The 115343-nt window shown below is 43.4% G+C and carries 92 protein-coding genes and 3 tRNA genes (1 of these 95 running past the window's edge); 55 read left to right on the top strand and 40 right to left on the bottom strand.

The window, feature by feature from the left end; all coding sequences use genetic code 11:
* Nucleotides 1-161, bottom strand: the 5' portion of a protein-coding gene (lolB, locus tag JMX50_RS08470; protein WP_201629212.1) for a lipoprotein insertase outer membrane protein LolB. It extends 463 nt beyond the left edge of the window; only the first 161 of its 624 coding nucleotides appear in the window; its start codon is at nucleotides 159-161; its stop codon lies off the left edge, out of view.
* 223 nt (nucleotides 162-384) lie between these two features.
* Nucleotides 385-2343, bottom strand: a complete 1959-nt coding sequence (locus tag JMX50_RS08465) for a tetratricopeptide repeat protein (RefSeq protein WP_227670991.1) — start codon at nucleotides 2341-2343, stop codon at nucleotides 385-387.
* Between the two features lie 689 nt (nucleotides 2344-3032).
* Between JMX50_RS08465 and hemA the strand changes: the two genes are divergently transcribed.
* The 4 genes from hemA (at nucleotide 3033) to JMX50_RS08445 (ending at nucleotide 6889) form a co-directional block, all read left to right on the top strand.
* Nucleotides 3033-4412 carry a glutamyl-tRNA reductase gene (gene hemA / locus JMX50_RS08460; RefSeq protein WP_201629210.1) on the top strand — a complete coding sequence of 460 codons (1380 nt, stop codon included), beginning with the start codon at nucleotides 3033-3035 and terminating at the stop codon, nucleotides 4410-4412.
* A 185-nt stretch (nucleotides 4413-4597) separates the two neighbouring features.
* A complete protein-coding gene (locus tag JMX50_RS08455) occupies nucleotides 4598-5731 on the top strand; it encodes an aminotransferase class V-fold PLP-dependent enzyme (protein WP_201629209.1) in 1134 nt (377 codons plus the stop codon).
* A gap of 188 nt (nucleotides 5732-5919) precedes the next feature.
* Nucleotides 5920-6357 (top strand): YeeE/YedE family protein, encoded by a 438-nt coding sequence (locus JMX50_RS08450; protein WP_201629208.1) that lies wholly within the window; start codon nucleotides 5920-5922, stop codon nucleotides 6355-6357.
* 112 nt (nucleotides 6358-6469) lie between these two features.
* Entirely contained in the window at nucleotides 6470-6889 is a 420-nt protein-coding gene (locus tag JMX50_RS08445; RefSeq protein WP_201618990.1) for a DUF6691 family protein, read from the top strand.
* Between the two features lie 105 nt (nucleotides 6890-6994).
* Here the strand turns inward: JMX50_RS08445 and JMX50_RS08440 are convergent, their stop codons facing one another.
* On the bottom strand, nucleotides 6995-8659 hold the full coding sequence (locus tag JMX50_RS08440) for an AMP-binding protein (RefSeq protein WP_201629207.1): 1665 nt from the start codon (nucleotides 8657-8659) through the stop codon (nucleotides 6995-6997).
* 456 nt (nucleotides 8660-9115) lie between these two features.
* Here JMX50_RS08440 and JMX50_RS08435 point away from each other — a divergent pair, with 456 nt between their 5' ends.
* On the top strand, nucleotides 9116-11251 hold the full coding sequence (locus JMX50_RS08435) for an NADPH-dependent 2,4-dienoyl-CoA reductase (protein WP_201629206.1): 2136 nt from the start codon (nucleotides 9116-9118) through the stop codon (nucleotides 11249-11251).
* A 165-nt stretch (nucleotides 11252-11416) separates the two neighbouring features.
* Here JMX50_RS08435 and JMX50_RS08430 read toward each other — a convergent pair whose 3' ends face one another.
* Both JMX50_RS08430 and JMX50_RS08425 read right to left on the bottom strand, forming a co-directional pair.
* The gene (locus JMX50_RS08430) at nucleotides 11417-11737 is read right to left on the bottom strand and encodes a PAAR domain-containing protein (protein WP_201629205.1); all 321 of its coding nucleotides are present in this window, start codon (nucleotides 11735-11737) and stop codon (nucleotides 11417-11419) included.
* A 220-nt stretch (nucleotides 11738-11957) separates the two neighbouring features.
* Nucleotides 11958-12977, bottom strand: a complete 1020-nt coding sequence (locus JMX50_RS08425) for a lipoate--protein ligase (protein ID WP_201629204.1) — start codon at nucleotides 12975-12977, stop codon at nucleotides 11958-11960.
* Between the two features lie 231 nt (nucleotides 12978-13208).
* On the opposite strand from JMX50_RS08425, the gene JMX50_RS08420 reads away from it, so the two are divergent.
* Together JMX50_RS08420 and JMX50_RS08415 are read left to right on the top strand one after the other, a co-directional pair.
* Entirely contained in the window at nucleotides 13209-13655 is a 447-nt protein-coding gene (locus JMX50_RS08420; protein ID WP_201629203.1) for a hypothetical protein, read from the top strand.
* Nucleotides 13656-13700: 45 nt separating this feature from the next.
* Nucleotides 13701-14291, top strand: coding sequence for a hypothetical protein (locus JMX50_RS08415; protein WP_201629202.1), 591 nt, complete (start codon nucleotides 13701-13703; stop codon nucleotides 14289-14291).
* Nucleotides 14292-14488: 197 nt separating this feature from the next.
* Here the strand turns inward: JMX50_RS08415 and JMX50_RS08410 are convergent, their stop codons facing one another.
* Nucleotides 14489-16087 (bottom strand): GMC oxidoreductase, encoded by a 1599-nt coding sequence (locus JMX50_RS08410; RefSeq protein ID WP_201629201.1) that lies wholly within the window; start codon nucleotides 16085-16087, stop codon nucleotides 14489-14491.
* A gap of 394 nt (nucleotides 16088-16481) precedes the next feature.
* Between JMX50_RS08410 and trpB the strand changes: the two genes are divergently transcribed.
* Nucleotides 16482-17708 (top strand): tryptophan synthase subunit beta, encoded by a 1227-nt coding sequence (gene trpB / locus JMX50_RS08405; RefSeq protein WP_201629200.1) that lies wholly within the window; start codon nucleotides 16482-16484, stop codon nucleotides 17706-17708.
* 97 nt (nucleotides 17709-17805) lie between these two features.
* Nucleotides 17806-18708 (top strand): DMT family transporter, encoded by a 903-nt coding sequence (locus JMX50_RS08400; RefSeq protein ID WP_201629199.1) that lies wholly within the window; start codon nucleotides 17806-17808, stop codon nucleotides 18706-18708.
* A gap of 47 nt (nucleotides 18709-18755) precedes the next feature.
* Here JMX50_RS08400 and JMX50_RS08395 read toward each other — a convergent pair whose 3' ends face one another.
* On the bottom strand, nucleotides 18756-19478 hold the full coding sequence (locus JMX50_RS08395; protein ID WP_201629198.1) for a hypothetical protein: 723 nt from the start codon (nucleotides 19476-19478) through the stop codon (nucleotides 18756-18758).
* Between the two features lie 322 nt (nucleotides 19479-19800).
* On the opposite strand from JMX50_RS08395, the gene JMX50_RS08390 reads away from it, so the two are divergent.
* A complete protein-coding gene (locus tag JMX50_RS08390) occupies nucleotides 19801-21189 on the top strand; it encodes an outer membrane protein transport protein (protein ID WP_201629197.1) in 1389 nt (462 codons plus the stop codon).
* Nucleotides 21190-21320: 131 nt separating this feature from the next.
* Here the strand turns inward: JMX50_RS08390 and JMX50_RS08385 are convergent, their stop codons facing one another.
* Nucleotides 21321-22469, bottom strand: coding sequence for a hypothetical protein (locus JMX50_RS08385; RefSeq protein ID WP_201629196.1), 1149 nt, complete (start codon nucleotides 22467-22469; stop codon nucleotides 21321-21323).
* A gap of 374 nt (nucleotides 22470-22843) precedes the next feature.
* On the opposite strand from JMX50_RS08385, the gene JMX50_RS08380 reads away from it, so the two are divergent.
* Entirely contained in the window at nucleotides 22844-23947 is a 1104-nt protein-coding gene (locus JMX50_RS08380; RefSeq protein ID WP_201629195.1) for an alkene reductase, read from the top strand.
* Between the two features lie 117 nt (nucleotides 23948-24064).
* Here JMX50_RS08380 and JMX50_RS08375 read toward each other — a convergent pair whose 3' ends face one another.
* Together JMX50_RS08375 and JMX50_RS08370 are read right to left on the bottom strand one after the other, a co-directional pair.
* Nucleotides 24065-25048, bottom strand: coding sequence for a pirin family protein (locus tag JMX50_RS08375; RefSeq protein ID WP_201629194.1), 984 nt, complete (start codon nucleotides 25046-25048; stop codon nucleotides 24065-24067).
* Nucleotides 25049-25335: 287 nt separating this feature from the next.
* Entirely contained in the window at nucleotides 25336-26637 is a 1302-nt protein-coding gene (locus JMX50_RS08370; protein WP_201629193.1) for an NAD(P)/FAD-dependent oxidoreductase, read from the bottom strand.
* Between the two features lie 550 nt (nucleotides 26638-27187).
* On the opposite strand from JMX50_RS08370, the gene acs reads away from it, so the two are divergent.
* The 4 genes from acs (at nucleotide 27188) to pgsA (ending at nucleotide 32562) form a co-directional block, all read left to right on the top strand.
* The gene (gene acs / locus JMX50_RS08365; protein ID WP_201629192.1) at nucleotides 27188-29149 is read left to right on the top strand and encodes an acetate--CoA ligase; all 1962 of its coding nucleotides are present in this window, start codon (nucleotides 27188-27190) and stop codon (nucleotides 29147-29149) included.
* Nucleotides 29150-29588: 439 nt separating this feature from the next.
* Nucleotides 29589-30836 carry an NAD(P)/FAD-dependent oxidoreductase gene (locus JMX50_RS08360; protein ID WP_201629191.1) on the top strand — a complete coding sequence of 416 codons (1248 nt, stop codon included), beginning with the start codon at nucleotides 29589-29591 and terminating at the stop codon, nucleotides 30834-30836.
* Between the two features lie 38 nt (nucleotides 30837-30874).
* On the top strand, nucleotides 30875-31306 hold the full coding sequence (locus tag JMX50_RS08355) for an MgtC/SapB family protein (RefSeq protein ID WP_183619640.1): 432 nt from the start codon (nucleotides 30875-30877) through the stop codon (nucleotides 31304-31306).
* Between the two features lie 569 nt (nucleotides 31307-31875).
* Nucleotides 31876-32562 carry a CDP-diacylglycerol--glycerol-3-phosphate 3-phosphatidyltransferase gene (gene pgsA / locus JMX50_RS08350; protein WP_183619641.1) on the top strand — a complete coding sequence of 229 codons (687 nt, stop codon included), beginning with the start codon at nucleotides 31876-31878 and terminating at the stop codon, nucleotides 32560-32562.
* 138 nt (nucleotides 32563-32700) lie between these two features.
* On the opposite strand, the gene JMX50_RS08345 is transcribed toward pgsA, so the two are convergent.
* Nucleotides 32701-33195: a pyridoxamine 5'-phosphate oxidase family protein gene (locus JMX50_RS08345; RefSeq protein ID WP_201629190.1), complete on the bottom strand. Its 495-nt coding sequence runs from the start codon at nucleotides 33193-33195 to the stop codon at nucleotides 32701-32703.
* Nucleotides 33196-33746: 551 nt separating this feature from the next.
* Between JMX50_RS08345 and purL the strand changes: the two genes are divergently transcribed.
* Nucleotides 33747-37757: a phosphoribosylformylglycinamidine synthase gene (gene purL / locus JMX50_RS08340; RefSeq protein WP_201629189.1), complete on the top strand. Its 4011-nt coding sequence runs from the start codon at nucleotides 33747-33749 to the stop codon at nucleotides 37755-37757.
* A 357-nt stretch (nucleotides 37758-38114) separates the two neighbouring features.
* Here purL and JMX50_RS08335 read toward each other — a convergent pair whose 3' ends face one another.
* The 10 genes from JMX50_RS08335 to JMX50_RS08290 all read right to left on the bottom strand — a co-directional run bounded on the left by JMX50_RS08335 (nucleotide 38115) and on the right by JMX50_RS08290 (nucleotide 50324).
* Entirely contained in the window at nucleotides 38115-40310 is a 2196-nt protein-coding gene (locus JMX50_RS08335; protein ID WP_201629188.1) for a DEAD/DEAH box helicase, read from the bottom strand.
* Entirely contained in the window at nucleotides 40307-41764 is a 1458-nt protein-coding gene (locus tag JMX50_RS08330; RefSeq protein WP_201629187.1) for a Hachiman antiphage defense system protein HamA, read from the bottom strand. The genes JMX50_RS08335 and JMX50_RS08330 overlap by 4 nt, the downstream gene beginning before the upstream one ends.
* A complete protein-coding gene (locus tag JMX50_RS08325) occupies nucleotides 41761-42879 on the bottom strand; it encodes a ComEC/Rec2 family competence protein (protein WP_201629186.1) in 1119 nt (372 codons plus the stop codon). The genes JMX50_RS08330 and JMX50_RS08325 overlap by 4 nt, the downstream gene beginning before the upstream one ends.
* Before the next feature lie 111 nt (nucleotides 42880-42990).
* Nucleotides 42991-43185, bottom strand: coding sequence for a hypothetical protein (locus tag JMX50_RS08320; RefSeq protein ID WP_201629185.1), 195 nt, complete (start codon nucleotides 43183-43185; stop codon nucleotides 42991-42993).
* Between the two features lie 29 nt (nucleotides 43186-43214).
* Nucleotides 43215-44099: an N-acetylmuramoyl-L-alanine amidase gene (locus JMX50_RS08315; protein ID WP_201629184.1), complete on the bottom strand. Its 885-nt coding sequence runs from the start codon at nucleotides 44097-44099 to the stop codon at nucleotides 43215-43217.
* Between the two features lie 93 nt (nucleotides 44100-44192).
* On the bottom strand, nucleotides 44193-44963 hold the full coding sequence (locus JMX50_RS08310; protein ID WP_201629183.1) for an MOSC domain-containing protein: 771 nt from the start codon (nucleotides 44961-44963) through the stop codon (nucleotides 44193-44195).
* 236 nt (nucleotides 44964-45199) lie between these two features.
* Nucleotides 45200-45613, bottom strand: coding sequence for a ribosome silencing factor (rsfS, locus tag JMX50_RS08305; protein WP_201564570.1), 414 nt, complete (start codon nucleotides 45611-45613; stop codon nucleotides 45200-45202).
* 153 nt (nucleotides 45614-45766) lie between these two features.
* Entirely contained in the window at nucleotides 45767-46663 is an 897-nt protein-coding gene (locus JMX50_RS08300; protein WP_201629182.1) for a nicotinate-nicotinamide nucleotide adenylyltransferase, read from the bottom strand.
* Nucleotides 46664-46868: 205 nt separating this feature from the next.
* Entirely contained in the window at nucleotides 46869-49025 is a 2157-nt protein-coding gene (gene pta / locus JMX50_RS08295) for a phosphate acetyltransferase (RefSeq protein ID WP_201619032.1), read from the bottom strand.
* Between the two features lie 66 nt (nucleotides 49026-49091).
* Nucleotides 49092-50324 (bottom strand): acetate/propionate family kinase, encoded by a 1233-nt coding sequence (locus tag JMX50_RS08290; protein ID WP_201629181.1) that lies wholly within the window; start codon nucleotides 50322-50324, stop codon nucleotides 49092-49094.
* 646 nt (nucleotides 50325-50970) lie between these two features.
* Here JMX50_RS08290 and lptM point away from each other — a divergent pair.
* The 4 genes from lptM (at nucleotide 50971) to JMX50_RS08270 (ending at nucleotide 55140) form a co-directional block, all read left to right on the top strand.
* The gene (gene lptM / locus JMX50_RS08285; protein ID WP_227670990.1) at nucleotides 50971-51381 is read left to right on the top strand and encodes an LPS translocon maturation chaperone LptM; all 411 of its coding nucleotides are present in this window, start codon (nucleotides 50971-50973) and stop codon (nucleotides 51379-51381) included.
* 116 nt (nucleotides 51382-51497) lie between these two features.
* Nucleotides 51498-52832 (top strand): diaminopimelate decarboxylase, encoded by a 1335-nt coding sequence (gene lysA / locus JMX50_RS08280; protein ID WP_227670988.1) that lies wholly within the window; start codon nucleotides 51498-51500, stop codon nucleotides 52830-52832.
* A gap of 300 nt (nucleotides 52833-53132) precedes the next feature.
* Nucleotides 53133-54020, top strand: coding sequence for a diaminopimelate epimerase (gene dapF / locus JMX50_RS08275; protein WP_201629180.1), 888 nt, complete (start codon nucleotides 53133-53135; stop codon nucleotides 54018-54020).
* A gap of 79 nt (nucleotides 54021-54099) precedes the next feature.
* On the top strand, nucleotides 54100-55140 hold the full coding sequence (locus JMX50_RS08270) for a tyrosine recombinase XerC (RefSeq protein ID WP_201629295.1): 1041 nt from the start codon (nucleotides 54100-54102) through the stop codon (nucleotides 55138-55140).
* A gap of 68 nt (nucleotides 55141-55208) precedes the next feature.
* Here JMX50_RS08270 and JMX50_RS08265 read toward each other — a convergent pair whose 3' ends face one another.
* Nucleotides 55209-56105: a carbon-nitrogen hydrolase family protein gene (locus tag JMX50_RS08265; protein ID WP_201629179.1), complete on the bottom strand. Its 897-nt coding sequence runs from the start codon at nucleotides 56103-56105 to the stop codon at nucleotides 55209-55211.
* A 344-nt stretch (nucleotides 56106-56449) separates the two neighbouring features.
* On the opposite strand from JMX50_RS08265, the gene rpoN reads away from it, so the two are divergent.
* Nucleotides 56450-58162 carry an RNA polymerase factor sigma-54 gene (gene rpoN, locus JMX50_RS08260; RefSeq protein WP_201629178.1) on the top strand — a complete coding sequence of 571 codons (1713 nt, stop codon included), beginning with the start codon at nucleotides 56450-56452 and terminating at the stop codon, nucleotides 58160-58162.
* 462 nt (nucleotides 58163-58624) lie between these two features.
* Nucleotides 58625-59005, top strand: a complete 381-nt coding sequence (gene hpf / locus JMX50_RS08255; RefSeq protein ID WP_201564601.1) for a ribosome hibernation-promoting factor, HPF/YfiA family — start codon at nucleotides 58625-58627, stop codon at nucleotides 59003-59005.
* Between the two features lie 263 nt (nucleotides 59006-59268).
* Here the strand turns inward: hpf and thiS are convergent, their stop codons facing one another.
* From thiS to JMX50_RS08235, 4 genes are all read right to left on the bottom strand, one after another.
* Nucleotides 59269-59469, bottom strand: a complete 201-nt coding sequence (gene thiS, locus JMX50_RS08250) for a sulfur carrier protein ThiS (protein ID WP_201564603.1) — start codon at nucleotides 59467-59469, stop codon at nucleotides 59269-59271.
* 153 nt (nucleotides 59470-59622) lie between these two features.
* Nucleotides 59623-59997 carry a DUF423 domain-containing protein gene (locus JMX50_RS08245; RefSeq protein WP_201629177.1) on the bottom strand — a complete coding sequence of 125 codons (375 nt, stop codon included), beginning with the start codon at nucleotides 59995-59997 and terminating at the stop codon, nucleotides 59623-59625.
* A gap of 76 nt (nucleotides 59998-60073) precedes the next feature.
* Nucleotides 60074-60937: an RNA polymerase sigma factor RpoH gene (rpoH, locus tag JMX50_RS08240; protein ID WP_201545792.1), complete on the bottom strand. Its 864-nt coding sequence runs from the start codon at nucleotides 60935-60937 to the stop codon at nucleotides 60074-60076.
* Between the two features lie 241 nt (nucleotides 60938-61178).
* Nucleotides 61179-61676 (bottom strand): sulfurtransferase TusA family protein, encoded by a 498-nt coding sequence (locus JMX50_RS08235; RefSeq protein ID WP_201629176.1) that lies wholly within the window; start codon nucleotides 61674-61676, stop codon nucleotides 61179-61181.
* Nucleotides 61677-62063: 387 nt separating this feature from the next.
* Here JMX50_RS08235 and JMX50_RS08230 point away from each other — a divergent pair, with 387 nt between their 5' ends.
* Nucleotides 62064-63695, top strand: coding sequence for a M48 family metallopeptidase (locus JMX50_RS08230; RefSeq protein WP_227670986.1), 1632 nt, complete (start codon nucleotides 62064-62066; stop codon nucleotides 63693-63695).
* Between the two features lie 64 nt (nucleotides 63696-63759).
* On the opposite strand, the gene JMX50_RS08225 is transcribed toward JMX50_RS08230, so the two are convergent.
* Nucleotides 63760-64209 carry a GatB/YqeY domain-containing protein gene (locus JMX50_RS08225; protein WP_201629175.1) on the bottom strand — a complete coding sequence of 150 codons (450 nt, stop codon included), beginning with the start codon at nucleotides 64207-64209 and terminating at the stop codon, nucleotides 63760-63762.
* 174 nt (nucleotides 64210-64383) lie between these two features.
* Nucleotides 64384-64599 (bottom strand): 30S ribosomal protein S21, encoded by a 216-nt coding sequence (rpsU, locus tag JMX50_RS08220; RefSeq protein WP_010195908.1) that lies wholly within the window; start codon nucleotides 64597-64599, stop codon nucleotides 64384-64386.
* Between the two features lie 416 nt (nucleotides 64600-65015).
* Between rpsU and JMX50_RS13190 the strand changes: the two genes are divergently transcribed.
* The 4 genes from JMX50_RS13190 (at nucleotide 65016) to JMX50_RS08200 (ending at nucleotide 67629) form a co-directional block, all read left to right on the top strand.
* Nucleotides 65016-65408, top strand: a complete 393-nt coding sequence (locus tag JMX50_RS13190; RefSeq protein ID WP_227670984.1) for a hypothetical protein — start codon at nucleotides 65016-65018, stop codon at nucleotides 65406-65408.
* A gap of 122 nt (nucleotides 65409-65530) precedes the next feature.
* Entirely contained in the window at nucleotides 65531-66043 is a 513-nt protein-coding gene (locus tag JMX50_RS08210; protein WP_227670982.1) for a c-type cytochrome, read from the top strand.
* A gap of 95 nt (nucleotides 66044-66138) precedes the next feature.
* Complete coding sequence (tsaD, locus tag JMX50_RS08205; RefSeq protein WP_201629174.1) at nucleotides 66139-67197, top strand: tRNA (adenosine(37)-N6)-threonylcarbamoyltransferase complex transferase subunit TsaD; 1059 nt, start codon at nucleotides 66139-66141, stop codon at nucleotides 67195-67197.
* A 60-nt stretch (nucleotides 67198-67257) separates the two neighbouring features.
* Nucleotides 67258-67629, top strand: coding sequence for a CrcB family protein (locus tag JMX50_RS08200; RefSeq protein ID WP_201619043.1), 372 nt, complete (start codon nucleotides 67258-67260; stop codon nucleotides 67627-67629).
* Between the two features lie 72 nt (nucleotides 67630-67701).
* On the opposite strand, the gene JMX50_RS08195 is transcribed toward JMX50_RS08200, so the two are convergent.
* The 4 genes from JMX50_RS08195 to potA all read right to left on the bottom strand — a co-directional run bounded on the left by JMX50_RS08195 (nucleotide 67702) and on the right by potA (nucleotide 71755).
* Nucleotides 67702-68592 (bottom strand): LysR family transcriptional regulator, encoded by an 891-nt coding sequence (locus JMX50_RS08195; RefSeq protein ID WP_201629173.1) that lies wholly within the window; start codon nucleotides 68590-68592, stop codon nucleotides 67702-67704.
* A 132-nt stretch (nucleotides 68593-68724) separates the two neighbouring features.
* Nucleotides 68725-69567, bottom strand: coding sequence for a spermidine/putrescine ABC transporter permease PotC (gene potC / locus JMX50_RS08190; protein WP_201629172.1), 843 nt, complete (start codon nucleotides 69565-69567; stop codon nucleotides 68725-68727).
* Complete coding sequence (gene potB / locus JMX50_RS08185; RefSeq protein WP_201629171.1) at nucleotides 69567-70475, bottom strand: spermidine/putrescine ABC transporter permease PotB; 909 nt, start codon at nucleotides 70473-70475, stop codon at nucleotides 69567-69569. The genes potC and potB overlap by 1 nt, the downstream gene beginning before the upstream one ends.
* Nucleotides 70475-71755: a spermidine/putrescine ABC transporter ATP-binding protein PotA gene (gene potA, locus JMX50_RS08180; RefSeq protein WP_201629170.1), complete on the bottom strand. Its 1281-nt coding sequence runs from the start codon at nucleotides 71753-71755 to the stop codon at nucleotides 70475-70477. The genes potB and potA overlap by 1 nt, the downstream gene beginning before the upstream one ends.
* Before the next feature lie 518 nt (nucleotides 71756-72273).
* On the opposite strand from potA, the gene JMX50_RS08175 reads away from it, so the two are divergent.
* Nucleotides 72274-72912, top strand: a complete 639-nt coding sequence (locus JMX50_RS08175; protein WP_201564647.1) for a carbonic anhydrase — start codon at nucleotides 72274-72276, stop codon at nucleotides 72910-72912.
* A 114-nt stretch (nucleotides 72913-73026) separates the two neighbouring features.
* Entirely contained in the window at nucleotides 73027-73641 is a 615-nt protein-coding gene (gene gloA / locus JMX50_RS08170; protein WP_227670981.1) for a lactoylglutathione lyase, read from the top strand.
* 129 nt (nucleotides 73642-73770) lie between these two features.
* On the opposite strand, the gene JMX50_RS08165 is transcribed toward gloA, so the two are convergent.
* The 3 genes from JMX50_RS08165 to ribA all read right to left on the bottom strand — a co-directional run bounded on the left by JMX50_RS08165 (nucleotide 73771) and on the right by ribA (nucleotide 76257).
* Nucleotides 73771-74241 (bottom strand): c-type cytochrome, encoded by a 471-nt coding sequence (locus tag JMX50_RS08165; protein ID WP_201629169.1) that lies wholly within the window; start codon nucleotides 74239-74241, stop codon nucleotides 73771-73773.
* A gap of 294 nt (nucleotides 74242-74535) precedes the next feature.
* A complete protein-coding gene (hemF, locus tag JMX50_RS08160) occupies nucleotides 74536-75504 on the bottom strand; it encodes an oxygen-dependent coproporphyrinogen oxidase (RefSeq protein WP_201629291.1) in 969 nt (322 codons plus the stop codon).
* 69 nt (nucleotides 75505-75573) lie between these two features.
* Nucleotides 75574-76257, bottom strand: a complete 684-nt coding sequence (gene ribA, locus JMX50_RS08155; RefSeq protein ID WP_201629168.1) for a GTP cyclohydrolase II — start codon at nucleotides 76255-76257, stop codon at nucleotides 75574-75576.
* 623 nt (nucleotides 76258-76880) lie between these two features.
* Between ribA and dxs the strand changes: the two genes are divergently transcribed.
* Together dxs and JMX50_RS08145 are read left to right on the top strand one after the other, a co-directional pair.
* On the top strand, nucleotides 76881-78929 hold the full coding sequence (gene dxs, locus JMX50_RS08150; protein ID WP_201629167.1) for a 1-deoxy-D-xylulose-5-phosphate synthase: 2049 nt from the start codon (nucleotides 76881-76883) through the stop codon (nucleotides 78927-78929).
* Between the two features lie 274 nt (nucleotides 78930-79203).
* Nucleotides 79204-80031 carry an inositol monophosphatase family protein gene (locus tag JMX50_RS08145; protein ID WP_201562429.1) on the top strand — a complete coding sequence of 276 codons (828 nt, stop codon included), beginning with the start codon at nucleotides 79204-79206 and terminating at the stop codon, nucleotides 80029-80031.
* Nucleotides 80032-80108: 77 nt separating this feature from the next.
* Here JMX50_RS08145 and JMX50_RS08140 read toward each other — a convergent pair whose 3' ends face one another.
* Together JMX50_RS08140 and JMX50_RS08135 are read right to left on the bottom strand one after the other, a co-directional pair.
* A complete protein-coding gene (locus JMX50_RS08140) occupies nucleotides 80109-81548 on the bottom strand; it encodes a WS/DGAT/MGAT family O-acyltransferase (protein ID WP_201629166.1) in 1440 nt (479 codons plus the stop codon).
* A 218-nt stretch (nucleotides 81549-81766) separates the two neighbouring features.
* Nucleotides 81767-82606 (bottom strand): thiazole synthase, encoded by an 840-nt coding sequence (locus tag JMX50_RS08135; RefSeq protein ID WP_201629165.1) that lies wholly within the window; start codon nucleotides 82604-82606, stop codon nucleotides 81767-81769.
* 458 nt (nucleotides 82607-83064) lie between these two features.
* On the opposite strand from JMX50_RS08135, the gene gspE reads away from it, so the two are divergent.
* On the top strand, nucleotides 83065-84621 hold the full coding sequence (gspE, locus tag JMX50_RS08130) for a type II secretion system ATPase GspE (RefSeq protein WP_201629164.1): 1557 nt from the start codon (nucleotides 83065-83067) through the stop codon (nucleotides 84619-84621).
* Nucleotides 84622-84727: 106 nt separating this feature from the next.
* Here gspE and JMX50_RS08125 read toward each other — a convergent pair whose 3' ends face one another.
* Together JMX50_RS08125 and JMX50_RS08120 are read right to left on the bottom strand one after the other, a co-directional pair.
* Nucleotides 84728-85222: a RidA family protein gene (locus JMX50_RS08125; protein WP_201629163.1), complete on the bottom strand. Its 495-nt coding sequence runs from the start codon at nucleotides 85220-85222 to the stop codon at nucleotides 84728-84730.
* A 74-nt stretch (nucleotides 85223-85296) separates the two neighbouring features.
* Complete coding sequence (locus JMX50_RS08120) at nucleotides 85297-86082, bottom strand: DUF4442 domain-containing protein (protein WP_227670979.1); 786 nt, start codon at nucleotides 86080-86082, stop codon at nucleotides 85297-85299.
* A 474-nt stretch (nucleotides 86083-86556) separates the two neighbouring features.
* On the opposite strand from JMX50_RS08120, the gene JMX50_RS08115 reads away from it, so the two are divergent.
* From JMX50_RS08115 to JMX50_RS08005, 23 genes are all read left to right on the top strand, one after another.
* Entirely contained in the window at nucleotides 86557-88053 is a 1497-nt protein-coding gene (locus JMX50_RS08115) for an McrB family protein (protein ID WP_227670978.1), read from the top strand.
* Between the two features lie 18 nt (nucleotides 88054-88071).
* Nucleotides 88072-89670, top strand: coding sequence for an McrC family protein (locus JMX50_RS08110; protein WP_227670977.1), 1599 nt, complete (start codon nucleotides 88072-88074; stop codon nucleotides 89668-89670).
* Nucleotides 89671-89916: 246 nt separating this feature from the next.
* A tRNA-Pro gene (locus JMX50_RS08105) sits at nucleotides 89917-89993 on the top strand.
* A 93-nt stretch (nucleotides 89994-90086) separates the two neighbouring features.
* Nucleotides 90087-90163: transfer RNA gene (locus tag JMX50_RS08100), tRNA-Arg, on the top strand.
* A 38-nt stretch (nucleotides 90164-90201) separates the two neighbouring features.
* Nucleotides 90202-90277, top strand: a tRNA-His gene (locus JMX50_RS08095).
* A gap of 283 nt (nucleotides 90278-90560) precedes the next feature.
* The gene (locus tag JMX50_RS08090; protein WP_201629161.1) at nucleotides 90561-91868 is read left to right on the top strand and encodes an RNA-guided endonuclease InsQ/TnpB family protein; all 1308 of its coding nucleotides are present in this window, start codon (nucleotides 90561-90563) and stop codon (nucleotides 91866-91868) included.
* A gap of 548 nt (nucleotides 91869-92416) precedes the next feature.
* On the top strand, nucleotides 92417-93358 hold the full coding sequence (locus JMX50_RS08085) for an AraC family transcriptional regulator (protein ID WP_201629160.1): 942 nt from the start codon (nucleotides 92417-92419) through the stop codon (nucleotides 93356-93358).
* 340 nt (nucleotides 93359-93698) lie between these two features.
* On the top strand, nucleotides 93699-94880 hold the full coding sequence (locus JMX50_RS08080) for a hypothetical protein (protein ID WP_201629159.1): 1182 nt from the start codon (nucleotides 93699-93701) through the stop codon (nucleotides 94878-94880).
* Nucleotides 94881-94959: 79 nt separating this feature from the next.
* A complete protein-coding gene (gspF, locus tag JMX50_RS08075) occupies nucleotides 94960-96162 on the top strand; it encodes a type II secretion system inner membrane protein GspF (protein ID WP_201629158.1) in 1203 nt (400 codons plus the stop codon).
* 517 nt (nucleotides 96163-96679) lie between these two features.
* A complete protein-coding gene (gene gspG, locus JMX50_RS08070; protein WP_201629289.1) occupies nucleotides 96680-97141 on the top strand; it encodes a type II secretion system major pseudopilin GspG in 462 nt (153 codons plus the stop codon).
* A 289-nt stretch (nucleotides 97142-97430) separates the two neighbouring features.
* On the top strand, nucleotides 97431-97988 hold the full coding sequence (locus JMX50_RS08065; protein WP_201629157.1) for a protein-disulfide reductase DsbD N-terminal domain-containing protein: 558 nt from the start codon (nucleotides 97431-97433) through the stop codon (nucleotides 97986-97988).
* A gap of 98 nt (nucleotides 97989-98086) precedes the next feature.
* Nucleotides 98087-100291: a protein-disulfide reductase DsbD gene (dsbD, locus tag JMX50_RS08060; protein WP_201629156.1), complete on the top strand. Its 2205-nt coding sequence runs from the start codon at nucleotides 98087-98089 to the stop codon at nucleotides 100289-100291.
* Nucleotides 100292-100669: 378 nt separating this feature from the next.
* Nucleotides 100670-102121 carry a phospholipase A gene (locus tag JMX50_RS08055; protein WP_201629155.1) on the top strand — a complete coding sequence of 484 codons (1452 nt, stop codon included), beginning with the start codon at nucleotides 100670-100672 and terminating at the stop codon, nucleotides 102119-102121.
* Between the two features lie 27 nt (nucleotides 102122-102148).
* Entirely contained in the window at nucleotides 102149-102952 is an 804-nt protein-coding gene (locus JMX50_RS08050; protein ID WP_201629154.1) for a ComF family protein, read from the top strand.
* Nucleotides 102953-103314: 362 nt separating this feature from the next.
* Nucleotides 103315-103803, top strand: coding sequence for a Tfp pilus assembly protein FimT/FimU (locus JMX50_RS08045; protein ID WP_227670976.1), 489 nt, complete (start codon nucleotides 103315-103317; stop codon nucleotides 103801-103803).
* Complete coding sequence (pilV, locus tag JMX50_RS08040) at nucleotides 103800-104366, top strand: type IV pilus modification protein PilV (RefSeq protein WP_201629153.1); 567 nt, start codon at nucleotides 103800-103802, stop codon at nucleotides 104364-104366. The genes JMX50_RS08045 and pilV overlap by 4 nt, the downstream gene beginning before the upstream one ends.
* Entirely contained in the window at nucleotides 104366-105346 is a 981-nt protein-coding gene (locus JMX50_RS08035) for a PilW family protein (RefSeq protein WP_201629152.1), read from the top strand. The genes pilV and JMX50_RS08035 overlap by 1 nt, the downstream gene beginning before the upstream one ends.
* A gap of 21 nt (nucleotides 105347-105367) precedes the next feature.
* Nucleotides 105368-106255, top strand: a complete 888-nt coding sequence (locus JMX50_RS08030; protein WP_201629151.1) for a pilus assembly protein PilX — start codon at nucleotides 105368-105370, stop codon at nucleotides 106253-106255.
* A gap of 42 nt (nucleotides 106256-106297) precedes the next feature.
* Nucleotides 106298-110179, top strand: a complete 3882-nt coding sequence (locus JMX50_RS08025) for a pilus assembly protein PilY (protein ID WP_201629150.1) — start codon at nucleotides 106298-106300, stop codon at nucleotides 110177-110179.
* Nucleotides 110180-110190: 11 nt separating this feature from the next.
* Nucleotides 110191-110739: a type IV pilin protein gene (locus tag JMX50_RS08020; protein WP_201629149.1), complete on the top strand. Its 549-nt coding sequence runs from the start codon at nucleotides 110191-110193 to the stop codon at nucleotides 110737-110739.
* A gap of 26 nt (nucleotides 110740-110765) precedes the next feature.
* Entirely contained in the window at nucleotides 110766-111257 is a 492-nt protein-coding gene (locus tag JMX50_RS08015; RefSeq protein WP_201629287.1) for a type IV pilin protein, read from the top strand.
* Between the two features lie 319 nt (nucleotides 111258-111576).
* Nucleotides 111577-112020 (top strand): pilin, encoded by a 444-nt coding sequence (locus tag JMX50_RS08010; RefSeq protein ID WP_201629148.1) that lies wholly within the window; start codon nucleotides 111577-111579, stop codon nucleotides 112018-112020.
* Between the two features lie 70 nt (nucleotides 112021-112090).
* A complete protein-coding gene (locus JMX50_RS08005) occupies nucleotides 112091-113980 on the top strand; it encodes a hypothetical protein (protein WP_201629147.1) in 1890 nt (629 codons plus the stop codon).
* Between the two features lie 46 nt (nucleotides 113981-114026).
* Here JMX50_RS08005 and JMX50_RS08000 read toward each other — a convergent pair.
* A partial coding sequence (locus JMX50_RS08000) for a hypothetical protein (RefSeq protein WP_201629146.1) occupies nucleotides 114027-115343 on the bottom strand: 1317 nt, incomplete at its 5' end.

Genomic DNA, 115343 nt, shown 5'->3' with positions numbered 1-115343 from the left:
AAGCTCTCAAGTTTTTTTGGTTGACCTTGTACCGTGCCAATAGGCTGATTGGTAGCATTAGCGGTTTTTAATGACTGGCAGCCAGAGGTAATCATAAGAGCGGTGGTTAAAGCGGTGAATAGCGCCAGTTTAGTTGGCTGGCTTTTTTTTAATACGGTCATGGTTATTCCTCAAAAGTGACAAATCTACAAAATTAATGTTTTGATATTTAGAAGCTCATATATTTAAAAGCTTAAAAAGAGCTTAGCTTAAGCGTTATTTGTTACTCGCTGATGCGTGGCTGTTCATTTCTTATAACTGGCTTGTAGTTTTTATGGCAAGCGTTTTTTTATTTTTATGCGCATTCTATGACGAATATTAAATAAGTTTTAAGCAAAAAACGTATTAATAAAGCTGTATCCGGTCGTTGATATTGCGCTGCCCAAATGAGAAACGCTGTTGTAAGTCTGCCAGTAATGCTTCGACTTTCTCATTATTGCCCAAACCTTGATAAGCGCGTAGTAACAGCGTGCCTGAACGTAGGGTCGGGAAGACGTCATACGGCGTTTGTAGATAGTCGATGACCTGCTGGTAGTCCTCGGTCGCTAAGGCATCCGCTGCCAGTATGTTGAGTGCTTGCAGGTGCAGCTCATTGTCATAGCGCGGGTCATCATAACGGATTTGGATAATAGACGTTGCCAACGCTAAACCTTGCTCAGAGCTGCGCTCATTGGCTAGCAATAGCTGCGCGTAACTGAGCTGATAGGAGAGATTGGTCGGGTCAAGCGCTTGCAAGTGATTGAGCAAAGTACGCTTAACGATATAATCGTTTTTGTCATCAAGGAGTTGGACGCGGGCAAATAGCAGCATCTCATTATTAGGGTATTTGCGAGCGGCGCGCGTTAATAACCGTAGCGCTTCATCGGCTTCGTTTTGCTGCCACAAGATATCCGCTTGCATCACAAAGCTATCAGGGGCGAAGACGCTAAAGTCTTTACGCAGCTTCTCTAAAGTTGCGATGGCTGCCTCGACATCATCATTGAGCAGCTCAAACGAAACCACTTTTCGACGCGCTTCTAATACCAAGTCCTCTTGCATGACGCCATTGAGATAGTGCTTTGCTTGCTCAAAGCGCTGCTGGCGCTCGGCACTGATACCAAGATAGTAGTAGGCTTGGTCAAGATAAGCCGGACTTTTGGCCAACATATTGAGTAGTTGGTCAGCGCTGGCGTATTCTTCAACGTCTAAGCTAACCAGTGCGGCTAGCAAGGTAATTTCTTCATCATCGACAAAGCGCTCATGGGCGTCAAGTAACAGCTGCCAAGCCTGCTCGCTTTGTTTTAAATCCAGTAAGTAGCGAATCTCATATAAATATAAGCTCTTGCTATCAGGATTACGTAGGCGGGCTTGGCTAATATAATGAATGACTGCCTCTGATGGCTCAGTCTTGCGCAATATATCGGCTCTTAAGGTGATGAAAGGCACATAATCAGGTTGACGGGCTAAAGCGCGATCGATATGGACAATGGCAACCTCAGGTTCATTAAACTGATACAGCAAACCGGCTTTTAACACTGACAAAGAAGCATTCTGCTCACTATCGATAGGTTGCAGGGCAGCAAGTAATTCGCGTTTGTCTTCATCAGTACTGGGATAAATGCCAATCAGAATTTCGCTAAGATCGGCACGCGGATCATAGCTTAAAATACGATTTAGGCTTTCGCCTGCCAATTCATAATCATGAGCGCGCAAGGCTAAATGCGCCACATAGAACCACGCGGGCACATGGTCGGGGTTTTGGTCTTGCCAAGTTTTGGCAAAGCGCAGCGAATCCTCAACGCTCTCATTACGTAAAGATAGGCTTAGCGCGCGCTCAAATACTGCGGTCGCATCTTGCTTAAAAGACTGCTGCTTATAGATGGTCAGCGCGCGCTCGGTATCATCGCGATCTGCGGCAAACTCTGCATCTAAAAGCGCGTACAGACTTGGCTCGCTAAGCGTCACTTGTCCGCCGCTTGTCGGTGCTAGGCTGTTGATATTAGCTACGTTTTTAGTGGTTTGTGGCTGTTGATTAAATGATTGCTTGGTAAGCGTTTTATGAGCAGGAGTATTAATAGAATTTTCACTACTAGCCTCATTAATGTTTACATCACTAATATTTACATTATTAGTAATGGCATCACTGGCGACGACGGCAGAGATGTCATAGGAGCTGATATATAATGAGGGGCTGATGTATTTGGCGTGGGCAGGTAATCCTAGGCATAAGCAAACGGCCAACGATAAAGTTAGCTGATGGCGCTGGCATAGCCGCTCAATAATAGCGTGCAATAAAGCGCGCAGGCGAGACTGATCATGATGCATAGGTTGCAATCTAAAGGATGAGCCAAAAAAAATCATAGCTAGCAGTGTTTACCCATTATTTACCCGTCAAATCGTTTGCAGCATAACAAGGTGATTTTATTGTTATTATTCTAGAGATAGCTGCGAAGAAAACCCGTCACTAGCATTATAAGAGTAGATTGAGGGGATAAACAATAGCGTCCGTGTTACTCAGATATTAGCAATATTTAGAGGATTAAGTAACTGCTAAATTATCCTAAGTTGGCGGTAATCACTCAATTATTGAAGAACCTGCCATTGCTAATCATCACCGCCGGTCATTGCTAGCCATTGCTGCCGGTCATTGCTAATAAACAAGATGAACGCTACTAGCGTTTTTTAAACTTATCTATTTAGCAGCATTTACTTGAAAAGCCGTCATAGCAGTTGATTTATCGCGGCCATGCCCAGATACAGACAAATACCATCGCCAAGCGTTGCCTGTTAAATAAAGCTGGCAATAATGATATAATAAGCGCTTTTTAGGCGTTCACACTGTGTCTCTCGTGGCGTATTGTGCGCATTGTTTATTAAAGACATTTTTTCAAAGGCAGTTTATCAAGCGCTGTCTGTGAAAAGCTGTTTTTTAGCACTGCTGATTGAATAGGATTTCTTAACATTCTAAGAGCATTTGGCTGGCAGGTAAACGTTATATTTATGGTCTATCAATAATGAGATTAGTGGTCATTGGGGTCAATCACAAAACCGCACCAGTCGCTCTACGAGAGCGCTTGGCGCTTGTTGGTGACGATGTGAATATCGCCCTTAAACAGCTAGAGCGCTTTACCGATGGTAGCGTCATTGTCTCTACTTGTAACCGTACTGAGATTTATGCGCTCGTCCCGCAGCTTTCATTAGCACCAGAATCAGGCGCACATTTAGTAGAGCCGCAAGTTGCTACTATTGCCAGCAATAATGCAGTCGCTGTGCAGACTGCTTCAGCGGCCATCAGCGCCCATATTCTAAAAATAAAAACATGGCTGGCGGATTTTAAACAGTTGTCGTTGGATGAGATTGACCCTTATCTTTATGTGCACCGTGATACTCATGCATTGACCCATTGGCTCAGAGTCGCCGCTGGTCTTGACTCGATGATATTGGGTGAGCCGCAGATACTTGGTCAAATCAAGCGCTCTGTGCATTTGGCGCAGGATCAAAAAGCCCTAAGCAATCAGCTTGGCTGGATTGTCGATCAGGTATTTGCCGCCGCCAAACGCGTGCGTAACGAAACCCAAGTGGGCGCTCAAGCGGTATCGCTTAGCTATGCTGCCGCCAAATTGGTCACGCAAATATTTGACGATTTGCCCAGTCGTACCTTATTAGTCGTCGCAGCAGGCGAGATGAATCGCTTGGTAGCGACCCATATTGCAGGGCTTGGGGTCGGTCGGGTTATTATTTGTAACCGTAATCCTGAGCGTGCTGAAGCATTGGCCGCTGAATTGCGTCGACCTGATCGCATTATAGAGGTGAGAGCGCTGCAAGAGTTGCCGCAAGTATTGGCAGAAGCCGATATTGTCAGTAGCTGTAGTGGCAGCATGGATGTGCTGATTGATAAAACCATGACCTTGCGCGCGCTTAAAAGCCGTCGCTATCAGCCGATGCTGATGATTGACTTGGCGGTGCCGCGCGATATTGATTCGACCATTAGCCGTATCGATGATGTTTATCTGTATTCTGTCGATGATTTGCAACACGTGATTGCTGGTAATATTGAGCAGCGCAGGCAAGCGGCGGTCGATGCTGAGCTGCTCGTCAGTCAATTGGTCGTTGAGATGGATCGGCGCTTTCAAGTGCGCCAAGTCGGCAAAGATATTCAGCGGTATCGCGCGCGCACCCATGACCAAGTCGATAAGCTGCTGCATGAATCTATTGCTAAGCTGCAACAGGATAATGCCAGCCCTGAGGACATTCTTATTGAACTGTCGCGACGTTTGACCCAGACGCTGACCCATGCGCCATCGAAGCTGATGCGTAAAGCGGCCCGTGAAGGCGATAATGAGTTGCTAGATTTTGTGGTGTCGGGATTACAAGAGGCGCATCGCGGTCGCTAAGCCATTTATCAAACCACTCATCTAACTAGCCGCTAAATGATTTGCTAAACACGGGTTGGTTTTTTGCTAAATTACCCCCTATAATCGATAGAGCAAAAAACATCAGTGATGTGGCAAAATCTCAACCATGCCCAAAACTCAAAACCCAGTAATCAAATTTTCTCTTATTATACTAGGAGCGTCCTATGACTGCATTACGTCAAGATATTGATCCAAACGGCTTATTAGAATACTCAGTGGTCTATACTGACCGCGCCCTAAACCACATGTCAAAAGTCTTTCAGCAAGTCATGAACGACTTATCTAGCGACTTAAAATCAGTCTATAACGCTGATGCCGTTGCCATCGTTCCTGGTTCTGGTACTTATGGGATGGAAGCCGTGGCGCGTCAATTGGCCAATGATGAAGATTGCCTGATTATCCGTAACGGTTGGTTTAGCTATCGTTGGACGCAAATTTTAGAAAAAGGCAAAATTGCCAAGTCGTCTACAGTATTGACTGCCAATCGTGAAGAGGGTGATACCCCAAAGCCGTTTTTTCCAGTTGCTATCGATGAAGCGGTTGCTAAAATCAAAGCTGAAAAACCAGCCATGGTTTTTGCTCCGCACGTTGAAACCTCATCTGGTATTATTTTATCAGAAGATTATATCAAAGCATTGGCCGAGGCCGTTCATAGCGTTGGCGGCTTATTAGTCATTGACTGTATCGCTTCAGGTTGCGTCTGGCTCGATATGAAAGACTTGGGCATTGACGTGCTTATTAGCGCGCCGCAAAAAGGCTGGAGCAGCACACCGGGCGCAGGTTTGGTCATGCTAAGCGACGCTGCGGTGCAAAAAGTAGACAGCACCGAGTCTGATAGCTTTAGCCTAGATTTAAAACAGTGGTTAAACATCATGCGCGCCTATGAAAATGGCGGTCATGCGTACCATGCAACGATGCCAACCGATAGCTTACGTCAGTTCCGCGATACCGTTAATGAGGCCAAAGAAGTGGGCTTTGATAAACTATGTGCGGCACAGTGGGAGCTTGGTAAGCGCGTCCGTGAAGTATTAGCTACTAAAGGTATTGAGAGCGTTGCGGCAGAAGGTTTTGAAGCGCCGGGCGTCGTGGTTGCTTATACCGAGCGTGATGATATGCATAAAGGGAGCGCCTTTGCTGAAGCTGGCATGCAAATCGCTGCTGGTGTACCGTTAAAAGTAGGCGAGCCTGATAACTTTAAAACCTTCCGCTTAGGTTTATTTGGTCTTGATAAATTGACCGATGTCGACGGTGCGGTACAGCGTTTTGAAAAAGCGCTTGATGAAGTATTGGCGAAATAGTTTAAATAATTACTATATTTATAATAATGACTGTATTTATTAAGCTGTTTTTATAGTAAAAAGGATACTGAGCCTGTGTAACGAGGGTTCAGTATTTTTTTACCTATTTATTATATTTTATTATATAATGTATTTATATAAAACGAATTTAAATCTGTATTTGATAAAAATTGGCTTAGGTAAACATTATGAGTATACAAATAGACTGGCAGGCATTTACGCCAATCTCCTTGGTAGGTGGTCTGATGCTAGGGGTGGCGACCGTTATTCTGCTATTGGGTATTGGTCGTATTGCGGGTATTAGTGGTATTTTCTCAAGTCTTTTAAAACCCAAGCGTGTCGAGATGTGGCAGGTGTTATTTATCGCCGGTCTTGTTATCTCGCCGTTATTATATCGTTTGGTCAATCCGTTACCAGTGATAGAAGTAAGTACTTCTATACCGTTATTAATTAGCGCAGGTTTGCTGGTCGGTTTTGGCACGCGTTTAGGTTCAGGCTGCACCAGCGGACATGGTATCTGCGGTAATGCGCGACTGTCACCACGCTCGATGGCGGCGACGGTGACCTTTATGTTGTTTGGTATTGTGACGGTTTATGTTGGTCGCCATGTCTTGGGCTTGATTTAAAAGTCATATAGGCAGTACGTTGCGAAGACAGCGATGAATATCGTTTATAACAGCTAGTCATAATAGATTGTTATAACAGCTTGGATTAATACATTAGGTGCGAGAAACAAACATGCTAAAAAATATAATTGGATTACTGGCAGGGTTATTATTCGGTTTTGGACTGCTGATATCAGGGATGACCGATCCTGCTAAAGTACAGGGTTTTTTGGACGTCTTTGGTGCGTGGGATATTTCTCTAGCACTGGTAATGGGCGGCGGTCTGGCGGTGGCGATAGTCGGCGTGCAACTGGCTAAGCGACAAAAGAATAGCTGGATTGGCACCTTGATTGAGATGCCAACCAAAACCACCATCAATAAAAAACTGCTAATCGGCGCGATGCTATTCGGTATCGGTTGGGGCTTGGTGGGTATTTGCCCAGGACCGGGTATCGTGCTGCTAGGTACAGGACAATGGCAAGCTTACGTCTTTATCCCAGCGATGATAATCGGCATGCTGGTCTATCAATGGCTTGAGCCAAAACTGAATTAGTCGTTTGGTTAATAATAGCTAAGCAAAAAGGTCAGCCTACATTCATTAGGCTGACCTTTTTTATGCTCAATTAATTATTACACAAAAAGCTTATACTGCATTGTCCTACGTGGTACTTGGGCTGACTTTTGGGGTCTCATGTGCCAATGATTTTGCCGCCTGACGCAGCTCAAATTTCTGAACTTTACCGGTGCTGGTTTTTGGGATTTCAGCAAAGATAATATATTTCGGTACTTTAAAGCCAGCTAAATGCTGCTTGCAGTGCTCCATCACATTATCGCGTTGTAAGGTGCTACCAGCATGAATCTCGATAAAGGCAACAGGCACTTCGCCCCATTTATCATGCGGCGCGGCGACGACAGCACAGCTTTGTACTTCAGGCATTTTATATAAGACGTTTTCGACTTCGATACTAGAGATATTTTCGCCACCTGAGATGATGATGTCTTTAAGCCTATCCATGATTTTGATATAGCCATCAGGGTATTTGACGCCCAAATCACCGGTGCGGAACCAACCATCAGCAAAGGCTTCTTCGGTCGCTTTACGGCTTTTTAGATAGCCTTTCATTACCATATTACCGCGCAGTGCCAGCTCGCCCATCTCTTCGCCATCAGCAGCAACCGGCTCAGTGGTGCCTTGTTTAAAAAGCTCAAAGCCTGTCATCAAATGCGACGTCACACCTTGGCGTGATTTTTTCTGCGCGCGAGCAGCGACATCAAGCGCATCCCATTCTTGTTGCTCAGCGCAGACAGTGACCGGCCCATAGACTTCGGTGAGACCATAAACGTGCGAGATATGAAAACCCATTGCTTCCATAGCAGCGAGCATGGTCTCAGACGGCGGCGCACCAGCGACCCAGCCTTTGACTTCATGGTTAATGGCTTCTTTATATTCAGGTTTGCCGCCAGCAATCATATTGTGTACTACCGGCGCTGAGCAATAATGCGTGACTTTATGCTTGGCAATCAGCTGCAAAATTAAATCAGCGTCAATCTTACGCAAGCAGATATTGACGCCCGCGCGCTCAGCGATGGTCCATGGAAAGCACCAACCATTACAATGAAATAATGGCAGCGTCCATAGGTACATCGGGTGCTTGGGCATATCCCAATCTAAAATGTTGGACACGGCATTGAGTGTCGCACCGCGATGGTGATAGACCACACCTTTGGGCTTGCCAGTGGTGCCAGAGGTATAGTTGAGCGCAATGGCATCCCATTCATCGAGAGGTTTTTCCCAATTATCCAAGCTGTCTGAGCTGGCGATTAATTCTTCATAGCTCATACGACCAAAACGTTCAATATCGAGCGCCGCATCGGTTGCATGAATAACGATGAGATTAGGAAAAGCTTCATCAATCATCTCAGCATGCTCAGCAAACTCGCTGTCTAAGATTAATACTTTGGCTTCTGAGTGTTGCAAACAAAAACTTAACGCATTGATATCTAGACGGGTATTTAAAGTGCAAAGTACGCCACCTGACATGGGTACGCCAAAGGCACACTCGACCATCGCTGGGGTATTTGGCATCATGACCGCCACGGTGTCATTTTTATCAATCCCCAATTTGCGCAGACCATCCGCCAATTGACGGCAACGATCGTAGGTCTGTTGCCACGTTTGCGTGAGGTTATTGTGTTCTAAATCGTCATAGATGATAGCGGTTTTATCAGGATAGACCTGTGCGCTACGGATGATGAAGTCAATAGGGGTAAGCGGTTGATAGTTGGCAGCGTTTTTGCCAAGACCGGTGTGGAAGTCTGTCATTAGGATAGTCCTTTATCGTCTTGCTAGTATTCGATGGTGCAGGGATTTAGCGAAGCGGTTGCTGATACTCAGTAAAACTCGTATTTCGCTGAGTATATGCTTTATATATCTAGCATGTCATAGCTCATGCTCATAGCGTATTTATATAACAATGCCCTAGCTATTATAGCCAATCGAACTAAAAATTGGGCAGGTTTTGTGGGGTTTACTTTGCTAAATGCCGTAAAATCGACTCATAAACCAAGTTGCTGAACATTCGCATCAATATATTGCTCACTCATCAGTCGCTTGTCCGCGTAGCTGATAAGAATGGCGGTGTGTTAGGATAACGGTAATGCTAAATCCCGCAGTTGAATAATTTTGAGAATCCCGATTGCTTTTAAATCGCTTAACTGTATTTATAAAGCCTAACTCTCTTTAGAAGTATTCCCACCAACCATTCATAAGGAAAATGATATGACCGCCAGCCGCACTGCCAACACCATTGAGACCGCCAGCACCAATGAGCACTATCCGCATTTGTTTGAGCCGCTCGATTTGGGCTTTACCACGCTTAAAAATCGCATGGTGATGGGCTCGATGCATACGGGGCTTGAAGACCGTTTTTATAATTACGGTAAACTGGCGGCGTATTTTGCCGAACGTGCGAAAGGCGGCGTGGCAATGATGATTACGGGCGGTATTTCACCCAATCGTGAAGGTTGGTTGCTACCGGCTGGCGGTACCATGAACACGCGCGCAGATGTCCTTAATCATCAACGCGTCACTCGTGCGGCGCATAAATATGACAGCAAAATCATCATGCAAATCTTGCACAGCGGTCGCTATGGTTATCATCCATTTGCAGTGTCAGCAAGCCCGATTAAATCGCCAATCTCACCGTTTAAACCCCGTAAGATGAGCATCAAAAACATCGAGCAAACGGTTAAAGATTACGCCCGCTGTGCAAAACTGGCTAAGCAAGCCGGTTATGATGGTGTCGAAATCATGGGTTCTGAAGGCTATTTGCTCAATCAATTTTTATCGCGTCATGTCAATAAACGTACGGATGAATACGGCGGTGACATTCAAAATCGTATGAAGTTTGCGGTTGATGTCGTTAAAGCCGTACGCGAAGCGACGGGTGAGGATTTTATTATCCTATTCCGCTTGTCAGTGATTGATTTGGTCAAAGACGGTAACGTCATGGATGAAGTCATTACTGTCGCTAAAGCCTTAGAAGAAGCGGGCGTCACCATTATGAATACCGGTATTGGCTGGCATGAAGCGCGTGTACCGACGATTGTCACCAGCGTCCCGCGTGCCGCCTTTGTTGACTTCACCGCTGAGATTAAAAAGCATATCAGCATCCCAATGATGGCAGCCAACCGTATCAATATGCCTGAAACCGCAGAAGACATCGTCGCTAGTGGTCAGGCTGATATGATTCAGATGGCGCGTCCGTTCCTAGCTGATGCGCATTGGGTGAATAAAGCCAAAAATGGCGAAGCAGATCGCATCAATACCTGTATCGCCTGTAACCAAGCTTGCCTTGACCATACTTTTGAGAATAAACGCTCGACCTGTTTGGTCAATCCACAAGCTTGCTATGAGACAGAATTGGTTTATAAGAAAACCAAAAAACCTAAAAAGGTTGCGGTTATCGGTGGCGGCGTCGCTGGCATGTCAGCCGCTCATGTTGCCGCGCTACGTGGTCATGACGTCACGTTATTTGAAGCGAAAGATATTTTAGGCGGTCAGTTTAACTACGCTAAGGTCATCCCGGGTAAAGAAGAATTCTTTGAAACCATTCGCTACTATATCAATGAGCTTGAGCACTTAGGCGTTGAGATTAAACTTAATACCAAAGTCGATAAAGCGATGCTAGAGAAAGCCAAATTCCACCATGTCATCGTCGCTACTGGTGTAGTACCGAGAAGTCTTGAAGGTAAGCTAGAAGGTGCTGATTTACCACAAGTGATGAGCTATGCTGAATTGCTTTCAGGTGAGAAGTCCGTTGGTGATACGGTCGCCGTCATCGGTGCTGGTGGTATCGGTTTTGACGTCAGTGAATATCTCACAGCTAAGCATGGTCAGCCGCTTGATGAGCTAGGTCCTGAATTACTAAAAGATCCAAACTATCGTCCAAAAGCGCAGTCTATCGAAGAGTGGCGTGAAGAGTGGGGCGTGACTAATGATACCAATTATCAAACCGAGGGCGGTCTGATTAAGCCGGAAGCCATCAAGCCGGTGCGCCAAGTATACTTGATGCAGCGTACCAAAGGTCGCTTGGGCAGTGGTCTTAATAAAACCTCGGGCTGGGTACATCGCGCTCACGTTAAATCGCACGGCGTCATCCAAGTATCAGGCGCCCAGTACGATAAAATTACCAATGAAGGCATTTGGATCACCAATAACCAAGGTCAAAGTCAGCTGCTCCGTGTCGATAGCGTCGTTGTCTGTGCGGGTCAAGAGTCAGTCGTTGAGCTGATGCCAAATGTTGGTGATGCACCAGACGCGCAATATCACTTAATTGGTGGTGCTAAGCTTGCTGCTGAGCTGGATGCAAAACGTGCGATTCGTGATGGTGCTGAGGTTGCGGCGAGTATTTAAAATTCTAATTTGAATTAAAAGTTTAAATTGAGAAGACGGCAGGGGAGAAATTTCCTGCCGTTTTTTTGTTAGGTAATGATGAGCTTTTTCGCTAATTCAGCTATTGAATTCTATCTTAAAGACTTGTTATTCTTAGGAGAAATTACCTTTAGGGAATAAACTATTTTATAAAGTTGCCTTAGGAAACTGCAAAGGCGCCGCCTGCTCAACTCCAAACACCTTAAAATCCGATTCAGCAAACGACTGTTGATTAGCAATCAGCTTAGCACCGCAGCTGGTGACATCACCGCCGCGCGCAATGGGCGCGCCATCAATGATAAAAGAGTCATCACCACTCACAATAATGGTGACCTTTTTGCATTTTTTACAGATGACTTTATCGCCTTTACGCGCGACAGGAATGCCGTTATGAGTGGTATGCGGTGAGCCGGAGATGACCGTCCCACCATGAGAGGTCTTTGCGCCGACGGTTATATAGGCTGCCATAGTGCTACCTTGGTTAAATATTTAAAGTTTGGATTTTCATAGCAGATCTATTATTTGCATCACATTATAGATGGCAAAAGCGCAAAATATCAAAATTAAGTTTATTTAAAGCTATAAATGATATGACAACCTTAGTCGGCGTAAAATATGAAAGCTTTTGATAACTTGACTGCAAGAGGAGGTTTAGTGTCTTTATTTATTATTAATAACGAGCAAAAATCTACCCTTCCATCTCTCCAAGCAACCATGCAGATACGTCATCAATCTGCGCTACCAAATCAGGATGCGCTTGCCCCAGCTCAGCAAGCTTGTCTTTTACTTCATGTCTATCATATTTGATATCTGTCAACGCCTCTTTTAATAGCTCAATCAACTCAACGTTTAGCGCGTCAGAGAAGATGACCACTTCGCGTATCACTGCTTGCTTCACATCAAGATGCAAATCAATAATACCCCAATCAAATCGCGTCTCGATATGATGGGTAAATTCAGGCGTCTTGCCAAAGCGCCAATCCCAATCTGCCATTTGCTGATAGTATTTATTAAGCGCAGGCTGCTTAGCGAGACTGGCTTCATCCAATTCTTCTATTGGCGCAGTGTAACCATAATCTTTGTCGCGATAGTATTCGCAAAACGCTTCGATAATTGCATCAGATAACGTCTCGTGATTGATGTCTTCATTAAACTCAACCAGATTAGCGACTCGCGCGCGTACAGACTTGATGCCTTTGGCTTTAAGCTTAAGTGGATGCGGATTAAGATAATCGCCCAGCTTTTGCATATTGGCATTGACTAGTAATGTGCCATGATGAAAGCTGCGATCAGCCGCGTGTTTAAAGGCGCTGCCTGATATTTTCTTATCACCGACTTGCATATCGTTACGACCAGATAACTCAGCGTCTATACCTAATTTTTTTAGCGCATTGATGATAATGGTAAAGTTCGCTTCTTGGTCGTAGTCGTCTTTAGGCGATAAAAAGGTAAAGTTGGTATTGCCCAAATCATGAAACACCGCGCCACCACCACTCTGACGCCGCGCCAAAAACACTTCGTCAGCTTCCATCTTATCGATTTTGCATTCTACCCATGGGTTTTGCGAGCGCCCAATGACCACGGTCTCGCTATTGCGCCATAAGAATAGCGTGTGCGAGTCAGGATTGAGGGTGTTAAATATCCAGTCTTCGGTCGCAAGATTAAACCAAGGGTTAGTCACGGCAGACTTTAAGATGCGCAGTTTCATTGTTTGTCCTTTTGGGCAGAAATTTTTAGTTTGGCTTTTATAAATAAGTACTGTCATTGTTGCCGATGCGAGGTTGGATTTCAATGGGGGTGGTAAGAGCGAGTGTACTTAATTTTTAAATTTTGACAAGCTAACTTATTTTGAGTCTTTCTGATATGATTACGATTGATATTAAGTAAAAAACGACATTAGTTCAAACCGGCTACCTAATACATAAGAAGAGATTTGATTATGGATGATAGAGTGAAAAATTTGGACACTCCCAAGAAATGTGAGGTTTTTGCTAAAAATGCTTTGCTTAAGGATAGAGAAGATTTGGCAAAACAAGCAAAAGAGCGTGCTATTGAACTAAAAGCTGAAGATTACGGTGCTGAAACATTAGCTGAGAGAGAAGCTATAAAGGCAGTCTATGCTTATGAGGAGGTGCTAAGTGCCAGAAATGGTAAGAAAACACGCGCATCTAGAACTTGGCCAATGATTCAAAAATACGGAATAATTAATGCTATCGAGCGCGCCGTTGATCGTAAAGCTGAGACAAAAGGTTATACCGCATTATTAGAAATGGGCTTGGAAGCCTATGCTTTCGAAGCAGTAATACTTCGCTATCCTGAACTGTTTTCCGAAAGTGCTGTAGAAATATCTCAACGACGAATGAGCGAGTGGAAAGAAAACGTTTAAAATATTAAGAGTAAACACAGTTCTAAATTAGTTGGAGAGTTACGCATGCAAATAGATTTAGCAAATTGGATATCTGTGTTTCTAGCTTTAATAGCAACGGCGTCAGCTGCAATAACTTACGCAGTCTATCGTTCCTCAACTGATCCAGAAGTTATTGTTTATGCTGATACAGATAAGAAGCGACCCTCACTTATTGTTTTAATTATTGAAAATATAGGTAAAGGTCCAGCAGAAAATATAACTTTTGAAACATCAAGAGGTCTACCTGAAAAAGCATTCAGTATAGAAGAACCTCAGATCATGCCAAAGACTATGGCATCTGGGCCTATTATAGATGGTATTCCGTTCTTAGCCCCTGGCCAAAAAATTATTATTTCTTGGGGACAATATGGAGGACTGAAAAAATATATGGGAGGGGATAATATTATAGTCAAGACTCAATATAGAAAAGCTAACTCTAAGTTTTGGTTTAGTAGATCATCTAGCTCATCTCAGCTTTTTGTTGAAGCATTTTATGGAACAGATATTTCTGACGCAAACTGGGATAAGAAAATTTCAGAAAGCTTAATAAAAACTAATGATCAATTACAAAATATTGATAAAGCAATTAAAAAATTAGGTTCAGGAAAAAGCTAGAATTTACTCACAAGTATTAGATCCCATATACAAGTTCCCATTAGCCTTACTCCTATTAATAGAAGCGTGTATATTAGGTCAGCGATAGCGTAACCCAGCATCTAATACTTGTCTAAAAAAAATAGCATTATTTCCACTCAAAAAGAACGCCATTCAAGAGCGTTCTAAATATAATCAGATCTAATAACCTCAACACCCTATCCAAAATCTTCCCTCAAAATACTCGCCATATTACGCTCAGCAAGTCCGGTGATAAAGACATATGGATTGACGCCAGCGCTACCGGGGATTAATGCGCCATCTTGCACGTAGATATTTTTATGCCCTTTGACGCGTCCAACTTCATCAGTCGCTTTGCCTAATACGCAGCCGCCGAGCGGGTGATAGCAGAAGTTATCGCCGAAGCCTTTGGTAAATAATAAGCTTGAAGTAGAGCCACCATTTACTTTGGCGAGTTTTTCGATCAGCTCTTTGGCAGCGTTTACCGAGTACTCATTTTGCTCGCGTTTCCAGTTGAGTTTGACGGTTTTAGTGGTTTTATCATAATAATAATTGCCGCGTTCTGGATTGTCAGTGATGGCGAGATATAGCGTTGTCCAAGTCTCAAGTCCCAATGGCAATGGCGCGAGTTCGGCAAAGATTTTGTATTTTGAGCCGTCTCTATCGCCGTCCCACATATTGATGCCTTTGACCGGAATGGTAGATTGGGTAGTGCCAGCAGCGTGGACGAAATTGCGACCGGTCATGATGTTACCGTTTGGTCCCCAATGTTGTCCGATATGTTCGTTTAGGTTGTTTAATTTGCCTTCCGCTTGGCTTTTAAGTAGGAGCTCTGAAGTGCCAGTACTGCCCGCATTTAGAAACAGTTTATCGCAAGTATAATGCTCAATTTTATCGATGCCGCCTGTAGTATTTAACACATGAACTTCTAATCTGAGTTGCTCGTTATCGAGCGCTTGAATAGTATTTACTTTGCGCAGGGTTTTCACCGTGACATTGCCTGTGGCTTCAGCGTCTTTTAGGTAGGTTAAATCGAGTGAATACTTGCCCGCATTGTTGCCATAAATCACTTCGCCGCCGAGTGCTGAGGCATAGACTTCGCCGCGCGCTTCCTTTTGCATATAATCAAAGTCATAGCTATTACCAAAGAACTCTGTTTTTAGTCCCGCTTTTGCTGCTTGGCGTTCAGCTGCGCGAGTGTATTCATAATGCTCGGACTCATTAAAAAACGATTCAGGGATTTTACTGACTTTCAGATTTTTCATGGCACGGGGAAAATAAGTATCGTACATCTCATTAGAATCAATCCAAGGAAACACTGCTTCAAAATGCGCGCGTCTTGGCTGAATGGCAATCGCGCCATTGACGATGGAGCCGCCGCCATAAGCACGCCCTGCGAATACTTTCATATCGTCGTATTCGATTAAATCCAAAACTCCCGGGTATTTTCTGATAGGAATTGGAATCGGGATAGGGGCGTTTGGCATATTGCTAAACCAGCTTGAGCGTTTATCGGCGCTAATCATTTTGCAAAAGGTATCGTGCTCGGGCGTTCTATCCCAGCGCATACCCATCTCAAGTATTAATACTTTATGACCTTTTTCGCTTAATCGTAGCGCTGATACCGCGCCGCCGTAACCACTACCGACGATGATATTGGAAAAGTGTCCAGCTTGAGTAATTTTGCTTGGTAGCTTTGGCTGCTTGGCAAGCGTTTGGCAACCACTCACCGCAGCGGAGGTGCTGATAGCCCTTAAGCTTAAACCCATGGCTTTAATCAGTTGGCGTCGTTGCATGGTGTATCCTAATTTGATATTTAAGCTAAAAAAAGCCCGAGTTGAATAATATTAGCTTTTGACTGTAAAGGTGCGCTTAGCCAAGCGAGCATCATATTAGCAAACATAGGTTGCGTTATTATTTCAGGCACACGATTGCTGTAATACTTATAGACAAATCGGGCTTTCGTTCATCGATTACTCTTACCAGTTTTTAGTCAATCACTTAGCCAGTTACTTAGTCAATTATTTTTATAGTAAGGCGTAAACTTGACCAAATAGGGAATTTCGCTTATTATCTTGTTTCAATGTACTAGAACACAAATACATTAAAATATTCTTATCATTAAAAACGCTAAATAATTCGGCAAAGACAACAATAGTAGTAATTAATTTAAAACAATAAGGCTTAACTATGACAACGCAAAATACCGCCACTGGCTACGGTTTACATCAATCCATCTTGCCGAATAGCGAGGGTCTATATGGTGAGTTCGGTGGCAAAATTGCTCATCCCGAGCTTGCCAAAGCCATGAGCGAGATCGAAGTAGGTTTTCGTGAAATTATCAAAGACGACGACTTTATCAAAGAGATGAAGCGCTTGCGTGAGACTTATGTTGGTCGTCCAAGTCCCATTTATCATGCGCAGCGTTTGACCCAGCATTGCGGCGGCGCGCAGATTTATTTTAAACGTGAAGATTTAAACCATACGGGCGCACACAAAATTAATCACTGTTTGGGTGAAGTGTTATTAGCTAAGAAATTAGGCAAAAAAAAGGTGATTGCGGAAACGGGTGCGGGGCAACATGGCGTAGCGTTGGCAACGGCAGCGGCCTTGATGGGGTTGGAGTGTGAGATTCACATGGGTGTGGTCGATATTAAAAAAGAACATCCAAACGTCAGCCGGATGAAGATTTTGGGTGCCAATATCGTACCAGTCTCACGCGGTGCTGGTACGCTAAAAGAAGCAGTCGATAGCGCTTTTGAGACTTATTTGAATGAGCTTGATACCAGTATGTTTGCGATTGGATCGGCATTGGGACCAGCGCCATATCCTGAAATGGTCAGCTACTTTCAATCGGTGGTCGGACATGAAGCACGGGCGCAGTTCTTAGCGACGACGGGTAAGCTGCCTAATAAGGTGGTCGCTTGTGTTGGCGGCGGCTCCAATGCTATTGGCATGTTTAGCGGCTTTTTTGATGATGCAGAGGTACAAAAAATCGGCGTGGAACCTGCAGGTGAAGGCTTGGATACGCCCAATCATGCGGCTACAATGTCGCTTGGCGTCAAAGGCGAGATTCATGGGTTTAAGTGTTATGTATTGCTCGATGAAAAAGGCGAGCCAGCACCGGTACATTCGATTGCCTCTGGTCTAGATTACCCGGGAGTTGGACCACAGCATTCGCATTTACGAGATTTACAACTGGCTACGTATGAATCAGCGACTGATGCAGAATGTTTAGAAGCCTTTATGGCGCTATCACGCCTTGAGGGTATTATCCCTGCTTTAGAGTCGGCACATGCTATTGCTTATGCGATGAAAATCGCCAAAGATATGTCAGCGGATGAGACGATTTTGGTTAATCTATCAGGGCGCGGCGATAAAGATATTGATTTTATTTTGGATAAGGTAAAGCTATAAAAAATCTGCAAACAGTATAAAAAGACAACAGCTCTCAAGCGTTTAACCAGTTATCATCGTGGTTTTTTTAACGTCTAACGCTTGATAGGATTCACCCATGTCCAACCGCGACCTCATTATTTTTATGACACTGTCCTTTATGTGGTCGCTGTCTTTTATTTTTTACCGTATCGGCGTGCCAGAATTTGGCTCGCTAGCGTTTGCCAGTTTGCGGGTGGTATTTGCCGGTTTGGTGATGCTGGTTTTTGTCTTAATCAGCTCAAAAAACAGAGCAGGCATACGTGATAACTGGAAAGTTTTGACCCTAGTCGGACTGTTTTCTGCCGCTATCCCTTTTATCCTGTTTGCCTTTTCAGCGCGCTCGGTCAATGCTGGGGTGTTGGCGGTGCTTAATGCGTCCGTACCGATGATGAGCGGTTTTATCGCCAGCACCTTTTTTAAAGATCGACTGTCAAAAAAACAAATTATCGGCTTAATCATTGGCGTTATCGGCGTGATTATTTTGATGAGTGAGAACTTATTTGGCGGCAGCGGGCAGGGCGCTGAGTCAGGCTCAGGGTTACTGCCGATGGGCTACGCATTATTGGCCTGTGTCGGTTATGCCGTCGGCGCCAATATCACCAGAAACTATTTATACGATGTCTCGCCGGTGGCGATTACCGCAGGCTCGCTTATCATCGCCAGTATTATCATGCTGCCGATAGCGGTTTATGAGTTTCCCTATGGCAAAACCATTAGCCTCACTGCTTGGACGTCAGTGATTTGTATTGGCGTCTTTTCAACCGCCATCGCGCTGATTTTTATGAATCAATTGATTAAAAGTATCGGTCCGATGCGAGCGACCAGTATTACCTTAGTGATTCCGATTTTTGCCATTATTTTAGGCTATCTGCTGCTTGGTGAGGCTTTAGACACGCCAGCGATTATCGGCTCGGTGGTGATATTGTTTGGTACCTATCTGTCTTTGGAATTGTCTATCAAAAATATGCTGAAATCCTAAGATATTGATTTTTTCTAATTGATAAATAGCCTTTTAATCAATGGCGCTTAATTAACACCTTCTACCATAATAAATTGAATGGGAAAGGTAATGATGTCAAACGCCTTGGCAAATGGCATCAGCGCTTTCAGCCTTTTTTCTTCTGCTAATGCTTTGTCTGGTTGATAATGATAAAACTTTAGCGTGGTCGGTTGCGGCAAGCGATAGGCGAGCGTTTCGATATTTTTCACCGCCGGAGCCACCGTCACAGGAAGGCGCCAGAGATTTTTTGTACAGCGTGTCATACCACCTGCAAAACCATCATGACAAGTAAAATCAAACCCTTCAAGTTTAGCCGTTTCACCGGCGGCTAGTAGATGGGTCGGTTTTTCAAACCATAATATGGTGGCAATACATCCTTGCGCTGAGGTGCATCCTTGCTCGCCTATTCTTATTCTAAAATATGGCGCATTGAATGCCGGCATGGGCTTAAAGGAAAAATAAGCCAAATCTACTTGCTCTAAAATATCAATAAACTCACGATCTCTCTTGGCGCTCTGCACCAAATAGCTGCGCTTTTCTCCGGCAAATACAATCGCATGCTCAACGCCTTGAATAGGCGCGGCGGGCTTACCGACAGCAATAATCGTGTCGGTAAATTGCTCATCGGCCACCCATTTGGCATCTTCTTGTACCATCAATTGATAATCGAGCTTTTCGCTGACGATACAACCGCTTAAGCCTAAAACTAATGAGCCAGCTAAACATAGTTTGGAAAGTGATTTTGACATTATATTTTTCTCTGCTTAATACAATAAAAGGCAATCTAGAGACTTGCTAAGTATGATATTAAGCCAATTTTTCATAAATAAGTTGACTAATTTGCTAAATGGATACAAGTAACGCATTAAAGTTTTAGCGAAAAAAATTAGAGAAGCGTTAAGAGCTTAACCTTTGTCGCTGTTCAATTAAATAGAGAATCCCATAAAGTTGCTGCTGATATATTGACAAAGGTCGACATTCGCTATTTAATCTAGAAACCAATGCCAACTATAAAAAGTGTAAATAATTTTATGGTTTGGTTGTGTTTTTAACTGACAAAAGGATATTGTCATGAGCGCCCAGCTGTTTTTAGGATTTATGAATTCTGCTACCCTTTCTCGTTCTCCGCGCTATTTGCTCACTGCCGGCTCTTTGACGGCGTTAAGTCTCGCCATCAGCTCAGCGCATGCCGCTGGCATCGAATACAGCAAACAATCGGTCGCGCCTTTTTTTGAGCCGGGTAATTATGCCGAGCTATCTTATGCGTATGTTGACCCAAAAATTGAAGGCACCGATGCCGCTGGTAATAAAATCGGCGACATGATGGATGACTTTGATTTACCCGGAGCCGCTATTAAAATCGCCCCGACAGCCAATACGGCATTGGCAGTAATTTACGAGCAACCCTTTGGTGTTGATACCCAATATCCAGCAGGGAATATATTTAACAATAGCATGGGCACGACCGAGGCGCGAGTAGAGACAACTGGTATCACGCTTTTAGGCGGCGGTAAGATTAGCAATAATGTCTGGTTATATGGTGGTCTTGAATACCAAACGCTAAAAGGCAAAATTACTGGCGCGCAGCCAGTCGGTCTGACTACTGCAGTGTCACAAGTCGGAGAGGTCTTGGGTTTGTCTACGGCTGATTATTATAATTTGGTAGATAAGCAAAATAACGGTACGATTACGCCAGATGAGTCTGCTACTTTAGATATGGTTAATGGCTTGGCGAGCACGGTAGCTGAAGCACCGACCTATTATACGTTAGACTTTGAAAACGAAAGCACGCTCGCGCCAGTGATTGGTATGGCGTATGAAAAGCCAGAGATTGCCTTGCGTGCAGCATTAACGTATCGCGCGCCCGCCAAATATCAGGTATCTGGGGTAGAAAACCTGCAAGTTATTTTGCCGCCTATCGCTGGCGGTGATGATGTAACACCGGGACCAGCTACTGACGAAGTTGCCTTACCGTTAGCGGGTAAGACCGAAGTTAAGATGCCGCAGTCAGTCAATTTAGATTTCCAAACCGGCCTCAGTGAAAAGTATCAGCTTTTAGGTATGGTCAACGCGCGCTGGGTAGATTGGAGTAACTTTAGTGTTGCCCCGCCTTTGGCATCGTTATCAACACAAGAGCCACTAGCGGCCTATAAAAAAGACGGTTATGCGGTTGAGGTGGCATTGGGTAAGCAGTTCAATCCAAAAGTTTCAGGCGAAGTACGCTTGGGTTATGACCATGGCACCGGTGCGCCGCTCAGTTTATTGGGACCTTATGACTCTATCAAAAGCTTAGGATTAAGCGCGCAATACAAATTGACCGAGCAGCTTAATGTTTCTGCGGGCGGTCAATATATGTGGTTTGAAGGCGGTCCAGTCGATACCAAGGTTGATGGTCGCGTGGCCAATATCGATGATGGAACGGGCTACGCACTTGGCATGAAGCTTGGTTATCATTTTTAAAAAATAACTGAGATTGTTTGTTAAAAATAACGATTAGAAAAAGCACTTACTTTAAAAAGCAGGTGCTTTTTCCTTGCTTGCTGTTATCACAGAGGCTACGAAAAATTCATCCCAGTCGCACTGTATCGATTTTAAAGTAATTCTACTATATCTTGGCAAAACAACCCTTCCAAGCATTCTCGATTATCACCCTCAGTATGCCAAATGGATGGAATCTGCATCGCTTGATTTAATCGATAATAGGTCATTGACCTATAGTGCATCCCGTCACCATCTTCATCGGTACTAGGCGCTGGATAAAGCTGTTGACGTTCGCTATCGGATAGCGCCATAAAATTAAGATAGTTTTTTGCATCTTTTGCCAAGATACTATTAGGTCGTTTTGTGAGCGCGACCATCGTCTGCTTATACTCTGGTTCTAGAAACTCACGAATGTCATCATCCGTCCATCCGGTATTGTCTGAGCCAAAAAATAAGTAATAGCGATACGAATCTAGTAGCATCTTTGCATCTTGTACAGCGTAGCCATTTGGATAACGCGTTATATAATCTTCCCAAAATACCGCACGCTCAACCAACTCTTCAAAAGAGGTAGTAATGGCGGCATCACTCAAAAAAATGTCTTGATTATCCTTTGCCATCCGCTGGATAAATGCTTTTTGGTCTTGGCGCAAATAAGGGGTAAAAATATCTGCCATTGCTTTCAAATCATGATTAAAGGCATAGTAACCTTCGCCTAAATTGTAAACTCTAACATCAGCATCATTTTGGATGAGGCCAATCAAGTAGCGTACGCGTGGGCTCAGATTGTTTAGTTTTTCTTCCGCTACTTTTTCGCCTTCCTCTAAGGCATTCATCACGTCAAAAAAATCTTGGTCAAATTCTGAATCACTAATATCAGTTTCCTGCCATAAAAAACGCTTATACATCGCTTGATAATCTTTTAGCAGATTTAAGACTTCGGCATTACTGGCTGTTGGCAAACAGGCTGTTAATTGTTTTTGGATGGCATAAATAGCGTCAATCTTGCTGCTGTTATCCACTTTTCCCATGGATTTACTCAATGCTAAGCAGGTTTTTGCATCTAGCGCTGAGTCTGTTGCGGTAGTCGTTTTGGTTGCTGATTTTTCTAAGGATGCCTGCTTATTGACTTGTTCTGTATTTTTCGCCTCATTTGCTTCAGATAACGCATCTGATTTGGGTTGGCAAGCGCTCACACCCACGCTCACACCCAAGAGGAAAATTAGCCCTATCGTAAGTGATAATATGGTTTTTTGCATGGACTCTATCCCTTAAGTAAATGCCAAAAAAGTGAAGACTAATAATGGTGATAGTTATTTAAAAAATTGGCAAAAGAAGAGTGAGTGGCGCATATAACGTTTAATAAAATTTCCACTGATTTTATTATCTTAATACCTTTATAAGGTCACATAAATAATAGCGTTTAAAAGACTGAAAATATACTTGTGTCGGTGTTTTTGTTTGTAAGTTTTACTTGGAATCTTCCTCTCTACCCCCTATAAAGAACACGGCTGATAAATAGACGGCTTCATAATGATAAGTGACAATATGATAAGTGATAATGACAAGCGCTATTTATCAATATTTAACCACTGTTAAATCCGTATTTTTATAACAACAAACAAGGCATCTCATGGCACACGATAACTTATTCGAACCCGTAAAAATGGGCACTCAAACTCTAAAAAATCGCATCATCATGGCACCGTTGACCCGCTTACGTGCGGTTGAACCGGGCGATGTTCCTACGGCGTTAGCAAGTGAATATTATGCGCAGCGTAGTGGTGCAGGATTGGTCATTACCGAAGCGACGCAGGTATCTTTTCAAGCAAAAGGCTATGCGGGCGCGCCCGGTATCCATACCGAAGACCAAACGACGGCATGGAAAACCATCGTTGATAATGTCCATGCTAAAGGCGGCAAGATTGTCGTCCAGTTATGGCACACGGGTTTGGTCGCCCACGAAAGCGTCCAACCAGATGGCAAAGCGCCTATCTCAGCGTCTGATATTGATGTTGGTGTACGTACCTCATTGCGTGACAGTAATAATCAAGCGATTCGCGTTGCTGCCACACCGCCACGCCCAGCCACACTTGAGGAAGTGCAGCAAGTTATCGCTGACTTTGGGCTTGCGACCAAAAATGCCAAAGAAGCAGGTTTTGATGGCGTAGAGATTCATGGCGCGCATGGTTATTTGTTGCATCAGTTTTGGGTTGAGCAAACCAACCAACGTGATGATGAATATGGCGGTAGCCGCGAGAATCGTGCGCGTTTGACCCTTGATGTCATCGATGCTTGTGTCGCTGCGTGGGATGCTGACCATGTTGGTATTCGCGTATCACCGCTTGGTACGTTTAATAATGTCGAAGCGGGCTACAATGAAGACGAGAATATCTGGCTCATTGAGCAGATTAATAAGCGCGGTTTGATGTATCTGCATCTCTCTGAGCCTGACTGGGCAGGTGGTACGCCTTATAGTCCTGAATTCCGTCAGCGTGTTCGTAATGCTTTTGGGCAGATGATTATTGCTGCTGGTGGCTATACCGCTGAAAAAGCAGAGCAGAACATTAAAGATGGCTATATCGATGCGGTGGCTTTTGGTCGTGACTATATTGCTAATCCTGACTTAGCGGAACGTATCCGTGAAGGTGCGCCGCTTAATGAGCAACATCCGCAAACGTTTTATGGTGGTGGTACGGAAGGCTATACCGATTATCCGTTTTTAAACCAAGCATAAATGTTGATCGGATAGCTGTCTTTAAATTGGCTTTATTGATTAGGATAAAGTGACAGTGCATAAAAAAGCCACCCTGCGATAATCAGCAAGGTGGCTTTTTTAATGGGTAATATTTGACTATTTACCAAAGTTACCCATTTGGTAATCACGAAACGTTTGCTTTAACTCCGCTTGGGTATTCATGACAAACGGACCGTAGCCTGCTACTGGCTCACCGATAGGTTCACCACTTAATAGTAATAACTTAACCGTACTTGGCGCTTGTTCATCATCGGAGAGCTTAGGGTATGTTAGCTTAATGCTATCGCTTACCTGCGTTGCTGATGGTTCATTGGCAGCATTGATATCAGAATCAAGATCAGTATCAGTTGGCGTGGCAAACTGAATCAGACTGCCTGCGCTCACTGGCGTATCGTTAATCAGTAGCGTACCTTCTTGTACCAATATCATGACATTATGGCTGTTTGGCACTTGCAGCGTCGTTGAGCCAGCGCTATGTAGTTCGATATCCCACATATTGATAGGCGTAAAGGTACTTGCCGCGCCTGTCGTATCTTGCCACTCACCTGCAATAATCGCTGCTTTACCTATCTCATTTCCGTTTTCATTATCGGTTAAATTAACGATAGGTAAGTCATCGCGTTTCAGCGTCTGATATTTGGGCTCAGTCAGCTTATGGGCGCTTGGCAAATTGACCCATAATTGCACCATGCTAAAAGGACCGCCACGTTGGCCAAAGGCTGGCGAGTGGAATTCTTCGTGCATAATACCGCGCCCTGCGGTCATCCATTGCACACCGCCTTCTTGGATAACCCCATAACCACCGGCCGAATCAGCATGGCTAATCTCGCCGGCATAGGCAATCGTTACCGTCTCAAAACCTTTATGCGGATGCTGCCCGACGCCGTGCGGCTGCGTCTTATAGTTTGGATTTGGGGCAAAATTGGTCGGCTGACCATAGTCTAATAATAAAAATGGGTCAGTATGACGATGATTAAAATCAGGACTATCATCTAGGTGATTGAACAAGGTTTTGACATAAAAACCGTCGCCGACCCAATGCGGCTCTTTATCGCCATGAATATGTTTGATGGAACGCATTGAACACCTCGTAAGCCTAAGCGTATTAATAAATACCCATCTAGTTAACGGTTATTCTTTAGCCACAATTATCTAACACGAGTTATTTAAATGCTCATGATTAAATAATAATGCTTCAATAATAATGTTCTGCTAACTATTAAGTAATTCTAAATTTATATGAGTCTATATAATGATTATATTCACAATTATCAAGCGTTTAGTGGTTTCTATCTCATTTGGATAACCTGCGTTTAGATAACTGGTGTTTGAATAGCTGTCGTTTGAATTAAAGGTATGCATTAATATCAAACCACTTCACCGCAAACAAAACCGCTGGCCCACGCCCATTGAAAGTTATAGCCGCCAAGCCAACCGGTGACATCGAGCACTTCGCCGATAAAATATAGCCCGTCTTGATGTTTGCTTTGCATGGTCTTTGACGAAACTTCATCGGTTGTGATACCGCCGCGTGTGACTTCAGCCGTTCGATAGCCTTCGGTGCCAGACGGTTTCAGCTGCCAGCCATTGAGTGTTGCGCCAAGCTCTATCAAGCGCTCATCTTTAATATTGGCAAGCTCGGTATCTTTGATATCGTCCCACAAATGCGTTTGTAGCGCTGCCAGCAGTTTTTTCGGCAAAGCATTGTCGGTATTGTCCGCCAAAATCGTCCGGATAAGCTGGCGTGGGTGTGATTTTTTATGGGCAAGAAAAAGCACCGTCATATCTACATCAGGCAGCAAATTGATGCTGATGGTTTCGCCGACATGCCAATAGTTGGACAGTTGCAGCATAGCCGGACCAGAAAGTCCGCGATGGGTAAAGAGCAGCGGTAGCTTAAAGGAGATGCGCTCATTACTGGCAATCATCGGCAGACTGATACCGGCAAGCGTGCGAATCAGCTCACCGGTTTTATCGGTAAAGGTAAAAGGTACAAGGCTGGCATCGGTTGCTACCAGCGTATGTCCAAACTGCTGCGCAAGCTCGTAACCAAATCCGCTCGCGCCGAGTGTCGGAATCGATAAGCCGCCCGTCGCTACCACGAGCGACTCGCAGCGATAGCTGGTTTGCGGCAGCTTGCTTTGATTGCCGCTGTCTTTTCTCTCTTGTTTTTCTTTTTTACTGAGGCTTTTACTGGTAATTAATTCAAAGCGAGATTTTTGATTATTTTCGTGAGTTTTTACTTGTTCGATGTGGGTATTGAGTCTGACTTGCACACCCACGGCGGCGCATTCATCAAGGAGCATGGTTAAAATATCTTGCGCCGAATCATCACAAAATAGCTGCCCGTGCTCGCGCTCATGGTAAGGGATTTTATGCTGCTCAACCATGCCGATGAATTCCCAACTCGGATAACGACTGAGCGCTGATTTACAAAAATGCGCATTGCTACCGATAAAATGCTCAGGCTCGACAAAGTAATTGGTAAAGTTGCAGCGTCCGCCACCTGACATGAGGATTTTTTTACCGGCTTTATTGGCATGGTCGAGCACCAAGACGCGGCGACCACGGCGACCAGCGGTGAGCGCACAATATAACCCTGACGCACCAGCGCCGATGACGATGACATCATAGTGATTGTGTGATGGTGCATTGCGGGTATTTTCCATGACGATATGTTCCAAAAAGCGAGAGGTTATAAAGGTTAAAATAAAAGGTAGCTATAAAGGCAGTAATAAAAGTAGCTATAACATTAACAATAAAATTAGCAGTAAAACAAATAGTAGATTTTGAGGCAAAAAAATAGCAGGCTACTGAGTATAGCTTACCGCTATTTTTAAGCCGATCTTTAGGCTAGCCATTGTCCATGTTTTCTTTCAGCTTACAAGGATTAAATAAGGCGATGAGAGATTCTCTATGCACTGAAAACTGCCAAAGATTCTAAAAATGCAGGTATAGAGAATATTATTGAATAATCAATCGATTCATCAAGATATGTAATGCTTTATCAAGTATACAGCTGTGCAGCGGAATTGTTGTGATTCACGGTTGATGTCTTGCAACCCTCGCGCTTATTTGTCAAACTATCCTTAGGTGTCACATTATGGAAGATGACGCTTATCACCTGTAGCAGCGATTGTTGTTTGACGACTGGTGTTTGACGTCAGTCGCTTCATGAAAGCCGCTACCGGTCATAATAATTAGAAAAGGATGACTACGATGACTCAGAAATCATTTCCTATCACGGCTGAATTTGTCGCCGCTGCCAATACCACCGCTGAACAATACACTAAAGAATACCAACAATCCATTGCGTCACCTGAGGCAAACGATGCCTTTTGGGCGAAGCGTGCCGAGCTGATTGATTGGATAAAAAAGCCCACCAAAATTAGCAATGTTAATTATGATTTAGAAGATTTTCATATCAAATGGTATGAAGATGGTGAGCTGAACATTTCAGTCAACTGCCTTGACCGCCATGTTAAAAATAACCCCTATAAACCGGCGATTATTTGGGAAGGTGACCATCCGTCACTGCATAAAATTATCTCATTTAAAGAGCTGCATGAAGCGGTTTGTCGCCTAGGCAATGCCATGCGCAAACTTGGGGTCAAAAAGGGCGATCGCGTCACTTTATATATGCCTATGATACCAGAAGCAATGGTGGCAATGCTGGCGTGTACCCGCATTGGGGCGGTGCATTCGGTGGTGTTTGGCGGCTTTTCTGCTGAGAGTTTGGGTAACCGTATTATTGACAGTCAGTCTAAACTGGTCATTACCGCTGACGAAGGTATCCGTGGTAATAAGCGCACGCCGCTCAAAGCCAGTGTCGACCGCGCTTTAGACATGGATGGCACCGATAGTGTGACCAACGTCATTGTCGTCCATCGTACGGGCAATTCTGTACCAATGAGTGGTCGCCGCGATGTTTGGTATCACAGTTTGGTCGATGGTGAATCAAAGCATTGCGAACCTGAAGTGATGAATGCCGAAGACCCGCTGTTTTTGTTATATACCTCAGGCTCAACCGGCAAGCCCAAAGGCGTGTTGCATACCACTGGCGGTTATATCACTTATGCGCTTTCTACCTTCCGTGATGTGTTTGATATTAAAGAAGACGATGTCTACTGGTGTACCGCGGATGTCGGTTGGGTGACGGGTCATACCTATGCTACTTACGCGCCGCTTGCCAATGGCACGACGACCGTTATGTTTGAAGGGGTACCAGAATATCCAACGTGGGCGCGTATCGGTCATATTATTGATAAACACCAAGTCACGGTCTTGTACACAGCACCGACGGCGATTCGCGCCATGATGAAAGAGGGTGATACCTTTGTCCGTGAGTCAAATCGTTCAAGTTTGCGCTTGCTCGGCACCGTTGGTGAGCCGATTAATCCGGAAGCGTGGGATTGGTACTATCATGTTGTCGGCGGCGGTAAATGTCCGATTGTCGATACCTGGTGGCAGACGGAAACCGGCGGTATTTTACTGGCGCCGATACCGGGCACGGTAGATATGAAACCGGGTGCGGCGATGAATCCCTTGTATGGTATTGTACCCGTCGTCGTTGACGGTGATGGCGAGATACTCGAAGGCTCGGCCGAAGGCAACCTTGCAATTAGTGGTGGTTGGCCGGGGCAGATGCGTACCATTTATAATGATCATGAGCGCTTTTTAAAAACCTATTTTACAGAATATCCGGGCTACTACTTTACGGGTGATGGCGCGCAGCGAGACGAAGACGGGCACTATTGGATTACCGGACGGGTAGATGACGTGCTCAATGTCTCAGGACATCGATTGGGCACCGCAGAGATTGAAAGCGCGGTAGTCGCGCATCCGGCGACCGCTGAGGCGGCTATCGTTGGTATGCCGCACGACATTCGCGGTATGGGTATTTGCGCCTTTATTATTCTAAAATCGGGTGAAACTGCCACCGAATCACTAAAATCAGAGCTGAACCGCCATGTGCGTATGGAGATTGGTCCGATTGCCAATTTAGATGCTATCTATATGGTCAATGTGTTACCCAAGACGCGCTCTGGGAAAATCATGCGCCGTATCTTGCGCAATCTTGCAGCAGGGCAATATGTTGGACTGGGTGATTTATCAACCCTTGCCGATAGCACCGTTATCAATGAGCTAGTTGATGTGGTGAAAGCTGAACGCGGAGACTGATAGTAGCTATTAGATAGCTATCTAATAGGTATCGAATAATTATCGATAGATAAAATAGTCAAAAGTAATTTTTTAGCGCCAATAGCAAATACTTAGGCTTATAAATAAGCTTTTATAAGTGTAAGTGAAACAATAAAGAGCCATGTTAGCAAAAATAGCATGGCTCTTTTACGTAGACGTTATTGATATTGACCGGCTTTAAAGGTTCAATATATTTAACATAGCTGCGCTGTTTTATGGCTCCAGCTTCTATGGTTTCTATAGTCAGTTCAAGATAAAAGAGGCACGTTCAAAACAATCTTCTGCTGGTATAAATTTTCCTCGCTTACTGTGCACTTCGCACTCCAGAAGCTTCGAAAAATTCATCCCAGCAGCACGGTGTTTTTTTACATTGAATCTACTATATTTTGCTCCCTATTTTATAAGGTTTACTGTCATTATGCCTGACTCTTCTTTGCCGCTTGCTCAGACATCATCGCCGAAAATTGCCATTATTGGTGGCGGCTTAACGGGCTTATTTACCGCAACCTTATTAGAGCGTGCTTTTAGCCAAATGAATAACCAGCAAATTAATCACCAGCAAATTAATGTCAAAGCCTTGATACCAGAAATTACTATTTTTGAAAAGTCGCGCAGCGTCGGTCGTTTAGCGACTCGTTATCGCACCGATAGCCACACTAATAAAAACTGGCAATGGGCATTTGGTGCGCAGTTTTTTACCGCCAAGAGTACAAGCTTTCAGCAGTTTATTGAGCCTTGGATACAGACAGGTTTGCTACAGCCTTGGTGCGCGCAAGTAGTGAGCTTAACGCCAATAGATGCGAATAATCAGACAGCTGATATTCAAGCTAGAGAGCAATGGAGTAGGGTTCAGGCGCGCTATATCAGCACGCCAAAAATGACCAGTTGGGGGCGAGCATTAGCCGATGAGTTACAGTATACGACCATAACATTTAAAACCCGCGTCGTGGCTTTGGCAGAATATAACCAAACTCTCGCTAATAAAGTCAGCAAAAAAACCAGTCAGAAAACCGAGTTATTTAATGAAGACGGCAACAGTCTTGGCAGTTTTGATTGGGTCATTTGTACCGCACCAAATGCTCAAGCTGTAGAGCTGATGGCAAATAGTGGTTTTTCTGAATTAGCAAAAATCACTGAGCCACAAATGCAAGCCTGCTATAGCTTGATGCTTGGCTGGGATGATAAGCAGCCATTGCCTGAATCATTAAAGTATCAGGAAATGGTATGGGATGTAGCGTATGTGCAGGATTCTATACTTGATAGAATCTTTATCGAGCAGCAAAAGCCTGCCCATGATGAGCTATTACCCAGTATTACTATTCATGCGCGCAATGATTGGTCAGAGCAGCACGTTGATGCCGATATGGATACGATAAAAGCGCAGTTATTAGCAGCCGCCAAGCAAGCTTTAGGTTGGAATGCAGACAGTACACCAAGCCAAATTGACTGTCATCGCTGGCGTTATGCTGCGACCGTCAAGGCTTCTAATACAGATTCTAATAATACAGATGCTAATAAAGAAGCAGTAGGCATATTGGTCGATAACGAGCAGCAATGGATTGTCAGCGGCGACTGGTGCGGGCAGGGCAATATCGAGAGCTGTTATCAGATGGCAACACAAACAGTGGCAAGGATTTACGCGCACTCATTAATTAGTGCGGGTTAAGTCATCTGTGCGAACTAAATAAAAGGAGGTAGGACGCCATGTTTGGATTTGATATCGATATAGAGCTGATGCAATATCATTTTTTTCAATTGGGTATTGCCTTTATTCTCTCCCTACCGATTGCCCTAAACCGTGAAATGAAAGACAACGGCGCAGGGCTTAGAACCTTTCCGCTCGTAACGATTGCTTCCTGTGCTTTTATGCTTGTAGGCATGGATATTTATGATTCAGCTGGGGAGGCGAGAATCATGTACGCCATTATCACCGGTATGGGCTTTATCGGCGGTGGGGCGATTTTTAAAAACGAAGAAGGCTCAAAAGGCACGGCAACGGCAGCCAGTCTTTGGAATACGGGCGCTATAGGTATCTCGGTCGCCTACGGTCGCTATGAGATTGCCATTATTTTATCTTTTGTGGGCTTTTTAATTTTGCAGTTCTCAGAGCCATTTAAATCAAAACATAAGCTTTAATGCTTGATAGTATTTAGCGGTATTTAGTTCTGCAAGATAGCAGTACCAGACTATATTTAGCTATAGAAATGTTTAAGCATTGATAATGCTAAAGCGCAGGCAAAAAAAGAGCCCACGAAGGAGGTGTCGTGGGCTGAGGAAAACTTATCATGCGACCGAGTTACTTTTGCTATTAACGATTTTGATGTAAACGAGTCACAAATAAATTGATCAAGATTTATTATTGTTAATATAAAGATGATGTCAGAATCCGCTATTTCAAGAATTTCTTACATCTGCTTACAACTATCAGTGTACAACTGTATTTATTTGACCATGATAACCGAAAATGGCTGATTTACCTAGTTTGCTTACATGTCATTACGTTTTGAGGGCGTTATACCTGCCTATATTGTCAAGAAGTAGTAAAATAATAAGGCTATTATAAATCTCTATTTATAAGCGTTTATTGGTCAAAATAAAGGGTAACGAATCAAAGCCAAAACCAACCTATAGAGATGGCATGACGCCATGCCGTAAAAATGCTAAGCTAACCACATTCTTATCGTTCACTATCAACTGGGTTTGCCATGACCGAGAGTACACAGCTGCACACGCCAGAACAAAAACCGCTACCGGCGCAAAATGATAAAAGTATTTTTAATCTGCCCAATAATCTAACGATTGCGCGTATTTTAATGATTCCGCTATTTGTAGCAATTGCCTATTGGCCACCCGCCCTAGGTATTGGGATGCCCGCGATTTCGGATAACGTCATCGCTCGGGTCGGCATGAGTGAATTTAGCGACAGCTTACTGCGCCATTTACTGCTGACCGGCGTCTTTATTATCGCGGCAATTACCGATTGGCTTGATGGGTATTTTGCTCGTAAGCTCAATGTAGTATCGGCCTTTGGGCGCTTTTTGGACCCCGTTGCCGATAAATTAATGGTCGCAGCTGCCTTGATTATTTTAGTGCAGTGGCATCCGAATATCATTATGGCGATAGCCGCGATTGTGATTATCTCGCGTGAAATCGCCGTATCGGCGCTACGTGAATGGATGGCTGAGCTCGGTAAAAGCACCAGTGTGGCGGTCTCTTATGTCGGTAAACTCAAAACCACTTTTCAGATGATAGCCATCACCGTTTTATTATTAAACTGGCAATCGCTTGAGATGATAGGTTATGTATTAATGGTTGCCGCGGTGATTTTAACCTTATGGTCGATGCTCATTTATCTAAAAGCCGCGTGGCCTTATTTAAAACAAAGCGGTTAATATAGATTAAAAATAAGCTTGCTAAAAAACGCCAGTCGCATTATACGACTGGCGTTTTTTTTATGGAGGCGTCTATAAAATTCTAATATTTTAGTTTCTTAAACCATACTTTAGTTTCTAAAAGCATAGTCATAGGGTCTATAGAGAGACTGAAAAGGTTTCACCCATATCTTCAGCAGTTTTGCCATCTTGTACCGCTGCGGCTGCCATCTTAAACATATTCACGACGGTACTGCCGCTAAGCCAGCATTCTGCACCATGAGGCACGACTTTAATCAATTGTACGTTTTCATCTTCTTTACCATGCTCAAAGAAAGCGTTATAAACCGGCGACCAAAGCTCATCCAATTTAGCTTTGTCTGTCGGCAATTCAGCGTTAGCACTAATAGAAACAAAGTTCTTTTCATCTTGAGTGGCATAAGTCAGACCGATTCTTGCATCATCCTGAATATCTTTGACGACGTCTGAGGATTTATCGCCGATAAACCAAATTTCTTTCTTATCGAGATTGACCTCATTAGTGGTCATCGGCCAAGCATGGATATCGCCTTTTTTATTGGTGGTACTCATCATGGCGAACTTTACATCTTTAATAACGTCTTGAATTTTAGCGATATGCTCTTGGTTACTCATGGTGATTATCCTTTTTCATTGTAGTGATTGATTTTTCGTTAATGGATTATTGTTATTGATTACGTTTTTGTTTCATTGAATCTTTAGTTTAAACGGTCAAGCTTTAGCTAAATAAGCAAATAGATAAGCGCTTAACTCGCCAGCAACTGCCATCTAGGATAACGATTACCCGTAGGAGATTTATATAGGCTGCCAGTAATGCGATGTGAGTGTTTGTAAGGACTATAAGCATTGGGTAAAAATTGTGACGCTGGACTTCATTCATTAAGGCTTTCTGTTGAGAAAAATTATTTGTAAAAGTTGTAGGTTAATAGGGAAGTTTAAAATGGCAGTTAATAAAGCAATTGAAAAAGCTGCTAAAACCTAACTCAGAACAGTTATCTGCTAAGCGCTATTTTATAACGGTTTATAGCTTAGTAACTGACTTACTCACTGAGCTTTTCAGCAATTTATCTCGGTTTTGACCTGCTTATTACGGGGCTTCTTGTTATAATACGCAGACCATTTACTTTGCATGGCAGAGATGCCTTGATCTTACGGATTATGCCTTTATGATGACCATCGCCGGACAACCGTTTCTTACCGATTTTCAGACGCAGCAACTCATCAGTCAGTTTCAGCAAAAAACCGAGCTAAATGTCAGCCACATCAATACTCAGCAAGTTTATGTGCTATCACGCAAGCTTGAAGGTGATGAGCAGAAAAAAGCGCTGGACCTATTTGGGGTTAAGGCAGACACCCAACTTGCCGCTCCACAAAACAACCAATTACAAGTCATCGTAGGCCCGCGTTTTGGTACGATTTCGCCGTGGGCGAGTAAAGCGACCGATATTTTTAATAATTGTGATATTGAGATTAACCGTGTTGAGCGCGTCATTGTTTATACGCTAACCATTGATGGAAAAGCAGACGGCGAAATGGGTGCAACGCTACCTAAAGCCGCTGAGCAATTACTGTTTGACCGCATGACCCAAAGCTTGGTCTATGATTTAAACGATGTGAATAAATTGTTTGACGATGAAAAGCCGGCATCGCTCAATCATATCGATGTCATTGGCCAAGGTCAGTCGGCGCTTGAAGCAGCCAATACAGAATTTGGCTTTGCGCTATCGAGCGAAGATATTGACTATTTGATGAATGCGTATGTCAATGAGCTAAAGCGCAATCCAACCGACGTTGAGCTGATGATGTTTGCCCAAGCAAACTCAGAGCATTGCCGTCATAAAATCTTTAACGCTGAATGGACGGTAGATGGCGCAGTTCAGCCAAAATCATTGTTCCAAATGATTAAGAATACTTATAAAGCCAATCCTCAAGGTATCTTATCGGCTTATAAAGACAATGCTGCGGTAATGGCAGGTTCTGAGGGTATGCGCTTCTACCCAGTCCCTACTGATGCAATGGATGCCAATTCAGCGCATCCTTACGATTTCCATCAAGAAAAAATCGATATCTTAATGAAGGTTGAAACCCATAACCATCCAACGGCGATTGCTCCTTATGCCGGTGCAGCGACGGGCGCGGGCGGTGAGATTCGTGATGAAGGCGCAACCGGTCGTGGCGGTAAGCCCAAAGCCGGTTTAACGGGCTTTCATGTGTCACATCTGCATATTCCAGAGCTTGCGGAAAAATGGGAGCAGTCAGGCCAATTAAGTACGCAGGATTATGGTACGCCAGATCGTATGGCAACCAGTCTTGAAATTATGACTGAAGCGCCATTAGGCTCAGCCAATTTCTCAAATGAGTTTGGTCGTCCAAACTTATGCGGTTATTTCCGTAGTTTCCAATTGGACACTTCAGCGGCAAAAGACGGTAGCCAAATGCGCGGCTATCATAAGCCAATCATGCTTGCCGGTGGTTACGGTAATATCAAACGCAATCTGATTGAAAAAAATGCCATTCAGCAAGGTGATCTATTAATCGTCCTTGGTGGTCCAGCCATGCAAATTGGTTTAGGTGGCGGTGCAGCGTCTTCTGTCGATAGTGGCTCACTCGATGAAGGCTTGGACTTTGCTTCTGTACAGCGTGATAACGCTGAGATGGAACGTCGCTGTCAGGAAGTTATCGATCGCTGCTGGGCACTAGCTGGTAACGATATCGACGCAAGCAATAACAGCAAAGATGGTAACCCAATCGTTTCGCTACATGATGTCGGTGCCGGTGGTCTATCCAATGCCATGCCAGAATTGGTCAATGACCATGAAATGGGCGCGGTGCTCAATCTACGGAAAATTCCATCGTTAGAAGCGGGCATGTCGCCAATGGCGATTTGGTCGAACGAAGCGCAAGAGCGTTATGTATTGGCGATTCGCCCAGAGAGCAAAGATCAATTTGATGCCATCTGTGCGCGTGAACGCTGCCCGTATGCCATCTTGGGTGAAGCCACGGAAATCCGTCAGCTTGTCGTTAATGACGAATTGCTCCCTGAGCAGCCAGTCGATATGCCGATGCAAGTATTGCTTGGTGGTACGCCGCAAATGCAGCGCAGTTTTGAGCGTCAAGAAACTACTTTGCCAGCATTAGAGCTTGGCGACGTCAATCTAGCCGAATCAATCAAAGATGTATTACGTCATCCTACTGTCGCTAGCAAATCATTCTTGATTAGCATTGGCGACCGCTCTATCACAGGTATGGTCGTTCGCGATCAGTATGTAGGTCGCTATCAAGTGCCAGTATCAGATTGCGCAGTGACCGCTTCAGGCTTGATTGCGTTAGATGGTCAGCCAATGAGCGGTGAGGCGATGAGTGTCGGTGAACGTACGCCTGTTGCTTTGATTAATCCAAAAGCGTCTGCACGCTTGGCTGTTGGTGAGGCGATTACCAACATCGCAGGCGCGCGTATTACTCAGCTATCTGATATCACTATGTCAGCAAACTGGATGGCAGCATGTGGCGAAGACGTAGAAGACGCGGCATTGTTTGACGCCGTCTATACCGTTGGTGAAGAACTATGTCCAGCATTGGGTATCGCCATTCCAGTTGGTAAAGACTCACTATCGATGCGTGCCAACTGGACGGATAGCAACGAAGACGGCAGCACAGATAAATCAGTCGTTTCACCAATGAGCTTGGTTATTACTGCTTTTGCACCTGTTATTGATGTGGCAAAAACCTTAACGCCTGAGCTAATCAATGGTGATAGCGCCTTTTACCGTATTGACTTGTCGAAAGGTAAATTGCGTCTAGGCGGTTCAATCCTCGCACAGACTCTAAGCAAATTAGGTAATGACTGCCCAGATTTAGCGCAGCCAAGTGACTTGGTCGACTTCTTTAACTTTATCCAAGCGGGTAACGCGCAAGGCGTCATTAGTGCTTATCACGATATCGGTGATGGTGGTTTGCTTGCGACCATCGCAGAGATGCAATTCACCAGTCGCCAAGGTATCAAGCTATCATTAACTGATGATAACTTGCTCGGTCAGCTGTTCAGTGAAGAGCTGGGCGCAGTGATTCAAGTATTACCAGAAAACGTTGCGGCTTTAATGCAATTAGCAGAAGAATTTAACGTCAGCGATATGCTGAGCCTAGTCGGTCAAAGCTCAGAAGAAGATAGCCTACTAATCCAAACGCCAACACTGATGGGTGATGACACTCTACGTTTTAAGCGCTCTGAGCTGCAACAAGAATGGAGTCAGGTCAGCTATCAAATTGCCCGCCGCCGTGATAACCCAGCTTGCGTCCAGCAAGAATATGACTTGATTGCTGATACTAGCCATCAAGGTCTTATCGCTGCGCCAAACTTTGATCTCAATCAAAAGGTTGAAGAACCATACTTAAACAGCCGTGACACTAAGCCAAGAGTTGCAATCCTGCGCGAGCAAGGCGTCAACGGTCAGACCGAAATGGCAGCAGGCTTTACCCAAGCTGGCTTTGAAGCGGTCGATGTGCACATGAGTGATTTACTTGAAGGGCGCATCAATCTACGTGACTTCGATGGTCTGGTCGCTTGTGGTGGCTTTAGCTACGGTGACGTACTGGGCGCAGGCTCGGGCTGGGCAAACTCTATCTTGTTCCATGATGAATTGCGCATGCAGTTCGTGCGTTTCTTTGCCCGTCCGGATACCTTTAGCTTAGGCGTCTGTAACGGTTGTCAGATGATGGCCCAGTTAAAAGACCTCATCCCAGGCGCGGAAAACTTCCCACGCTTTATCGCCAATAAATCAGCCCGCTTTGAAGCGCGTACCGTCAACGTCAAAGTTGAGCGTACCAAGTCTATCTTGTTCAAAGGTATGCAAGACAGTATCTTACCAATCGCTGTCGCGCACGGTGAAGGCTATGCCACGCTGGACAATACCGAGATCGACGGTATGGCAAAACACGGTCAGCTCGCCATGCGCTTCGTCGATAGCCAAGGTCATCCAACCGAGACTTATCCGCTCAATCCAAACGGTTCGCTCGGCGGTGTCACGGGTCTGTGTAGCACCGACGGTCGCGTCACCATCATGATGCCGCACCCTGAGCGTACGCTACGTGCCTACAATCATAGCTGGAAGCCACAAGAGTGGGATGAGGACGGCGCGTGGATGCGTATGTTCCGTAACGCCCGTGCTTGGTTGCGTTAAGATATAGGCTAAGTTAGTTTAGAACATTATCTTTGACATAAAAAAAGGTGGGCTTCGGCTCACCTTTTTTGTATTTGGGATTTGAGTTTTAAGAAGTAGGCGGAGCTAATCCTGCTTTTCGCTACTATCTTGGCTAGCACAAGGGCGGTGGCTAAGGCGAGAGGCGTTCCAACATTCGAGCGACCACCTCTAGCCAAGCCCCCGCAGCCCAGTGATCAACCAAGTATATCCGCTTCAATTAGGGCTAAAAAGCACCGCCATATTTTGTTTTAAGTTTACTAAAATTTATAAGTAATCAATTTTTTTATGAGAATAAATCTAGTATAAGAAGGCAGATTTAAGATCTTTAGAGTATTTTCACATGTACGATACTGCTTTCTTAACAAAACTTGCCTCAATATCTGTTAAAAAACTAAATGAGCTATCGTCAAGCTTAGTTAGTTTTTCTATAACTGAGTCGATGCTTTCAACATTCTCAAACTCAATATTACTTAATAACTTCTTGGATATTTGGCTAGGAATACCAAATTCTTCTAATGAGTTTATAGCTGATGGATAATAAAAGTTTTCTAACTTTGATGCAAACACTTGGTAATCGCCAAAATTAAGACCATATCTATTAAATACTTCCTTCTGAATATCACTAATAGCATATATAATTTTCGGTAAATTATAATTAACTAAATTTTTCTTAAATTTAAAAATATTGTTTACGGAATCGTCAACGCTGTGTTCAGGGTCTATTCTATTCCAATAGGTGAAGTCTGAAAGAATAAGATTTTTATCCTCTGCTTGCTGAATAATATCAATGAGTTTTCGGTTCAGTTGTTCTTTCGAACGTACAGTTCCTCCAGCCATCCTAGAGACATTGAAGTAGTTAAATAAAATCATACAAAGGTGCTTTAACTGTACATTTTCTAAAAATGCACCATTCCAAATCATAAGACTATTCCATGAGTCTCTATTACTAGTTAAGTCTTCAGCAAAATCAATCAGCTTATTAGGATCAATACCTTGATGCTTCATCAGTAGAGATATTGGCAATATTTCTTGATCATGGAATTTTTGGACTTTACTCATATTCTTTTCGTTTATGTCACCTCCAATTTGTAATAGTAATGCTTCGGAAGCATTATCACTTTGAGTAATTATAGGTATATCTATAAATGGTAGTTCATCTTGGGGACTATCGCCTAAAATAAATACGTTTCCTACGAAGTGTTCAAACATCCTACCTGAACGACCTGATATATTATTGAATGTAAACATGTCGAGCTTTGTTTTACGAGTAATACAATCATCATATATGATAATGTTTTTTGCATTCGTATTTACACCTTCAATAAGTGTTGAAGTGCAAATTAAGAAATTGATTTTAGAGTCGTTGAATAGTTCAACAATCTTTGCTCCTATAGCTCGCGGTAATTGAGCATGATGATATGCGACTCCATGCTTTAGCCCTTTTATTAAATACCATTCAGGATGAAAGTTTTCAGAGAGCCATACAGATAAATCATTATTATTGTTATTTGACTTTAATAAGCCAGAGTCTATTAACTTCCGCATTAATATACTTGTTCTTTGGGGTGATTTACAGTAAATAACCGTCTGTTCATTAGGTTTTATAGACTCTACTAAAGGATATAATATTGCATCTCTTTCAATATCTATATCGGCATCTCTACCAGTTGTAGTTAAGGGATAGTATTTTTCGTTAGTTGCGACAGTTATATATGAATCGAATTTTAAAAAATTAGATCTTAACTCTTCTTGTATACCTGATACTAAACCATCAATATTTGGACCAAGCATATAGAAGCGTTTACACTTCAAATACAACATTTTTAAAGCTAAGTTCAAACGATCACAACGCTCATCATTTCTACTAGTTGGAGCGAGTTTGTAAAATTCATCAATAATAAAAAAGTCGACCAATATACTTTCTGAATACTCTAAAACTCTTTCTTGAGTGAAAATATAAATATTTCTTTCACTAGATTCTTGACTGGCCTGCGTTATTATTTTATAAAAAGCTTTATATTTAAACAACTTCTTTTTTAGTTCATCAATCAAAGCTATTGTGGGTACAACAATGACTATATTGTCGAACTCATTACTGGCAACCAAAGCCTCTATTATAAGACTTTTACCAAAACTAGTAGGAGCACTTAGAATAATGTTTTCACCATTCATTATCCTATGAAAAACTTCTGCTTGACGAATATGAAAAACCATATCCTCATCTTGAGGAGTAGTGAAGATACTACGTCTTAATTTATCTTTAGAGCTCAAGTCAGTTTCAATATAAGGAAATAGCCCTAGCTCACCAAGCAAATGATCTAATATAAAATCTTTGCTTATTTCATTTCTTCTTTCCAATGCACGGATTAAAATGTCTTGAACTAAGTGATTGTTAGTATGACTATTAAACTTATTTATTAATGATACTAAGAAAGTATCCCAATCTCTAAAATTTTGGTCACTGACTTGCTTATGAGCACTTACATACCAAGTGCTATCAACTGCACTATCTATCTCACTTACATAGTTCATGAGTGCAGCTCCTCTAGCAGAGCACTATTCAGCTCTTCGATATCAGAGACTGGAAAATAAAATACACGTAGGTTAATAAAGTCAACTGAACCATCTTCAAGGTCTCTTTTTAAAAGTTCCCTGCATGATTGAGCATGTTCGTTAAATAATTTCATAAAATTTTGTTCATCATAACTCGATATTAATTCGCTATTGTGCATAATAAAAATTGGAATTATGATTTTATCAAATCTTTTGTCTAGATCTAAAGTTGAATTAGATAATCTTTCTAACTTATCCTTGTGAGGCCATGATTTATCAATTTCTGAATTGAGCATAAAAAGTCTATTCTTCAGTGACTGTATTTCATTAATGTAGTTAATACTTGTAATAGCTGACTGAATTCCTTCTTCTATGCTTGCACTAACTGAAGATGCACCAATCCATAATTCCAAACTATCAAAATTTAATACTGCATGTGTGCATGAGAATGTCTTATTGTTCATATCAAATACTTTGTTAATTATAGGTATAGTTTTATAAGATTCTCGAATAGCTATATGTAGACATAGATCACCCAGTGCATCTAAATTATTATCAGGATAGTTTGTTCTAGCATACTTAAAAAGACTTCTTTGACCTCCTTCAAAGTTTGCTTGTTCTTTTTGTGTTAGACAGTAATCAATAATCCAATCATGCACTGTCTCTGTGAAAGAACTAATATTCCATTGTTGGAATACAAATCCAATATCAATACCTTTGATACTTGGTTGCTCAGCGTTACAACTTAAACAGTATTTGAATGGTGATTTTGGATGTTTTGGAGGTTGATAATCGATACCTTCTTGAATGTTTACAACAATTTGGTTTTTTTGCAAAATATTGATCAGTGCAGGATCACTTAATAAATCTTTTATAGATATTGCGTACAAAGTATTTTTGCCCTGTTGTATTCTTAGTACTCCGATACAGTTGTCATTATAGATTATTGGAGATCCAGACATCCCAGCATACTTACTGATAGTGTTTGATTGTGATATTTCAAAACTATACTCTCGACTATTAATTCTTTCAAAATTATTAGTTACTTTTGCATTCATTGGTGCATGATAATGTTGTTTTTCGACAGGATAACCACATACCTGAACATCACTATCTAAACCTACACTCGTAGAATAAAGTGTTATGAAATTATCTAAGCGTTCATCTAATATCTCTAAAATAGCTATATCATATTCTTCATTAAAATATATACAGTTAGCAATAATGTGTTCCTCATTTATATAGGAGTCACTTGATAGGTATATCCTTAAGTCATTTGAACCTTTTATCACATGGTATGCCGTAAGCAATAATTTCTTAGAAATCGAAAAGCAAGTACCTCTTTTACTTGCCTTGCTTTTATCTTCAAAAAAGGATTCTATGATATGTATAGAGTCGAGTTTGTATTCTTTATCCAGCTGCAGTTCAATCACAGTTCAACCTCATCGACATTCATACATAGATTAATGTTTTTATAATTTTTGCACAGTTCATCTGTAAACCAAGTTGGTATGTTTCTCAAATCGTAATTAAAATATATATTAGTTTTAGCATCTTGATTAATTAAAGCAATTCTTGCAAGTGTTTCTAGATGGGGATGACCATGAGATTTGCCGTTTGTACTAATAAGATATTTCTGGCAGTCAATTCTTTCTAATAACTCTAGACTAGTATTATTTTTACTACCATGATGGGATACTTTAACGGCATCAACTTTTATCTTCTGTACTCCGTTCCCATCAAGCCAAGATATAACTGTTTCGGCATGGCAGTCCCCAAGATAAAGTATTTTCTTATGATTATGTTCAATTAAAAGAGAGAAACTACTTTTATTAGTTAAAGAACTATCAGGTATAAAATTTTCATTAGCCAACGATTCAATACTCTTAGTACTGTTTGAAGATATGAGGGTTGTATCTGCTGTTAAGTTTTCAAAACTTTGAATATATGCTTCAAAGCTATTAGCGAAGGATTTATTTATAATTTTAGGTTTTATACCTCTCTCGTCAAGCTTATACTGCCATTTATTCTTGAGTTCAGACAATGTTGCCGAGTCTGGGCCGATAACCTCAAACTTTAGAGCACCAATATCAAATTTCTTAGTGTTTTCTATAAATATAGCTTGGCCTGAAACAAGTTCGTTGCATCTTAGTAATTGCTTATTAAGAATGTATGATAATGAAGTACCCTCGGAATAACCTATATCTTCTTTATCACTTGAAGGAATACATTCACTAGCTAGAGCATTGAGCTTTGTATCAATACGCCTATCAGATTTATTCGCATCATCTAAGTTACTAAATAGTTGTTCAACCCCATTAAAATATACTTGTTTGATTTCAGGGCGTCCTTCTGCGTCAAGTAACTTAATAATCCCATTAGTATGATCATTATCGATATGTGTGATGATTAGCAAGTCGATCTTTTCAAGTTGACCAACAATTTTGTATTTCCAGCTCTCAAAGGATTGAGCTGTGCCACCATCAATTAAGATAAAATCTGTTTTTGTTTGAATTGAAATACAATCACCGTTTCCAGCGTTGTACATTGTTATCTTGAACATGTTTATACACAAAATAAAAGGTTAACTAATGTTAACACCAATCCTTTATTAAGATATTGATATTATTAAGTACGCTACTATTTCTATTTTACAAACTTACTCATCCTCTAAACCCTTCTTAGCCTCAGCAATCAACTCATGAATTCTAGCGCTTTCTTTTAGCACACAAGCATCATACGCAGAGAGCGGCTCGGCTTCCTGCTCTTTTTCTTGCTCCTGTTTGGCTTTTTCTTCTAGATATTTCTGCAGCTCGTCTTGCTCATTTTGCTCGTTGTATTGTGAGTTACTCATGGCTTATGTCTCCTAATATTTTTTATCCATTAATAAAAGTCATCATGACCAGCATACTTCTTATTGAGTGCCTTTAAAATAGCATAAGTTTCTAAATCCAGCTCGCCCGTTGGCTGCTGCGGACGAAAATGCAATTGAAAGGCATACACGACATTGCGACTGGCTTTATCCCACGCGTCTGTGTCATTGATTTGATAGCCGTAATCGCGAAACGCTTGCTTAATCTCGGGTATCGTTGCCGCGGCAAACGCGTCTTGATTCATAAAGAATTGCTTGTCAAACTCATCATACCAAGCGCCGATGCCGTAATCGAAATGCAATCGCTGCCAAGGGAATTTCGCCCCGGGGTCGATTTTACGCGACGGTGCCATATCGGCATGACCGATGATATTCTTTGCTGAGATATTATATCTTTTTGCCAACTCTTGCACCAGCTGCGCCACTTTCTTAATCTGCAACTCATTAAATTCTACATAGTGCTTATAAGGATGATAGTCGAGCGCGCCGTTTTTTAAGGCATCTCGATATTCAGGCTTAATGCCTGCATTGACAATCTCGATGCCGATAGAGGTATCGTTGAGTATCGTTCTACCGGCAAAACCGCCCGCGCCAGCATGCCACGCGCGTTCGCTTTCAGGCACTAAGTTATAAATTTTATTATCGTTATTATCCAAAATTAGATAGTGGGCGCTGACGTTACCGGTGGTCAAAAGCTTAATAGCGCGGGCATTATTGCTCACCGTATAATGCAAAATAATGGTTTTAATACGCTCACTTTTACCAGTGGCTTGGTAAGTCTCGCTATCAATAACGAAGGGTTCAGTATTTGCTATTTGGGTGTTATTAGTCGTAGCGCAGCCAATTAGGGGTAGCGTTAAGGCACATGCTAATGCTAAAAAGATATTTTTTGCCATGAAATGCTCTGTATGAATACGGGTAGGCGATGATGCTTACCTTTATTTGATATTGATAGTAGGTAGATAAGATTGAGATATTTTTAAAGCTTTTTAATCCTTGCGCATCTTCTTCGCCAAAACCGTTTTCCAACTGTCCTCCAAACACTCAATCGCAAGCCACGGCTCGATAACCTTTGCATCAAACTTTTCTTTTGAGTTTGATAATTGCCATAGCTTTTCAAGAGTGGCAAAAGGATAGGGACGCTCAATTAAATAAACCGGCAAATCAGCGCTAAACATACCGTCACGTACGACCTCAAAATACCAGCCAGCGATACCTTGCTTAGTCACCCAAGAGGCGATATTGGGCACTTTACTAAACTGTCCGATTTGGTCATTGATTTTGTAGCACGGACGGCGCGGTTGCACGATGCGTAATTGCACACTATCGCCACCATTCCCATCAATGATTTCATCTTGACCATACTGAAAGACGTCACCGATACAAACCGTGGCTTCCGTCATTTCTAGCAGACCAGTGACCGCTTCGGTCGTTAGGTTTTCACCTAATGTGCCAACGCGTACCTTTAGACCAAACTCAGCGTTAATCTTATCGTAAGTCGCCACCGCTAGTTGATGCACGGCTTTTAGCGGGCCGCCATGATGGCGTCGGTCGGCTTGTTCATCGGTGGTGAGACCCATAAAATTGACCGCAACAGGAGCTTTGATGGGTGCTTTATCAATCGCGCTCATCTGTTCACGGGCGAATGGCATGGCTTTGCCAGCACGGACGCAGATTAGATTGGCGATATGTAGCGGTAAGGGTTGATTGAAATCAGCGCTATTTTTTTGGCTAGAAGATGCTATTTGCTCTATGCTCATGGATTATCCTAATCGATAGGGATTTATTAGGCGAGTGGTTAACTCATTAGGGGTATGAATGATGCGTATTATCTTAGCCTAATCAGGCATTCGATTATATGGCTTAAGCAGTTTAAAGTTTATCAGCAGCTTAAGATTTATGAGTGCTAATTTTTAAACAAAAAAAGACCAGAATAGCTATCTGGTCTTTTTGCTTGTGCTTTTTAAGTGTTGAACAATTATCGCAATGGATAATCTTATTTGTTTTTATTGCGGCGACCAACGGTTTTCTTTTCACGTGGCACAGCAACCAGCTCAGCCAATTGCTCAGGCGATGACCATAGGCCTTCTAAGTCATAGAAATCACGGGCTTGTGGCGTCATCATATGTACGACAACGGCACCCAAATCGATTAGGGTCCAGTCAGAATCAATACCGCCTTCACGGCCAAGTGGCATAAAACCCGCTTGCTTGGCTTCAGCGCCGACACTGTCAGCCATGGCGCGTACATGGCGCTTAGAGGTACCGTCAGCGATGACGATACGCTCCATCACGTCAGTCAAACTTTCTACATTCATTACGGTGATGTTTTTCGCTTTCATATCTTCTAGAGCGCTTTGGACAAGGGTTAAGCACTCTTGTAAGCGTTCGTCAGTCATGGTGTTAGTCATAAATTGTAATCTCTTGAATCGTCAATATTAAAAATAAAATGGTAAATCGTCACAATGCCTTCTCTAACGTGCCCCTTAACATATAGGTAGATAGGCAGACGTTTTTTGAGACAAAATGGACAAAGTGGGCAAAATTAAAAGTATAAGGCGATTTTAACGGAATTGGGCAGCAGAATATAGCTGATGGGTAATAATATATTGATAAACAGCAGGATTTAGCCATTTAGCGAATGAATTGGGTGCAGTATCGCTAATGATAGCATTTATTGGCTGTAAAGATGCGATTTGCGTTTCGGCAGCGTGCTTTATATTTAGCGATTGAGATGCTTGCGGCAGTGGTTGGTAAAGTTGTTGCTGCAATTGCCGCCTTACTTGCGTGCTCGATACCGCTGCCACAGGGCGCGGGTCTATATAAATGCGACCTTGGTAAGTATTTTTCAACACACTGCTACCCGTTAAAGGTTGAATATTATGTATTAATAACTCAGTGATTGAATCGACGGTTAAAGGTTGCAGCGGCATAGGAAGTTGCGACTTTAAGGGAGTTTGCCAATCAGTCTTAAGGAGGTTTTTATTCAACTCAGGGTTTTCCTCACGATTAAACACCCATAGATTGACATAATCAGTCAATGCTAAACCGTCTTTCCATTTATCCAAACTGCGCGCGCTGTCCATGCCCATGATAAATATCAAACTGTCATTAGGGTAGCGGGCGCGTAAGGTCTGTACGCTATCGATGGTATAAACGGGCGGCGCTTGCCAGAGCTCAAGCTCGTTAATTTGTAGCGCCGTGTCTTGCGTTGCCAGCTTTAACATCGCCAATCGGTGCTCAGGATTGGTGCTGTCCTCTTTAAAAGGTGAGCGCGCATTGGGCAGTAATGACACCTGTAGCTCGCGCTGTTGCTGCTCAGCTAGCGGCAGTAAACTTTGATAAACGTACATCGCCAGTTGTAGATGACCATTATGCACAGGATCAAATGAGCCGCCCAAATAAGCGCGAATGGCTGGGGCAGTATTGGTTATAGGAAGGTGCTTAACAGTATTTGGCATAAATGAGTGAGTGAAAAAGTAAATAAGAAGGTAGTTAAGGTTAATTTATTTTAGATGGACTATAGCATGTGGTTATTCACTTATTGCACTTATCGATTTTATTATGCCTAACTATAGCGTTGAACAGCCATAAAAAAACCGACCATCATAATGATAGTCGGTTAAATATAGAGTGATTACTGATTACTGATAAGTTTTAAGACAATTAAATCGCATCGCTATGTGCTTGGATCGCAGTCAGGGCGATGGTATAAATAATATCATCGACTAATGCACCACGCGATAAGTCATTAACGGGCTTATTTAAGCCTTGCAACATCGGTCCGACACTGACCACATTGGCGCTACGTTGTACTGCTTTATACGTGGTGTTACCCGTATTTAGGTCAGGGAAGATAAAGACGTTTGCTTGTCCAGCGACGGGTGAGTCAGGCGCTTTTTGCTTACCAACGCTCATGACAGAAGCAGCATCATACTGCAAAGGTCCATCGACAGCGAGGTGCGGCGCACGCTGGCGGACGATTTCAGTCGCACGGATGACTTTTTCGACATCCGCACCAGTACCAGATGAACCGGTTGAGTAACTAATCATGGCAACTTTTGGATTGATACCAAAGGCAGCGGCAGACTGCGCCGATTGAATAGCAATTTCGGCCAACTCTTCGGCGTTCGGGTCAGGATTGATGGCACAGTCACCATAAACAACCACTTGCTCAGGTAACAGCATAAAGAATACTGACGACACGAGTGAGTATTCCGGTGCCGTTTTAATCAACTGAAACGCTGGGCGCACGGTATTTGCCGTGGTATGTATCGCCCCAGAAACCAAGCCATCAACTTCATCCATCTGTAGCATGGTCGTACCCAAATAAACCGTATCTTTTAGGTATTCAGCAGCGACTTCGGCATTGGTTTTGCCTTTACGGCGCTCGACCACGGCAGCGATATATTTATCCATATCAAGGCTGTCAGGATCGATAATCTCAAGCCCTTCTGGCAAAACTAAGTCACGGTTTTTAGCGACCTGTTCGACGTCGCTACGCTTCGCAAGCAATACACAATTGGCAATACCGCGGCTTTGGCAAATACAAGCAGCTTCGACCGTACGTGGTTCCGAGCCTTCTGGTAGCACGATGCGTTTTTTAGCATTTTGCGCTTTTTTAACCACTTGATGGCGGAATGCTGATGGTGAAAGGCGCGGCTCATGGTTTTGGCTAAAGTAGGCTTTAATCCAGCTCAAATCCAAATGCGCGGCAACATAACGCGCCACTTCTTCAGCGCGCTCCGTATCATCGCTTGGAATCTCAGCGCTCATGTGTAACAGGCTCTGTACCGTCTCAAAGCTGTCATCTTCGACACTCATCACAGGGATACCAGTTTTGAGCGCTGATTGCCAAAGCTCAGCTACCGTAGGGCTTGGTACCACGCCACCGGTTAATACCAAGCCTGCCAATGGGATACCGTTGATACAGGCAAGTCCCGCTGCCAATAACACATCATCACGGTCACCGGGCACGACAATAAGCGTGCCACGTTTAAATACTTCATCGACACGCGCAACCGAGCGCGCGGTCAAGCTGATACGGTTGATACGGCGGGATTTTGCTTCACCAACATTGAGCCAAGTGGCGTCGAGCTCAGCGGCGATATCCCATGTACGCGGCACAGATAATGAATCGCTAAATGGTACGACTCCTATTAAACGGAATTCTTCGGTATTAAAGTGTGGTGATAGGCGCTGAACTTCTTGCATAAAGCCTTCATCCAAGCTTACAACTGCTTCACCCGGTGCAACTATTTGATTTTCCATGGTGCTTTGTACGTTTGGTAAATCATGCATGCGCATCAAGATACAGCCAAGCGTACGGTCGCTTGCCATACCGCCAAATTCGCGGGCATGGACATCGAGCTTATCGGCCAAATAGGCGGGCTTACTGGTATCAGCGGTGCTGACAAAAATAATCTTGGCATCGAGCGCATGGGCAATCGCACGGTTTATTTGGGCGGCATAAGAGGTTTCAGTCGTTGATACCAAGCCTTCACAAATGACCACATCATAGTCATCGCCAAGGGTATGGTAGTTGACGACCACTTCTTCCATCAAGTCATCAAGATTGTCGTCACCTATCATGCGCTCAACCCGTTGACGGCTGATAGATGCTGGCGGCTTAAGACCAAAAGCGTGCATGGCCAAGGCGCTTGAGCTGTCCAAGCTGTTTTGCTTATCGAGGGTGTCATCTTGCAAAAACGGCTTCATAAAGCCCGCTTTAATGCCGTTATAATCAAAAGCACGAATCAAGCCTAACGCCGCTGACGTCACGCCGATACCGCGGCTGATGGGCACAAGTAAAATAGTTTGCATAATATATCCTACTGTTTATTATATTTTTAACGAGGTGGTACTACTCTTTATACGTTGCTACCAATCCTACTGTAAACCCAAGGCTTGACGCGTTTCTTGAGCGATACGGCATTCTTCATCGGTCGGTACTACCCACAGCTCAATGCTGCTATCGTCGGCTTGGAAACTGCCTTCGCGACCACCGACCAAGCTGGCGTTTTTATCGGCATCTACTTTGATACCAAAATGCGGCATCATCTCTAAGATACGCGTCCGCGTGGTGACCGAGTTTTCGCCAATACCACCGGTAAAGACAATACCCGTAAAGTTAGGTAGGGCACAGCTTAAGCTAGCAAGGTATTTAGCGACACGATAGCAGAACATCTCAATAGCAAGCTTAGCGTCTTGATGACCTTCATTTGCCGCCTGCTCAATAGTACGCAAGTCATTTGATAAGCCTGAGATACCGAGCAGACCACTTTCGTTATTAAGTACTTTATCAATTTCTTCTAAGCTCATACCGAGTTGGCGTTTAAGATGGATGTGTAAGCTTGGATCCACATCACCGCTGCGCGTGCCCATCATTAACCCTTCAAGCGGGGTCAGACCCATACTGGTATCAAGACTTTTGCCATCGTAGACAGCCGTTGCCGAGCAGCCATTGCCTAAATGCGCCGTTAACCAACCGTGCGGGCCTTGTGCGCTGGTAATTTCGCTGGCGCGCTCTGATACATAGGCGTGCGAGGTACCATGGAAGCCATAACGGCGGATTTTATGTTCGTCATAAAAGGCTTTTGGTAGTGGATAACGGAAGGCAACAGGCGGCATGGTTTGGTGGAAAGCGGTATCAAAGACCACCACTTGTGGAATTTTAGGATAAATGGCCTGTACCGCTTCGATACCCAAAGCATTGGCAGGGTTATGTAAGGGTGCCAACACTTTTAGACGCTTCACTTCTTCTAGCACATGCTGATTAACCCGCACCGCTTCTGAATATTCACGGCCGCCATGTACCACGCGATGACCGACCGCGATAAAGTGATACTGCTCTAAGAGCTCAAGGATTCTTTTTAAGGCAAGTTCGTGGCGACCACCAGCAATGGCGATTTCTAGTTTTTCACCATTTAACGTCGTGTGTTTGATACGGGCGGTGTCGAGGCCTAAGTTTTCGGCCAAACCTGTGATACGAGTAGAATTGTCTTCGCTGATGAGCGCGTATTTGATAGAAGAGGAACCGCAGTTGAGGACTAAGGTGGGGTTGGTCAAGTTTGATGTTTCGGTATTTTTGTCATCAAAAGTCGTGGTTAGGCTGGCACTCATACTCTATCCTTAGATTATATTTTGTAAGTGGTGAATCGTCATCGATTATCACCGGTTGTATAAACAAAAACCAGCCATATCCTTGCTGGCGTACGCCGAACAGCTGACATACGTAAACAATGACATCGCTGATTTTTATTGTTCTTGGGCTGGGACTGCTTTAAAGGACGTTAAAGGTTTGCATCTATCTGTTTTTAGAAGCCAGTTTTTAGAAATCTGGTCTTGCAGAACTTAGGCTTTCGTACTTTTAAAGGTTAATAGGACGCATGCTAGCGCCTCGTCACAGCCACAAGGGTTAAGTATAATGTACCATATTTTTGCGCGTATACCACGATAACTATAAGGCTTTAATCAGCAATCTCATAAGTGCTTAATACAAGTGTACACCGAAGGCCGCGAGTGTTTATCAGCTATAATGAGACAAAAATACACTCTATAAAAATTGTAAGTAAATTTTTCTGGGTTAATAGATTGATGCTTTATTAATGCTGTAAGACCTATCTATCAAAGCCATATATTCATACATTCAGTCATTTATTTGAAGAAATTTGTGGCTCAAACAGAAGTGGTAGGCGCACAGCTTTATCGAATAATGCTATGATTAAAAAATTGTCCTATTTCCCTATTGCAGCCTTGGTTGTTTTTTATGGATAGTTATTTTATTTCTATCCTCTCTTATTTAAACCAAACGGTTGCAAGATTACAGGTTAGCCATTCTATGTTTACTATACATCGCACCTCTAAGATTAAAAGCGCTGATGCAAGCGCTTTTTCAAGAAATGTTTCAAGTGTAAGCGCCAGTCGCCCTGCTATTTATAAGCTTATCGCAGCTACTCTGGTGATAGGTTCTACAGTATTGACAGGCTGCGGGCAAAAAGGCGATTTGTATCTAGTAGAACCTAGCAGCCAAACAGTTGAGACTAATAGTCCGGTGCTTGATAGCAGCAGTCATCCGCAAGATGCCGCCTTTGCTAAAATTGACGACAATCAAAATAGCGAGCAAAACGCAGATAATTTTCAGTTGCCTAAACCGAGCACCGATCCCAACGATTATTAATCGTTGATTATTGTTTATTAAAAGACAAACGCTCAAACGATTTTTAGCGTATTCGGCAAGCTATTCACCTTTATGCCTTAAAACCTTAATACATTGATTATATTAGAGATATTTATATGAGTCAGTCAGTCACTACCCAAACCGAGCAGGGATTGTATGTGCATCCTGAAGCCTTAACCGCCCATTTGCCCGCGCTCGATTATCGAGGCGGTGCCTTGCATATGGAGCAGGTCAGTATTGATGAAGTAGTTAAAAACTACGGTACGCCGTGTTATGTGTACTCAAAACAAGCCATTCTAGATGTCTATCAAGCTTATACCACAAGCTTTGCCAGTCTACCGCATCAGATTTGCTATGCGGTAAAGGCCAACTCTAATTTGGCGGTACTTGGTATCTTAGCGCAAGCAGGGGCCGGGTTTGATATCGTTTCACGTGGTGAGTTGATGCGCGTATTGGCGGCAGGCGGCGAGGCTGCTCGCGTGGTATTCTCAGGCGTTGGCAAAACCTATAGCGATATCGAATATGCGCTTACCCAAGGCATTGGCTGCTTTAACGTTGAGTCAATCAGTGAGCTGACTTTAATCAATGACGTCGCAAAGCAGTTGGATAAATCGGCTCCAATATCTCTACGGGTCAATCCCAATGTCGATGCCAAGACCCATCCGTATATTTCAACAGGTCTAAAAGACAATAAGTTTGGTATTGACCATGAAAATGCCGTCGCTGTCTATGAGCAAGCGGCGCAATTATCACATATCGATATCGTCGGTATCGATTGTCATATTGGCTCGCAATTGACGGAAGTTGCGCCATTTGTAGCAGCTTTAGATAAAGTTATTGAGCTGATACATAGCCTGCGTGATAAAGGGATTACGCTGCGTCATATCGATTTGGGCGGTGGTCTAGGTGTGCGTTATATCGATGAGACGCCCGTATCTATCGATGAATTTGCCCAAGCGTTACTACCAAAACTTAGTGAGCTTGGTTTAACGGTATTCTTTGAGCCCGGTCGCAGTATCGTGGCCAATGCGGGCGTGCTCTTAACTAAGGTTGATGTGTTAAAACCAACTGAGCATAAAAACTTTGCTATTGTCGATGCCGCAATGAATGATTTGATTCGTCCGGCTTTATATCAAGCTGAAATGGCGGTGATTCCAAGCGTTTTACCTGAGAATGGTATCGATACCGATGGCACACAACCGTGGGATATTGTTGGTGCGATTTGTGAAACCGGTGACTTTTTAGCAAAAGACCGTTTGTTGTCATTAGCAACAGGCGATATCTTAGCGATAACGGGTGCTGGCGCGTACGGCTTTACTATGAGTAGCAATTACAACTCGCGCGGTCGTGCCAGCGAGGTGATGGTAGCCGATAATCATCATCAATTGATTCGTAAGCGTGAAGCGCTTGAAGCGTTATATGCTGATGAAATGTTGTGGCAAGATAAGTAGCCTATTAAAAACGCCGCGATGTTTAATAATTAAAGTTTTATGATGAAAGCTTAATGATTAAAGCTTAATGATTAAAGCTTAATGATTAAAGCTTAATGATGAAAGCTTAATAATTAAAAATGACCCATTGTTATAACGACAATGGGTTTTTTATGGCCTGCTTTAATTCAAAGTCTAATTAAGAATATTTGTTCGGTCGTAGAGCACTAACTTAGCGTTTGATAGCGGTGATAATTATGATTGTATCTGACAGCGTGCTAATATAAGGCATACATAAAAATAGGATAGGATAACAAGGATATGCTAATAGAATTTACAAAGATGCATGGGCTGGGTAATGACTTTATGGTCATCGATTTGGTGACCCAGCGCTTAGAGTTAACCAAGGATTTGGTGCAACTGTTGGGCGATCGTCATTTGGGCATTGGCTTTGACCAATTGCTCGTTGTTGAACCACCGATGCGTCCGGATGTTGATTTTAGTTATCGCATTTTTAATACCGATGGGACAGAGGTTGAGCAGTGTGGTAATGGCGCGCGCTGTTTTGCCCGTTTTGTGCAAGCGCGTAAGCTGTCATTTAAACAGCGCCTACGTGTTGAGACCGCGAGCGGTATTATTTCGCTGACGACCGACCGTTATGGTTGGGTCGAAGTCGATATGGGTAAACCAAAATTTGAGCCAAGTGAGATTCCCTTTACCCCAAAAGCGACGACCAAAATCCAAAACGCCTATCATTTAGACGTCAATGGCACGCCAGTGCAGCTGTATGTTGCCAATATGGGCAACCCACATGCGGTTATTAAAGTTGATGACGTACTCGATGCCGACGTTGCAACATTGGGCAAAGCTATCGAATCGCATCCTGCCTTTCCAGAGCGCGTCAATGTCGGCTTTATGCAAGTGATGAATCAGCGTCATATTCGTTTGCGTGTCTATGAGCGCGGTGTTGGTGAGACCCAAGCTTGTGGTACCGGTGCTTGTGCCGCAGTAGCGGTCGGTATCCGTGAAGGCTGGCTTGATGAAGGCGAAGACGTACGCGCGCAGCTTTATGGCGGCAGCATGATTATCAAATGGCAGCCGGGTTATTCAGTGATGATGACCGGCCCAACGGCGTTCGTCTATGAAGGCGTCTTTAGCCCAGATGGTCTGATGGCGCAAGCGGGTATTAAGCCCATTCCAGAAGGTTAATGGACAATAGGTTAATGAACAATGACAAGCGGTGTAGGTTTGCTGCTAGGTAAATGCTATGGTCATCTCTAAGAAGGCTATGTTCAGTAAAAACCGTCAGATGACCGAGCCTACCTCAGATTCTGAGTCAAAAGCTTGGCTATCCGTTGAGCACGCTGCTGCTATAGAGTCGGATGCCGCGCTACGTGAACTGTTAGCGCCGGTACATCGTTGGCTCAATACGCTGTCAGTGCGTAACCATTCCGAACATACGCTGGTGGCTTATTTTGCGGGCCTGAACCAGTTGGCGCTATTTTTACGCGGCAAACGTTTGACGTGGACGCGCTGTGATAAGCGCCAATTAGCCCAGCATATCAGCCAGCGCCTCGATGAAGAAAAGCTGGCGCTTGCCAGCGTCCAGCAAGAGTTATCGGCTATCCGTCATTTTTATGGCTGGCTGATAGAAGAGGATTTAGCACGTATTAACCCAACCACCGGCTATCAGCTTAAGCGCAGCCCTAGACCGCTGCCATCTATCGCCGATGTGGATTTATTAACGCAATTGCTTGACCAAGAGATACCTGATACGCCCGAACAAGCACGCTTGTGGTTGCGCGATAAAGCAATGTTTGAACTGCTTTATAGCAGCGGTCTGCGTGTTGGCGAGTTGGTGGCGCTCGATATGGCAGATATCGATTTGGTTGACCTGCGCGTGCGCGTGACGGGCAAAGGCAATAAAACGCGCTTGGTGCCCTTAGGTATCAAAGCTGCCGAGGCGATTAAACGTTATCTGCCGCACCGAAATCTGTGGGTAGAGCAGATGGATAGCGCCTTGTTTATCAGTGAGAAATTAGGCACACGATTATCAACACGGGCGGTACAGCAACGTCTCAAAGTTGCGGCTACACGTGCGGGCATTGCGCAAAATATGTATCCGCATTTATTACGCCACTGCTTTGCGTCGCATATGTTATCTGGTAGTGGCGATTTACGCGCTGTACAAGAAATGCTTGGCCATAGTGATATCAGCACCACGCAGATCTATACCCATGTTGATTTTGCTAAATTGACCCAAGTTTATGACCGAGCCCATCCGCGCGCGACTCATGCGCAAAATAACAGTGACAGTGATATTACTTAAGTTACAGTTACTTAAGTTGAAGTTACAGATCTAGTGCCAGTTTCATTTTTAATCATTTAACCGTACATCTATGCTAAACGATGGCAGTCAAAGATAGGCATCTTTTGTCGTCCTTGCACTTGGGTGGCTTTATCTAAGGATGCTAAGACCACAGCGTAATTTTTATGAGATTTATTAGCAGGGTCTTTTAAGTCACTATCCTCATAGCTGTTGATAATCGTGCCATCATAAGCGGTAATCGTGCTATGTCCCCATGTCTGACGGCTACTGCCATCCTTATAAGCATGCTCGCCGCCTTGTGCTGCGCCAATCACCATACACTGACTGTCTAACGCCCGCGCGCGTAGTAACAGCGACCAGTGCGCCTGCCCCGTCAAATAAGTAAAGGCTGATGGCGCGCTTAGCAAATCCGCGCCCGCTTGCCGTAGCCGCTGCGCCAATACTGGAAAGCGTAAATCAAAGCAAACCATCATACCGAGCTTATAAATATCATCATTTGCTTCGAGTGTCGTAACGACTGTTTGGGTACCGGGCTCAAAGGTCGCCGCTTCATTATAGCTGCCTTGCTTATCGGCGACAGTCGCAGTAAACAGGTGAATCTTATCGTAGCGCGCTACTCGTGTACCATCGGGTGCAAATAGCTGACTAACTTGGCGCAATCTACCATCGGGTACAATGACGCCATCAGGGCGGTAAGGGCAGGGCAGCGAGCCTGCAAGTACATAGATACCATAAGTACGCGCATAGTCAGCTATCGTGTCGGATAGCTCATCAAAACGCTCAGCAGTGGCAAACTGTCGACCCATGCTACAGCAGTTTTCTGGTAGCACTACCAACTGAGCGCCTTGTACGCGTGCATCGATAATGGCGGCTTTTATATCTGCTAAATTGTCTTCGATATTTTGCTGGCTGTTCATTTGCACAGCGGCAACGGTGAGTTGTCCGTTATTTCTTATCTCATTCATAGTATTATTCTCAATTTTTTAGGCTGTATTGGTTTTCCCTTTTATCTGATCTTTTATCCTATTGTTATTAACAACTTTTATGCATAGGTTTGTGTTGGTCTTACATGATTAAGCGTTTAGCAGCCCTACAAAGCTATTGATGTTTTTATCATTTGAGTAAGTGCTAAAAAATAGCTTATCTGGACAGGGTATAAATTATCATAGCAACATTGTAGCAAAAAATGCTATCGTCATGACCTGACCGCTTAAAGCCCTTTTTTAATCGGTATAAGCGTCAATAATCGCAGGCTTTAACCAGCATAACATATAGAATCTCACCACGATCGGAGTGTAATAAGTCACCCATGAGTATGTCGTTTGGATTGGCGACCACGCTGAGCACCTCACAAAAACTGACCCCGCAAATGCAGCAAGCTATTAAATTGTTGCAGCTCTCTAGTCTTGAGCTTGCGCAGGAGGTACAGGCGAAGCTCGATAGCAATCCATTGCTTGAACGTATCGAAGATGATGATGATAATGATGAGTACGACAAGAGTGATGATGAGGCGCTCAATGAGTTTGGCGAATCATTAACGCTAGATAGTTGGAATCAACACGCTAGCGTTGATACGTTTTCCACCTCTGCTCCTAGCACCTCAGAGGATGGTTTTGACTATGCTGACAATAGCAGTGATGAAAATAGCAGCGACAGCTTAGATAAGTTACAGCAGGCCAGTTTTGATGATGAAGCGATAGACAACTATGCGCTAGATGGCGAGGACTATAGTGGTTTTGAAAGCAGTAATTATGCCTCTGCTGCGCCAAGCGCTGGCAGTCTGTCCAATCATTCAGGTCGCGGAGGCGATGAAGACTTTGATAGCTATCAGGGCAGCACCAGCGCGACCATTCAAGACCATGTGCGCTGGCAGCTAAATTTCAAACATCTCTCCGAGACAGATACGCTCATCGCCGAATACTTGATGGATTCTATGGATGACATGGGCTTTGTGCGCCTTGATATCGATGAGTTGTTACAGAGCTTTGATACCATGGCAAGCTTTTACCAATGGGATGAACGCGTTGAGCATGATGAAGTCATGGCGGTACTGCGCATTATTCAATCGTGTGACCCGCTTGGTGTTGGGGCGCGCAATCTCAACGAATGCTTAGCGCTGCAATTGTCCAAGCTTGATACGAATACAAAGTATCTTAAAGAAGCCCAAGCACTTCTCTCAGCCAGTGAGCATTTAGTTAGTAATAATATCAAAGCCTTGACTGAGCTGACGGGACTCGCACCTGAATATATCACACCCGCTCTTACTCTATTACGTACTTTGAATCCATCACCTGGCTTGTTATTCCAAAGCAGTCAGCCTGATTATATGCAGCCATCAGCAAGCTATGATATTCCTGATGTGTTGGTTACGCCTATTCGTCGCCACAATAGCAATAACAGCAATAATAGCAACAGAGGTGATATTACAGCCCAAGTAGATGGCTGGCAGGTGCGTCTTAATCCTGAAACCTTGCCCAAGCTGCGGGTCAATCAAGAATATGCCAGTTTAGTCAAACGCGGTGATGATAGCCCTGACAATCAGTATCTGCGTGAAAATCTCACCGATGCGCGCTTGTTTATTCGTAGTATCGAGGAGCGTAATCAAAACTTGTTAAAAGTAGCGACCAGTATCGTGCGCTACCAGCAAGAGTTTTTGCAACATGGTGCAACCGCCATGCAGCCGCTTATTTTAAAAGCCATTGCCGAAGAAGTTGATTTGCATGAATCGACCGTCTCGCGCCTGACTACCAGTAAGACCATCTTGACGCCACAAGGGTTATTTTCCCTCAAGCACTTCTTCTCATCTCACGTTAGCAGTAGCGACGGTGATATCTCTTCAACCGCCATCAGCGCCATGATTAAGCAGCTTATCGCTGATGAAGACCCTAAAAAGCCCTTATCTGACAGTCGCATAAAAGATTTTTTATTGGCAGAAGGTATCGATATCGCCAGACGAACGGTGGCCAAATATCGTGAAGCGATGAATATCGGCTCCTCTACCCAGCGCAAACAAAAGTATTAAATGTTGTGATTCAAAGGCTTATCAATGCAGTACTGCTCTTATCAATATGTTTTTTCGTAAATATAAAAAATAAAATTTTTTGATTATATAGAAACATGCAGGAAACATCAGTTTTTATTACATTTAGTTACAGTTTAGTGTCTTGCTACTATTCGCTTTTCATGACAAATTAGAGTCATACCAACAACGAAAACCAAGTATCGATTTGGCTTATTTGTATAAATCATCAATCTAAAATATGATAAAAATGCGTTTATATTTTACTAAAGGAGTAGAGGGATAAAGACGTTAATGATTAAAAGGCTAAGCGCTAAATCTTATTAAATATGCTTATTAAATATGCTTATTAAATATAAAAAGATACTAGGTCAGTTATTGGTAAGGCAGGGTGATAAAAGCATAAGTGCTGGCTCATCTGTTGATTATAAGTAGCAATATAAGCAATAATAAAAGGACAATAATATGAATGTTTCTATCAGTGGTCACCATATCAGTATTACCGATGCCATGGACAAAGCGGTTCGCGAAAAACTTGAAAAAGTAGAGCGTCACTTCGATCAGATTCAAAGTATTAAAGTGATATTATCGCTAGACAACAGCGGCGCAAGTGATGGCGGTAAAAAGACTCATAAAGCCGAAGCAATTATGCGAGTCGCAGGTCAAGAGATGTTTGTCCAAGCCCTTGAAGACGATATGTATAAAGCTATTAACGACATGGCAGACAAACTTGATAGACAAGTGCGTAAGTATAAAACCCGTCAAGACCGTAAGAAAACTCAGGGTCCAGGGCGCGATGAACGCTATGAAGATTTAACCGATGTAGAGGCAGCGCCTGCGGTTTAGGTTTAAATGCCACACGGTTTAATAGCAATGTTTAGCTGTCATGTTAGGTGGATTTTCTATCATATAAGCTTTATTGTCGTAACCATTGATAAGTCTTAGCTCATAAATAAATAGTATAAATAGCAGGATTGTTAATGATAGACGATTAATAGTGTTAATGATTGAAATGAAACAAACGATAAGCTAAGCAAAAAAAGGACCTCTAACGTATTATCGTTGAGGTCTTTTTTATTGTCTTTTTTAAACGGTGTGGCTTATAAATCTTAGCCGCCGCCAACCGCTTGTACAACTTCAATATTCATACCTTCAACGATACGCAGTTTATCAAGCTCGCTTTTTGGTATCAGCTCACCATCGACTTCAACGGCGTAGCGTCCAGTACTAAGCCCAAGTTCATTGACGACCAATTGTACCGTTTGATGGGTGGTCTGCAGTGTCTTACCGTTTACATTAATATTACTCATAGTATGTGCTCCCTAATGACTTGAGATTCCTTTTTATCAACTTATCTTTAATCTATATTTATCTGTAACTGAAATTTTATCGATGACGGTTAGCTGTGTTATTCACTTTAAATGACTGATTGAGCGTTTTAATTATTGAAACCAAAGTAGCTATTAAATACCGGCGTGATTTAAACGAGACGTCGTTACTGCAAGCCATAACCAACCTGCAATCATCAATACACCGCCAATAGGAGTAATCGCCCCAAACCAGCGCGGCGCACCAAGCGTCATCGCATATAAACTACCCGCAAAGATAATCACGCCGACCTGCAATAACCACGCCGTGGTTTGAGTCGCATAGTTCAGCCGAATAAGAATGCCCACCAGCAATAACCCAAGCCCATGTATAAACCAGTATAAGGTTGCTGTTTGCCACCATTCAAGCTGCTGAGTACTGACGATAGCTTTAAGACCATGAGCCCCAAAGGCACCCAAAGCCACGGCGATAGCCATATTAAGCGCCGCAATACTTATCCAATTTAGCATGGTCAAACTCGTATTATAAAAGGAACTTTAATAATGACTCTTCTCATCTAATAAGAAGCTTTAACTGACAAGCTGCTTACTGAATATCATCAGGTAATATCACACTATCGATGGTCATGGCTTCACGGATTTTATCCATGGCATTTTTCTCGATTTGGCGCACACGCTCTGCTGAGATAGAGTAGACCGCGGCCAATTCATGCAAAGTTGATTTTTGCTCAGAAAGCCAGCGCTGCTCAACGATATCGCGCGAACGATCATCTAAGGTATCCATCGCCGCCAGTAGTGCAGAAGAGTTATTTTCTTCCCAATCAGATTCTTCAACCATCTCGGCAGGGTCAATACCGTCCTCTAAGAACAGCTGCGGCGCATAGCGTCCATCGTCATCATCGCTTGACTGCGCTTCAAATGACGCATCATACGACGTCAGACGTGACTCCATTTCAAGCACTTGCTTGCGCGTCACATTTAAGTCGTTGGCAATGGCATCCGCTTCTTCAAGGGTTAGCTGGTTGTTGGTCTTTTTAAGGCTACGTAAGTTAAAGAATAATTTACGATGCGCTTTGGTGGTGGCAACTTTGACAATGCGCCAGTTACGAATGACAAATTCGTGAATTTCAGCCTTAATCCAATGCACGGCAAAGGATACCAAACGTACGCCTTTATTAGGGTCAAAGCGTTTTACCGCTTTCATTAGCCCTAAATTGCCTTCTTGGATTAAATCGGCTTGCGGCAGACCATAGCCTGAGTAGCTACGCGCAATATGAATAACAAAACGCAGGTGCGACATAACAAGTAAACGCGCCGCCTCGACGTCGCCTTCATCGTAATAGCGATGGGCAAGCTCTTGCTCTTGGGTCGGTGTCAAAATTGGTATTTGATGCACAGTATTGATATAAGCACCCAAATTTACCCCAGGCGCAGATAAATGCGTTGGCATCGCAGGGACCAAATCGCGAGTACTGGTATCACCAAGCGCGCTGGCGTCATAAGGCGGACGCGCCGCTGCAGCTTTTAGCGCCGCATCGCGTGCTTCGTTTTTTTCGGGCGCTGCGCTGTCTTTTTTACGGGAATTTGCAGCGTTAGTAGAAGTATTAGCCATATTCTTGACCTTGGTTAAATAGATAAGCAATGAGTCAGATAAAAATCTTTATAGTTGTAATTGTAAAGGATAGCGCCGCTTAGTTGCTATCAGTTTTGGTAATGATGAAGTGATATATTGTATCAACAGAATATTTAGATTTTGTTGCTGTAGTCTCTTCGCTATTTGCTGCTGTTGCCTGATTGATGACCAATAATAATGGATTTACGGTATCTGTTTTCTGGCTCTGCTCACAAAACGCAGTGATATCGGCTTGCGAGTTTGGGTCAGTTGCAACCACATATAACGACTCACCAGCAGTTACATGACGCAGCGCCACTTTGGTTTTGAGCAGTGGCATCGGGCAGGCAAGTCCGCGCCCGTCTACCATATCTTTAATAATAATCGTCGCTTGCGCCAGACCTGCGCTATCATTTAGTTTACCGTTATCGGTTGCACTAAAGGTGTCTGCTGACAATAACTCTAACAGCTGTCTTATCGCGTGCTGCTTTGCTTCAGGTAAGGTATCTGATAAAGCTTCTGACAGATGCACAGCATGCGAGCCTTGTACAATGATGGATTGGTTATCAGCAGACATAAAATTAACCTTTAAGATATCAATGTTTAAGGTAGCAGTATTTAAGACAGTACGGCTGTTTAAGAGAGCTTAGCTTGGTATAGTATTGCCCAGAAGCCTTTATCATGGCCTACCATTATAGCAAATTGCCACTATGTAATTGCAGTTGAATATAGTCATCATAACGTTTGGTCAATCAGAACACCTTATTAGCATTAAGCAATAGATTTATGTTTTAAACCTTAAGTTCGGACTATAAATTTACACCGTCTAGATTTACATAACCATGTTGCACAATCGTGACGCACGGCAGCGTGATTGGTAGCCAGAAGCAGACGGCAATTGACCTTGGATAAACAAGCTCGTATAGTCAAAAAGACGTTATGATTACTCGTATAGGATACGCACTTGTATTATTCTCATAGACCATCGCTGCTTAAAAAATTGCTGCTTAAAAAAACAGTAAAGACATTAGCAGAAGGCGCGTTTGCGCTAAAGTTAGGTATGTCTGCTACCTTACTGATGCTGGCAACCACGGCCAACGCTATCAGCACACAAGCTGCGCCATTTGCTTATGATTCATGGCAGTCTAGTAATGCAGACGAGTTAGATTTGCCCAATTTGCGTGGACAAGGATTAAGCTTTGCTGAGCAGTATCAAAATAAACTGCTTGGCGAATGGTCGTTAAGAAACATCAATGGTCGCACTAAGATGGAGCATGACCCTTGGATACACGAAACGGTCAAAGACATCACTTGGCGGCTAAATGCTCAAGCGCGCCAGCAAGCGCCTCTCGGCTTGGTCATTATTGATAATCCCAGTATCAATGCTTTTGCCGCGCCAGGTGGGGTTATCGGGCTGAATACCGGGACGATACTCGCGGCAAGCAGTATGGATGAGCTTGCCAGCGTCATCGCGCATGAAGTAGCACATATTAGCCAAAACCATTATGAGAGCGGGGCGGATGAGCGCAAAAAAGCCTTGCTGATGCAAATAGGCGGTATGCTCGCGGCGATTGCCGCGTCAGCGGTCGATGGTGACGCAGCCGCTGCCGTCATGATGGGCAGCCAAACGGCGACGATGAATAGCAGTATGGCTTTTAGCCGTAATAATGAGCGTGAAGCTGACCGCGTTGGGATGCAAATCATGAACCAAGCTGGTTATGATCCACGCGCGATGCCACGCTTTTTTGCGACGATGAATCAACAAAGCCAATTAAACCAAACCGCCAATCAATTCTTACCCAGTTTTGTGCGCTCGCATCCTTTAAGTAATGAGCGCTTAAGTGAGTCGCAAAGCCGCGCTCAGCGTTATACCTCGTTGTCATTAAACCAGCAGCAGCGCCATCAAGCGTCGTTTGATTTGCTGTATTGGCGTGTACAAAGTACCGGCAAACACGTCTCCGAAACTGCATTAACGACCGCCGCTAAAAATAGCGTTGGCGCAAAATTGGCGCTGATGTATTGGTATGGCGAGCAGCAGCGTTTTAAAGAGGCCAATGAGCTATATACTGAGCTATCAGCGCTGCCCGCGCTGCAGCGCCAAGTATTAGAGCCTTTACTGTCTATTACCCAAAGCCAAATCCTTACTGAGCAAAATCAATGGCAACAAGCGGCTGAACTGTTAGAGAGTCAGCAGCGCCTTTATCCTGAGCGCCGTGACCTGCGTCTTTATTTGGCTGAAGCACTAACCAATAGCAATCAGCCAACCAAAGCACAAGCATTACTAAAGCCATTGACTGAGCAGCAGCCAAGCGACCGTTATGCATGGCAAAGTTTGCAATTGGCCAATGAAAAAATTGCTAAAACCACCGATTCAGCGCCGCTGGCAAAAATCGCCACTATTAATGCGCTGCGTTATCGCAGTCATGACCAGCTATGGAGTGGCCGCTATGACCGCGCGCTGACCTCGTTGACGCAAGCTAAGCAATTGACTGAGCAAATGCAAAAAACCGCGCAAGCGAGCAGTGCCGCTCCTCTGCTTGCCAATATTAATGCTGAAATCAAAGCAGTAAAAACCGCCAAAGACTTTAAGCCTTAGGCGGTTGTTTTTATCGCTTGGGTCGATAAGCAGATTAAGAATATATAACTTTTCTTAACTTTGATTAACCCTGCAGCGCATCTTTCACCAATTTAGAGATGAGTGCAGGGTCAGCACGGCCCGCGGTTTTATTTTTTAACACACCCATCACGCTGCCCATATCACGCATCGATGTGGCACCTTGCTCAGCGATTTCGGCATTGACCAAAGCGGCAAGCTCGGCATCATCCATTTGTTTTGGCATAAACTCGGTGATGATATCGATTTCAAACTGCTCTTTATTTGCCAAATCATCACGACCATTTTCGGTAAAAATCGTCAGTGATTCATGGCGTTGTTTTAGCTGCTTTTGTAGGACTTCCAATACTTGCGCATCATCAAGTTCGGTCTGGCGGTCAATCTCAATTTGCTTGACCACCGATTGGACGTTGCGCAATACTTTAACGCGCTCAAGCTCACGCGCTTTCATCGAAGTTTTGATGCTGTCAGACAAGCTCTGTTTAAGTTGGCTCATTGTTATTATTCCTTATGAGTATGGATAAAATAGTTTTTAGTAAGTGTTAAATAAAAATCTGCTGAGCATTTATCAGCATGAATAACAAAAATTGTAGCATAAAAAACGCCACTGTTATTCATCGATAACAGTGGCGTTAGTGTAGCGCTGGTATTTAGCTAATCGTATTAGTGATTAGTACATACGAGTGGTACGAATAGTTTCGCGTTGTAATTTCTTTTTATAACGCTTTACAGCAGCGGCTTTTTTGCGCTTGCGTACTTGCGTTGGTTTTTCATAAAATTCACGCTTACGTACGTCTGATAGAACGCCGGCTTTTTCACAAGCACGCTTAAAACGACGGATAGCGATGTCAACTGGTTCGTTTTCTTTAACCTTAACTGCAGGCATGAAAGCTCCTTTATTAGGATGAGATGTAAGGGCATTAGTTTGGCTGTGTATTAGTATTTAGCCGTAATATCTCAAGATTATCGGCATCAGCTCAAACTAGGATAGTCTTGCGCAATAGCACAAGGGCGCTTATTTTAATCAAAAATGGCAGTAAAGTCAAAGGCTTTTGCGCATTAATCCATAATTATCATTAAGTTGCACGCTATTATCAGCAATAACGGTCGTAACTCATTTAGACTCATGATTTGCTTGCCTTTAACATAGTGGTCTTTAAAAGTGTATGAATGGATAAATTTGCTGCATAGTACAAGCGGAAATAAAAAACCCTACTGTCTATAACGGTTTAGGCAGAGTTTATGCTATGATAATTTGCATAATATCAATCGTTTTATGTGCACTTTATTAAGGATGTTGCAATGAAGAAATCAGTACTAAACACGGCGCTAAGCACAGCATTTATCGTCGCCCTTGGCTTTGGTATCAGTGCTTGCAGTGGGGATAAAGAAGGCGAGTCGCACGAAGTCTTAGCAAAAGACCGCGTCGATGAAGCAGCAGAGCTTGCGCGTAAAAACGCACCTGAAGCAGAAGAGATGAATTTCCCAGAAACAGCGCCAATGCCAGCGGCTGAAGCAGACGCCGCGGCAAGTACTGAAGCCACCACAGCTACCACAGAAGCAGGCGCTGCTGCTACATCAGAAGATACTGCAACTGCAAGCGCGGATACCGAAGTGGCTAGCACTGAAACTGAAAGTACAGAGGCGCCAGCTACGGATGCAGCCACTACGGATGCGACAGCAGTAGCGAATTAGTAGCTTTTACGATAAAAGTACGTTGTGATGAAGGTAGCGACAGCCACTAGCCAGCTATTTTATTAACAAGCTGTTTTACTAACAAGCTGTTTTACTAACAAGCTATAGACGAGGGAATAACCATGAAACAAAATACCATGAAGAAAAAATCAGTTGTGAAATTGGTGCTGTCTGGCCTGAGTCTTAGTGCGTTATTAACACTCAGTGCTTGTAGTGGCGGCGACAATACGGCGGCTGAAGAACCAGCTGCTGTCAATGAAACAGAGACAGTGGTTGTAGAGCCTGAAGCGCCAGTTGCAGAAACTGAAGTAGCCACTGAACCTGCCGTTGAAGCAGAAGCAACTGAAGTAGCCGAGGCCGAGCCCACAGCTGCTGCTGAGACAGAAGTGTTAGCCGCTGATGCTGGTGCAAAGCTGTATGAAAAACAGTGTAAAGTTTGCCATGAAAGCGGTTTGTTAGAAGCGCCGAAATTTGGTAATAAAGAAGATTGGGCACCGCACCTTGCTAAAGACATAGATACGCTACGTATGCATTCTGCAAAAGGCTTTAACAAAATGCCGGCGCAGGCAAATGCGGAAGTAAGTGAAGCGCAAGTGCATGCCGCAGTTGATTATATGGTCGCTGCAGCCAGTTAATTCTGCTTGTTGAAATTTGCTCGACTGACCGCCATTGTAAGCTCACAGTGGCGGTTTTTTATTAATGCTACAAGGCAAAATATAAAGGCACATAAATGAAAGTATTGGGTTTAGAGACCTCTTGCGATGAGACTGGTCTGGCGATTTTTGATAGCGAGCAGATAACGAGCGATAATAAAGGTCTGCTAGGGCAGGTACTGTATTCACAAATAGAGCTGCACGCCCTTTATGGCGGTGTGGTGCCCGAGCTTGCCAGCCGCGACCATATTCGTAAGCTGGTGCCTTTATTTAACGAATTGCTAGAGCAATGCAATATCACTAAAGATGAGATTGATGCCATTGCTTATACCAAAGGTCCTGGGCTTATCGGTGCGCTGATGACGGGCGCATTATTTGGTCGCAGCTTGGCTTATGGTTTGGACGTACCAGCGATTGGTATTCACCATATGGAAGGGCATTTATTAGCGCCGCTCATGGGTGCGAATCCGCCAGCTTTTCCATTTGTCTCGTTACTGGTTTCTGGTGGTCATACTTTGCTGATTGCCGCACACGGTATCGGACAATATGAAATCCTTGGCGAGTCCATCGATGATGCGGCGGGTGAGTGTTTCGATAAAGCGGCGAAAATGCTCGGTTTGCCGTATCCGGGTGGCCCAAACATCGCTAAATTAGCGGAAACAGGCAATCAAAATGCTTATGATTTACCGCGTCCAATGCTCCATCGTGGTTTGGATTTTTCTTTTAGCGGTATGAAAACTGCGGTACATAATCTTATCAAAGACACCCCATGCTCAGGTGGCTCGGGCAATGGCTCTGCTAGTGATCCGCAAGTTCGCGCCGATATTGCCGCCAGTTTTCAGCATGCCGTGGTTGATACCTTGGTGAAAAAATGCGTCAAAGCCCTTAAACAAGTCGATATGAGCCGATTGGTAATCGCTGGCGGCGTCAGTGCCAATAGTCATTTGCGTGAAACATTAGAGAGCGAGCTTGCTAAAATAAATGCTACGGTTCATTACGCACCGCCAGCTTTATGTACCGATAATGGGGCGATGATTGCCTATGCAGGTTACGAGCGTTTGCAAGCGGGTCAAGCAGATGATTTGGCTGTCAGCTGCGTACCACGTTGGCCGATGACCGAGTTGCCAGCGGTATAAAAGCCCTATAAGGTCGCTTATATCCAGTTTATTAAACTTTATCTCACTCAAGGATAACTTATGCAGTGGCTTGCAATTGGACTAGGTGCTGCCATTGGCGCTTGCCTGCGAGGGTGGCTGGCGCGTTTTAATCCGCTGCATCACTGGATACCCCTTGGGACGCTTGGCGCCAATGTCTTAGGTGGACTATTGATAGGGCTAGCTCTGGTGTGGTTTGAGCGAGTGGGCAGCGGCTTGTCTCCCAATATTAGACTGTTTGTGATAACTGGGTTTTTGGGCGGGCTGACAACTTTTAGCACCTTTAGCGTTGAAGTATTTACCTTTATCCATAATGGCAAACTGCTTGCGGGCTTGGGGCTGATTGGGCTACATGTGGGGCTGACGTTATTAGCAACCGCAATTGGCTTTTATTTCTTTAAGTTGGTTTTGTAATAATAAAAATGTCGCAATAAAAAAGAGCCATATTGATTTTTAATACGGCTCTTTTTTTAGTGATAATTACTTCTAGATAGGTTTTACAATTCCTTCTAATAAACTCGCAAACCCTTGCATATAGGCAATCTCTTGGCTCGAGGTGCGCGTTGCCGCATAGAGCTGACAGTAGACGCCACTGCCTAATGGCCGCGAAACTACCCAACCTTTTTTCTCATATTCAGCGACCACCCAATCAGGTAATGCCGCCACCCCCCGTTCACTAGCAACCAACTGAATAAGCATCGCAGTCAGCTCGGTGGTACGCATGCTTTTAAAGCTGACCTGTGCTGGCGTCATAAAATTGGCAATGATATCGAGGCGCTTAGCTTCCACTGGATAAGCAATCAAGGTCTGATCAACCAAGTCTTGGGCATGAATGAATTGTTGCTCAGCCAAGTCGTGGGTTGGCGACAGTACCAAACGACTTTCATACTCAAATAATGGCTGATAGCTGATACCTTCTATTGGTAAATTACTGGTGGTAATCAATAAATCGATATCACCTTCCATCAATAAATGATGCGGCTCAGGCTCAAAACCGGTAGCGAAATCCAATTCGACATCCGACCATTCACGGCGATAGTGATTGAGAATCGGCATCAACCAATCAAAGCAGCTATGACATTCAGACGCTAAGCGCAATCTGCCTGCTTGACCATGGGCTAAGCGTTTTAAGTTTGCTTTGGTGCGCGTGACCTGCGGCATGATACTGTCTGCCAGTGCCAATACCGTTTTGCCCGCTGGCGTAAAAGTCAGCGGACGCGTGCGGCGATTGACCAAACTGATATCGTAGTAATTTTCCAGCTCTTTTAACTGATGGGAGACCGCAGAGGCGGTGACATGCAGCTCATCGGCAGCAGCGGCCAATGAGCCATGGGCTCGCAGCGCAGTTAGTGTATTAAGATGACGAAGCTCTAGCATAAAATGACCTAACCACTGACGTTAAAAAAATGAGAAATTGCGACTTATAAAGGCTTAAAAATAAAGGCTGAAAAAACGGTTAAAGCTTTTTATCTAATAATGTTAAAGCTGTTATGAAAGTAAAATTTAACATCAGCGCCGACGTAGGAGTAATTGCGAGATAACCACCAAAATTAACGAAGCGACGAGTAAAATGGTCCCAATGGCATTGACTTCAGGCTTAAGTCCCACGCGTACCATAGAATAAATACGCAACGGCAAAATCTCATAGCTAGGGCCGGTGACAAAGGTCGATACCACTACATCATCGAGCGATAAGGTAAAGGCTAGTAACCATCCTGCCATCACCGCTGGAAAAATCACTGGAATCAAGACCGTACGCACCATCATAGATTCGCTAGCACCCAAATCTCGCGCCGCTTCCATCAAACGTTCATCCAAACTACTTAAACGCGCAAAAACGGTAATGACCACAAATGGCAGGCAAAAAGTAATATGCGCTAATAATAGCGAGACAAAACCGAGCTGCAGTCCGATTAATAAAAACAGTGCCAATAGCGATATCGCCAAGACAATCTCAGGCGACATCATCAGCACAAATAGCAGCCCGTTTAGCAGCCCTTTACCGCGGAAGTCATAGCGATGCAGCGCAAGCGCAGTTAATGTACCGATGACTGTAGAAACTGTAGCGGCAACCAAGCCCAAGACAATAGAATGCCAAAAGGCATCGAGCATCGCCTGATTGTTAAATAGCGACTCGTACCACTTTAAACTAAAGCCACCCCAGTTATAGCCAATTTTTGACTTATTAAATGACATCACCACCAATACGATGATGGGCAGATATAATAAAGTGTAAATCAGACCAAGATAGCCTTTGGCGGCGATACTGCCAATGCTAGATGGCTTGATAGAGCGTTTGGCTTTTATGGGTGAGCTATTGATTGACGAGTTATTGGATGAATTACCAGACATTAAGCCACCTCGCTAAAATCAGTCTTGCCAATACGGCGGCTACTGGCGCGATAAGCGAGTAATAATACCGCCATCGCAAGCGTTAATAGCACACTGGCGGCCGCGCCAAATGGCCAATCACGGGCATCTAAAAACTGGTTTTTGATAATATTACCAACGAGTAAATTACGCGAGCCGCCCAAAATATCGGCGACGTAAAACATGCCCATCGCTGGCAGTAGTACCAACAGCACCCCTGAGATAATCCCCGGTGTGGTCAAGGGTAATACCACATGCCAAAAGGTTTGTCGTTTTGAAGCGCCTAAATCTTGCGAGGCAAGCAGCATATCATTGCGTAAGTCGCTAAATACCGCATACAGCGGCAGCACCATAAAAGGAAATAATAAATAGGTTAAACCCGCAATGACCGCCCCTTGGGTATATAAAATATCAATGGGCGCATCGATGATGCCGATTGTTAATAAGGATTTATTAATCAAGCCATTACTGGCAAATAATAGTTTTAGCGCATAAGTTCGTACCAAAGAATTGGTCCAAAATGGCAGTATTAGCATGAGCATCAACAGTGGCTGCCAGCGTTTACTGACTCGGGATACAAACCAAGCAAACGGGTAGCCAAGTAATAAGCAGATGACCGTTGTGATGCCCGCCATCCATAATGAATGCACAAAGACATCGAAATAAAGCGGGTCAATCATGCGCACATAGCTGTCGATAGTGACCGGCAAACTAATAAAAGCTGTGCTATCACGGGTCAAAAAGCTGACCGCAATCACCAGTATATTTGGCAATAAGGCAAAGATGAGCAGCCAACCCCAAATCAGCCATAGCGTTGCGGTACGGAAAGGGCTTCTATTGCTCAAGTTTTTATTACTTGATTTTTTATTACTTAAGTTAGGACGCGCCATTAGCTGATATCCTTTTGGACAGCTAATTTGCTAGTGCTATTATTCATCCCATTATCAATGCCGCTAGCAAGCGTACCGTCTTGTTCTTCTGGCAACACCCATTCCCAGCCATCTACCCACGATACTTTGACGCCTTCATTCAGCTTATAATCAAAACTTGGGTCATCTTCATCAAAGAATTCTGATGCTTTAATAATATGACCGTTCGTTAGCTCAATAATCGAGTCTAAGGTACTGCCTTTATAATTACTTTCAATTACCCGCCCAAGTAAGCCGCCATGCTCTTTATCATTGGGATCATAAATGCGCAAATCTTCCGGACGTAGCAATAAATTGACGATATCACCAACTTGCACGTCATTGGCAAAGTCAGGACGGCGCAGATTACGTAAGGTCGTCGGACCCTCTTGCGCTTGGGCTTCGCAGACCTCGACCTCAATCCGCCCATTGGTCACGCGCCCATCACGATCGGGCTGCTCAGGGTAGACGCCTTTGACTTCTGCTTTAAATAAATTGGTCTCACCGATAAACTTGGCAGTAAAGAGATTGGCAGGGGTTTCATAAATCTCAATCGGCGTGCCAATTTGCTGAAATCTGCCGTCTTTCATCACGGCAATGCGGTCTGACATCGACAGCGCTTCTTCTTGATCGTGGGTGACAAAGACAAAAGTAATGCCAAGCTCACGTTGCAGACGTTTAAGCTCAGATTGCATTTGCAGACGCAGCTTATGATCGAGCGCCGATAAGGGCTCATCGAGCAATAATAGTTTAGGACGATTAATGACCGCGCGCGCAATCGCCACCCGCTGCTGCTGACCACCGGATAAATCTTGTGGTTTGCGATTGGCCAAATGCTCAAGTTGTACCATCGCTAGCATCTCACGCACCCGCGTTTGAATCTCATCTTTTGGCACTTTCTTTAATTTAAGTCCGTAAGCGACGTTTTGCGCCACCGTCATATGCGGGAATAACGCATATTGCTGAAACACGGTATTGACCGGACGCTTATCCGCGGGCAAGCCTGCCATCTGGACGCCATCGAGATAAATCGCCCCAGCATTAGGCTGCTCAAAACCAGCAATCAGTCGTAATAACGTCGTTTTACCGCAGCCTGATGGACCAAGCAAGGTGATAAATTCACCATGCTGAATATCAAGGTTGATGTCCTTTAAGACTTCGGTTTGGTCATAGATTTTTTTTAGACCAGTCAGTTGCAGCAGCACCTTGTCAGTATGGGTTGAGGCAGGCGTGGACTGCGTCTGTAAATTTGATTCGGTCATAAGGTTGATTCCTAAAATACCAAACGCTCAGTAGCGTTATGAATATTAGATACTGTCAGCAATGTCAGTAGCATAATGGCTTTTTGGTTTAACGAATTATTTGTTAAGGTAGCTAATGGCTTATTGAGTCATTTGGTATCGCACGGTATTTAGCATGGCGATAAGCGATGGCTATATGGGGTCTGCTTGCTGCGTATTATAACAAACCCTTGCGGTAAATTAGTGCAAGTTCGTTATCCGTTGGTTGGTGGCGCTTGTTCGTTTTTAGCATAGGGGCTGTATCTATTTGCCAAAGTCATCTTATGGTTGTTAATAAATCGGCAAGGTAACGAGTGATATTAAAATAAAGAATTTTTACCATTTTTTTGGCTTGCTTCCTATACAATCATTTTATGTATGCTAAATATAGTGATATTTGCCATAGCAACCGGCTGAGCTTGAAGATAAGTCAACGTCAAAAGCAGAATGCTAGCGCAATGTAGGATATTACCCACATTAATAATCAAGGATCCCTTTTTATGCCTAACGATACCCGCCCAAAAACTGGTCAAGAAGCATTAGCGCTGCTTAAAGAAGGTAATGCACGCTATGTCGATAGTTTGACCAGCACCGACCCTTGTACCCAAAAACGTCCAGAATTAATCAGTGATCAAGACCCGTTAGCGATTATTTTGGGCTGCTCGGACGCACGTGTGCCGGTTGAGATTGTATTTGATCAGGGCTTGGGCGATTTGTTTGTCATACGCGTGGCGGGCAATGTGGTTGCGCCATCGCAAATTGGTTCGGTTGAGTTTGCCGCTGAAAAATTTGGCACCAAGTTGGTGGTGGTCCTTGGGCATTCGCATTGCGGCGCGGTGACCGCATGTGTTGAGGCGCTGATTAATCCTGAGCAAAACTACTCACCAAACTTGCAGTCAATCGTTGATCGTATCCGTCCTAGCGTCTATAACTTGCATGAGCTTGCCACTGCCAATGGTCAAGATGTCGATGCAGATGAGCTGGTCGATCGCTCTATCCGGGCCAATGTACGCATGTCGGTTAGCCAATTAAAACACGGTTCGCGCGCGCTAGAAGACCTAACCAATAGCGGTCAGCTGCTTGTTGTGGGTGCCGAGTATAATTTAGAGACAGGCAAGGTACGGTTTTTAGATGTTTAATAGACATTTAGCATGAAATGTCTATCATAGTTAGGATACGGCTGGCTGATACGCGATAACATCGACAGCGTATCCACTATTAACGATTAAAAATACTGAAATATTGGGGAAATTATGACTGATTCAGAAAGCTTAAATAGCAATCAAGAAACAGGTAATCAAGCAGTTAATAACCAAGCAACTAATCATCAAAACGCCATAGCCCAACCTGCAAGCAGCGTAAAAACTGACGGCGTTCAGCCGATTTCAGCTCAAACCACAGGATACACGTTTAACCATACGATGCTGCGGGTAAAAGATCCTGCTAAGTCATTGGCGTTTTATACCGGCGTCTTAGGAATGACCTTATTGGCGGTGAAAAAATTCCCAGCGATGGGTTTTGATTTGTACTTTTTAGCCAAGCTGACTGAAAGCGAGCGTGAAAACTTGCCAGCTGGTGCTGACTTAGAGATTTTTGCTTTCCGTCAACGCGGTATTTTAGAATTGACTCATAACTATGGCACCGAGACACAAGCGGATTTTAGTTATCATGATGGCAATGCTGAACCGCAAGGTTTTGGTCATATCTGCTTTAGTGTGCCCAATTTGGATGAAGCGGTTGCTTGGTTCGATGAAAATAACGTTGAGTTTAAAAAACGCCCAGATGAGGGTAGTATGAAAAATATCGTCTTTATTAAAGATGTTGACGGCTACTGGATTGAAATCGTGCAAGCAGATTTAATGGGCTAATTTTTAAAAGTTTGATAAACCTATTAATAAGATGGATTATCTAAACAAGTTTGTAGGTTTGAGAAATCACCAATAAAAAAGCCGCTATCGTTAAAATAGCGGCTTTTTATATTTGATAGCAAAGGCTCATTAGTCTTTTTTTACTTTAAAGTCGGTATGGCATGATTTGCAGCTTTCACCCACTTGACCGAATGCTGGTAGGACCTGATCCATACTGGTCGCTGTTTGTGCCACGGTATTTAACTCAGCAGTGGCTTTTTGAAAGTTATCTGCTTTAGTACGGAAACCATCAACGTTGTTCCAAACCGCTTCAGTGGCGTTACCAGTCGCTTCTTGGTTTTCAAAATGGCTCCAAGGGCTGGCAGAGTCCTTCGCCAAAAATGCCGCTTGTTCTTTAAATACTTCGGCATCAAATGTATCAGGTGCTTCCGCCATATCACCCATGATACCCATTGCATCACCCCAGCTTTTCATGCTGTCTTGACGCGCTTTAACGTCAGGGTCAACGGGCGTGCTACAAGCCGTCAGACCTAAAGCAGCTGCCATTAAGGTGATGCCAACGATAGACTTAAATGATTTGTTATTAGAAACCTGTGCCATCTGTATTGCTCCTTTATACGTGGCTAATAAAAAGGCGCCGTAGCATCTTCATGCTCGCCACCTGATTAAATTGCGACTATTAAAATAAATGTTATGTTGTTGTTTTAAGTATTAAAGACGACGATATCTGCTCTGTACTTAATAGCTTGTTTTTAACCCATATCGCTGTTGCTTAAATAACAAGGGTCAGCACCTATCGCTGACCCTTATTATTTTATAGCTTATATAGATTAAAAATAACCTATTACTGATGTAAACATTGACGCCGTCTGTGGTTTATTATGCCAATGATGATTACAAAGTCAACCAATCACGAGGTTTTAGATAAAAATCGGTCAATTCAAACTCAGGCGACCCTTCAGTAGGCTCAAAGCGATAATGCCAGCTGGCAAGCGGTGGCATGCTGACTAGAATGGATTCGATGCGTCCATTACTCTGTAGCCCAAACAGGGTGCCGCGGTCATAAACGAGGTTATATTCGACATAGCGTCCACGGCGATAGAGCTGGAATTCGCGTTGGGCTTCGGTGTAGGGAGTGTTTTTACGCTGCTCAAAGATGGGCAATATCCCTTCAAGGTAGCCATTACCGACCGCTTGCATAAAGTTAAAGCAGGTCTCAAAATCCCAACCACGACTCTCAAAATTGACGTCATCATAAAACAGGCCGCCAATACCGCGCTGCTCATCACGATGACGCAGATGGAAATATTCATCACACCATTGTTTAAAGTCAGGATAGACGCTATCGCCAAAAGGTGCGCAAAGGTCATGACAGACCTGATGCCAATGCACGCAGTCAGCCAACACTGGATAAAATGGCGTCAAGTCAAAACCGCCGCCAAACCACCAAATGGGGTCTTCGCCCTCTTTTTCTGCCACGAATAAACGCACGTTGGCATGGCTGGTTGGGACGTTGGGGTTTTTAGGATGCACAACCAAAGAGACGCCCATTGCTTGTGCTTTACGACCAGCGATATCAGGATGGCGAGCAGTTGCCGAGGCGGGCAAGTTCTGCACATGAATATGACTAAACATCACACCCGCTTTTTCAATGACGTCGCCATCGGCTAAAACACACGAGCGACCGCCGCCGCCTTCAGGACGTTCCCAGTCGTCAGGCACGAAAGTAGCTGGTTTATCATTGCTACTGCCATCACGCTCTTGCGCTTCTAATGCTTGACAGATACGTGCTTGCAAATCGACCAAAAACTCACGCACACGCATGATGTCGTTATGGGTCGGTGTCGTTGTTGCATTTGACATAGAATCTGTTGTGATAGGATTGGTATTACTCTCTATATTTGGCATACTCATAAAATATCTAATTATTTACTATTTATTAAGGTGTAATGCAGTATTAAAGTCTTTATCTAGCAGATGACCCATACGATCGCGTTTGGTTGCTAGATATTCAGCATTCATGTCGTTAACCCCAACCAATAATGGCACTCGTTCAACGACATCGATACCGTGCTGCGTTAAATAAGCGACTTTATCAGGGTTATTGGTAATCAAGCGTACGCTATCAACACCGACATGGGCAAGCATCGGTCCGCACATATCATAAACGCGCGCATCAGCCGGTAAGCCTAACATGAGATTGGCATCTAAGGTATCATGACCTTGATCTTGCAAGGCATAAGCGCGGATTTTATTGGTCAGACCAATCCCGCGACCTTCTTGACGCAGGTATAATATCGCCCCGCAGCCAGTCTCTTGTATCGCATGCATGGCAGTGTTTAGCTGTGGACCACAGTCGCATTTTAGTGAGCTAAAGGCATCACCCGTTAGACATTCCGAATGAATACGTATCAGCGGGATGAGGGGCTCTGCTGGCGCCGCGCCTTGTTGGTTTAGCGCCGTATCAGCCTGATTTAAAGCATCAGCTTGATTGACCACAGGTAAACCTACGGTAAGCATGACATGCTCTTGACCGTCTTCATTTTCAAAGATATGAATATCAAACTCGCCGTGACGAGTAGGTAGTTTGGCAGTAGTAATAAATTGATATGACATTAATGTCCTGCATAAGCCGATCATCGTGGCGCTAGAGGTCTATTTAAGCTTTGTGGTATCTGTTAAAGCTTTATAATAATAGCTAAGGTATTGCCTAGGCGCTGCTGATTCAAATAGCAGATGGCTGATATTTATTGGAAAAACACACAAAGTTCACAGACGGCGCACGATGATTAAAGCGACAATTAAAAATAAATGCTATTATGCCATACTATTTTGACGGATACAGTGACAAGTCTTTGCCCTTACATTACTATGTCGTCACCAAGGTCAGATATGCATGCAAAATCATTGAGCATGGTAAACATTGTCATTAAGCATCATCATTAAACATTGCCATGATTTATAACAGCATTGATAACCATCTTTATCACTGCCTTTAGCATTATAAGATTAAAAGCAACATAAGATTAAAAGTAACGCCTTATATTAAATAGCGTATTTTTCGTTATTCACAGCTATATTAAAAGCTGTATTAATAATTATATAGCCTGTGGTATCAAGTATTTTATGATGCCGCGCTATTATTAACGCCACTTAGACAGTTGCTAGTAACAGTTGCTAGTAATAGCCACTGTCTAAGGTAGCATTTTGTCAGCAGATTGGTAGGTATCGTACGTTCTATGCAGCAGTCAACTCATTCCCCACAGTCTAAGTCATTATCTGCGTCAGCCATTGATTCTGCTGCACCGCTATCAAACCTGCAGCAAACGTATGCCGCTATTCCACGTGAGCGTCCGCATACGCCGCTGCTTGATACGGTAGACGCACCGATTGATTTAAAAGCGTTTAGCGAGAGTCAGCTAATCACCTTAGCGGATGAGCTACGGCTTTTTTTGCTTTATTCAGCCGGTCAAAGTGGCGGTCATTTTGGTGCCAACTTAGGCGTGATTGAGTTGACCATCGCGCTGCATTATTTGCTAGATGCGCCGCAAGACCAGATTGTCTGGGACGTAGGTCATCAAGCTTATGCCCATAAAGTATTGACCGGTCGCCGTGATAAGCTTGGCACCATACGCTCAAAAGACGGTTTGACCGCTTTTCCTGAACGCGCCGAGTCAGTTTACGATACTTTTGGGGTTGGGCATTCATCGACGTCTATCTCAGCAGCTTTGGGTATGAGCTTAGCACTTCGTTATCAAGGCCTTAAACAAACGGTTGCCTGTATTATTGGTGATGGGGCGATGACCGGTGGCATGGCTTTTGAAGCGATGAATGACGCCGTACAACAAGATGCTGATTTGCTGGTAATTTTAAATGACAATGATATGTCAATATCTTGCTCTATCGGTGGCTTCTCGCGGCATTTAGCGACGCTATGGGAATCAGGTTATCAGGTTGATATCTCCGATGTAGGCGAGCCAGTACTGTGCAAGCGCCCTGATATGCAAGCCTTTGACCGCCGTAAACGTCATAAAGAGCTACGCGATGTTCCGCAATTAGAAGACAATTTATTTAAAGCAATTGGTTTTACCTATTTTGGTCCATTTGATGGGCATAATATTCCTGAGCTGCTGCGCGTACTATCGCTTGCCAAGCAGTTAAAAGGTCCTGTTTTAGTCCATATTTATACCACCAAAGGTAAAGGTTTTGCGCCTGCTGAATTAGATCCAGTCGGCTATCACGCTATCAGTAAATTACCTGCTGAAGATAGCGAGAAGGAAGCAGTAAAAGACAGTTTAACAACCAGCACACCGCTCTTAAAATACTCGCAAGTATTTGGCCGGTTTTTATGCGATAAAGCTGCTACTGACGAGAAATTGCTTGCCATTACCCCAGCGATGGAAGAAGGCTCGGGAATGATTGAGTTTGCCCGTCAATTCCCTAAGCGCTTTTTTGATGTGGCGATTGCTGAGCAACATGCGGTAACTTTAGCCGGTGGAATGGCAACCCAAGGCGTCAAACCTATCGTCGCGATTTATTCAACCTTTTTGCAGCGTGGCTACGATCAACTTATCCATGATGTGGCTTTACAAAATCTTGACGTGATGTTTGCCATTGATCGCGCCGGTTTGGTCGGTGAAGACGGCGCAACCCATGCAGGGGTATTCGATTTTGCTTTTTTACGCTGCGTGCCTAATATGCTGATTGCCGCGCCAAAAGACGAAAACGAATGCTACCATCTGCTTAATACTTGCTATGAATATCAAGGTTGCACGGCTGTACGCTATCCGCGCGGCGTTGGTACAGGCGCAGTCATTACTCAGCCAACGCAAGTTTATCCCATTGGCAAAGCAGTGGTAGAGTCGGTATTAGGTCAAGACGACGCGCCTAATAAATTGGCGTTATTAGCCTTTGGTACGATGGTTGCGACGGCTCAGCAAGCGGCAGAAAGCCTAATTAACGATAATATAAAATCACACTGTCAGGTACATGTGGTGAATATGCGCTGGGTAAAACCTTTAGATACCCATTTGCTTGAAACCTTAATCGAGCAAGGCATCACCCATATTGCGACGCTAGAAGAGCATATGATTATGGGCGGCGCGGGCAGTGCGGTAAATGAGTATTTACTTAACGAATCGCCAGCCTTCAAAAATAGCCACCCAGTTATCTGTAATATCGGTATCTCTGATCGCTTTATCGCCCATGGTTCGCCAGCAGAACAAATGGCTGATTGTGGTCTAGATGTTGCAGGGGTCGTCAGTCAGCTCCAGCAATTGCTAAAATAAAACACTATCATTGATAAAAAATTGCTAAAATAGCGGATTGAAAAATAAAGCATGTCTGTTTCCTTGCTTAAACCTCGCCTACTTGCCGTAGGTGTGAATTATTTGACAACTTGGGCGGTACAACTGCGGGCAACCATATATTTGGTTTGCTAGGCGGCTATGGGTTTTTATTAATTATTACTATGCTTCAGCTTTGAAGCAGATTTTATTTTTCGTACATTTTATAAGTCACATCTCTTAAGTAGTATTCATTCATCAAGCAAATAGGTTATTTATGGAACCCATGGTCGTCATCGCAGCGCGTGCTGCTGAAAAAGTCGGTAAAGAGATTTTATATGCGCATCAAAACCGCCACAAAATCGAGCTTGATATCGAGTCAAAAGGACTTGATGGTTTGGTCACCCGTATTGATCGTTTCAGTGAAGAGCTGACGATTGAGACCCTAAAAGCCAGCTATCCAAATCATTCATTCTTGGGTGAAGAGTTTGGTATGCAAGAAGGTCGCGGCGAAGATGCTGACTGGTGCTGGATTATTGATCCGTTAGATGGCACCAAAAACTTTGTCCATGGTGTGCCGCAGTTTTGTGTATCTATCGCTGTGCAACATAAAGGCGTTACCCAACACGGCGTCATCTATGATCCTGTCCGTGATGAGATGTTTTCTGCCAGCCGTGGTAAAGGCGCGCGTTTAAACCAACGCCGTATCAATGTTAGTGAACGTAAAACGATTGATGGTGGTTTATTTACTACCGGTCATCCGCTTGAGCGTAAACGCAATGGTGAAGTCATCTCTTATGCCAAGCAGCATTTTGAGAGCTTACAGAAAATCTCTGAAGAAGGTGGTCAAGTTCGCCGTTTAGGTTCAGCTGCGCTTGATTTATGTTATGTAGCAGCGGGTCGTTTTGACGGTTATTTTGAGATGTCTATCAAGCCTTGGGATATTGCTGCCGGTGAGCTAATCGTGACCGAAGCACGTGGCGTGGTGGTTGACCATACAGGCGCGCACAACTCGATGACCTCAGGCTCTATTTTCGCTTGTAACATCAAACTATTAAAACCATTGATGCAAGTAGTTGTCCCAACTTGGGGTGATGCGTTTTAAGCACCGCCTAAGCGTCACCTCTAAGCCTCACCTAAATATAATCATTGAGCAAACTTAATATTAAAAAGCTGGTTCCGTTATGGAGCCAGCTTTTTTGTTTTGCCATTACCTTTATGGCTACTTTTATCTTCAACTGTAATCCCTTGGAACTCAAGCTCTTTACTGGTGCGCTCCAACAGCTGTAACTCTTCTTCTATTAATATCAGCATATCCTGCACGTGCGGCAAGGCCTTACTACAAGCGGTAATCCCAAATTCAATCTTATCCAAGTAGCTGGCAAGGGTGATATTCATCGCTTGACCGTCGAATACAATAGAGGCTGGGTATAAAGACTGCAGGCGCGCGCCATTCCAATATAGCGGTTTTTCCGAACCAGGCACATTTGAGATAATCAGGTTAAATGCCTGCTTTTTAGGAAACAGACCGCTTGCCAAATTGATGCCTTCCCATGCATAAGAGACGACACTGTAATTGATAACCTGCGCTTGATTCATACGGCGGAAGCGGCGTTTACCATTATTCATACTGCGATGAATCAGCTCGATTCTGCTTAATGGATCGTCTAAATGCGTGCCTAAATTGGCCAGTACAAAGGATAATTGATTGCCGGCAACGCTATTATCGGTACGTAATGACATCGGTACAAAAGCAATCAAGGGTTTACTCGGTAGCGCGTCTATCGATAGTAAATAGCGACGAATAGCACCAGCACAAACAGCAAGTACCACATCATTTTTACTGATGTTTAAGCGCTCAGCTATATCATTAAAGCGCTGTATCTCATACGACTGGGCAGCAATGCGCCGTGAGGCTGAAATGCGTTTATTAAGCACACTCATCGGCGCGGCAAAGGTGCTGACATAACTGTCGTCGCCATAATTTTTTAAATTATCGAGTAATTCTGTAAATACTGGCTTAATGGTAGAAACTTGCTCTTTAATGATACCCAAAGCAGAACGCTCTTTAGGCAAAATCGCATCGACTTGGTTGCGATGGCGTGCCATTAACGACCAGATTGGTAATGTAACCGGTTCGGTCGGCGATTGAGATAAGGATTTTTTGACCAGTCGCATCGCCGCGATGCCATCAACCAACGAATGGTGGATTTTAAAATATAAAGCAAAACGCTTAGGAGCGCCTTCGTTTTCTGGCTCAATACCTTCAATGACGTGACATTCCCATAGCGGCATCGCACGGTCTAAGAGACGGCCATGCTCTCTTGAAACGTACATCAAAAGCTCGCGTACACGGGCGGGCTTTGGTAGTGCCACATGATGCAAGTGATGCTCAACATCAAAGTGCTTGTCTTTTTTCCAGAATATTAAATGCTCGAGCACTTGGTTAAAAGGAAAAGTTGGCGGCACCTCAGAGTGTTGCATTTGTTTGACCAATTGACAGACAAAACTGTTATCGGCATTTTCTGGCAATTCGAATAGGAATAGACCCCCAACATGCATGGGTTGTTTACGCGACTCAAGAAGTAAGAACAACTGGTCGACTGCTGTGAGAAGTCGCATAATAAATCCTTTTATGACGATGAATGAAAAATGGCAATAAAATAAATAGGTATTCAGTTAAACAAAGGTAAAGCGTAACTAGGATAAAGCATTTAGCAAAAACGATTAAAAACCTAAAAGTAGTCACAAAAATATCTTAATATAAAAATCATGGGTCACGGGACTTTTATTATTTAATTATGCCATAACCCATATTTTTAGCAGTTTAAGCTAAAAAACTACTGAAAAAAGTATCCGGTCTGCGGCGAACTGGCAGCGGCCATTTTGCGCATCGGCATACGACCCGCCAAAAATGCCTGACGTCCTGCCCAAATAGCATGTTTCATAGCATTTGCCATCATCACTGGATTTTGCGCATTGGCAATGGCTGAGTTCATCAGCACGCCATCACAGCCAAGCTCCATGGCAATCGCCGCATCAGAAGCAGTACCGACGCCAGCATCAACCAATACCGGTACATTGGCATTTTCGATAATGAGACTTAGGGTATGGCGATTGAGCAAGCCAAGGCCAGAACCAATCAAGCTACCAAGCGGCATAATTGCTACGCAACCCATGCTCTCTAATTCTTGAGCGACAATAGGGTCGTCAGAGGTATACACCATGACCTCAAAGCCATCATCGATTAACACTTTTGCCGCTTTTAAAGTTTCCATCACATTTGGATAAAGGGTCTTTTCATCGCCCAAAACTTCTAGCTTAATCAGATTATGCCCGCCTAATAGCTCACGAGCAAGCTTACACGTCCGAATCGCGGTTTCGGCATCAAAACAGCCTGCGGTATTGGGCAAGATGGTATATTTATCCGGTGAAATGATATCTAATAAATTTGGCTCATTACTATTTTGACCAATATTGGTACGGCGAATAGCAACGGTGACAATCTCAGCTTCTGAGGCACCAATAGCAGCACCCGTTTCAGCCATGTCTTTATATTTACCGGTACCGACCAACAATCGAGAAGAGAATGTACGACTGCCGACAGTAAAAGTATCTTTTGATAAGGACTCTTGTGAAGATGACTGAGCGTTGGCAGGAGAGTTTGCGGCGTGTGACATAAGGATAATCCTAATAGCGGGCGAACAAAGGTGACTAATGACGTAGTGAACAAGGTGACAAAAAGTGATGAACAAAGACTGGCATCAATACTAGCAATGATTAACGCAGAATTATTAAATATAGCTAGTCATCATAGGATAAATAGAGGCTTGTGCTGTCTTGAGCCTCATCATACTGATGCTTAAGCGACAAAGCGATAAATCACATGAAAGCCTTGCTACTTGTATAAAACAAAATGTTATTATAACAAACTCATGCGCGCTTACTGACAATCTTTACCCAGTTTAACGATTTAGGCAGGTGGCTTTAAATAGTCAAGTCAGTAGTATTTTTTAGCATGTATTAGATTGTGTTTTCAAGGCTGTTTTCAAAGCCATTTTCAAAGTTATTTTCAAAGTTATTTTATAAGCTGTTTTATAAGTCCTTTTTTAAATTAGCCACTCACTAGGTCGTCTTTATGCTGCAGCTGCCGTACAGTTTTTCAAAACGCCATCAAATTTTGGCCATTCTTGCTATTGATCCCGAGTTGCCGCCGACACTGGTGTTGACCAAAACCACGCCACTGTCCGCCATTAATGAAGCGGTGCGGTTTTTACAGCAGCAAGGTGTGCGCGGTGTACCAAATTACGAAAGTATCAGCGCCGATGATTTCGAAAAACGCATGAATGCCGCTTATGCCGGTAATACGGGTGAGTCGCAGCATATTGCTGCTGGACTTGAAGACCATCCTGACCTTGATAGCTTGGCAGATAGCGTCCCCGAAACGGAAGACTTGATGGACCAACAAGACGATGCGCCGATTATTCGTCTGATTAATGCGCTGTTGTCTGAAGCAATACGTTTAAATGCCTCAGATATTCATATTGAAACCTTTGAGAAGCGGCTAGTGGTACGCTTCCGTGTCGATGGTGAGCTAAAAGAAATTATTACGCCAAAACGCCAATTGGCGCCGTTACTGGTCTCGCGTATCAAGGTAATGGCCAAATTGGATATCGCCGAAAAGCGTGTGCCACAAGACGGTCGTATCAGTTTAAGATTGGCAGGGCGTGAGGTCGATGTGCGTGTATCGACGCTGCCATCAAGCTTTGGTGAGCGGGTAGTAATGCGCCTGCTCGATAAACAAGCGGGTCGTCTCAATATGACTTATCTCGGTCTATCTGATAATGACTATAGCGAGCTTAAGCGCTTAATCCATCGTCCGCATGGCATTATCTTGGTCACTGGACCGACGGGTTCGGGGAAAACCACCACGCTATATTCGGCATTAACTGATTTGAATGACCAAACCCGTAATATTTTGACCGCTGAAGATCCAATTGAGTTTCAGCTCGATGGCATTGGGCAAACGCAGGTTAATAATAAAGTCGATATGACCTTTGCTAAGAGTTTACGCGCCATGTTACGGCAAGATCCAGACGTGGTCATGGTTGGTGAGATTCGCGATTTAGAAACCGCGGAAATTGCCGTGCAAGCGTCTTTGACAGGGCATTTGGTATTATCGACACTGCATACCAATACCGCCATCGGTGCGGTCACACGTTTGCAGGATATGGGCGTAGAGCCATTTTTGTTATCGTCATCGCTGATTGGTGTCGTCGCCCAGCGCTTGGTACGGACGTTATGTACGCATTGTCATGGCTGGCAAGCTGCTGATAACGAGCAGGCCAAATTATTTACTGAAATTGGTATAGCGTTGAATGCTAAAAATACGGCTACTGAAAAATTAACAGAGAATATGATTAATTTGCCGAAACCCATTGGCTGTGATAAATGTAATAATTCAGGCTTTAAAGGGCGGACGGCGATATATGAAGTGGTGCCGATTGACGATACCTTGCGCCGGATGATTCATAGTAATACTGCCGAGTACGAGCTAGAAGAATACGCCCGCAAGCAAACACCATCGATACGTGCTGATGGATTACGCAAAGTCATAGAGGGACGGACGACGTTAGAAGAGGTACTGCGGGTAACCAAAGAAAGCGCCCTGACTGATGATGCTATTATTGTATAAAAAAACGATTGTATAAAGCAAAACGGTTATTGAGTCAAAAATCAGTGCAATTGGCTCAATAACCGCGTAATCAAAAAGTTAGTTTGGCTTATTTTAAATAGCGCTGCTATTTTGCGGCGATACATTCAACTTCAACGCTTGCGCCCGCTGCCAGCTCTGAAACGCCAAAGGCTGAGCGTACAGGGTATGGCTTAGCCAACTCTGCTTTATAGACTTTGTTAAAGTTATCAAAATCATCCATATCGGTCAGCATCGCCATACATTTGACGATGTCTGATTTTTGATAGCCGTACTTTAACAAGGTTTCATGGATATTATCGAGCGCTTGTTTGGCTTCCGCTTTTACGCCGCCTTTGACCAATTTACCGTCTTTAAAACCAATCTGTCCTGACATATAGAGCGTATCGCCGACACGTACCGCTTCTGAAAATGGGTAATTGCCACCATCACCGAGAAAGACTGGGCTAGATTTGGTGACGGTTGCATTATTAGTCGTTGGCGCGGCATTGGCAGTAACCGCAAAGCCCAAGCCTAATGAACAGGCGCTAATCAGCACCGCTTTAGATAATTGAGTAGTCAGTTTATTAATATATATAGACATGCTTGTCTCCTTATTATAGTGGTATTTCTTAAATCCATTTTTTGGTAGCTATTTGCTTCTTTAACAAATTTAAATTAATTGCTCTCGAGTTCTGGCGTCGAGTGCTTGCTGCTTTCTTCACTTTCAGGTTGCTCTGTTTTAGGTTGCTTGTCTTCAGATGGTTGGTCTTCAGACGGCTCATCTTCAGTTTTTTTATTGTCAACTTGATTATTCTCTAGCGCTTTAGCGGCTTTACCTTGACGACGTGCTTCTAATTCAGATTTGGGTATCCAAGCCCACGTCATCTCAACGACGATAGGGTCACGGTCGCTATCTGACTCACGGTCATGAATCACGCAAGGAATTACCATTTCACCCTTTGGCGTGTTCAAAATATCCAAGCGCTGCTCGTCTGATAATGACGCCACGGCAGCAATCTGACCTTTTTTAATCGGACGATAAAAATTCACCGAATAAGACTTAATCAATAATACGCGGTCAGACGGTAGGTTTAAACCCAAAATAAACCCTGTTGCGGTTTCAGCAAGTAAAGTGATGGCAACGGCATGGACGGAGCCAATATGGTTTTGCACCGCTTTGGTATTATTTAAGCTGACCACCACTTGATTGGGATCGACGGTCTCATAATAGATACCCGTTGTGCCCACATACGGCACCACCTTACCAAAGGCTTTCGACAAAATGCTGGCGCGCGCGCCCGCCGGTAAATATTTAGTGACTGATAGCAGCTTGGTAAATTGGTTGCTGATGGGTTTTAAGGTGCTATTTGGTTTTTCGACTGGCAATCTTGTGTTGTCAGCTACTTTGGCTGCTCGTTTATTGGTCAGCTTGGTAGGGAGTTTTTTTAATAATCCTGACATACAACATTCCTCAATTTGGAGTGGTTGAATCATATTAATTAACCAAGCTGGTTCATTAAGCTAGCCAACTGGGTTAATTAACGGATGGTTAGAAAATAAGCGCTAAATGAGAAAAGTAACCAGCTTTATCCTAGCAGCTATTTTAACGCTGGCGCATTTCTAACTTAGTAAATTTCTAACTATGGTACATTAAGTGCCGTATCGCTACTATTATTAACATGAACTGCTGAGCTTATAAAATATGACTAACGTAACGATACCTTAAATGTTCGCAATAAATGTTCGCAATAAATATTAGCAATAACATCGCTAACAGTAAGGGTGCTAAAAATGGTACGACTGAAAAACAGCATCATTAAATGTTAGGTCATTTAATGCAAAAGAGCTACGTTATAATAGCTAAACTCTTACGTGGCTAAAATGCTGAAGTATCGTTGCCGTGATTTTTTAATACTGGATAAGGCTATGCCGGATATGTCTCCTCAAAAACCGACCAATATCATTTATACCGGCGTCGCTGGTACGGGTAAAACCTATCGCTTGCTACAAATCGCGCAGCAATATAACGACTATTTACCAAGGATAAATGACAAGGATTTATTGGGGCAATTGCTGCAAGAATTAAGCTGGCGTGATGTTGTTTGTTTAATATTTTTGGACTTTAAGTCTAAAAAACAGGACTTGGTTAAGGTGCCGGAAGTTGTCAGTCATGAGTTTTTTGTTAGCAAAGCGGCGCAAAATGCGCGCGAGAAAAACTTAAGCAATACCGCTTGGTCTGTGCTGCAAATGCATACACCTGCTAGCTCACAAACGGTGAGTTATAAAAATCGAGCCAGCCAAGCCTATTTTGATAAAGATAATAGCGGCGCATGGTATCTGCTCCCAGAAAGCATGGATTTGTTAAGTAACTTAGCGCAGCAATTAGCCGAGTTTCAGCAGGCGCAGCGCGAGAATAATAGCCAAAATCAAGAGTTTCGCCAACAGCGTTTTAGTATGGTCAGCTTCCATCAGGCTTATGGTTATGAGGAATTTGTCGAAGGTATCCGCCCAGTGATGGCAGCTTCTAATCAGTTGAATAACAGCCCGTCCCAAATGAGTTACGCCATTCAAGACGGCGCATTCTTAAAATTGTGCCAACGCGCTGCTAATGACCCTGATCAACGTTATGCGATGCTGATTGATGAGATCAATCGGGCTAACGTTTCACGCGTCTTTGGCGAGCTATTGAGTTTGATTGAACCAGACAAACGTGCTGGCATGACAAACGCGATGACGGTTAATTTGGCTTATTCAGGGCGAACCTTTAGCGTTCCTGCCAACGTTGATATTTATGCCACCATGAACACCCAAGACCATTCATTAGCGCCGCTTGATATGGCATTACGTCGACGTTTTCGCTTTATTGACTGTCCGCCGCAGCCTGAATTATTGCCTATTCTTTATCTCAATCAAGACTCAGAAGCAGTTAATTCAGAAACGTTTAATTCTAAAACAGCTAATCCAGCAGAACCCCTTTATTCAACAGAAAACTTTTATTCAACAGAAACCATTGATTTAGCGAGACTCCTAACCGGTTTAAATAATCGCATCACCCAAACGCTTGGGGCAGAGGCGCAATTAGGTCATGCATTTTTATGGTCAGTAGACAGTATTGAGCAATTGCAAACGGCACTTATTGAACAAATCATTCCGCAATTGGCGCAAGTCGCGGCTGGACAAGTGACTATTTTGCAATATATCTTCCAAGATGAGCAGCAGCCGATAAGTGCGCAGTTTATACAAGATAGCCAAGCGCTCATCAATAATGATGCAAATAATTTGGTTAATCCAAATAGTTCGAATCAGCTGTTTGCAGGACAGCAGTCCTTTCTCGGTCAGTCTATGAGTACGGGCAGTTATAAAATTAATACTGATTTACTAGATAACAGCGCTGAGTTTACAAAGCCGTTTGTCTATCAGCGTTTATATTAATAAGGTTGCTAGCTAGTGATGAGTAGAATGTTACAGTCTGAGGGCAAAGCAATAGGTAGCAGCGCTAATGGTGCTAATAGCGCTAATAGTACTAATAGCGTCAATACAACTATGACTGATACTCATATCATCACGGTGTTTGAACACCAACGTTTAACAGCGCGTGATTTTGTACACGTAGCGGATTTTCACTGGTTAATGGCGCAAGAATATGCCGTTTTTAGTATTAAACGCCAGCAAGGACAATGGCAGCTAAAGGTTGGCCATTATATTGGTATTATTTTATTGCCAAGTGGTATGACACTTGAGATATTGCCCAAGTTGATGGCAAAAACGTCTAGCAAGCACAATCCGCAGCAACCATACGAGTTATCCAAATTCAACTCTATCAACCAGACGCGGCAATGGGTACAGGATATGCTAGCTGACTTAACCAGTAGCAGTCATGATAAAAACAAGCTACCCAATACAAAAAACTTAGGTCAATTTAGCAATCAGTTAGCCGCGCTACCACTCAAAGCACTGCCATTATCAGACTGGCTGATTGCGCAGTTTTTACAGCGTCTATCTCAATATCGACCGACCAAGCATTATCAGGCACAAATTCATAACCAAGCAGCGCTACAAGGTCGCTTGCTTATCAAAGAACAGCTGCGCCACAATAGTATGCACCCGCATAAATTTGTCTGTGAGAGCAGTGTGCTAAGCCAAGAGATGCTCAGTAATCGCTTGATTAAAAGTGCGCTGGTTTTACTTGCACCGCTATTTTCAGCATCACCGCCATCATTACAGCAGTGGCAACAAGTAGCAGTATTAAGTCGCTATGAGCTGAAGCGGCTTGAGCTGCTATATCAGCAAGCAAAACGCCAGTTAGCGCTGCAGCCTTTATCTCGGCAGCAATTACAAGCAGTACAGCAGTTATTAGATTTGGCTTATTGGCTCTTGCAACAATCTGACGCCCATACCGGTAATGGAATTGATCCGAATCCATCAGCCGCTCTCAATCCCTCTCAACCACGCTTATGCTTATTGGTTGATATGAATCAAGCGTTTGAGCAATGGGCAAGCTTGCGTATAGCGACAATGTTTCAGCAAACCAATTCGGCTTATAAGCCCTTATTCCAAACACAAAGCGTCTGGCTAAACGATGCAGAAGGGCAGGCGTGTTTGTCTATTCGTCCCGATTTATTGATATATAAAGCAGCTGCTGACAATGGTGATTATCTCGGTTTAGGTCAGAAGCAAAATCAGGATGATATAGCAGTCAGTGAGAGTGAGAGCGCAGGTAACTGTAGCTTAGGTAGCTATAGCCACGTGATTGATATGAAATGGAAGCATCTAGCGCACGCCGGTGCGATTAGCGCCAATGACGCCTATCAGTTGACCAGTTATGCGCAGGCTTATCGTGCAGAGCAAGTATGGTTGGTTTATCCGGTGCAAGATGATATCAGGCAACCCGTCGAGCTTAGACAACAAGCGTATGATAAAGCTGATAGTGCAGACTGTCGTAAAACACCTGACCAGCAGTCAAATCTCGCCCGATTATGGCTGATACCTTTTAATGTTATTACGGGAAAGATAAATGGTGGCTTGCTTCCAGACGTAAATGTAGTATAATGAGCGCTGTCGAAAACGACAGTATGTATTATGGTTGATAAAATCAACGTTGCGTTAACGCTATTTGCATGAAGATTTAAGGTTTTTAAAAGAGTTTAACGATTCTTTGAAAATAATCAAAAATAAGTGTTGACACAACCGGCTTTAACCCTTAATATGTGCACCTCGATAGCAAGTAACACTAACAAGTTAGCGGTATTATCGATAACGAGTTAAACAAAAAACTATCGTGATAATAGAAAATTTCGGAGTGTGGCGCAGTTTGGTAGCGCATCTGGTTTGGGACCAGAGGGTCGTAGGTTCGAATCCTATCACTCCGACCATCTATTTAAAGAGCCTTACAGGCTTTTTTTTATGTATAATGGTTTAGTTTCTGCTATGCTAAACTTACCAAGATATATAAAAGTCCTCTAAGAGCGCCTGTAGCTCAGTTGGATAGAGCATCTCCCTTCTAAGGAGGTGGCCGCAGGTTCGAATCCTGCCAGGCGCACCATTTAGCCTGTCAATCTTGCCTTTTTGGCAACAGTTATGGCGGTTGTAGCTCAGTTGGTAGAGCCCCGGGTTGTGATCTCGGTTGTCGTGGGTTCGAGTCCCATCAGTCGCCCCATATTTTATTCTGCATTACCTTCCTCACTACATTCAAAAAATATTAAAATAACTCTATTTGCCATTACTGGCATTTTTTCGTGCCTGTCTGTTTAATATTTATGCATGCTCTCTAAATTATGATGCCATGCAAACTATCTAGAAGCGAAAGAGGACTCCACCCGACATTAGGGTGGAGGTGAATTTCGCCTAGTGTTTATTATATTTTTATACAAATTAGCTACTGTATGAAATCTAAATAATCTTTAGAATTTATATTCTATCAAACAAAATTAGTTGCGGTAATGAAAATCAACAAAGCGTATAAGTTTAGGCTTGAGCCTAATGCAGAGCAGGAGATTATTCTAAATAATCTTGTCGGCTCTGCCCGCTTTGTTTGGAATCAAATACTAGCGATCTCATTTGAGATGTTTGCCAAAAATGAATTTATTAATGCCACCAACTTGGTTAATAAAATCATGGATCTAAAGAACAATCCTGATTTTTCTTTTTTGAAATCTCAATCAAATGCGGTGTCCTTGCAGCAAAAGATTCGTGACTTGGCATCGGCTTGGTCAAGATTTTTCGACCCTAAAGCTCATGCCAGGCTCAAAGAAAATAAAAAGAAGCCTCGTCAACCCAAGTTCTTTAAGCTAAGCGATGGCACAGAGATTCTACTTCGTCCCCTTATGCCAAGATTTAAGCGCAAATCCGATGGCTGTGACTCAATCAGGCTTGTTCAGTTTGATAAGTATTGCCGTATTGAAGGCAACCGCGTCAAAATACCTAATGGCATTGGTTTGGTGAAGTTTAGAAAATCACAAGACATTATCGGCACCATTAAAAACATCACTATTAGCAAGAAATCAGGGCACTGGTACGTGTCTTTTGGTACGGAGCGAGAACTGGATCAAAACCCAATTCACCCCTCTAAAAGCGCCATAGGTATTGATTTAGGTGTCACTAAACTCATTACCACCTCAGAAGGTCAGCACATCAAACCCAAAAACAGCTTTAAAGCCAATCAAATTAAACTGGCCGCATTACAGCGCCAATTAAGTAGAAAAGTCTTATTCAGTCAAAACTGGAAAAAGCAGAACCGTAAGATTCAAAAATTACACCATCACATCGCCAATATTCGCCATGATTACTTGCATAAAATCACGACCGCGATCAGCAAAAACCACGCCATGATTGCTTGTGAGGACTTAAAAGTAGCCAATATGTCGAAATCTGCAAGCGGTACGCTAGAAAACAAAGTGCGTAACGTCAAAGCCAAGTCAGGATTGAATAAATCCATTTTGGATCAAGGCTGGGGCATGATGATTGATATGCTTGAGTACAAGCAGCACTGGACAGGCGGATTACTTGTCAAAGTCAATCCGCAATATACCAGCCAAACCTGCTTTGAGTGCAAGCATATCGCCAAAGAAAATCGACAAACCCAAGCTAAGTTTGAGTGCGTCCAATGCGGTTATATTGCGAACGCTGATATTAATGCGGCTCGTAATATATTATCGGCAGGACATGCCGTTTTGTCTGCGGAGGGAGGATGCGGTAAAGGTCGCCCGTTGAACCAGAAAACTTGTGACATTCGTGAGAATGTCGCCTAAGAGCTTATGCTTTTAGAATCCCCCGCTTGAGCTTGGCGAAAGTGGTGGGAGTATGTCAATCTGCTGTTTTAATTCTTATAAGTTATAAACTTCCTAGGCATTTAATTATCTAAGCGCCTGCTAGCCTTTTTTCGCTTTTTTTCTTATGATAGATGTTTTTGCTGACTTGCTAGGGTTGTCAAATAAATGTTTGATAGCCGTTCTTAAATCCAGCTGCTAAATCAAATTATTTGCTTGATGTTTCTAGGTGTTTTTAGACGTTTTTTTGCTTCGACTTTATTAAAAATAAAACTTTTATCGTTAGTTCAAAATAAAATTGATACGTTAATAGTGATGGGCGATGCGAAGGGTATAAATCCTCCTTGCTTGCGGCTATCACAGCGGCCACGCAACATTCACCCCAATCGCACTGTATCGGTTTTAAAGTGAATCCTTTATAGCAAATAAAAATTGCACCTTGAGTGCTTTAAGAGATTTTGCAGTGATAAGCGCTTTGTCTCTTTTTAAATCTGATGGCTATTACGCACATATTACTGAGGAAGTGATGGATGGACGCACTGAGCGTGTTGCTACAAAATGTGCATTTATTCGAAACGAAATATTATCGTTTAAATGGCGCTGGTCATTGGTCTTATTCAATCACAAGACAAGATACGATTTTATTTTATTTGGTGATGTCGGGTGGTTTTGCTATCGATGTCGGCAATGGTCCGCGAGAAGTGCATGCCGGTGACATGATTATGGTTCCAAGTGCCCATAAGCATGTCAGTTACGCGCTAAATCATCATGGTGATAATGCTGCATCGTTAGATGAGTCATTGGCAAATTGTCAAAAACATACATTGGATCTTCAGGGTGAGGTTGACGGTGAACCCAATTCGTCGCTGATATTGATTGAATGTAAGTACGATAAGGCGATGATTCGGCCTTTATTGTCCGTCTTGCCAGCGATATTGCCTGAAATCAGCGAAGAAGCTGATGGTCGGTTTGAAGTCATTGATGTCGAGATTCGGCTGCTGACGTTAGAGACTGAACACGAGCGTATGGGCAAAGCTGCGGTCATCAATCATTGGGCAAGTATTATGATGATTGAATGCCTGCGGGTATATATTGAAAGTCTACCTGAAGCGACTGATAATTGGCTCATCGCCATGAAAGATCCGTTTTTGACCAAAGCGCTGGTAGCGATGCATGAGTCGCCAAGCAAAAATTGGACGATTCATAAGCTCGCTGAGGTGGCAGGAATGTCACGCTCAAGCTTTGCGCAGCGTTTCAAGGAAGTGGTCGGCATACCACCATTGACCTATTTGATGGATTATCGCCTGCGCTTAGCCGCCCGTTATTTGCGGTTGCAGCAAAATAGTATTAGCCGTATCAGCGAATTGGTCGGTTACGCCTCAGATTCGACCTTTAGCCAAGCCTTTAAGCGTGTTTATGGTGTCTCGCCAAAAGCCTATCGCCAGCAGTATCAGCAGCAAACGCTTGCTTAGTCAGATCTTAACTGTCGTACATCTTTAAAAAGCGCTCCGGCTATTTATGTGCCTGAGCGCTTTTTTTATTCAATACTCATTATTGATTGGATGTTTTTACTGCTTAACAGACCCTTTATCACTGAGTTTGATGCCTAGTATTTTGGTGATGGACAGCTGACAATGTACTGAGGTTCAGGTACTATAGAATCATGAGTTGCCCAAGACTAGATGTACTGATGCGCGTTGATGCGTTGATTTTTTAGCAGGTTATATCTCAATCTCATGGTATGACAGCCATGCGATGGTGATAGCTAATAGGACTTGGGTAATGTTGATTTTTTGCAGCTGATGGTATTTTATGACTGAACCGACCGCTAAACCAACCGTAACCTTAAATGATTCTCAAGGCGCTACTATGCCTACTAATCATACAGACGACGTTAATAAAAAAAGCGTTAATCAAAAAGACGTTAAAAGTAAGGTAAAAAACAATCAGCGAACGGTAAAAAATAAGCAAAAAGGTCAAGTGACGGCTGCGCTTGATAAAGCGGCATTATTAGCATTATTTACTTTGCCAAATGCTGAGCATAACTCTGACGAATTATCAGTCGACAATCTAGCAGCTGAAAAATTGGCAACTAAACAATTACCGCTTGAACAAGCTGGCGTGAATAGTGACAACGAAATACCTGCTAATCAAATATCTACTAACCAACTACCTGCCCATCAAACGCTAAGTACTGCCAACACAGAGACCAATGTCGCCGCTCAGCGCGTGGCGCTTTATCGTGCTCAGTATGAGCGTACGCGCCAGCTCTATATGGCATCTGCTGCGACCCGTCCTACTTATTTGGTGCAAACGCTAAAAACACAGTTTGCAGAATATCAGCAATATTTACTGGCGCAGCAGCTGGATAAACGTGGTCTTATGGATACCGATGGGCTAGAGCGGCTATGGCAGCAGCTGCATGTGGTTGATGATATTATCGAAGATATTGTGCGTCATATGCCCGCGCAGCAGCCCGCCGGTTGGCAGTTAACGACGCAAGACGGGCACAATCCACTACGCTTTGCTACCATCGGTAAGCTCAAACATGGCAAGCCTATTCTAGATCAAGGCAGTTTAAACAGTTATGTTCTTGGGCACTTTGGGGTTAGCAGCTTTACTTATGACCGTGGCTATTATATTGGTCATGTGGTTGGTTACTTATTTAGCTGTTACTTCTGCGCCCATTTGTCTATCAGTTATGGGGTTACAGCGCTAGGTCCGCAGGTCGTGAGCGACTATGAATACGCCAGTCTAGAGACGCCACATATGGTGCGACTGCTACAAGGCTTGGATGGTTATTGCAAAAAACGTATTTATCAGCTCGCAGTTATTTGTGCAAGGTTGAGCGTATTTGCCAGTGACAAGCGTATCGAGCGAATGCTGATAGCTGAGGTCAATGATTTCGATAAAAAGCTGCAGCAACAGCATTTAGATGTTTTATTATTACAAGGTTTAATGCCCGATAGCAGTGATTCTACGCCGCTTTTCTAAGATATTAATTCTCTATCATTTACGTTAAAACGTCGATTTATCACCCTTTTTAACTGACCACCTTAGGATATTCGCTGCTATGCCCGCTTATCATTATAAAGCGTTAGACGACCATGGCAGTGTCCAAAAAGGCTTACTTGAAGGCGATTCTGCGCGGCAAGTGCGCCAGCAGCTGCGTGATAAACAATGGACGCCCGTTGAAGTCACAGCTGTCAATGACCGACAAAGCCAAAATAAAAACCGCTATAAAAAACCGTCTGCTTATGAATTGGCATTGCTGACCCGTCAATTATCAGTATTACTGGCCGCCGGTATTCCACTCGAAGAAACCTTAGCAGCAGTTGCTAAGCAATCGCCAAAAACTCACATAAAATCACTTATGCTTGCGGTGCGCTCGCATGTGCTAGAAGGTTTAAGCTTAGCGCGGGCGTTGCAACAAGCGGCCAGTTTTCCGCCGCTTTATATTGCCACCATTGCGGCAGGGGAAAAGTCAGGTCATTTAGATTTAATTCTTAATCAATTGGCAGATTACACCGAAAACCGTTTTGCCCTACAAAAGAAAATCCAAGGGGCGATGGTCTATCCGATTGTGCTGATGGTGATGGCAGTCGGGGTGATTATGGGGCTGATGAGCTTTGTGGTGCCCAAGATTGTCAAAGTTTTTGAGCAATCTGAGCAAGCGCTACCGCTCATTACCCAAATTGTCCTAAGCTTATCAAATATCATTACCCAGTGGTGGTGGCTAATGCTACTGGTATTGGCAGGGGTAGCGTTTTTGTTTTATCGCTTTGCCCAAACGCAAGCGGGTAAACTGGCGATAGACAGCATTGTGCTAAGACTACCGATATTGGCGCGTTTATCAAAAGGGCTTAATGCCGCACGTTTTGCCAGTACGCTTGCGATACTGGTACGCTCAGGTGTGCCGCTAATTGAAGCGTTACATATTGGCGCGGCTGTCACCACCAATTTACATATTCAAAAAACCATCATTACCGCTGCTGATAGGGTGACAGAAGGCTCGAGCTTATCGAGTCAATTAGACAAGTCCAGCTACTTTCCGCCGATGATGGTGCAAATGATTAAAAGTGGGGAAAACTCAGGCGAGCTTGAAAACATGCTCAGCCGCGCGGCTAATATGCAAGAAGCGGAAGCGACCAATTTTATCAGCACCTTACTGTCGTTACTTGAGCCGTTGATGCTAGTGCTCATGGGCGTGGTGGTGATGATTATTGTGATGGCAGTAATGCTACCGATTGTTAATATGAATGATTTGGCAGGCTAGTAAACACCATTTTTTATATGGTTTAAGTCGCTTCAATTCAATTATTCTACTTCCAACCTATTCAAACTTCCTTTTTATCCACCTTACCAAATCCTGCGCTAGCTTTCTTAAGCTTTGCTCACTGTTGTACATTGTTGAAGAGGCGGGCTATATACTTCAGTCCGCTTAGGCATTGGGTTATAGTAGCTAGCGTCAATCCGCTTTGACTTTCACTTTGTATTCTAAAGGTTTTATATTATTTATTATCTGCTCATATGAGATTTGCTACTTTTGTCAGGTTTGGATTGGCAAAACCATTAACCGTAAGGATAATCTAATCGCAGCGCTGGATAAAAATAAAATCATGGTCTATAGTGATAATCGATTCAATATTCATTAAGACCACGCTAATATTACCTGAGCGCTCCTGACCACTTATATAACTGTGACGATAAAAGCGATGATTATGACTAAAAAAAACCAAGTAAATATGATGCCGCAGACTGTTATTGATAATGCTCAAACACCTGTCGCTATTATGAATGATGATAGCAAAACCACGGTGCGCGGCCATCAGCCAATGCGCAGTAGCCAGTCTGGGTTTACTCTCATTGAGATTATGGTGGTGATTGTGATTTTGGCTATCCTTGCAGGCTTGGTGGTGCCAAAAGTGGTCGGGCAAAGTGATAAGGCTCGCGTCAAAACCACTGAAACGGCGCTTGCTACGGTATCCAATGCCCTTGATATGTACAAGGTTGATAATTCACGTTATCCAACCACTGCCCAAGGTCTAGAAGCATTGACCACGCCGCCCGCCGATGCGAAAAACTATCCTGATGGTGGTTATATCAAAGGTGGTTATCCGACCGATGGTTGGGAAAATGAGATGCAGTATGTAGCGCCGGGTAGTGAAGGTCGACCTTATGATCTATTTTCGTTGGGTGCAGATGGGCAGCAGGGCGGTGAAGGGCAGGATGCGGATATTTATGCTCAGTTATAAGGCTAACCGGAAGCATTATTAGAAATAAGCCGTCAGTTATTCGCTAATAATTGAGTTTTTATAGGTTAAGACCGTATCAATACTCTCTAAATATCAACCAATAAGGCTTTATTGGTTGATATTTTTTATTAAAACTAAAATAAGTATCAGTACAGATTATAAGCAGCAATATCGTTACTGTATGCTCTGATATTTATACTATCGCCAAAACAGTCAGGGTTTAATCAGCGCTTATTGCAAGCGGTTATAACAAGCGATCATTAAAATCCGTCATCAAAGGTAATTATTTATGTCTATAAAAACAGCAACTGTTATTAATACACGCGTTTCTCGAAAACCTCACTTACTGGCATTTGCTCTTATGAGCAGCGCATTGCTGACAGGATTATCAATGACGTCGATGAGCGCGCAAGCAGCAGGTCTAGGTGAGCTGTTTGGCAATAATAATGCGGCGCAATCGAAGTTTTTGCCGGTTGATAAAGCCTTTCAAGTGGGCAGTGTAACCAAAGCGACCTCTAAAGGTACGCAGTTATCGATTACTTTTGATATCACGCCCGGGCATTACGTTTATAAAGACAAGCTTACTGTCAGTTTTCCTAAGGGCATCAGTGCCACGCCGTTTAGCTTCAATCAGTCGCCAGTGTCTATTGATGATCCAACCTTTGGTAAAGTGCCTGTCTTTACGCAAAAAAATATGGTCGCAACCACCACGCTGACCACCAATAATGGCAAAGGCGCCAAAAATGTACCGGTTATCATTGGCTGGCAAGGCTGCTCTAAAGCTGGTTTGTGCTATCCGCCAGAGAAAATCAAAACCACGGTAAATATTGCTACGGTACGTAAATAAATAATCCCGTAAGCAAATAATCACGTAAATAGATAGCGCTTCAATTCAAGCAAGCATAGGTAATACATAGCATATTAGTCATCAATAGGTAGCGTTTCATGTCCATTAAGACAGCAGAAAAAACTTCATCGCAAACCACGATTCGTGCTTCCAAAAAGTCGTATCTCTTAGCATTTACTATCGCCAGTGGCTCGTTATTTACCGGTCTTTTACCGACGGGGCTGACTGCGCTAGTTGCTACTGGAGTGAGCGCGACCTCCATGTCCACGCAAGCGGCAGGACTGGGTGATTTATTCGGTAATAAAAGCGCTGCCCAACCGAAGTTTTTGTCAGTTGATCAAGCTTTTCAGGTCAGCACTAGTAGCAAACCTGCCGCTAATGGCACGCGCTTAGCGATTAATTTTGACATTACGCCTGAGCATTATGTTTATAAAGACAAAATTAAACTGACCCTGCCAGCGGGCGTTACTGCTGCGCCTTTTACCTTTAGCCAAAAGCCAATTTCAATCGATGATCCAACTTTCGGGCGCGTACCGGTATTTGATCAAACCAATATGGTTGCCAGCACCATTTTGACCAATAGTAATGGCAAGAGCTTGGATAATGCCGCTGTGACGATTGGTTGGCAAGGCTGCGCCAAAGCTGGACTATGCTATCCACCTGAAAAAATCAACACCACGGTTAATATTGCTGCAGCAACGCCACAGCCTGCCGCAAATAGCGCCAGCACTTCCGCTACAAATTCTACAACGAATGATAGCGTTGCAGACAGTGCTCAGTTATCTACAAGTGCAACTGAGGCTAATAACGCTGCTGTAGAGCAAAACCCGTCAGATGATGAAGTGGTTGATTATGCCTTGCTAGATGATGAGGCTTTGGATGCAGAGCTTGGTGCTAGCAATACCATTTCAGGTGCCGATGAACAGGTGGTAGGTGGCAATGTCACAAGTGAGGCTGCAGACAATGGCGCTGCAATAAATAATGCTGCTGCAACAGACAAAAATACAGTGACTGGCAATAATGCGGTCGATAGCGATCCTTTTGGTTTGGCTTCTCATCCGTGGTTAGCATTAGTATTATTATTTTTGGCAGGGTTAGGTTTGGCATTGACACCATGCGTGTTGCCGATGCTACCGATTGTTGCCAATATCGTTGCTCGCGAAGATAACCCAACGGTGAAACGCGGTGTTATTTTGACCAGCAGTTATGCTATTGGTGTCGCAACGGCTTATGGTATTTTGGGTGCGGTCATCGCTGTGTTTGGCGAATCCTTAGGTATTATCGGTTGGCTGCAAAACCCTATTATCTTGATTAGCTTTGCCATTGTTTTTGTCCTACTGGCGTTATATATGCTAGGTGTATTTAGCATTCGTCTGCCAAGTTTTATTAGCCGTAAAATGCAAGGCTTAAGCCAAGCGGGGGATAGTAAACTTGGTAGTACGGGCGGTAGTTTAATCGCCGGTTTCTTATCTGCTTTAGTAGTATCGCCGTGTGTTTCTGCGCCATTATTTGGTGCGCTACTGGCAGTATCGACGATTGGTAGTCCGCTACTTGGGTTTGCCGCCTTATTCATGCTGGGTTTTGGTTTATCAGCGCCGCTTATCTTAATCGGTGCCACCCAAGGTAAAATCATGCCTAAAGCTGGCGAGTGGATGAACTGGGTTAAGCAAGGTTTTGCCTTATTACTCTTTGCCGTTGCACTGTTATTGATTGAGCGTGTCTTTATCTCACCTGTGATGCTAATGGTATGGGCACTATGGTTTATGGTCGTGGCAATGTGGGCGTGGAGCTGGTTGGGTAAAGGTCGTATGCTGACCCAAGCACTAGGATTGATTGCTGGTATTTGGGCAGCTTGTTTAATTATTGGCGCCGCATTAGGCAATGACGATAGCTTACATCCGCTGGCGTCATTGAGCGCCGCGCCGATGATGCAAACGACGTCAGGTCAGCCACTGGCCAATAATAATGCGACAGACGAACATATCACCACCCTTGCCGAGCTCGATACGATTATCGCCGCCAACCCCAAAGTTATTGTCGATTTGACCGCCGACTGGTGTGTTGAATGCCGGATTATGGACAAGAATTTATTTCATAATCGTCCCGCGCAGATGCAAGATTGGCAGTTGGTACGACTTGATATCACAGAAACCACAGATGATTCCAAAGCTATCTTAGCGCGTTATAAATTATTTGGTCCGCCAGCCTTGCTCTATTATCAAGATGGTCAATTGACCAATCAGCAAGTTGGTGAGATTGGTCGCTCAGAGTTTGAACAAACCTTAGCGGCACTAAACCAATAACGCCATTTAGATAAGTCTTTCTTTATTCTTAATAGAAAAAAGCCAACGTCCTTTAATAATAGGGCGTTGGCTTTTTTACTTTTATTAAACAGCCTGTTTAGTTTATGCGCTAAAGTCTTGGTTTCGCGGCACTTATTCTTATTTAGCTTATTATTTATACTGGTATTATGCAGCGATAACGCTAGTATAGTACACATATTTTCATTACAATAAAGCAACATTGCCGAAAGAGCATTACCTTACGTAATGGCTGCCTTTTATGTCCCAATTTATTGATTTTCTTTTAGTTCTTATTCTATTTTAGCGTTAACGCTAATGGTTATATTAATTATCTCATATACTCTGCTGACGATGATGTCAGTTAGATAAAGGACACTTATGCTTTCCCATATTACTCCGCAGCGCACCTCTTTGCCCTTTATTAAAGCGCGAAAAAACACCAGTTCTCAGATGCCTAAACGCTATTTAACGATAGCGGTCGGTATGGCGCTTACTTGTTTTACGCTGCAAGGCCATGCGGCAAATGGCGGTGAAATTTATGAGGATTTGCCTGTAGAGGATATCGCATTTGAGGCTGAATTGGATAAGTCCTCAAAAAGTGTCAATAAGCGCGTCGTAAATTTGAATGCAGCCGCGCAAAGCGATAAAGTCATAAGCAAAGATTTCGTCGCGCAGCAAGCACGATTGTTTTATGAATGTACCCAAGTTCAGACCAGTGCTGCCCGTTTGGCCTGCTTTGATAAAGTGGCGGAAGAAGGCAAAAAGCCAAGCTATACCACCACTAAGCAGCCAGTAGATTTGGCAAAAACCTTTCAAAGCACGCTTGCCGGTAATCCACAAGTTGTCCTTGTAGAAGAAAATAGCACCGTCATGACGAATGCCAATGCGGCAGCCAATGGGGCGGCAGACAGTCAGCCTGCGGACACAGAAACCTTAGACACCGTTGGACTGACGCAAAGGGAAGCGGAGGTATTAGAAAGCGTGGGGGTCACCCAAACGGACATCGAAAAATTCACCCCACTAAGTTTATCTTATGATTTGGATAAAAACAGTGAGCGCGGGAAGTGGACGGCTAGACCGTACCGACCGACCTATATACTACCGATATTTTATACCTTTGATCCCAATTTAGGCCCAAATACACCGTCGCAACCTGCAGAGCCTTTAACGTCTAACGACACGCGCAACACTGAGCTAAAGTTCCAGCTGTCTTTAAAGACCAAAGTAATGGAAGATTTGTTCGATACCAGTGCGGATTTATGGTTCGGTTATACCCAAGAGTCGCATTGGCAAGTTTATAATGAAGACAACTCGCGACCATTTCGCGCGACCGACTATCAGCCTGAGATATTTTTGACTCAGCCAGTATCAGCCGACTTGCCTTTTGGTGGTCGTTTACGCATGTTGGGCGCAGGGGCAATTCACCACTCTAATGGGCAAGATGACCCCTTATCACGCTCGTGGAATCGTGCGTATCTCATGGCAGGGGCAGAGTGGGGTAAGCTGTCGGTTATACCGCGTCTATGGGCCCGCGTTAATAACGAGAGCTCTAGCAGTGAAGACAATCCAGATATCGAGGATTACATGGGTTATGGTGATATCAAATTCTTATATGACTTGCCTGCGCAACAGAGTATCAGCGGTACCTTGCGCTATAACCCAAGCACCAATAAAGGCGCAGCGCAAGTCGACTATGTCTACCCATTAAGCAAAAACGTCAATGCCTATGTACAGCTATTCCAAGGTTATGGCGAGTCTATTATTGATTATAATCATGAAAACACCTCTATTGGTTTTGGTATCATGCTTAACGATTGGAAAGGTTTCTAATATAAGCGCGTCTATAGGCATCGTCCGATGCGCCATTTAGCGCCTTATCAAAGCGGACTATGGCTGGCAGAGTATGGAGACATACGCTGCCAGTTATGCCGTATTTATCGTAGTACACCGCAATCACAACACATACAAAATCATTCCTCACCAAGTCCGCCAAATAAGCATTCATTTTTTGCCAAACTGCGCCAGCAAGTTAATAACCGTTTTAATAGCGGCTTGCTTTGCTCACATTGCCATCAAAGTATCGCATGGCTACCCAAACCTTTCGAGGTTGATATCGCTGCGGGCACTGTTCTCTCTATTCAAGCAGCGACCTATTACGATCATCCAATACGCCAAGCTATTCGTGCTTTTAAGCATCATGAAGATATGACCAAGTTACCGTTATTGCTACATGTATTGCGTCAATTGCCTAGGCCGCACGGCTGTCATCAGGATAATAGTGTCATTGTTGCGATGCCAACGACAGAGCAACGTTTAGTTAAACGAGGTTTTGACCCTGTCAGTATTTTAGCCGCGCAATTGTCTAAGCATTGGCACATTCCACTTTGGCAAGGCGTAGAACGTATAGATAATACTATCAGTCAACAAGGGCTGACACGTGCCGAGCGCTTAACCAACTTAGAAAATGCCTTTGCTTTAAGCGAAAGTCCTCCGGTTAAACGCTTATTATTATTTGATGATGTCGCGACTACCGGTGCGAGCCTACAAGCATTAGGTCATGCTTTAAGCGGTCAATCTACCGGCTTATCGGTCATTCATTCTAAGAACTCTCATCAATATCATCTATCAGCCTATGCGTTAGCGCACGGCAGTCAATTGTAAAATCTGTTCCTATCAAAAATTACTTCTATTCATTTATAATAACTATTATGTTGCTAATATGTTGCCTTAACGTTATATTATTGACACATTTTACCTACATATTTCGATTTTTATCGTTTAAATAAAATGCCATAACTCCGATTCACGTTTTAAACGCTTAAATCAAAAAATACATTGGACAAAAGTATCGTTACTGTATGACGATTGTTTCTATTGGAACAAAAATTGCATGTGTTTTAATGGATATAGTTAAAAAAATAATAAGCTGAGAATAGATTTTAGAAGGGCTAGGTACGGTAATTATTACTATGACAGACCTAGCATTTATCAAAGATAGTGACAGCTATAGATAGGGGTTTGATGTGAACGCATCTACAAATAAAGTAGCACAAAAATTACGAATGACCAGCTCAGGATTTACGCTGATTGAGCTGATGGTAACGATTGCCGTGCTTGCTATTATTGTCGGTATCGCAGCCCCTAATATCAGTACCCAGCTTGCCAATCAGCGCGTAAAGTCGACAACTTCTACGTTGGTTAATGCATTAAAAGAGGCCAAAGTAGAAAGCGTGCTTCGTCGTCAAAACATGACCGTGGTCTATAATAATAATGGCACTGCTGAGGGCACTATTACGGTGACAGATACTACCCCAAAGGTCATCGCTAGCTATCAATATGACGCCAAGAGCACCATCAAACCTGCCACAAATTCGATTGTTTTTAAACCTAGCAAAACCGCTGCCGCAGTTACTTATACCATATGCGATAGCAATACGGCTGTCAGCCCTAGACAAATTGCAGTTAGCGCCATTGGTGGTATTACGAATACGTTACAAGGGACCTGTCCATGAATACATTTAGCTCACAGCGCGGTGTCGGTCTAGTAGAAGTGTTAGTGGCTTTACTGCTTTTAGCAGTGGCAGTATTAGGCTTTACCGCTATGCAAATGTCAGCGATAAAAGCCACTGATGAGAGTATGATGCGCACCCGAGCTCTGACTATCATGAGAGGTGGCGCGGAGAATATGCGTAACAATCCGAATGGTATTGCCGATTTTAAAACGGCGATAAATGGTTCTACGGACACAGTAACCGTCGGTGGCAAAGCTATTACCAAAGCTAGCTGTACCGTAAATGCCGTCACTGAACCGGTAGCCGCGGATGGCTGTTCGCTCAACCAGCTCGCAACACGAGACGGCTTACTCCTTAAGTCTTTTGCTGCTGACAATGATATCTCTATAGGTCTATTGTCGAACGGTTGCCCTGATACGACAGGCAAGCAAGAGCGTCAGTGCTTCGTCGCCAGTTGGGGAGATACCACAACCACTATAAGCGACTCTGAAGCCAAGGCTTGTGCCAATGCGAATGGGACTTATAAGAACGGCGCAGAGTGCTTTATTATGGAGGCATACTGATGTTATCGTATAACCAAAAGCAGCACCACTATCCTCAGGCAGGGTTTACCCTTATAGAGCTCATGATCTCTTTAGTATTGGGACTTATTATATCTGCAGCGGTCATACAGGTATATATCACCAACGTGAAGACCAGTAGTATTCAGGCAAGTGGTAGTGAGTTACAAGATGCTAGCGTATTCGGATTGCAACAGTTAGAAAAAAACCTGCGTCTAACAAATTTGGGCAACCCTCAGACCAGTATCACGAGTACTACCAATAAAGGCGGAATCGTGCTGACAGGCGCTAATATCGGTATTCCCGCTTATACTAATACAGGCTATCTGACACGACGTGCTGGAGATAGCACCAGTGGCACCAATGGTTGGTCGGGTATCTCTAATACCAATACCGCAAGCGACCAATTGACTATTCAATACATCAATATTACTGGCAATCCTATTACGGATTGCGAAGGATCGGTGGTCGCCGTCAATGACAACGTTATCGAGCGTTATTTTTTGCGTCAGGTAACCGGTGATACCAGTACTGGTGATATTAAGAAATTGGTACTCGCTTGTGATGCAGGACGTGTAAGTGCAGCAGGTATAACGACGGTGACGCCAGCAACTGATGCACGTAACTTTGGTCAAGCGGGGCAGGAGTTCGTCACCAATGTCGATCAGTTCAAGGTGTTATTGGGTACCCAGCAGACGACGGGCGCTAATGTAGGTCAAATGCTGTTTTTGCCTAGCAGTGCTTATCTTGCTATAACGACCGATAAACCTGCTATAACAGCGGTAAAAATCGGTCTGATTGTTCATGGCAGTACACCTATATCAGGTAATGCTGAGCAATCAGCATTTGCCTTGTTGGGTCAAGCGCCCGCTGACAATACGCTAAAAGCGGATACGACTAGCAAAAAGAAAGTGCGAAATACTTATGAAACCACGACGTTACTGCGTAATGCTCGTGTCGTCAACCTAAGTACTAGCTCATAATATTCGGTAGGGAGACTAATCATGATAGGCCGCTATGATCCATCAAGTTCAAACAAGTACGGTAGCAGTATAAATACGGCATACCGCAGCACTGAGCAGGGTGCGACACTGATAGTGGTGCTATTATTCTTAGTGCTTATCACGCTAGCAGGGGCTATCGCAGTCAGACAAAGCAACACCGATCTGAAGCTTGCGACGAGCGATCAAATCAATACCGTGCTGTTACAGTCATCTGATAGTGCTAATCAAAAGCTCGAGATGATGGTCAACAGCAGCCCGACGTCTGTCGCTTATAAAGATGTCGTGAGCTCGGCAGGGGTGTTTGGTCATTTCATACTAGACGATAATAATAAAAATCACGAGTTCATCTACTGCTTTAATCCGCGCACCGTTAAGTATTTGACCAAAAACGCTACTGTCAAAACACCGCCAACTCCAGCATCAGCTGGAGTGGATGCGTCACCAGGTGGCTATTGGAACAGTCTAAATAAAGGCGTATGTGATTATACTGAAGCAGGCGATTATACCAGTGCCAGACAGACTGTAATGACGCAGATGAGCGTCTCAATCACCCCTCCAGATCCCAACGCCGAAAGATTCGGTCATGTGGTACTCGGCAAGGAAATCGAAGATAGAACCAGCAAAAAGTTCAAGTTTGATATTAGAGCAAGCTCGGCATTACCGGCTTATAGCGAGCCAAAAGATAGTGTAGGATCTTGTTTCGCTAAAACCAGTATCAAAGCAAACACAGAAGCGACCAAAAACTCATTGAATGAATGTATGTTAGCAGCCAAAACACCAAGTAAAATGTTATATGAGCAAGCAGACGTAGCAAACCTATCTTCTGCTAAAGAATGTATCCCATTCGGTAGAGGTGAACAAACAGGATGCGTATTAGCAATCCCTTAGTCTCGCTACTCATTTTATTACTTACAGAAAAGGATAGATGTCATGAAACGACTCAATAATGTATCGCCAGCTCGCGATAGCAAGGTATTACCGCTCAAGTATCTGGTCGTGGTCATGGCATCGATGATGATCTTGCCTGTCGCGCAAGCCGATGTCGCGGGCAAAAAGATCGGCGACTTAGAGATCTATAAAGCGGCTGAAGGCGGTAAGACTACGATCACCATGATGCTCGATACTTCGGGTAGTATGGCAGCGAATGTCACTAAAGATGCCTGTGACTTGCCTTCAGGTGTTTCAAATAACCAAGTCAGTGTCGACACTCAACCTTCTACTACCACGACTAGCTATACTAAAAGATACTGTGAGCTAAACAACAGCAAGAGATACTATTATCGTTTATCTCCTGAGGGTAAATGGTATCGCTGCGGGCCTAGCGATGGCTCTGGTAGCAGTAGTTATGATATTAATAATATATGTCCAACAGCAGTGGCTAATCCTTCCTTAGGTAGTGAGTATAGCTTTGTCACCTCTGGTTCTAACAACAAGTACTATTATACCTCTACTAAGTACTATGATCGTTTAACACGTTTAAAAGATGCTATTTTTACACTGCTGGATAGTAGTCTATTAGATCCTAATAAAGTAGCGATAGGTATTGGTCAGTACTCTACTCAAAGCAATAGTAGTAATACTGATAAAGTAGCTGATGGAAGTACCGGTAAGATACTGGTACCGGCAGCTTTAGTTAACAATGCACAGCGTAACTTAATCAAGACAGAGATCGCTAAATTAACTGGTGATAAGGGTACGCCAACCGCCAATGCCTATGCAGAAGTAGGCGCTTATATGTTAGGTACTAATACCTCTGGTTCTACTTATAGTGGTTATAACGATTCGGTTTACACCTCAAAAAGCGGTGGCCGTTATAATAGTCCCCTGTCATCACCCTCATCTTGTGATGGACGTGGTATCTACTTCTTAACCGATGGCAATCCTAACAGTTCTCCAAATCCTAACTATGTAATGCAATTAGCTTTAGGGGCCAGCTCATTTAGCATACCCTCTGTAACGCTTCCTAATGGTAGTGAAAATAATCATGGTATGCCACAAGTAGGTGCATTTGCCAAAGCCTTACGTGATCCAGCGCTCAATCCGCTAGGTACGAATCGTGAGATATATACCGCAGTCGTGGGCTTTGGCTCAGTGTTTAATGTCAATGCATCAGATATCGTCAACTTACCTTATACCAACCCCAAGACTGGTATCACTGCCAACCGTGACTTTTATAATTGTGCAAGGATCTCGGACATTGATGCGAAAAATGCCTGTAACTGGGGTGAAAAAGCACATCCTGATCTGCCAGGGGTTGGCGGCTTTGGAGAGGGCGGCTTCTACTCAGCGCAGTCCACAGATGATATCGTTAAGAGTATTACTAGCTTTATCAGTGGCTTAAATCAGAATCTTCCTTCTACGCCCTCAGGCACTATCATTATCCCTGACGATCCGTATCGTGCGGACAGCCAACTCGCGGTTGCCTACTATCCAACCTTGCAAGCCGATGTGGCAGGTAACTCAGTCATTTGGGATGGTAATATGAAAAAATACCTCCTAAATGAAGGCACGCTCTATGGCAAGAGCAACTCAAAGCTATTTAGTAATGTAGCCGGAGATCTAAATCCAAGCACTCAGGATTTATGGTCAGACAAGGACTATGGCGGTGCCAATAATGAAGTGAAGTCGGGTGGCTTCTATGCGCTACTGAACACCCCAAACACTGGTGTAACATCGATCCGAACCCTATATGTCGAAGATTTGAACGGTACGACGCCAGTACTACGAAGGTTTGGGGTGAATGCCTCGGGCAAAGTCGTAGTAGATAATGCAGCATTGACCACTACCTCATTTAGCGATACGGCTACCTTTGACGAAATCACTTTAAAACGACTGTTGAACTTATTAGGATTCAATAATCTGCCGAATACAGCGGTCAAAGATATGACTCTCACAACTGCTAATGCAACTGAAGAAATTAGGGTGGTTGGGGCAACCATTCACTCAACGCCAGCTGCGGTATCGTATTCCGCCACGTTAGATGATGATGGTAAGGTCACGGCGACGCGTGATGATTATGTCTTATTTGGCTCGAGCGAAGGTGGTCTGCATCTCGTAGATGCTGATAATTATAGTGCTGGCGGAGATGGCGGAAAAGAAGATTTCGTCGTCATCCCTAGAGAGATGCTCATAGATAAGAACAAATCTCTCGCGTTAGTTGATGATTCAACCAAAGCGCAGATAGGCTCGCCCAACTTCGGTATCGATGCACCTTGGTTAGTCAGTGCCGACTATAAATACGATTTAACCAATAACACTGTGAATATTGCGACGGATGGTAATAAAGGTCTCTATGCTTATGGTGGTCTGCGTATGGGTGGCGAGGCTTTATATGGTCTTGACCTGACGACTAGAACCAGCCCAAGCATGATGTTCACGATCACGCCAGCTAAGGCAGGATTTAGCCGTATGGGTCAGATATGGTCTAAGCCTACCAAGGCAAAGATCAAAAGAACCAGTACTGACACTGGCACTGATGTCCTAGTGTTCGGCGGTGGTTATGACACGTGTTATGAATATGAGAAATTCCAAGTTGGCGTGACCGATACCAGTTTAGGTACTTGCTCAGGTAAGACTAATGTAAAAGGTAATGACGTATACATCGTCAACGCTATCACAGGTGACCTGATATGGTCAGCATCTAGTAATGGCTCTCCATCAACGACAATCAGTACGATGACAAACAGTGTCGTCGCAGGTGTTACCACGCTTGATCGCGATAATGATGGATTTATGGATCATATATACTTTGCCGATTTAGGCGGTCAGCTGTTCCGTGCTGACTTTACCAACGCAGGGTTCAAGACGCCAAGCGCCATTGGTTCACCAGTGGGGACACCAACGACGACGACCGCATTTGCTAATACGCGAGTGACGCGTATACTCAGTGGCGCTTATACGGGTACCGATACCAAATTCAATCATCGCTTTTATGAGCGTCCAGTGGTGAGCTTCCATCGTAACTCTCAGAGTAGTAGTTTATTTGCGCTCGTTAATGTCATTTCAGGCGATCGAAGCTCACCACTCTCTAAGATACGTGATCTGAGTAAGTCCGATAGACTATACGGTATTATGGATACTGATGTGACCAAAGCGGATAACTTCCTCTATGCAAGCAACTTTACTACGACATCGGCTGCTGCGGGCGGTCAGAGGATATTAGACTTATCCGCTAATAATACCGCTGCCAGTAATCTGGTCGAGCTGCCGGGTACCATAGGCACTCTTAATACAACAGGATATACACTAGCGCAGAAAAACGTAGTAAGTGAGCTGATGCGTCAGGGTACAAAGCAAGGTTGGTATTATCCGCTGACTCGATTCGATGGCTATGGCAATGTACGCTATACCAAAGGTATTGGTAAATCACAAGTCATCGATAGCTTCTTATATACTACAACATACAACCCAGATATGAGCTATGGCTCAACGAACTCTTGCTCAGCCAAGATCGTCGGCGGTTCAGAGCGTCAGCTATACTGCCTACCATACGGTATCTGTACCGATCCCAAGTCCAAAAATGGTACCGGCGGCTTTGTCAGAGCAGGTAAAGGGCTACAAGAGCTTACCCTAGGACCACGTAGCTCGACACTGTCGAACCAGCGTTTGCTCATCGGAACTCGTACACTGGCAGAGCGTGCGACAGATCGGGTGGACTTCGGATCGGATATTAGCAAAGACGCCTATAGCCCGATAAATGAAGCACAGGGCTTAGGCTCAGCAGATGAGATTATCGGCAGCGGTAGCGCCCCTGAGTTGATATTTAATGAGCGTTTTTCCTTACAGCCAAAAACATGGTATGAAGTAGACTGATGAGGCATAGCATGCATATTAAAATATCTAAGCAAGCGTCAGGCTTCACGCTCATCGAGCTGATGGTGGTGGTGGTGATTGTCGCTATCCTAGCGGCAATTGCCATACCCTCGTATCGACAGTATGTGGTACGCAATGCCGAGTCACAGGCACAAGCACGTATGCAGCAGTTGGAGCTGGAGCTCAACCGCTGGCGCGCCACTGCCTTGACTTATAAAGGTTTTACGCCTAGGAAGGTAGCAAGCAACGGTGACATCAGTTACGCCTATGATGCGGCGGATAACAAAACCATCTATGTACCCAATGGATCGACTAGTGCAAACTATCGCTACAAGATTAGTCTGGTCGATATTAGCACTGATAACAGTCTCGTACCGACGAGTAGCGCTTATTCTACCGCTGGCAACGCGTGGCGTATGCTTGCTGAGCCAAGCGCTTCACTCGAAAGCTCGAGCGCCAATATCATGATGACCTCGAGTACCGCGGTAAAATGTAAGAGTAAGGATAGGACGATTACTACGGCATCTAATGACTGTGGTACTGGTAAGGAGATGTGGTAATGAGCGCTTATATGAGTAGTTATACGATGCAACCAAAGCAACCAAAACTGGCTTTCACGGCTAGACAATTCTCCTCTCATCAGCGTGGTTTCACCTTGATCGAGGTGATGATCGTCGTCGCAATTATCGGTGTATTAGCAGCGATTGCTTATCCAAGCTACCAACAATATGTCATCAAAACCAAACGTACCGATATGATGAGTGACATGCAAAATATAGCTTCCGAGATTGAGAGTCGCAAGTTGGCGCAAGGTAGTTATAGTGTCATTAGTGCAGGTGTCAAAACAGATTTTGCGATCGCCTATCCAAGGCAGGGCACCCAGTTATATGATGTCACTATCAACCCTATTCCTTTAACGCCACCAGACAATACTCTGACGAGTAAATGGATCATTACTGCTACCCCTAAGGCGAATAGCCAAATTATTAATGATGGTATTTTAACTCTAAATTATCAAGGTATTAAATGTCGACGTAACGTCTGTGGTACTGGCGATGAATGGACTAAATACTATTAATTGGATGAATATGTTAATAATTTGACGAAAATTGTCAAATTCCATTACCTTTCCCTACCAAGAATGGATATACTGACAATTTTCAGCATTAATGGCGTAACATTAGTTACCAAAATTTCTGATTCCAAAGACAAAAGCTGTCTATTAGTAAAATTCGTGACTCAGATATCTAATAAATAAGAAAAATTATGCTGATTAATGGATTGGCATAATAAATGCAACGTTTATAGTAAGAGAAAAAATACATTACTTTCCTAAAGATAAAACGCCACAGTATCAACAACAGCTACTTATCTTTATATACCCCAAAGGAGTTCATATGAACACTGCTCAAAAAGGTTTTACCTTAATCGAACTAATGATCGTTGTTGCTATTATTGGTATTCTAGCTGCGATCGCTATTCCTGCATACCAAGACTACATCACACGCTCACAAGTTTCTGAAGCTGTGACTTTAGGCGGCGGACTAAAAGCACCATTGGCTGAGTATGGCGCAGAAAAAGCAGCATGGCCTGCTCTAGTTGCTAATGGTACTGCAGCAACTGCTGGTCAGCTTAATGCGACTATCAGTGGCAATTACTCTACTGTCACCTCTGCGATTGGTGGTACGTATCCGACTGGTACCGTAATTACTACTATGACCACTGGTAATGCATCAGGCCAAACTCTGTTTTTTGCAACTACTGATGGTGGTTCAACATGGGATTGTAAATCTAATGGCACTCTTGTGACTAAATATCGTCCTAATGCTTGTAAAAACTAAATAATATATTTGCTAACCAGTTAAACTTAAATAAGACCATTTTTATGGTCTTATTTTTTATGAGAATATTATGATTCGGACGCCAATGACAAGGAAGGTACTACCTTTAATACTGATCTTAGCTTTTGCTATTATACTGTATTATCCAGCATTGTCTTTTGGCTATGTATGGGATGATAGCCTACTTTTTATTCACAATATTGAGTTATTAAAGCCAGCGCTTAATTGGCACATGCTGTCGCAGCCAGTACTTCCTGGTACTAGCTATTTCAGACCTCTAGTTTTCTTGACCTGGTTTACTGAGTTCCATTATTTTGGTCAAAACACAGTTGTTTCCCACGGTATTAATATATTTATTTATTTGTTAAATATCATTCTATTATATGCTATAGGACTTAAGTTATTTACTCAACTGAACAAGAAAAATGTGACTTTATGTGCAAGTATTGCGGCGCTTTTATATGCAGTACATCCAGCGTTAATTGAAACTACCGCATGGGTGTCTGGACGTTTTGATTTACTCGTTACTTGTTCTACACTCCTAGCTTGTTTGGTTTATTTGCAGCCTATAAGCAGCCGAGTATTAAAAATAACTCTGCTAAATATATGCTTTTTGATGGCGTTGGCGAGTAAAGAGCTAGGGGTGGTGTTACCATTAATATTAGTGTGTTTAAGCCTAATGCGTAGTATCAATAGTAATTTTATTGAAAATATAGTAGCGTTTATACGCGGGGAGTGGGACTTAATACTCAGTTTTACAGGTAGTTTTTTGATTTATATTCTACTTAGGGTCTATTCAGTACAGCAGATTTATCATAGTACCATGAGTGCAAGTTATGTTCAGAATGTAATCATAGATCATAAAGTACCGCTTCATGCTCTAAGTGCCTACGTATTTGAGGCTATATTGCCTTTTTATGCCGTTGCGCCATTACATCCTATGGATAGTTTTGTTGCGCCCTCTGTATTTGTCACCTTTAAGATTATAGTGTCATTATTAATGTTTGTCTTTTGCATATATCAAGCGTTTATTAAAAATAGTGCCGTCGCCTGGTTAGGTGTTTGTGCTCTGCTGGCTATTTTTCCGGTGCTACATATCATACCCCTTACGGTAAATGATAATTTATTTCATGATCGCTTCATGACATTAGGACTTGCCTTTGTAGCTTTAGCCGTTGTGGCGCTGCCATACGAGAAATTTATGGCAAGAATAACCGTATTGCGTCCTCAAATAAAAACAGGAATACTATCTGTATTTATAGCTTTTTGGCTTGGTCTCGCCTCTATATCTGTACATAACATCTTGCCTTTTTGGAAGTCCGATCTTACATTATGGCATTGGATGTATCAGACTTATCCTGATCATAATATGGTTCGTTATAGCTACTACCAAGGACTATATTCAGCAGGGCAATATCAAAAAATAATTGACGAAGCACGACTGATAGAAAATCAAGAAGAGGGCTTAGAGGCAGGTGTGCAAATTATTTACGCAAATGCACTATTAGCAGTCAAAAATCCTGAAAGCTTTGATTATTTACAAGGTATAGTAGAGATTATGCCAAAGTTTTACCAAACTGCAAACAACCCACGAAATGCTCTATCACACTCAGATATTAATTTAACTCCTCTGCAAGTAGCGGGGATATACAATAGCTTATCGCTCACATACATAGTTTTTAAAGATAATCTTGAGTTGGCAATGAAATATAATAAGATTGCCGATAGTTATTTGCTGCCTACAGAACGGTTTAAGAACCAATATCAAAGAGTTGCTATTAGATATTTGTTAGACGATAAGGATGTCGCTATCAGCTTATATGATAATCTTAATAATGCTATTCCTAATAATAAAGGACGATATAATGAGGATGTAAACTCTATTATTGCAAGCTACTGTGAGCAATATACTGAGAAATCTATCTGTCAAGATTATGCGTTAAGCAACCCCTTTAAATAAAAGGGGAAGACAGTGATAGTGGTATAGAGCTAGATGTTTATTTGACCTACTGATTTAACTGATAAGGATACCAATAGTTTTTATAGTAAGCTTGTGAATCGTTTAGCAACAGATGGTGCGGATACTTCGTAAATGCTTGTCTAGCTACTTCAAAGGTTTTGCCATTGTGCCAGTTAATAATAGCTTTTAGACGTCGTCTATCATTTAGTGGTGCTTGAGAGAGTAGTACGGCTTGATCAAAAACGTAGCTATCATTAGGGGATGTGATAAGGTTACGCTGATTTTTAATGCTATTTATATATTCTATATTAGGTTCTCTACGAAAATGGCCTATACGCCAATAACCGTAATTAATAGGGTGTGCGGCTAAGTACGAGTTTGTTAGTCCTAATCGATCAATGATGTATGTGTCGGGAAATAATTGACTAGTTATATAGCCGTTAAATCCCATGGTATATAATATAACAGGTTCGTTATCTGCTTTTTCTTTATCAAACAGCATGATAGTTTCTGAAAAGTGATCTGCTATAGAGATATTTTTATCTAAAATAGTAGGCCAGAAACCAGTAGTTTGATAATAAAAAGCACGCTCATCAGTAAATCCTATATTGTTAACCATAAATTCGTTTGGATTCTTAAATGTATATTGATAGAGATTAAATAGACTTAGAGGTATAGCAATAGCAAATAATGCTTTTAACATTACTTGATTTAATTGAGAAGTATTTTTAGCAAGTAAAAATAACCCGGTTACAAAGGGTGCGGTTAAGAATCGACCATACATATAATCTCCGCCAACATTGATAAGATATAATAAATACAGTCCGATACCTATTGCTAAAATTTTATTAAGGGTGTTTTTCGATAAAATAAAAGTACTGAATATGCATAGAATGAATATTAGTGTAAAGGGTTCATATAACAAGTTTGCATATAAAAAATTGAATCCATTACTTTGCAATACGGTAAGTGGTAGTCCAGTGTTTGTTTTAGCAATAACAGAATTTGCAAAAAAAGAGCCATAGTAATAAACTGCGAACAGACTCCATAGTATAACGGGTAAAAACCCTAAGAACCCTTGGAGCAGAGATTTCTTTAACGCTTTATCTTTATGGGCTTGATAGAAGTACAGAAAAACTGCCAAAGGTAAAAATATAACAATCAGATCCATTCTAGTTAAAAACATACTACTAAGAATAATACTGGTTGTGAGGTAGAAGTACCTATGTGTCTTTAATTTCAGTATGGCATAAAAAAACGCAGCTATTAAAAAGTAGCTTAAGCTGTTTTCTAATCCTGATGATGAAAAATCTAATACTGCCTTTGAGCTGATCAATAGTAAAAAATATAATAAAAATTGTAT

It is taken from the genome of Psychrobacter maritimus, from assembly GCF_904846345.1.
GTDB lineage: Bacteria > Pseudomonadota > Gammaproteobacteria > Pseudomonadales > Moraxellaceae > Psychrobacter > Psychrobacter maritimus.
Note: the sequence above shows the minus strand (reverse complement) of the source record. Positions and strands in the feature narration are given on the sequence as shown.

Excerpts from the sequence above, each read along its gene's own strand:
- JMX50_RS08145 (WP_201562429.1), top strand. The coding sequence starts at position 79,204 with ATGGAACCCATGGTCGTCATCGCAGCGCGTGCTGCTGAAAAAGTCGGT.
- JMX50_RS08445 (WP_201618990.1), top strand. The coding sequence starts at position 6,470 with ATGCTAAAAAATATAATTGGATTACTGGCAGGGTTATTATTCGGTTTT.
- JMX50_RS08390 (WP_201629197.1), top strand. The coding sequence starts at position 19,801 with ATGAGCGCCCAGCTGTTTTTAGGATTTATGAATTCTGCTACCCTTTCT.
- ribA (WP_201629168.1), bottom strand. The coding sequence starts at position 76,257 with ATGTCATATCAATTTATTACTACTGCCAAACTACCTACTCGTCACGGC.
- JMX50_RS08125 (WP_201629163.1), bottom strand. The coding sequence starts at position 85,222 with ATGTCTATATATATTAATAAACTGACTACTCAATTATCTAAAGCGGTG.
- JMX50_RS08050 (WP_201629154.1), top strand. The coding sequence starts at position 102,149 with ATGCGCCATTTAGCGCCTTATCAAAGCGGACTATGGCTGGCAGAGTAT.
- JMX50_RS08420 (WP_201629203.1), top strand. The coding sequence starts at position 13,209 with ATGGATGATAGAGTGAAAAATTTGGACACTCCCAAGAAATGTGAGGTT.
- potA (WP_201629170.1), bottom strand. The coding sequence starts at position 71,755 with ATGACCGAATCAAATTTACAGACGCAGTCCACGCCTGCCTCAACCCAT.
- pgsA (WP_183619641.1), top strand. The coding sequence starts at position 31,876 with ATGACCGAGAGTACACAGCTGCACACGCCAGAACAAAAACCGCTACCG.
- JMX50_RS08200 (WP_201619043.1), top strand. The coding sequence starts at position 67,258 with ATGCAGTGGCTTGCAATTGGACTAGGTGCTGCCATTGGCGCTTGCCTG.
- JMX50_RS08465 (WP_227670991.1), bottom strand. The coding sequence starts at position 2,343 with ATGCATCATGATCAGTCTCGCCTGCGCGCTTTATTGCACGCTATTATT.
- JMX50_RS08195 (WP_201629173.1), bottom strand. The coding sequence starts at position 68,592 with ATGCTAGAGCTTCGTCATCTTAATACACTAACTGCGCTGCGAGCCCAT.
- JMX50_RS08450 (WP_201629208.1), top strand. The coding sequence starts at position 5,920 with ATGAGTATACAAATAGACTGGCAGGCATTTACGCCAATCTCCTTGGTA.
- JMX50_RS08435 (WP_201629206.1), top strand. The coding sequence starts at position 9,116 with ATGACCGCCAGCCGCACTGCCAACACCATTGAGACCGCCAGCACCAAT.
- JMX50_RS08080 (WP_201629159.1), top strand. The coding sequence starts at position 93,699 with ATGACTGAACCGACCGCTAAACCAACCGTAACCTTAAATGATTCTCAA.
- JMX50_RS08020 (WP_201629149.1), top strand. The coding sequence starts at position 110,191 with ATGCATATTAAAATATCTAAGCAAGCGTCAGGCTTCACGCTCATCGAG.
- JMX50_RS08210 (WP_227670982.1), top strand. The coding sequence starts at position 65,531 with ATGAAACAAAATACCATGAAGAAAAAATCAGTTGTGAAATTGGTGCTG.
- rpoH (WP_201545792.1), bottom strand. The coding sequence starts at position 60,937 with ATGCCAACGCATTTATCTGCGCCTGGGGTAAATTTGGGTGCTTATATC.
- JMX50_RS08110 (WP_227670977.1), top strand. The coding sequence starts at position 88,072 with ATGAGTAGAATGTTACAGTCTGAGGGCAAAGCAATAGGTAGCAGCGCT.
- JMX50_RS08265 (WP_201629179.1), bottom strand. The coding sequence starts at position 56,105 with ATGAATGAGATAAGAAATAACGGACAACTCACCGTTGCCGCTGTGCAA.
- JMX50_RS08385 (WP_201629196.1), bottom strand. The coding sequence starts at position 22,469 with ATGCAAAAAACCATATTATCACTTACGATAGGGCTAATTTTCCTCTTG.
- JMX50_RS08010 (WP_201629148.1), top strand. The coding sequence starts at position 111,577 with ATGAACACTGCTCAAAAAGGTTTTACCTTAATCGAACTAATGATCGTT.
- acs (WP_201629192.1), top strand. The coding sequence starts at position 27,188 with ATGACTCAGAAATCATTTCCTATCACGGCTGAATTTGTCGCCGCTGCC.
- JMX50_RS08025 (WP_201629150.1), top strand. The coding sequence starts at position 106,298 with ATGAAACGACTCAATAATGTATCGCCAGCTCGCGATAGCAAGGTATTA.
- pta (WP_201619032.1), bottom strand. The coding sequence starts at position 49,025 with ATGCAAACTATTTTACTTGTGCCCATCAGCCGCGGTATCGGCGTGACG.
- JMX50_RS08440 (WP_201629207.1), bottom strand. The coding sequence starts at position 8,659 with ATGACAGACTTCCACACCGGTCTTGGCAAAAACGCTGCCAACTATCAA.
- JMX50_RS08320 (WP_201629185.1), bottom strand. The coding sequence starts at position 43,185 with ATGAGTAACTCACAATACAACGAGCAAAATGAGCAAGACGAGCTGCAG.
- thiS (WP_201564603.1), bottom strand. The coding sequence starts at position 59,469 with ATGAGTAATATTAATGTAAACGGTAAGACACTGCAGACCACCCATCAA.
- JMX50_RS08065 (WP_201629157.1), top strand. The coding sequence starts at position 97,431 with ATGTCTATAAAAACAGCAACTGTTATTAATACACGCGTTTCTCGAAAA.
- JMX50_RS08430 (WP_201629205.1), bottom strand. The coding sequence starts at position 11,737 with ATGGCAGCCTATATAACCGTCGGCGCAAAGACCTCTCATGGTGGGACG.
- trpB (WP_201629200.1), top strand. The coding sequence starts at position 16,482 with ATGACAACGCAAAATACCGCCACTGGCTACGGTTTACATCAATCCATC.
- rpoN (WP_201629178.1), top strand. The coding sequence starts at position 56,450 with ATGAGTATGTCGTTTGGATTGGCGACCACGCTGAGCACCTCACAAAAA.
- gspE (WP_201629164.1), top strand. The coding sequence starts at position 83,065 with ATGCTGCAGCTGCCGTACAGTTTTTCAAAACGCCATCAAATTTTGGCC.
- JMX50_RS08090 (WP_201629161.1), top strand. The coding sequence starts at position 90,561 with ATGAAAATCAACAAAGCGTATAAGTTTAGGCTTGAGCCTAATGCAGAG.
- JMX50_RS08415 (WP_201629202.1), top strand. The coding sequence starts at position 13,701 with ATGCAAATAGATTTAGCAAATTGGATATCTGTGTTTCTAGCTTTAATA.
- lysA (WP_227670988.1), top strand. The coding sequence starts at position 51,498 with ATGAGTCAGTCAGTCACTACCCAAACCGAGCAGGGATTGTATGTGCAT.
- JMX50_RS08410 (WP_201629201.1), bottom strand. The coding sequence starts at position 16,087 with ATGCAACGACGCCAACTGATTAAAGCCATGGGTTTAAGCTTAAGGGCT.
- JMX50_RS08235 (WP_201629176.1), bottom strand. The coding sequence starts at position 61,676 with ATGTCTGCTGATAACCAATCCATCATTGTACAAGGCTCGCATGCTGTG.
- JMX50_RS08380 (WP_201629195.1), top strand. The coding sequence starts at position 22,844 with ATGGCACACGATAACTTATTCGAACCCGTAAAAATGGGCACTCAAACT.
- JMX50_RS08360 (WP_201629191.1), top strand. The coding sequence starts at position 29,589 with ATGCCTGACTCTTCTTTGCCGCTTGCTCAGACATCATCGCCGAAAATT.
- JMX50_RS08345 (WP_201629190.1), bottom strand. The coding sequence starts at position 33,195 with ATGAGTAACCAAGAGCATATCGCTAAAATTCAAGACGTTATTAAAGAT.
- JMX50_RS08310 (WP_201629183.1), bottom strand. The coding sequence starts at position 44,963 with ATGAGCATAGAGCAAATAGCATCTTCTAGCCAAAAAAATAGCGCTGAT.
- JMX50_RS08005 (WP_201629147.1), top strand. The coding sequence starts at position 112,091 with ATGATTCGGACGCCAATGACAAGGAAGGTACTACCTTTAATACTGATC.
- JMX50_RS08115 (WP_227670978.1), top strand. The coding sequence starts at position 86,557 with ATGTCTCCTCAAAAACCGACCAATATCATTTATACCGGCGTCGCTGGT.
- JMX50_RS08395 (WP_201629198.1), bottom strand. The coding sequence starts at position 19,478 with ATGTCAAAATCACTTTCCAAACTATGTTTAGCTGGCTCATTAGTTTTA.
- dsbD (WP_201629156.1), top strand. The coding sequence starts at position 98,087 with ATGTCCATTAAGACAGCAGAAAAAACTTCATCGCAAACCACGATTCGT.
- JMX50_RS08175 (WP_201564647.1), top strand. The coding sequence starts at position 72,274 with ATGCCTAACGATACCCGCCCAAAAACTGGTCAAGAAGCATTAGCGCTG.
- JMX50_RS08375 (WP_201629194.1), bottom strand. The coding sequence starts at position 25,048 with ATGCGTTCCATCAAACATATTCATGGCGATAAAGAGCCGCATTGGGTC.
- lptM (WP_227670990.1), top strand. The coding sequence starts at position 50,971 with ATGGATAGTTATTTTATTTCTATCCTCTCTTATTTAAACCAAACGGTT.
- rpsU (WP_010195908.1), bottom strand. The coding sequence starts at position 64,599 with ATGCCTGCAGTTAAGGTTAAAGAAAACGAACCAGTTGACATCGCTATC.
- JMX50_RS13190 (WP_227670984.1), top strand. The coding sequence starts at position 65,016 with ATGAAGAAATCAGTACTAAACACGGCGCTAAGCACAGCATTTATCGTC.
- potC (WP_201629172.1), bottom strand. The coding sequence starts at position 69,567 with ATGTCTGGTAATTCATCCAATAACTCGTCAATCAATAGCTCACCCATA.
- dapF (WP_201629180.1), top strand. The coding sequence starts at position 53,133 with ATGCTAATAGAATTTACAAAGATGCATGGGCTGGGTAATGACTTTATG.
- JMX50_RS08315 (WP_201629184.1), bottom strand. The coding sequence starts at position 44,099 with ATGGCAAAAAATATCTTTTTAGCATTAGCATGTGCCTTAACGCTACCC.
- potB (WP_201629171.1), bottom strand. The coding sequence starts at position 70,475 with ATGGCGCGTCCTAACTTAAGTAATAAAAAATCAAGTAATAAAAACTTG.
- dxs (WP_201629167.1), top strand. The coding sequence starts at position 76,881 with ATGCAGCAGTCAACTCATTCCCCACAGTCTAAGTCATTATCTGCGTCA.
- JMX50_RS08400 (WP_201629199.1), top strand. The coding sequence starts at position 17,806 with ATGTCCAACCGCGACCTCATTATTTTTATGACACTGTCCTTTATGTGG.
- tsaD (WP_201629174.1), top strand. The coding sequence starts at position 66,139 with ATGAAAGTATTGGGTTTAGAGACCTCTTGCGATGAGACTGGTCTGGCG.
- JMX50_RS08165 (WP_201629169.1), bottom strand. The coding sequence starts at position 74,241 with ATGGCACAGGTTTCTAATAACAAATCATTTAAGTCTATCGTTGGCATC.
- hemF (WP_201629291.1), bottom strand. The coding sequence starts at position 75,504 with ATGTCAAATGCAACAACGACACCGACCCATAACGACATCATGCGTGTG.
- JMX50_RS08270 (WP_201629295.1), top strand. The coding sequence starts at position 54,100 with ATGTTCAGTAAAAACCGTCAGATGACCGAGCCTACCTCAGATTCTGAG.
- JMX50_RS08245 (WP_201629177.1), bottom strand. The coding sequence starts at position 59,997 with ATGCTAAATTGGATAAGTATTGCGGCGCTTAATATGGCTATCGCCGTG.
- JMX50_RS08225 (WP_201629175.1), bottom strand. The coding sequence starts at position 64,209 with ATGAGCCAACTTAAACAGAGCTTGTCTGACAGCATCAAAACTTCGATG.
- JMX50_RS08335 (WP_201629188.1), bottom strand. The coding sequence starts at position 40,310 with ATGAACTATGTAAGTGAGATAGATAGTGCAGTTGATAGCACTTGGTAT.
- JMX50_RS08030 (WP_201629151.1), top strand. The coding sequence starts at position 105,368 with ATGATAGGCCGCTATGATCCATCAAGTTCAAACAAGTACGGTAGCAGT.
- purL (WP_201629189.1), top strand. The coding sequence starts at position 33,747 with ATGATGACCATCGCCGGACAACCGTTTCTTACCGATTTTCAGACGCAG.
- JMX50_RS08135 (WP_201629165.1), bottom strand. The coding sequence starts at position 82,606 with ATGTCACACGCCGCAAACTCTCCTGCCAACGCTCAGTCATCTTCACAA.
- JMX50_RS08120 (WP_227670979.1), bottom strand. The coding sequence starts at position 86,082 with ATGTCAGGATTATTAAAAAAACTCCCTACCAAGCTGACCAATAAACGA.
- JMX50_RS08055 (WP_201629155.1), top strand. The coding sequence starts at position 100,670 with ATGCTTTCCCATATTACTCCGCAGCGCACCTCTTTGCCCTTTATTAAA.
- JMX50_RS08140 (WP_201629166.1), bottom strand. The coding sequence starts at position 81,548 with ATGCGACTTCTCACAGCAGTCGACCAGTTGTTCTTACTTCTTGAGTCG.
- gspG (WP_201629289.1), top strand. The coding sequence starts at position 96,680 with ATGAATGATGATAGCAAAACCACGGTGCGCGGCCATCAGCCAATGCGC.
- JMX50_RS08300 (WP_201629182.1), bottom strand. The coding sequence starts at position 46,663 with ATGCCAAATACTGTTAAGCACCTTCCTATAACCAATACTGCCCCAGCC.
- JMX50_RS08035 (WP_201629152.1), top strand. The coding sequence starts at position 104,366 with ATGTTATCGTATAACCAAAAGCAGCACCACTATCCTCAGGCAGGGTTT.
- pilV (WP_201629153.1), top strand. The coding sequence starts at position 103,800 with ATGAATACATTTAGCTCACAGCGCGGTGTCGGTCTAGTAGAAGTGTTA.
- rsfS (WP_201564570.1), bottom strand. The coding sequence starts at position 45,613 with ATGACTAACACCATGACTGACGAACGCTTACAAGAGTGCTTAACCCTT.
- gloA (WP_227670981.1), top strand. The coding sequence starts at position 73,027 with ATGACTGATTCAGAAAGCTTAAATAGCAATCAAGAAACAGGTAATCAA.
- JMX50_RS08085 (WP_201629160.1), top strand. The coding sequence starts at position 92,417 with ATGGACGCACTGAGCGTGTTGCTACAAAATGTGCATTTATTCGAAACG.
- JMX50_RS08355 (WP_183619640.1), top strand. The coding sequence starts at position 30,875 with ATGTTTGGATTTGATATCGATATAGAGCTGATGCAATATCATTTTTTT.
- JMX50_RS08425 (WP_201629204.1), bottom strand. The coding sequence starts at position 12,977 with ATGAAACTGCGCATCTTAAAGTCTGCCGTGACTAACCCTTGGTTTAAT.
- gspF (WP_201629158.1), top strand. The coding sequence starts at position 94,960 with ATGCCCGCTTATCATTATAAAGCGTTAGACGACCATGGCAGTGTCCAA.
- hpf (WP_201564601.1), top strand. The coding sequence starts at position 58,625 with ATGAATGTTTCTATCAGTGGTCACCATATCAGTATTACCGATGCCATG.
- hemA (WP_201629210.1), top strand. The coding sequence starts at position 3,033 with ATGAGATTAGTGGTCATTGGGGTCAATCACAAAACCGCACCAGTCGCT.
- JMX50_RS08455 (WP_201629209.1), top strand. The coding sequence starts at position 4,598 with ATGACTGCATTACGTCAAGATATTGATCCAAACGGCTTATTAGAATAC.
- JMX50_RS08370 (WP_201629193.1), bottom strand. The coding sequence starts at position 26,637 with ATGGAAAATACCCGCAATGCACCATCACACAATCACTATGATGTCATC.
- JMX50_RS08015 (WP_201629287.1), top strand. The coding sequence starts at position 110,766 with ATGCAACCAAAGCAACCAAAACTGGCTTTCACGGCTAGACAATTCTCC.
- JMX50_RS08290 (WP_201629181.1), bottom strand. The coding sequence starts at position 50,324 with ATGAGTGCCAGCCTAACCACGACTTTTGATGACAAAAATACCGAAACA.
- JMX50_RS08325 (WP_201629186.1), bottom strand. The coding sequence starts at position 42,879 with ATGTACAACGCTGGAAACGGTGATTGTATTTCAATTCAAACAAAAACA.